113 protein-coding genes (1 of these 113 only partly in view) are annotated in these 111,609 nt (G+C 66.8%); 66 read left to right on the top strand and 47 right to left on the bottom strand.

The genetic code is table 11. From position 1 onward, the window contains the following. From AC1DVU_RS15335 to AC1DVU_RS15320, 4 genes are all read left to right on the top strand, one after another. Nucleotides 1-393: the 3' portion of a glycoside hydrolase family 16 protein gene (locus AC1DVU_RS15335; RefSeq protein ID WP_476923314.1), read on the top strand. 369 nt of this gene lie to the left of the window's left edge; only the last 393 of its 762 coding nucleotides appear in the window; its start codon lies off the left edge, out of view; the stop codon is at nucleotides 391-393. Nucleotides 394-512: 119 nt separating this feature from the next. Next, nucleotides 513-2,114, top strand: coding sequence for an alpha/beta hydrolase (locus AC1DVU_RS15330; protein WP_476923313.1), 1,602 nt, complete (start codon nucleotides 513-515; stop codon nucleotides 2,112-2,114). Nucleotides 2,115-2,187: 73 nt separating this feature from the next. Then, nucleotides 2,188-2,748 carry a DinB family protein gene (locus tag AC1DVU_RS15325; protein ID WP_476923312.1) on the top strand — a complete coding sequence of 187 codons (561 nt, stop codon included), beginning with the start codon at nucleotides 2,188-2,190 and terminating at the stop codon, nucleotides 2,746-2,748. A gap of 118 nt (nucleotides 2,749-2,866) precedes the next feature. Further along, nucleotides 2,867-3,427, top strand: a complete 561-nt coding sequence (locus AC1DVU_RS15320) for an HhH-GPD-type base excision DNA repair protein (protein WP_476923311.1) — start codon at nucleotides 2,867-2,869, stop codon at nucleotides 3,425-3,427. A gap of 7 nt (nucleotides 3,428-3,434) precedes the next feature. Here the strand turns inward: AC1DVU_RS15320 and AC1DVU_RS15315 are convergent, their stop codons facing one another. Then, nucleotides 3,435-4,028, bottom strand: coding sequence for a hypothetical protein (locus tag AC1DVU_RS15315; protein ID WP_476923310.1), 594 nt, complete (start codon nucleotides 4,026-4,028; stop codon nucleotides 3,435-3,437). A gap of 35 nt (nucleotides 4,029-4,063) precedes the next feature. On the opposite strand from AC1DVU_RS15315, the gene AC1DVU_RS15310 reads away from it, so the two are divergent. Further along, on the top strand, nucleotides 4,064-4,708 hold the full coding sequence (locus tag AC1DVU_RS15310; protein WP_476923309.1) for a class III extradiol ring-cleavage dioxygenase family protein: 645 nt from the start codon (nucleotides 4,064-4,066) through the stop codon (nucleotides 4,706-4,708). On the opposite strand, the gene AC1DVU_RS15305 is transcribed toward AC1DVU_RS15310, so the two are convergent. Next, on the bottom strand, nucleotides 4,709-4,927 hold the full coding sequence (locus AC1DVU_RS15305) for an antitoxin (protein WP_476923308.1): 219 nt from the start codon (nucleotides 4,925-4,927) through the stop codon (nucleotides 4,709-4,711). A gap of 77 nt (nucleotides 4,928-5,004) precedes the next feature. Between AC1DVU_RS15305 and miaA the strand changes: the two genes are divergently transcribed. The 6 genes from miaA (at nucleotide 5,005) to galE (ending at nucleotide 13,291) form a co-directional block, all read left to right on the top strand. Further along, complete coding sequence (gene miaA / locus AC1DVU_RS15300; protein ID WP_476923307.1) at nucleotides 5,005-5,916, top strand: tRNA (adenosine(37)-N6)-dimethylallyltransferase MiaA; 912 nt, start codon at nucleotides 5,005-5,007, stop codon at nucleotides 5,914-5,916. A 64-nt stretch (nucleotides 5,917-5,980) separates the two neighbouring features. Further along, nucleotides 5,981-6,799, top strand: coding sequence for a diaminopimelate epimerase (gene dapF / locus AC1DVU_RS15295; protein ID WP_476923306.1), 819 nt, complete (start codon nucleotides 5,981-5,983; stop codon nucleotides 6,797-6,799). After that, nucleotides 6,796-8,190, top strand: a complete 1,395-nt coding sequence (gene hflX, locus AC1DVU_RS15290) for a GTPase HflX (protein ID WP_476923305.1) — start codon at nucleotides 6,796-6,798, stop codon at nucleotides 8,188-8,190. Before dapF ends, hflX begins: the two co-directional genes overlap by 4 nt. A 161-nt stretch (nucleotides 8,191-8,351) precedes the next feature. Then, nucleotides 8,352-10,283: an ATP-dependent DNA helicase gene (locus AC1DVU_RS15285; RefSeq protein WP_476923304.1), complete on the top strand. Its 1,932-nt coding sequence runs from the start codon at nucleotides 8,352-8,354 to the stop codon at nucleotides 10,281-10,283. Between the two features lie 101 nt (nucleotides 10,284-10,384). Further along, nucleotides 10,385-12,301, top strand: coding sequence for a hypothetical protein (locus AC1DVU_RS15280; RefSeq protein ID WP_476923303.1), 1,917 nt, complete (start codon nucleotides 10,385-10,387; stop codon nucleotides 12,299-12,301). Nucleotides 12,302-12,325: 24 nt separating this feature from the next. Next, nucleotides 12,326-13,291 (top strand): UDP-glucose 4-epimerase GalE, encoded by a 966-nt coding sequence (galE, locus tag AC1DVU_RS15275; RefSeq protein ID WP_476923302.1) that lies wholly within the window; start codon nucleotides 12,326-12,328, stop codon nucleotides 13,289-13,291. A gap of 120 nt (nucleotides 13,292-13,411) precedes the next feature. Here galE and AC1DVU_RS15270 read toward each other — a convergent pair whose 3' ends face one another. Further along, entirely contained in the window at nucleotides 13,412-13,690 is a 279-nt protein-coding gene (locus AC1DVU_RS15270; protein ID WP_476923301.1) for a GIY-YIG nuclease family protein, read from the bottom strand. Between the two features lie 123 nt (nucleotides 13,691-13,813). Beyond that, nucleotides 13,814-14,536, bottom strand: coding sequence for a transcriptional repressor LexA (lexA, locus tag AC1DVU_RS15265; protein ID WP_476923300.1), 723 nt, complete (start codon nucleotides 14,534-14,536; stop codon nucleotides 13,814-13,816). Between the two features lie 83 nt (nucleotides 14,537-14,619). Here lexA and AC1DVU_RS15260 point away from each other — a divergent pair, with 83 nt between their 5' ends. Both AC1DVU_RS15260 and AC1DVU_RS15255 read left to right on the top strand, forming a co-directional pair. After that, complete coding sequence (locus tag AC1DVU_RS15260; protein ID WP_476923299.1) at nucleotides 14,620-15,450, top strand: SDR family oxidoreductase; 831 nt, start codon at nucleotides 14,620-14,622, stop codon at nucleotides 15,448-15,450. Further along, nucleotides 15,447-15,752, top strand: coding sequence for a hypothetical protein (locus AC1DVU_RS15255; RefSeq protein ID WP_476923298.1), 306 nt, complete (start codon nucleotides 15,447-15,449; stop codon nucleotides 15,750-15,752). Before AC1DVU_RS15260 ends, AC1DVU_RS15255 begins: the two co-directional genes overlap by 4 nt. Before the next feature lie 3 nt (nucleotides 15,753-15,755). Here AC1DVU_RS15255 and AC1DVU_RS15250 read toward each other — a convergent pair whose 3' ends face one another. Continuing rightward, on the bottom strand, nucleotides 15,756-16,778 hold the full coding sequence (locus AC1DVU_RS15250) for a YihY/virulence factor BrkB family protein (protein WP_476923297.1): 1,023 nt from the start codon (nucleotides 16,776-16,778) through the stop codon (nucleotides 15,756-15,758). A 284-nt stretch (nucleotides 16,779-17,062) separates the two neighbouring features. On the opposite strand from AC1DVU_RS15250, the gene AC1DVU_RS15245 reads away from it, so the two are divergent. The 5 genes from AC1DVU_RS15245 to AC1DVU_RS15225 all read left to right on the top strand — a co-directional run bounded on the left by AC1DVU_RS15245 (nucleotide 17,063) and on the right by AC1DVU_RS15225 (nucleotide 21,351). Beyond that, nucleotides 17,063-17,446 carry a LysM peptidoglycan-binding domain-containing protein gene (locus tag AC1DVU_RS15245; protein ID WP_476923296.1) on the top strand — a complete coding sequence of 128 codons (384 nt, stop codon included), beginning with the start codon at nucleotides 17,063-17,065 and terminating at the stop codon, nucleotides 17,444-17,446. A 178-nt stretch (nucleotides 17,447-17,624) separates the two neighbouring features. After that, the gene (locus AC1DVU_RS15240) at nucleotides 17,625-19,514 is read left to right on the top strand and encodes a penicillin-binding transpeptidase domain-containing protein (protein ID WP_476923295.1); all 1,890 of its coding nucleotides are present in this window, start codon (nucleotides 17,625-17,627) and stop codon (nucleotides 19,512-19,514) included. Continuing rightward, nucleotides 19,511-20,422 carry a hypothetical protein gene (locus AC1DVU_RS15235; protein WP_476923294.1) on the top strand — a complete coding sequence of 304 codons (912 nt, stop codon included), beginning with the start codon at nucleotides 19,511-19,513 and terminating at the stop codon, nucleotides 20,420-20,422. Before AC1DVU_RS15240 ends, AC1DVU_RS15235 begins: the two co-directional genes overlap by 4 nt. A gap of 33 nt (nucleotides 20,423-20,455) precedes the next feature. Further along, a complete protein-coding gene (locus AC1DVU_RS15230; protein ID WP_476923293.1) occupies nucleotides 20,456-21,136 on the top strand; it encodes a type 1 glutamine amidotransferase in 681 nt (226 codons plus the stop codon). Beyond that, a complete protein-coding gene (locus AC1DVU_RS15225) occupies nucleotides 21,133-21,351 on the top strand; it encodes a hypothetical protein (RefSeq protein WP_476923292.1) in 219 nt (72 codons plus the stop codon). The genes AC1DVU_RS15230 and AC1DVU_RS15225 overlap by 4 nt, the downstream gene beginning before the upstream one ends. 12 nt (nucleotides 21,352-21,363) lie before the next feature. On the opposite strand, the gene AC1DVU_RS15220 is transcribed toward AC1DVU_RS15225, so the two are convergent. From AC1DVU_RS15220 to AC1DVU_RS15200, 5 genes are all read right to left on the bottom strand, one after another. Continuing rightward, nucleotides 21,364-22,299, bottom strand: coding sequence for a TIR domain-containing protein (locus tag AC1DVU_RS15220; RefSeq protein WP_476923291.1), 936 nt, complete (start codon nucleotides 22,297-22,299; stop codon nucleotides 21,364-21,366). A gap of 321 nt (nucleotides 22,300-22,620) precedes the next feature. Beyond that, nucleotides 22,621-23,829 carry an RNA polymerase sigma factor gene (locus tag AC1DVU_RS15215; protein ID WP_476923290.1) on the bottom strand — a complete coding sequence of 403 codons (1,209 nt, stop codon included), beginning with the start codon at nucleotides 23,827-23,829 and terminating at the stop codon, nucleotides 22,621-22,623. Nucleotide 23,830: 1 nt separating this feature from the next. Beyond that, nucleotides 23,831-24,181, bottom strand: a complete 351-nt coding sequence (locus AC1DVU_RS15210) for a YciI family protein (protein ID WP_476923289.1) — start codon at nucleotides 24,179-24,181, stop codon at nucleotides 23,831-23,833. Nucleotides 24,182-24,598: 417 nt separating this feature from the next. Beyond that, nucleotides 24,599-24,889 (bottom strand): GIY-YIG nuclease family protein, encoded by a 291-nt coding sequence (locus AC1DVU_RS15205; RefSeq protein ID WP_476923288.1) that lies wholly within the window; start codon nucleotides 24,887-24,889, stop codon nucleotides 24,599-24,601. A 193-nt stretch (nucleotides 24,890-25,082) separates the two neighbouring features. After that, on the bottom strand, nucleotides 25,083-25,655 hold the full coding sequence (locus tag AC1DVU_RS15200) for a Dps family protein (RefSeq protein ID WP_476923287.1): 573 nt from the start codon (nucleotides 25,653-25,655) through the stop codon (nucleotides 25,083-25,085). Nucleotides 25,656-25,713: 58 nt separating this feature from the next. Between AC1DVU_RS15200 and AC1DVU_RS15195 the strand changes: the two genes are divergently transcribed. From AC1DVU_RS15195 to ppdK, 10 genes are all read left to right on the top strand, one after another. Beyond that, nucleotides 25,714-26,571 carry a hypothetical protein gene (locus AC1DVU_RS15195; protein ID WP_476923286.1) on the top strand — a complete coding sequence of 286 codons (858 nt, stop codon included), beginning with the start codon at nucleotides 25,714-25,716 and terminating at the stop codon, nucleotides 26,569-26,571. A 345-nt stretch (nucleotides 26,572-26,916) separates the two neighbouring features. Further along, nucleotides 26,917-27,414 carry a transcriptional regulator NrdR gene (nrdR, locus tag AC1DVU_RS15190; protein WP_476923285.1) on the top strand — a complete coding sequence of 166 codons (498 nt, stop codon included), beginning with the start codon at nucleotides 26,917-26,919 and terminating at the stop codon, nucleotides 27,412-27,414. Nucleotides 27,415-27,525: 111 nt separating this feature from the next. Next, complete coding sequence (locus tag AC1DVU_RS15185) at nucleotides 27,526-30,486, top strand: vitamin B12-dependent ribonucleotide reductase (protein ID WP_476923284.1); 2,961 nt, start codon at nucleotides 27,526-27,528, stop codon at nucleotides 30,484-30,486. Nucleotides 30,487-30,580: 94 nt separating this feature from the next. Beyond that, nucleotides 30,581-31,210 carry a hypothetical protein gene (locus tag AC1DVU_RS15180; RefSeq protein WP_476923283.1) on the top strand — a complete coding sequence of 210 codons (630 nt, stop codon included), beginning with the start codon at nucleotides 30,581-30,583 and terminating at the stop codon, nucleotides 31,208-31,210. Between the two features lie 114 nt (nucleotides 31,211-31,324). Next, on the top strand, nucleotides 31,325-34,645 hold the full coding sequence (locus tag AC1DVU_RS15175; protein ID WP_476923282.1) for a helicase-related protein: 3,321 nt from the start codon (nucleotides 31,325-31,327) through the stop codon (nucleotides 34,643-34,645). Then, the gene (locus AC1DVU_RS15170; RefSeq protein WP_476923281.1) at nucleotides 34,642-37,461 is read left to right on the top strand and encodes a class I SAM-dependent DNA methyltransferase; all 2,820 of its coding nucleotides are present in this window, start codon (nucleotides 34,642-34,644) and stop codon (nucleotides 37,459-37,461) included. The genes AC1DVU_RS15175 and AC1DVU_RS15170 overlap by 4 nt, the downstream gene beginning before the upstream one ends. A 132-nt stretch (nucleotides 37,462-37,593) precedes the next feature. Further along, entirely contained in the window at nucleotides 37,594-39,879 is a 2,286-nt protein-coding gene (locus AC1DVU_RS15165) for a DUF262 domain-containing protein (RefSeq protein ID WP_476923280.1), read from the top strand. Nucleotides 39,880-40,093: 214 nt separating this feature from the next. After that, entirely contained in the window at nucleotides 40,094-40,816 is a 723-nt protein-coding gene (locus AC1DVU_RS15160) for a calcium-binding protein (protein ID WP_476923279.1), read from the top strand. 394 nt (nucleotides 40,817-41,210) lie between these two features. Continuing rightward, nucleotides 41,211-41,669: a lamin tail domain-containing protein gene (locus AC1DVU_RS15155; protein WP_476923278.1), complete on the top strand. Its 459-nt coding sequence runs from the start codon at nucleotides 41,211-41,213 to the stop codon at nucleotides 41,667-41,669. 274 nt (nucleotides 41,670-41,943) lie between these two features. After that, complete coding sequence (ppdK, locus tag AC1DVU_RS15150) at nucleotides 41,944-44,628, top strand: pyruvate, phosphate dikinase (RefSeq protein ID WP_476923277.1); 2,685 nt, start codon at nucleotides 41,944-41,946, stop codon at nucleotides 44,626-44,628. 17 nt (nucleotides 44,629-44,645) lie between these two features. On the opposite strand, the gene AC1DVU_RS15145 is transcribed toward ppdK, so the two are convergent. Together AC1DVU_RS15145 and AC1DVU_RS15140 are read right to left on the bottom strand one after the other, a co-directional pair. Next, nucleotides 44,646-45,341, bottom strand: coding sequence for a nuclease-related domain-containing protein (locus AC1DVU_RS15145; RefSeq protein ID WP_476923276.1), 696 nt, complete (start codon nucleotides 45,339-45,341; stop codon nucleotides 44,646-44,648). Between the two features lie 188 nt (nucleotides 45,342-45,529). Further along, nucleotides 45,530-46,189 carry a DUF2238 domain-containing protein gene (locus AC1DVU_RS15140; RefSeq protein WP_476923275.1) on the bottom strand — a complete coding sequence of 220 codons (660 nt, stop codon included), beginning with the start codon at nucleotides 46,187-46,189 and terminating at the stop codon, nucleotides 45,530-45,532. An 82-nt stretch (nucleotides 46,190-46,271) separates the two neighbouring features. On the opposite strand from AC1DVU_RS15140, the gene AC1DVU_RS15135 reads away from it, so the two are divergent. After that, nucleotides 46,272-46,637, top strand: coding sequence for a hypothetical protein (locus tag AC1DVU_RS15135; protein WP_476923274.1), 366 nt, complete (start codon nucleotides 46,272-46,274; stop codon nucleotides 46,635-46,637). Between the two features lie 64 nt (nucleotides 46,638-46,701). Then, nucleotides 46,702-47,442: a protein NO VEIN domain-containing protein gene (locus AC1DVU_RS15130; RefSeq protein ID WP_476923273.1), complete on the top strand. Its 741-nt coding sequence runs from the start codon at nucleotides 46,702-46,704 to the stop codon at nucleotides 47,440-47,442. A 6-nt stretch (nucleotides 47,443-47,448) separates the two neighbouring features. Here AC1DVU_RS15130 and AC1DVU_RS15125 read toward each other — a convergent pair whose 3' ends face one another. Genes AC1DVU_RS15125 through AC1DVU_RS15110 form a run of 4 tightly spaced genes read right to left on the bottom strand, consistent with a single transcriptional unit; the run spans nucleotide 47,449 to nucleotide 50,790 of the window. Further along, complete coding sequence (locus AC1DVU_RS15125; protein ID WP_476923272.1) at nucleotides 47,449-48,384, bottom strand: sugar kinase; 936 nt, start codon at nucleotides 48,382-48,384, stop codon at nucleotides 47,449-47,451. Next, nucleotides 48,381-49,010, bottom strand: a complete 630-nt coding sequence (locus AC1DVU_RS15120; protein WP_476923271.1) for a bifunctional 4-hydroxy-2-oxoglutarate aldolase/2-dehydro-3-deoxy-phosphogluconate aldolase — start codon at nucleotides 49,008-49,010, stop codon at nucleotides 48,381-48,383. Before AC1DVU_RS15120 ends, AC1DVU_RS15125 begins: the two co-directional genes overlap by 4 nt. Further along, nucleotides 49,007-49,765 carry an SDR family oxidoreductase gene (locus tag AC1DVU_RS15115; RefSeq protein WP_476923270.1) on the bottom strand — a complete coding sequence of 253 codons (759 nt, stop codon included), beginning with the start codon at nucleotides 49,763-49,765 and terminating at the stop codon, nucleotides 49,007-49,009. Before AC1DVU_RS15115 ends, AC1DVU_RS15120 begins: the two co-directional genes overlap by 4 nt. Continuing rightward, a complete protein-coding gene (locus tag AC1DVU_RS15110; RefSeq protein ID WP_476923269.1) occupies nucleotides 49,762-50,790 on the bottom strand; it encodes a zinc-dependent alcohol dehydrogenase in 1,029 nt (342 codons plus the stop codon). The genes AC1DVU_RS15115 and AC1DVU_RS15110 overlap by 4 nt, the downstream gene beginning before the upstream one ends. Nucleotides 50,791-50,921: 131 nt before the next feature. On the opposite strand from AC1DVU_RS15110, the gene AC1DVU_RS15105 reads away from it, so the two are divergent. The 7 genes from AC1DVU_RS15105 to AC1DVU_RS15075 all read left to right on the top strand — a co-directional run bounded on the left by AC1DVU_RS15105 (nucleotide 50,922) and on the right by AC1DVU_RS15075 (nucleotide 57,668). Next, complete coding sequence (locus AC1DVU_RS15105) at nucleotides 50,922-51,890, top strand: aldo/keto reductase (protein ID WP_476923268.1); 969 nt, start codon at nucleotides 50,922-50,924, stop codon at nucleotides 51,888-51,890. Nucleotides 51,891-52,022: 132 nt separating this feature from the next. Continuing rightward, nucleotides 52,023-52,760, top strand: a complete 738-nt coding sequence (locus AC1DVU_RS15100) for a FadR/GntR family transcriptional regulator (protein WP_476923267.1) — start codon at nucleotides 52,023-52,025, stop codon at nucleotides 52,758-52,760. A gap of 155 nt (nucleotides 52,761-52,915) precedes the next feature. Beyond that, on the top strand, nucleotides 52,916-54,259 hold the full coding sequence (locus AC1DVU_RS15095; RefSeq protein WP_476923266.1) for an ABC transporter substrate-binding protein: 1,344 nt from the start codon (nucleotides 52,916-52,918) through the stop codon (nucleotides 54,257-54,259). Nucleotide 54,260: 1 nt separating this feature from the next. Beyond that, the gene (locus AC1DVU_RS15090) at nucleotides 54,261-55,235 is read left to right on the top strand and encodes a carbohydrate ABC transporter permease (protein WP_476923265.1); all 975 of its coding nucleotides are present in this window, start codon (nucleotides 54,261-54,263) and stop codon (nucleotides 55,233-55,235) included. Then, nucleotides 55,232-56,158, top strand: a complete 927-nt coding sequence (locus AC1DVU_RS15085; protein WP_476923264.1) for a carbohydrate ABC transporter permease — start codon at nucleotides 55,232-55,234, stop codon at nucleotides 56,156-56,158. Before AC1DVU_RS15090 ends, AC1DVU_RS15085 begins: the two co-directional genes overlap by 4 nt. Next, nucleotides 56,155-57,333: a mandelate racemase/muconate lactonizing enzyme family protein gene (locus AC1DVU_RS15080; RefSeq protein WP_476923263.1), complete on the top strand. Its 1,179-nt coding sequence runs from the start codon at nucleotides 56,155-56,157 to the stop codon at nucleotides 57,331-57,333. Before AC1DVU_RS15085 ends, AC1DVU_RS15080 begins: the two co-directional genes overlap by 4 nt. Next, a complete protein-coding gene (locus AC1DVU_RS15075; RefSeq protein WP_476923262.1) occupies nucleotides 57,330-57,668 on the top strand; it encodes an L-rhamnose mutarotase in 339 nt (112 codons plus the stop codon). The genes AC1DVU_RS15080 and AC1DVU_RS15075 overlap by 4 nt, the downstream gene beginning before the upstream one ends. Here AC1DVU_RS15075 and AC1DVU_RS15070 read toward each other — a convergent pair whose 3' ends face one another. Next, on the bottom strand, nucleotides 57,669-58,505 hold the full coding sequence (locus AC1DVU_RS15070; protein WP_476923261.1) for an amidohydrolase family protein: 837 nt from the start codon (nucleotides 58,503-58,505) through the stop codon (nucleotides 57,669-57,671). A gap of 104 nt (nucleotides 58,506-58,609) precedes the next feature. On the opposite strand from AC1DVU_RS15070, the gene AC1DVU_RS15065 reads away from it, so the two are divergent. The 11 genes from AC1DVU_RS15065 to AC1DVU_RS15015 all read left to right on the top strand — a co-directional run bounded on the left by AC1DVU_RS15065 (nucleotide 58,610) and on the right by AC1DVU_RS15015 (nucleotide 65,647). Continuing rightward, nucleotides 58,610-59,470, top strand: coding sequence for a fumarylacetoacetate hydrolase family protein (locus tag AC1DVU_RS15065; protein WP_476923260.1), 861 nt, complete (start codon nucleotides 58,610-58,612; stop codon nucleotides 59,468-59,470). Beyond that, entirely contained in the window at nucleotides 59,467-60,225 is a 759-nt protein-coding gene (locus AC1DVU_RS15060; protein ID WP_476923259.1) for an SDR family NAD(P)-dependent oxidoreductase, read from the top strand. Before AC1DVU_RS15065 ends, AC1DVU_RS15060 begins: the two co-directional genes overlap by 4 nt. 12 nt (nucleotides 60,226-60,237) lie before the next feature. After that, on the top strand, nucleotides 60,238-60,924 hold the full coding sequence (locus AC1DVU_RS15055; protein ID WP_476923258.1) for a FadR/GntR family transcriptional regulator: 687 nt from the start codon (nucleotides 60,238-60,240) through the stop codon (nucleotides 60,922-60,924). 124 nt (nucleotides 60,925-61,048) lie between these two features. Further along, nucleotides 61,049-62,236, top strand: coding sequence for a zinc metallochaperone AztD (aztD, locus tag AC1DVU_RS15050; protein WP_476923257.1), 1,188 nt, complete (start codon nucleotides 61,049-61,051; stop codon nucleotides 62,234-62,236). Nucleotides 62,237-62,318: 82 nt separating this feature from the next. Then, on the top strand, nucleotides 62,319-62,588 hold the full coding sequence (locus AC1DVU_RS15045; protein ID WP_476923256.1) for a GlsB/YeaQ/YmgE family stress response membrane protein: 270 nt from the start codon (nucleotides 62,319-62,321) through the stop codon (nucleotides 62,586-62,588). A gap of 6 nt (nucleotides 62,589-62,594) precedes the next feature. Beyond that, entirely contained in the window at nucleotides 62,595-62,903 is a 309-nt protein-coding gene (locus AC1DVU_RS15040; RefSeq protein WP_476923255.1) for a hypothetical protein, read from the top strand. A 51-nt stretch (nucleotides 62,904-62,954) separates the two neighbouring features. Then, the gene (locus tag AC1DVU_RS15035; protein ID WP_476923254.1) at nucleotides 62,955-64,208 is read left to right on the top strand and encodes a histidine-type phosphatase; all 1,254 of its coding nucleotides are present in this window, start codon (nucleotides 62,955-62,957) and stop codon (nucleotides 64,206-64,208) included. A 3-nt stretch (nucleotides 64,209-64,211) separates the two neighbouring features. Beyond that, nucleotides 64,212-64,547 carry a hypothetical protein gene (locus tag AC1DVU_RS15030; RefSeq protein WP_476923253.1) on the top strand — a complete coding sequence of 112 codons (336 nt, stop codon included), beginning with the start codon at nucleotides 64,212-64,214 and terminating at the stop codon, nucleotides 64,545-64,547. 9 nt (nucleotides 64,548-64,556) lie between these two features. Beyond that, a complete protein-coding gene (locus AC1DVU_RS15025; protein WP_476923252.1) occupies nucleotides 64,557-65,105 on the top strand; it encodes a dihydrofolate reductase family protein in 549 nt (182 codons plus the stop codon). Nucleotides 65,106-65,144: 39 nt separating this feature from the next. Further along, nucleotides 65,145-65,393: a type II toxin-antitoxin system Phd/YefM family antitoxin gene (locus AC1DVU_RS15020; protein WP_476923251.1), complete on the top strand. Its 249-nt coding sequence runs from the start codon at nucleotides 65,145-65,147 to the stop codon at nucleotides 65,391-65,393. Continuing rightward, nucleotides 65,390-65,647, top strand: coding sequence for a type II toxin-antitoxin system RelE family toxin (locus AC1DVU_RS15015; protein ID WP_476923250.1), 258 nt, complete (start codon nucleotides 65,390-65,392; stop codon nucleotides 65,645-65,647). Before AC1DVU_RS15020 ends, AC1DVU_RS15015 begins: the two co-directional genes overlap by 4 nt. 8 nt (nucleotides 65,648-65,655) lie before the next feature. Here the strand turns inward: AC1DVU_RS15015 and AC1DVU_RS15010 are convergent, their stop codons facing one another. After that, entirely contained in the window at nucleotides 65,656-68,247 is a 2,592-nt protein-coding gene (locus tag AC1DVU_RS15010) for a DEAD/DEAH box helicase (protein ID WP_476923249.1), read from the bottom strand. Nucleotides 68,248-68,590: 343 nt separating this feature from the next. Here AC1DVU_RS15010 and AC1DVU_RS15005 point away from each other — a divergent pair, with 343 nt between their 5' ends. From AC1DVU_RS15005 to AC1DVU_RS14975, 7 genes are all read left to right on the top strand, one after another. Further along, complete coding sequence (locus AC1DVU_RS15005; RefSeq protein ID WP_476923386.1) at nucleotides 68,591-69,226, top strand: excalibur calcium-binding domain-containing protein; 636 nt, start codon at nucleotides 68,591-68,593, stop codon at nucleotides 69,224-69,226. Nucleotides 69,227-69,488: 262 nt separating this feature from the next. Further along, nucleotides 69,489-70,289 (top strand): hypothetical protein, encoded by an 801-nt coding sequence (locus tag AC1DVU_RS15000; RefSeq protein ID WP_476923248.1) that lies wholly within the window; start codon nucleotides 69,489-69,491, stop codon nucleotides 70,287-70,289. Nucleotides 70,290-70,381: 92 nt separating this feature from the next. After that, complete coding sequence (locus AC1DVU_RS14995; protein ID WP_476923385.1) at nucleotides 70,382-71,509, top strand: serine hydrolase domain-containing protein; 1,128 nt, start codon at nucleotides 70,382-70,384, stop codon at nucleotides 71,507-71,509. Further along, nucleotides 71,506-72,150, top strand: coding sequence for a 5,6-dimethylbenzimidazole synthase (bluB, locus tag AC1DVU_RS14990; protein ID WP_476923247.1), 645 nt, complete (start codon nucleotides 71,506-71,508; stop codon nucleotides 72,148-72,150). The genes AC1DVU_RS14995 and bluB overlap by 4 nt, the downstream gene beginning before the upstream one ends. 29 nt (nucleotides 72,151-72,179) lie before the next feature. After that, on the top strand, nucleotides 72,180-72,695 hold the full coding sequence (locus AC1DVU_RS14985) for a hypothetical protein (RefSeq protein WP_476923246.1): 516 nt from the start codon (nucleotides 72,180-72,182) through the stop codon (nucleotides 72,693-72,695). 39 nt (nucleotides 72,696-72,734) lie between these two features. Beyond that, the gene (locus AC1DVU_RS14980) at nucleotides 72,735-73,553 is read left to right on the top strand and encodes a dioxygenase family protein (protein WP_476923245.1); all 819 of its coding nucleotides are present in this window, start codon (nucleotides 72,735-72,737) and stop codon (nucleotides 73,551-73,553) included. A 45-nt stretch (nucleotides 73,554-73,598) separates the two neighbouring features. Then, nucleotides 73,599-74,387 (top strand): MBL fold metallo-hydrolase, encoded by a 789-nt coding sequence (locus AC1DVU_RS14975; protein ID WP_476923244.1) that lies wholly within the window; start codon nucleotides 73,599-73,601, stop codon nucleotides 74,385-74,387. 3 nt (nucleotides 74,388-74,390) lie between these two features. Here the strand turns inward: AC1DVU_RS14975 and AC1DVU_RS14970 are convergent, their stop codons facing one another. After that, nucleotides 74,391-74,777: a thioredoxin family protein gene (locus tag AC1DVU_RS14970; protein ID WP_476923243.1), complete on the bottom strand. Its 387-nt coding sequence runs from the start codon at nucleotides 74,775-74,777 to the stop codon at nucleotides 74,391-74,393. Nucleotides 74,778-74,867: 90 nt separating this feature from the next. Further along, on the bottom strand, nucleotides 74,868-76,559 hold the full coding sequence (locus tag AC1DVU_RS14965) for a protein kinase domain-containing protein (RefSeq protein WP_476923242.1): 1,692 nt from the start codon (nucleotides 76,557-76,559) through the stop codon (nucleotides 74,868-74,870). A 90-nt stretch (nucleotides 76,560-76,649) separates the two neighbouring features. On the opposite strand from AC1DVU_RS14965, the gene AC1DVU_RS14960 reads away from it, so the two are divergent. Together AC1DVU_RS14960 and AC1DVU_RS14955 are read left to right on the top strand one after the other, a co-directional pair. Beyond that, the gene (locus AC1DVU_RS14960; RefSeq protein ID WP_476923241.1) at nucleotides 76,650-77,750 is read left to right on the top strand and encodes a PQQ-dependent sugar dehydrogenase; all 1,101 of its coding nucleotides are present in this window, start codon (nucleotides 76,650-76,652) and stop codon (nucleotides 77,748-77,750) included. Nucleotides 77,751-77,830: 80 nt separating this feature from the next. Beyond that, on the top strand, nucleotides 77,831-78,007 hold the full coding sequence (locus AC1DVU_RS14955; RefSeq protein WP_476923240.1) for a hypothetical protein: 177 nt from the start codon (nucleotides 77,831-77,833) through the stop codon (nucleotides 78,005-78,007). Nucleotides 78,008-78,124: 117 nt separating this feature from the next. On the opposite strand, the gene cspE is transcribed toward AC1DVU_RS14955, so the two are convergent. Together cspE and AC1DVU_RS14945 are read right to left on the bottom strand one after the other, a co-directional pair. Beyond that, nucleotides 78,125-78,328 carry a transcription antiterminator/RNA stability regulator CspE gene (cspE, locus tag AC1DVU_RS14950; RefSeq protein ID WP_056214575.1) on the bottom strand — a complete coding sequence of 68 codons (204 nt, stop codon included), beginning with the start codon at nucleotides 78,326-78,328 and terminating at the stop codon, nucleotides 78,125-78,127. A gap of 214 nt (nucleotides 78,329-78,542) precedes the next feature. Next, complete coding sequence (locus AC1DVU_RS14945) at nucleotides 78,543-78,995, bottom strand: CAP domain-containing protein (protein ID WP_476923239.1); 453 nt, start codon at nucleotides 78,993-78,995, stop codon at nucleotides 78,543-78,545. A 264-nt stretch (nucleotides 78,996-79,259) separates the two neighbouring features. Here AC1DVU_RS14945 and AC1DVU_RS14940 point away from each other — a divergent pair, with 264 nt between their 5' ends. Continuing rightward, entirely contained in the window at nucleotides 79,260-81,632 is a 2,373-nt protein-coding gene (locus AC1DVU_RS14940) for an immune inhibitor A domain-containing protein (protein ID WP_476923238.1), read from the top strand. A gap of 101 nt (nucleotides 81,633-81,733) precedes the next feature. Here the strand turns inward: AC1DVU_RS14940 and AC1DVU_RS14935 are convergent, their stop codons facing one another. Then, a complete protein-coding gene (locus tag AC1DVU_RS14935; RefSeq protein WP_476923237.1) occupies nucleotides 81,734-82,159 on the bottom strand; it encodes a MarR family winged helix-turn-helix transcriptional regulator in 426 nt (141 codons plus the stop codon). 119 nt (nucleotides 82,160-82,278) lie between these two features. On the opposite strand from AC1DVU_RS14935, the gene AC1DVU_RS14930 reads away from it, so the two are divergent. After that, nucleotides 82,279-82,716 (top strand): histone H1-like repetitive region-containing protein, encoded by a 438-nt coding sequence (locus AC1DVU_RS14930; protein WP_476923236.1) that lies wholly within the window; start codon nucleotides 82,279-82,281, stop codon nucleotides 82,714-82,716. Here the strand turns inward: AC1DVU_RS14930 and AC1DVU_RS14925 are convergent, their stop codons facing one another. The 5 genes from AC1DVU_RS14925 to AC1DVU_RS14905 are packed head-to-tail and all read right to left on the bottom strand — an operon-like array spanning nucleotide 82,717 to nucleotide 87,699. Next, nucleotides 82,717-83,928 (bottom strand): APC family permease, encoded by a 1,212-nt coding sequence (locus AC1DVU_RS14925; protein WP_476923235.1) that lies wholly within the window; start codon nucleotides 83,926-83,928, stop codon nucleotides 82,717-82,719. 1 nt (nucleotide 83,929) lies between these two features. Next, nucleotides 83,930-84,745, bottom strand: coding sequence for an exodeoxyribonuclease III (locus AC1DVU_RS14920; RefSeq protein WP_476923234.1), 816 nt, complete (start codon nucleotides 84,743-84,745; stop codon nucleotides 83,930-83,932). Nucleotides 84,746-84,787: 42 nt separating this feature from the next. Continuing rightward, nucleotides 84,788-85,183 (bottom strand): DUF1304 domain-containing protein, encoded by a 396-nt coding sequence (locus AC1DVU_RS14915; protein WP_476923233.1) that lies wholly within the window; start codon nucleotides 85,181-85,183, stop codon nucleotides 84,788-84,790. Between the two features lie 16 nt (nucleotides 85,184-85,199). After that, entirely contained in the window at nucleotides 85,200-86,024 is an 825-nt protein-coding gene (locus AC1DVU_RS14910; RefSeq protein WP_476923232.1) for an aldo/keto reductase, read from the bottom strand. Between the two features lie 22 nt (nucleotides 86,025-86,046). Next, entirely contained in the window at nucleotides 86,047-87,699 is a 1,653-nt protein-coding gene (locus tag AC1DVU_RS14905; RefSeq protein WP_476923231.1) for an FAD-binding dehydrogenase, read from the bottom strand. 155 nt (nucleotides 87,700-87,854) lie between these two features. On the opposite strand from AC1DVU_RS14905, the gene AC1DVU_RS14900 reads away from it, so the two are divergent. Beyond that, nucleotides 87,855-88,316: a hypothetical protein gene (locus AC1DVU_RS14900; RefSeq protein ID WP_476923230.1), complete on the top strand. Its 462-nt coding sequence runs from the start codon at nucleotides 87,855-87,857 to the stop codon at nucleotides 88,314-88,316. Nucleotides 88,317-88,368: 52 nt separating this feature from the next. On the opposite strand, the gene AC1DVU_RS14895 is transcribed toward AC1DVU_RS14900, so the two are convergent. Beyond that, nucleotides 88,369-89,622 (bottom strand): geranylgeranyl reductase family protein, encoded by a 1,254-nt coding sequence (locus AC1DVU_RS14895; RefSeq protein WP_476923229.1) that lies wholly within the window; start codon nucleotides 89,620-89,622, stop codon nucleotides 88,369-88,371. Between the two features lie 43 nt (nucleotides 89,623-89,665). Here AC1DVU_RS14895 and AC1DVU_RS14890 point away from each other — a divergent pair, with 43 nt between their 5' ends. Then, nucleotides 89,666-90,391, top strand: a complete 726-nt coding sequence (locus AC1DVU_RS14890) for a queuosine precursor transporter (RefSeq protein ID WP_476923228.1) — start codon at nucleotides 89,666-89,668, stop codon at nucleotides 90,389-90,391. A gap of 86 nt (nucleotides 90,392-90,477) precedes the next feature. Here the strand turns inward: AC1DVU_RS14890 and tgt are convergent, their stop codons facing one another. From tgt to AC1DVU_RS14865, 5 genes are read right to left on the bottom strand one after another with little or no spacing between them, the layout of a single operon-like run. After that, nucleotides 90,478-91,668, bottom strand: coding sequence for a tRNA guanosine(34) transglycosylase Tgt (gene tgt, locus AC1DVU_RS14885; protein WP_476923227.1), 1,191 nt, complete (start codon nucleotides 91,666-91,668; stop codon nucleotides 90,478-90,480). A gap of 4 nt (nucleotides 91,669-91,672) precedes the next feature. Next, nucleotides 91,673-92,326 carry a M50 family metallopeptidase gene (locus tag AC1DVU_RS14880; protein ID WP_476923384.1) on the bottom strand — a complete coding sequence of 218 codons (654 nt, stop codon included), beginning with the start codon at nucleotides 92,324-92,326 and terminating at the stop codon, nucleotides 91,673-91,675. 5 nt (nucleotides 92,327-92,331) lie between these two features. Then, a complete protein-coding gene (locus AC1DVU_RS14875) occupies nucleotides 92,332-92,736 on the bottom strand; it encodes a tetratricopeptide repeat protein (protein ID WP_476923226.1) in 405 nt (134 codons plus the stop codon). Between the two features lie 49 nt (nucleotides 92,737-92,785). Then, nucleotides 92,786-93,433: a hypothetical protein gene (locus AC1DVU_RS14870; protein WP_476923225.1), complete on the bottom strand. Its 648-nt coding sequence runs from the start codon at nucleotides 93,431-93,433 to the stop codon at nucleotides 92,786-92,788. Between the two features lie 10 nt (nucleotides 93,434-93,443). After that, nucleotides 93,444-94,064 (bottom strand): NAD(P)H-dependent oxidoreductase, encoded by a 621-nt coding sequence (locus AC1DVU_RS14865; protein ID WP_476923224.1) that lies wholly within the window; start codon nucleotides 94,062-94,064, stop codon nucleotides 93,444-93,446. 102 nt (nucleotides 94,065-94,166) lie between these two features. Here AC1DVU_RS14865 and AC1DVU_RS14860 point away from each other — a divergent pair, with 102 nt between their 5' ends. Next, nucleotides 94,167-95,510 (top strand): DNA recombination protein RmuC, encoded by a 1,344-nt coding sequence (locus tag AC1DVU_RS14860; RefSeq protein ID WP_476923223.1) that lies wholly within the window; start codon nucleotides 94,167-94,169, stop codon nucleotides 95,508-95,510. Nucleotides 95,511-95,516: 6 nt separating this feature from the next. Here the strand turns inward: AC1DVU_RS14860 and AC1DVU_RS14855 are convergent, their stop codons facing one another. From AC1DVU_RS14855 to AC1DVU_RS14820, 8 genes are all read right to left on the bottom strand, one after another. Beyond that, nucleotides 95,517-96,143, bottom strand: coding sequence for a DUF998 domain-containing protein (locus tag AC1DVU_RS14855; protein ID WP_476923222.1), 627 nt, complete (start codon nucleotides 96,141-96,143; stop codon nucleotides 95,517-95,519). Between the two features lie 11 nt (nucleotides 96,144-96,154). Further along, nucleotides 96,155-97,327, bottom strand: a complete 1,173-nt coding sequence (locus AC1DVU_RS14850; RefSeq protein ID WP_476923221.1) for a cystathionine gamma-synthase — start codon at nucleotides 97,325-97,327, stop codon at nucleotides 96,155-96,157. Between the two features lie 79 nt (nucleotides 97,328-97,406). Continuing rightward, on the bottom strand, nucleotides 97,407-98,783 hold the full coding sequence (locus AC1DVU_RS14845; RefSeq protein ID WP_476923220.1) for a cystathionine beta-synthase: 1,377 nt from the start codon (nucleotides 98,781-98,783) through the stop codon (nucleotides 97,407-97,409). Nucleotides 98,784-98,827: 44 nt separating this feature from the next. Beyond that, on the bottom strand, nucleotides 98,828-99,238 hold the full coding sequence (locus tag AC1DVU_RS14840; RefSeq protein ID WP_476923219.1) for a hypothetical protein: 411 nt from the start codon (nucleotides 99,236-99,238) through the stop codon (nucleotides 98,828-98,830). 308 nt (nucleotides 99,239-99,546) lie between these two features. Next, nucleotides 99,547-100,038, bottom strand: a complete 492-nt coding sequence (locus tag AC1DVU_RS14835) for a DUF6318 family protein (protein WP_476923218.1) — start codon at nucleotides 100,036-100,038, stop codon at nucleotides 99,547-99,549. A gap of 63 nt (nucleotides 100,039-100,101) precedes the next feature. Next, a complete protein-coding gene (locus tag AC1DVU_RS14830) occupies nucleotides 100,102-100,608 on the bottom strand; it encodes a TM2 domain-containing protein (protein WP_476923217.1) in 507 nt (168 codons plus the stop codon). Nucleotides 100,609-100,639: 31 nt separating this feature from the next. Beyond that, nucleotides 100,640-102,937, bottom strand: a complete 2,298-nt coding sequence (gene secD, locus AC1DVU_RS14825) for a protein translocase subunit SecD (RefSeq protein WP_476923216.1) — start codon at nucleotides 102,935-102,937, stop codon at nucleotides 100,640-100,642. 59 nt (nucleotides 102,938-102,996) lie between these two features. Next, nucleotides 102,997-103,341, bottom strand: coding sequence for a hypothetical protein (locus AC1DVU_RS14820; RefSeq protein ID WP_476923215.1), 345 nt, complete (start codon nucleotides 103,339-103,341; stop codon nucleotides 102,997-102,999). A gap of 64 nt (nucleotides 103,342-103,405) precedes the next feature. Here AC1DVU_RS14820 and AC1DVU_RS14815 point away from each other — a divergent pair, with 64 nt between their 5' ends. Further along, nucleotides 103,406-104,383, top strand: a complete 978-nt coding sequence (locus tag AC1DVU_RS14815; protein ID WP_476923214.1) for an aldo/keto reductase — start codon at nucleotides 103,406-103,408, stop codon at nucleotides 104,381-104,383. Nucleotides 104,384-104,570: 187 nt separating this feature from the next. On the opposite strand, the gene AC1DVU_RS14810 is transcribed toward AC1DVU_RS14815, so the two are convergent. Genes AC1DVU_RS14810 through AC1DVU_RS14795 form a run of 4 tightly spaced genes read right to left on the bottom strand, consistent with a single transcriptional unit; the run spans nucleotide 104,571 to nucleotide 108,009 of the window. Continuing rightward, the gene (locus tag AC1DVU_RS14810) at nucleotides 104,571-105,161 is read right to left on the bottom strand and encodes a hypothetical protein (protein WP_476923213.1); all 591 of its coding nucleotides are present in this window, start codon (nucleotides 105,159-105,161) and stop codon (nucleotides 104,571-104,573) included. 55 nt (nucleotides 105,162-105,216) lie between these two features. Then, nucleotides 105,217-106,083 (bottom strand): iron uptake transporter permease EfeU, encoded by an 867-nt coding sequence (gene efeU, locus AC1DVU_RS14805; protein ID WP_476923212.1) that lies wholly within the window; start codon nucleotides 106,081-106,083, stop codon nucleotides 105,217-105,219. A gap of 58 nt (nucleotides 106,084-106,141) precedes the next feature. Next, nucleotides 106,142-107,419, bottom strand: a complete 1,278-nt coding sequence (locus AC1DVU_RS14800; protein WP_476923211.1) for an HRDC domain-containing protein — start codon at nucleotides 107,417-107,419, stop codon at nucleotides 106,142-106,144. Continuing rightward, nucleotides 107,416-108,009 carry a DUF3000 domain-containing protein gene (locus AC1DVU_RS14795; RefSeq protein WP_476923210.1) on the bottom strand — a complete coding sequence of 198 codons (594 nt, stop codon included), beginning with the start codon at nucleotides 108,007-108,009 and terminating at the stop codon, nucleotides 107,416-107,418. Before AC1DVU_RS14795 ends, AC1DVU_RS14800 begins: the two co-directional genes overlap by 4 nt. 96 nt (nucleotides 108,010-108,105) lie before the next feature. Between AC1DVU_RS14795 and hemE the strand changes: the two genes are divergently transcribed. The 3 genes from hemE to hemQ are packed head-to-tail and all read left to right on the top strand — an operon-like array spanning nucleotide 108,106 to nucleotide 111,174. Further along, a complete protein-coding gene (gene hemE / locus AC1DVU_RS14790) occupies nucleotides 108,106-109,137 on the top strand; it encodes a uroporphyrinogen decarboxylase (protein ID WP_476923209.1) in 1,032 nt (343 codons plus the stop codon). 1 nt (nucleotide 109,138) lies between these two features. Further along, the gene (hemG, locus tag AC1DVU_RS14785) at nucleotides 109,139-110,467 is read left to right on the top strand and encodes a protoporphyrinogen oxidase (protein WP_476923208.1); all 1,329 of its coding nucleotides are present in this window, start codon (nucleotides 109,139-109,141) and stop codon (nucleotides 110,465-110,467) included. Continuing rightward, entirely contained in the window at nucleotides 110,464-111,174 is a 711-nt protein-coding gene (hemQ, locus tag AC1DVU_RS14780) for a hydrogen peroxide-dependent heme synthase (RefSeq protein ID WP_476923207.1), read from the top strand. Before hemG ends, hemQ begins: the two co-directional genes overlap by 4 nt. An 8-nt stretch (nucleotides 111,175-111,182) precedes the next feature. Here the strand turns inward: hemQ and AC1DVU_RS14775 are convergent, their stop codons facing one another. Beyond that, nucleotides 111,183-111,542 (bottom strand): VOC family protein, encoded by a 360-nt coding sequence (locus AC1DVU_RS14775; protein ID WP_476923206.1) that lies wholly within the window; start codon nucleotides 111,540-111,542, stop codon nucleotides 111,183-111,185. Between the last annotated feature and the right edge of the window lie 67 nt (nucleotides 111,543-111,609).

Raw genomic sequence — 111,609 nt, 5'->3', positions numbered from 1 at the left:
GCCTCGGTATGGATGGTGGGCCTCGAGGACAGCCCGGAGCAGTGCGGAGAGATCTGCCTGTTCGAGGTGTTCGGCAACACGATCGCCGCTGACGGCTCGACCGCTGACGTGGGCAGTGGACTGCACCCGTTCCGCGACCCGTCGCTCGTCGAGGAGTTCTCCGCCGAGCCGCAGCAGATCGACGTGCGCGAACCTCACACGTACGCCGTGGAGTGGTGCCGTGACGGCATCGACTTCCTGCTCGACGGCCGGGTGGTGCGTACGAGTGAGCAGTCGCCGCGCTATCCGATGCAGATGATGATCGCCGTGTTCGACTTCCCGGACGCTGGGTCGGAGCCGACCCACGTACCGGTCCTCGCCGTCGACCACGTGCATGGTGAGCCGCCTCGGTAGCCCTCGACACACCACGTCAATCAAATTGTCACCAATCAACCGTTGCGCGCCACAACGATCCGAGAACAGGATGAGGGGCCTGCTGCTCGACCAGAGCAGCATTCCTATTGGGGGGAAACATGCGCAAGACCTTGCTCTGTGCGGCAGCGACGATCTCGCTGACCGCATTGACGCTCTCGGTGCCGTCGCTGGCGCGGGCGAAGACCGCCTCGCCGTCCGCCAGCACCACGATCGACTGGGGGACGTGTGCGAGTCCCGGGCTTCAGCGCCGAGGTGCTGAGTGTGCCAAGATCCCGGTGCCGCTGGACTACAAGAAGCCCAACGGCACGAAGATCAAGATCGCGATCTCGCGGATCAAGCACACCGTGCCCGACAGCGACTACCAAGGCGTCATGCTCGTCAACCCGGGTGGCCCCGGCGGATCTGGCCTGACGCTGTCGGTCCTGGGGGAGTACGTCCCCAAGGATGCCGGCAAGGCGTACGACTGGATCGGCTTCGATCCGCGCGGTGTCGGGTCGAGCGAGCCTGCGGTGTCCTGCGATCCCGACTACGCCGGCTACAACCGGCCGCCCTACGTGCCGACGACCCGCAGCATCGAGCGCGCGTGGTTCAAGAAGACCAACGCGTATACGACCGCCTGCGACGCCAACAACGGCAAGATCCTCGACCACCTCACGACGATCGAGTCCGCCAAGGACATGAACTCGATCCGCAAGGCGCTCGGTGCGCAACAGATCAACTACTACGGGTTCTCCTACGGCACCTACCTCGGCCAAGTCTTCGCGACACTCTTCCCGGACAAGCTGCGCCGCGTCGTCTTCGACGGCACCGTCGACCCGCGCGGGGTCTGGTACGGCGACAACCTCGACCAGGACGTCGCCTTCGACCGCAACATCAACATCTGGTTCGGTTGGCTCGCTGAGCACGACAGCGCGTACCACCTCGGCGACACCGCCGCGAAGGTCAGCAAGCTGTTCTACGACACCCAGAAGAAGCTCTACGACTCACCGGTCCAGGCCTCGGGCGGCAAGCTCGGCGGCAGCGAGTGGACCGACGCGTTCCTGTATGCCGGCTACTACCAGTCCACGTGGCTCGACCTCGCTGACACGTTCTCGGCGTTCATCAACAACGACGACGTGGACGCGCTGGAGTCCTCCTACCTCGACGCGAGCGGATTCGGTGACGACAACGGGTATGCCGTCTACCTCGGCGTGCAGTGCACCGACGTGAAGTGGCCGCAGAGCTGGTCCACCTGGAGCCGCGACAACTGGGCGATCCACGCCGTGGCGCCGTTCGAGACGTGGTCGAACGCTTGGTACAACGAGCCCTGCCGTCACTGGCCGGCCAAGGCGCACACACCCGTCTCGGTGACCGGCAAGCACGTCGCGAGCCTGTTGATGATCAACGAGACGTTGGACGCGGCGACGCCGTACCCGGGCAGCCTCGAGGTCCGCAAGCGCTTCCCCGCAGCGAGCCTCATCGCGGTCCCCGGTGGCACGACGCACTCGAACTCGCTGAACGGCAACGCGTGCGTCGACAACGCGATCGCCGACTACTTGCTGACCGGCGCCAAGCCGGCCCGCAAGGCGGGCAACACCGCGGACCTCGAGTGCGCGGCGCTCCCACAGCCCGAGCCTGAGACGGCGAAGGCGCAGCAGAAGATGTCGTCGCCGTCTGGCATCAGCAGGCTGCAGCTCCAGAAGGAGACGCTGGTTCCCTAGCCGCATCTGGTGATGGGCCGTCCCGAGCGATCGGGGCGGCCCATTGTCGTACGCCGAGGGCAGGATGGGATCCATGACGGGGATCAAGGACGACCTGCACGCCAAGCTCAAGGCGAGCCGAGCTGTGATGCTGGCGAAGGTCGAAGGGCTCAGCGAGTACGACATGCGTCGCCCGATGACACCGACCGGCACCAACCTGCTCGGGATGATCAAGCATCTGGTCGGTGTCGAGCACGTCTACTTCGGAGACTCGTTCGATCGGCCTCCGCCCGACACCCTTCCGTGGAACGAGGACGGCACGGTGTGGGAAGGCGCTGACATGTGGGCCAAGGCCGACGAGTCGAGTGGCTACATCCTCGACCTCTACCAACGGGCCTGCGCGCACAGCGACGCGACGATCGAGGCGCTCGACATCGAGGCCTCGGGCCGGGTGCCCCACTGGCCCTCGCCTGACACGACCTTGGGCTACTTGCTGGTGTGGGTCCTGACCGACACGGCACAGCACGCCGGTCATGCCGACATCCTGCGCGAGCTGATCGACGGGCGTACGGGGTCCGACACCGCGACGAGCAGCACCGACTGGTCGACCTACGTACAGCGCATCCAGGCGGCCGCCGACGCGTTCCGCGCCTGACCGGCTCGTGAGCAAGATTTGGCGGCATACCAACCGCTTGACGGCGTGAGGAGTGCCGAAATGGTTGATCGTCCGCCACATCTTGGTGGGCCCTGACCGGCGGTGGCAGGATGAGGCCATGGCCATCCGCATCGCGCAGGACCCGCACGCCGACGAGGTCCTGACCAACGACTCGTTCGCTCTGCTCGCGGGGATGCTCCTCGACCAGCAGTTCCCCATGGAGCGGGCATTCGCTGGCCCGGCGAAGGTGCTCGACCGGTTCGGGACGCTCGACCCGTCAGCGATCGCCGATGCCGATCCGGAGGCCTTCGCTGACCTGTGCGCGACACCTCCGGCCATCCATCGCTACGGCCGCTCGATGGCGGGCCGTCTGCAGGCGCTGGCCAAGGTCGTCGCGGATGAGTACGACGGCGACGCGTCGCGCATCTGGACGGAGGCCCGTACGGGCGAGGCGCTGATGAAACGTCTGCGCGCCCTGCCCGGCTTCGGCGAGCAGAAGGCCAAGATCTTCACGGCGCTGCTGGCCAAGCAGCTCGGCGTCAAGCCTGCCGGTTGGACGACGGTCGTGGGTGACTACGGCAAGAAGGGCTATCGCTCGGTCGCCGACGTCGTCGACCCCGACTCGCTCGCCAAGGTGCGTGCCTTCAAGCAGGAGAAGAAGGCGGCCGCGCGGGCCTGACCCGGTTTCAGGCGTCGGACGCGTCCTCCGGGTAGGGCTCGAGCAGGACCTGAGGCACCTCGCAGCTGGATTCGGTGAAGAAGACATCGTTCATACGCAGATCGATGTCGTCGCCGTGGTCATCGGTCGGGATCTCGAGATCCGGGAACGAACCGTCAAGGATCTCCTCGGCGTATGCCTCGCGAGCCTCAACCAGCCGATCCCAGTCTGCGAGCCACTCATCCGCCGGTGGGTCGTCGGCCAGCACGTCCGGGCCCACGGCTCGGATGTCGTCGACCATGTCCTCGACCGCCACATTCTGCCGTGCCATCGTCTGCGCCTGGCGCCGCGGTGTTCCATGGATCGGCAGCGACTCCACGCTCGACGTCATCTGTTGGCACTCCCGCTCGATCACGGTGATCAACGCTGCGTTGTCGATCAGGCCGGGCGCTCCCGATGACCCGACCGAGATGGCCACGCCCAGCATCGTCGACCCGCCGACGAGTCCGAGCACCATCGCCGCGATCGCGGCCCACTTCCATCGCGGGGAGACCGGCGGCGGAGGGAACTCCCACGCATTGCGCTGCGGCGGATAGTCAGGCAGGCCCCGGGAGTCGTACACCGCCCCATCGTGTCACGGCCGGGTAGCCTCTGACCGTGATCCTCGCCGTGGCCGTGTGCCCCCATCCGCCGATGATCATCCCTGAAGTCGCCACCGGCGCCGCGGACGATCTGGCGTCGCTGCGTGCTGCCTGCGACACCGCAATCTCCACGATCCTGGCGGGCGCGCCGGACCGCGTCGTCGTCATCGGCACGGGCGACCTTGACGCGGACCGGGATGAGCGAGCTGGCGGTACGTTCGCGCCGTACGGCGTCGACATCCACGTCGGCGGGCCCGGTGCCGAGCTGCCGCTGAGCCTCGCGGTGGGTGCCTGGCTGCTGGACCGCGCGGGCTGGGCGGGCCCACGGGCGTACTCGACCGGTACGCCCGACGTCGGCGGCCGGGTTGCGCTGCTGGTCATGGCCGACGGGAGCGCCAAGCGCTCGACGTCGGCTCCGGGTTTCCTCGACGACCGGGCTGAGGCGTTCGACGCGTCGATCGCGAGCGCGCTGGCAACGGGCGACGCCACGGCGCTGGCCTCGCTCGATCCCGAGCTGGGCGCCGAGCTTTGGGCAGCCGGCACACCGGCGCTGCGAACCATGGGACAGCTGACGAAGGGCGCCGACATCGCCGCACATCTGCGCGTCGACGTGGCGCCCTTCGGTGTCGGCTACTGGGTGGCCGACTGGCTGCTCAGCTAGTTACTTGTTGCCGTCCTCGGCGAGCTTGTCGACGCCCTCTTGAGCCTTGTCGGCGGCGGAGTCGATCTTGTCCTCGTACTTGCCCTTGGTCGCCTTGTTGACCGCGTCGGCTGCCTTGTCGATGCCGGTGTCGATCTTGTCGTTCTGGGTCGAGGCGAGATGTGTGGCCCTCTTCTTGAGCTCAGGTGCCTGCTTCTTGAACTTGTCGAGGAAACCCATGGCTTTTCTCCTTGATTCATGAGGAGTGGGGACAGCCGCCCCCGTCTGGTTCCACACACTACTGCGAGACTTTGGCCATGTCTGTGCCTCGCGTCGTGACCGTGGTCGGTCCCACCGCGTCGGGCAAGTCCTCCTTGGCGGTCGGGCTCGCTCAGCGTCTGGGTGACGCAGAGATCGTCAACGCCGACTCGATGCAGCTCTATCGCGGGATGGACATCGGCACCGCGAAGCCGTCGGCCGAGGAGCGTGAAGGCATACCGCATCACCTGTTCGACGTGCTGGACGTGACCGAGACTGCTTCGGTCGCCGAGTTCCAGAGCTGGGCGCGGGCGGCGATCATCGACTGCCAGGAGCGCGGCGTCACGCCGATCGTCGTCGGCGGTTCGGCGCTGTATGTCCGCGCGGTGCTCGACCGGCTCGACTTCCCTGGGACCGATCCAGAGGTGCGCGACCGGTGGAAGGCCGAGCTGGCGGCTCGCGGACCGGAGGCTCTGCACGCCGAGCTGGCGCGACGCGATCCGGCGGCCGCGGCGCAGATCCTGCCGACCAACGACCGCCGTGTCGTACGAGCCCTCGAGGTCATCGACCTGACGGGGGAGCCGTTCGCCGCGACGATGCCGCCGTACGAGTCGATGTTCGACGGCCTCACGATGCTCGGGCTCGACGTGCCGCGGGACGTCCTCGACGTACGCCTGACCGAGCGCGTCGACCAGATGTGGGCGGCCGGATTCGTCGACGAGGTCAGGGCGTTGCGCGCAGCCGGCCTCGAGGACGGGCTGACGGCCAGCCGGGCGCTCGGCTACCAACAGATCCTGGCGTTCCTGCGGGGCGAGACCACCGAGGCCGAGGCGCGCGAGGCGACCGTGATCGGCACGCGGAAGTTCGCGCGGCGGCAGGATCGCCTGTTCCGCAAGGACCCGCGGATCCACTGGCTCCCGTACGACGCCGACGACCTGGTGGACCAGGCGCTCGCCCTCATCGGTCCTTGAGCCTGTCGGTCCTCGAGCCTGTCGAAAGGACACCTCGTCCGCACGGCCACGTAGACTGGAACGTATGACTTTTCCATGGCTCAAGGGGCACGGCACGGAGAACGACTTCGTGCTGCTCCCGGACCATGACGGCACGATCCATGGCGAGCTGGAGGGTGCCTTCGTGGCCTCCCTGTGCGACCGTCGGCGCGGCATCGGCGCTGACGGCGTCATGCGTGTCATACGCACGGCCGCTCTCGGTGAGCCGTCGGCCGGCGAGTGGTTCATGGACTACCGCAACGCCGACGGATCGGTCAGCGAGATGTGCGGCAACGGCATCCGGGTCTTCGCGCTCCACCTGGTGCAGGAAGGGCTGGTCGACCCTGCCGAGCCGATCGTGGTCGGCACACGGGGCGGCGACAAGACCATCACGATCGACGGCGACCTGTTCAGCGTCGACATGGGCACGCCCGAGGTGCTCGGCGTCTCCAAGGTGAGCGCTGCGGGGAACACCTGGGAGGCGCAGGATGTTCGCACTGGCAACCCCCACGCCATTGCCTTCGTCGACCAGCTGGACGACGCGGGCAGCCTGCTGAGCCAGCCTGACTACGACGAGTCGGTCTATCCCGAAGGCGTCAACATCGAGTTCGTCGTCCGTCAGGGCGAGCGCCACGTGGCGATGCGTGTGCACGAGCGAGGCTCGGGGGAGACGCGTTCCTGCGGCACCGGTGCGTGCGCCGTGGCCGTGGCAACAGCGGTGGCCGACAGCGCCGAGCGACCCACGACCTACCGGGTCGACGTGCCAGGCGGCACGCTGCACGTCAGCTGGAATGCCGACAACCACATCGTTCTCACCGGCCCCGCCGAGATCGTCGCGCGAGGCACCATGGATTGGATTGCATGACAGAACAGACGTACGACCCGACGCCACAAGGCACCGAAGGCCTCGAGCTCGAGGAGCGCAACTCGCTGAGGCGCGTCGCCAACCTTCGCACCGAGCTCGAGGACATCACCGAGGTCGAGTACCGGCAGCTTCGCCTGGAGCGCGTCGTCCTCGTCGGCGTATGGACCGAAGGCACCGCTGAGGACGCCGACAACTCGCTCGCCGAGCTCAAGCTGCTCGCCGAGACCGCCGGGTCCGAGGTGCTGGACGCGCTGATCCAGCGCCGGCAGAAGCCCGATCCGGCGACCTACATCGGCAGCGGCAAGGTCGAGGACCTGCGCGCCGCCGTCGTCGCGACCGGCGCCGACACGATCATCTGCGACGGCGCGCTCGCGCCGAGCCAGCTGCGCAACCTCGAGGACCGTTGCAAGGTCAAGGTCGTCGACCGCACCGCGCTGATCCTCGACATTTTCGCCCAGCACGCCAAGTCCAAGGAGGGCAAGGCGCAGGTCGAGCTCGCCCAGCTCCAGTACCAGACCCAGCGCCTCCGCGGCTGGGGCGGCAACCTGTCCCGCCAGGCGGGCGGACAGGCGGCCGGCGGTGAGGGCATCGGTGGCCGTGGCCCCGGTGAGACCAAGCTGGAGACCGACCGCCGCCGCATCCAGGCCAAGATGTCCAAGCTGCGCCGTGAGCTCAAGGCGCTCGGCGTGACCCGCGAGACCAAGAAGGCCAACCGCAAGCGCCATGACATTCCGTCTGTGTCGATCGCCGGCTACACCAACGCCGGCAAGTCGAGCCTKCTCAACCGGCTGACCGATGCCGGGGTGCTGGTCGAGGATGCGCTGTTCGCGACGCTCGACCCGACCACGAGGCGTACGCAGACCTCCGACGGGCGCGTCTACACGATGTCCGACACCGTCGGGTTCGTCCGCAACCTGCCTCACCAGCTCGTCGAGGCGTTCCGCTCGACGCTGGAGGAGATCGCCGAGTCCGACCTGATCCTGCACGTCGTCGACGGCTCGCACCCCGACCCCGAGGGGCAGATCGCCGCCGTGCGCAGCGTGCTCGCCGACGTTGATGCACTCGACGTGCCCGAGATCATCGTGATCAACAAGGTTGACACCGCCGACCCGCTCGTCATCAAGAACCTGCTGGCCCGTGAGCCTCACGCTGTCGTTGTCAGCGCCCACACCGGCGAGGGCATCGACGAGCTGCTCAGTGCGATCGAGGCGGACCTGCCGCAGCCCGCGACGCGTGTCGACGTGCTGCTGCCCTACGCCCGCGGCGACCTGCTCAACCAGATCCATACGCAGGGCGAGATCGAGTCGCTCGACCACGAGTCCGACGGCACCCACGTCGTCGCCCGAGTCCACGGCCAGCTGGCCAACGAGCTCGAGCCCTACGCGGTCTAGGCGAGAGGTTGCCGGCGGTCTCGGTGGTTTCGAGGCTCCGCACCTCAACCACCGGTGGTTGAGGTGCGGAGGCCGCCAGCGGCCGGAGCCTCGAAACCACCTACGACATGCCCTGTGGACGCGCGTCAGGTCTTGGTGCGTGCCGCGACTAGCCTTGCGACATGCCCTCCAACCCTGATGTCCGCGCGGTCCTCCATGCCGCTGTGGAGGCTGTCGGGGGAGAGGACCGGCCCGGCCAGATCGAGATGGCCGAGGCGGTGCAGCACGCCCTGGAGAGCGGTGAGCACCTGCTCGTTCAGGCCGGCACCGGCACCGGCAAGTCACTCGGCTACCTCGTGCCGAGCCTGCTGCACGGCAAACGGGTCGTCGTCGCCACGGCGACGCTCAACCTCCAGCACCAGCTCGTCGAGCGCGACATCCCCGCGCTCAAGGACGCCGCCCGGGCGACGCTCGACATCGTCCCGCATCACGCCGTCGTCAAGGGTCGCAGCAACTACGCGTGCCTGCACCGCATCCGCGAAGGCGCTCCAGATGATCAGGGCACGCTCATCGAGGTGCCGGAGGGTTCGCTCGGCGCCGAGGTGCTCGAGCTGCGCGAGTGGGCCGAAGAGCAGGCCAAGGGCGCGCACATGGCCGACCGCGACTCCGCCCCCGCTCACACCGAACGGGCCTGGCGACAGGTCAGCGTCAACCACCGTGAGTGCCTCGGCGCCTCGCGCTGCGCCCACGCCCTCGAGTGCTTCGCCGAGCGAGCCCGCGAGGACGCGCACACCGCCCAGCTCGTCGTGACCAACCACGCCCTGCTGGCGATCGATGCGATCGACGGCGTGCCGATGCTGCCGGAGTACGACGCGGTGATCGTCGACGAGGCCCACGAGCTCGCGGCACGCGTCACCCAGGCGTCGACCGACGAGCTCGACCCCGTCCTCGTCGAACGGGCGGCGCGACGTGCCCGCGTCCAGGTCGAGGGCAAGGAGGCCGACGACCTCACGGACGCGTCGGACGCGCTGGCCGACGTCCTGGCCCGCACCGAGGAGGGCCGCATCGACGACCCGCCGCAGCCGTTGCGCGAGGTGCTGGCGTTCGTACGCGATGCGGCCCGGGCGTGCCTCTCGGCATTCCCCAAGGAGAAGGACAAGGGCGAGCCCGACGCCGCCCGGCAGCAGTCCCGCGGCATGGTCGACGACGTCCGCAAGATCGCCGAGCGCATGGCCGCCAAGGGTGAGACCGAGGTGCTCTGGATGAGCGACAACCGCGGCAACAAGCAGCTCCACATCGCGCCGATCGATGTGTCGGCAAGCCTGCGCGACAAGCTCTTCGGCGACAAGACCGTCGTGCTGACCAGCGCGACGCTCAAGCTGGGCGGCGGGTTCGATCCTGTCGCGCGTTCGCTCGGCCTGGAGCCCGGCGACGACTCGTGGATCTCCCTCGACGTCGGCTCGCCGTTCGACTACCGCAAGCAGGGCATGCTCTATGTCGCCCGCGACCTGCCCCTGCCGGGCCGCGACGGCCTCGAGGAGGCGCAGCTCGCCGAGATCACGGCGCTCGTCGAGGCAGCCGGCGGACGTACGCTCGGATTGTTCTCGTCGCGACGCGCGGCTGAGAAGGCTGCCGAAGAGGTACGCACGCGGCTGCCCGACATCGACATCTGGTGCCAGGGCGATGCGCAGCTGCCCGAGCTTGCCCGCCGCTTCGCGGAGACGCCGAGCACGTGCCTGTTCGGCACCCTGAGCCTGTGGCAGGGCGTCGACCTGCCGGGCGACACGTGCCAGCTCGTCATCATCGACCGCGTGCCGTTCCCGCGGCCGGACGACCCTCTGATGAGTGCGCGCCAGCGGCTCGTCGAGAAGCGCGGGGGCAACGGTTTCATGAGCGTCGCCGCGAGCCACGCCGCGCTGCTACTAGCGCAGGGCACTGGCCGGCTGATCCGTCGGGCGACCGACAAGGGAGTCGTCGCGATCCTCGATCCGCGCATCGTCACGGCACGCTACGGGTCGTTCCTCGCCGCCTCGCTGCCGGACATGTGGCGCACGACGGATCGCGGGACCGCCCTGGCCGCACTGCGTCGCCTCGACGAGGCCGCCAAGGGCTGACTCAACGCTGCGAAGCTCGCAGAGCGTGGCATGCAGTCAGGGGTGGCGAAGTTTGATAGCCTGTCGCAGATTCTCTTCTGCCGTCGACGCCTGGGAACTCCATGAAACTGCGCCTGCCTGCCTTGCTGCTCGCCCTCCCGGCGGTACTTTTCGGGACCCTTGTGGCGATTCCCGCAGAGGCGTCGACCTATGACGTGGCTGTGTCCACCAAGATCATCGCGATCAACACGTCTGGCCTGGGCAAGGTCTCGGTGAAGTGCTGGGCGACCAAGACCTGCAAGGGCAGGCTCTCGTTCAACAGCACGAGCACCCGCACGCGCTACTACAGCGTGCCCGCTGGTGCCACCCGCACGGTCGAGGTGGCCGTACGCACGAGCGAGGCCGCATACCCGTGGACCGGAGGCACAGCACTCGGCGACGTGTTCTACAAGAACGCCGTCCTGGTCGTCAACCAGGACTACCCGCGCGACAAGACGCGCACCTACGGCGTCAAGACCGAGACGTTGCTGCCCTACCAGCAGCTCAAGGGGGCCGTCCAGGGCCCGGACGGACACGAGGCCACCGGCGTCAAGGTCGAGCTGGTGCGCACGATCAGGGGCGGAAACACCCAGGTCGTCCGCACTGCCGAAATCCCTGACACAGGCGGCAACTACTCGTTCAACGTCGCCCTCGGCACCAACAACACCAGCTCCGCTCCCTACAAGCTGCGCATCAGCGGACACGACAGCGACGGGACGTTCCGCTCCTGGTACTACCGCGGCGGCGATGGCGGTGCCAGCGGCGGACGCTACCTCGACGAGGGCTCGACGATTCGGGTCAACAAGCTGGGCGACTACGACGCCAACTTCTCGTACGGCTCGATCGCGGGCACCGTGACGGACAGCATCAACGGCGGCTCGGCCGAGGTCACCGTGGCCGCGCCCCCGCCGGTCTACTCCACCAACTACAAGACGCTGCGCGAGTACGACTTCCCGTCCTGCGGCAACATCTATGGCAAGACCACGAGCAGCAGCAGTGGCGCCTACCGGATCGACTTCCTGCCGCTCTATGCCGGCGTCCCTCGCTACATGGTGCGGGCGTCCTCCGCCGGGGTGGAGACGTGGAACACGCCGAACGGTGGCGGCACGGGCTTCGGCAGCTGCCTCGACGTGGTGGACTACGGCAGCCGGACCGCAGCCAACCTCCTGTCGATCCCCACGGCCGGCAGCCAGCTCGTGTACAACCCGCAGGTGAAGCTCAGCGGCAACTCGGTCAACATCGATGGTGCCTTCAGCGGGTTCTCGCCGACCACGGGCGACCGCTACGTCACCCTGCGCGAGAAGATCCCCGGGATCCCGGTGCTGTCTTCGCCGGTCGTCGCAAGAGGCAGCGTCAACACCTCCGGCAACGCCAGCGGCGCCAGCGCGATCAAGAACGTTCCGCCCGGCAAGTACTGGGTCGAGATGGGCCGGCGCACGACGTGCTCGGCTTGGTATCCGAGTGTCTACCCGGACAACAACGCCTACTTCAGTGGTGAGGATCGCGGCGCGGAGCGTTGGAAGACCGTCGCCGGCTACAAGGAGGAGTACGCCAAGTCCGTCGCGATGGGCTACGTCCGCAAGACGCCGCCGAGCGGCTACAAAGGCTGGATGTACCGCGGCTACTGCAAGGCGCTCGGCGCGGGCACCTACGACAACACACTCAACCTCGACAGCACCCTCGGCCAGACCAAGACCGTGGTGACCCACACCGTCCGCAAGGGCGCGATCGTGCGCGGCCATGTGTCGCGGGCCGGTGGCAAGACCAACAAGGAATTGATGGTCCGGTTGTCGTCGTCGGACGGCAAGCGTGTGATCCGTACGGACCTGACCGACAGGAGCGGCAACTTCTACGTGGCAGGCCTGCCGTCGGGCACCTGGACGATCTCGGTCAACTCCGACTCGTGGCGCGGCATCGGGCGTACGTTCACCGGCAAGCACTCGATCAGCGTCACGGCGGGCCACTCCTACAGCGCTGGCACCCTCCGCTTCAAGGGGTGACACGGCTCTGACAGGGTTGTCGTCATGACAGTCCTCGTCACCGGCGGCGCCGGCTACATCGGCTCGCACATCGTCCGGGCATTCCGGCTCGCCGGCCTCGACTGCGTCGTTGTCGACGACCTCTCGAGCGGGCACCGGGAGTTCGTCCCCGACGAGGTCGAGTTCATCGACGCCAACATCCTCGACAGCACGCTCATCGCCAAGGAGATGGTCGAGCACGAGGTCGAGGCCGTCGTGCATCTCGCCGGGTTCAAGTACGCCGGGGTGTCCGTGCAGCGACCGCTGCACACGTACGAGCAGAACGTCCAGGGCACCGTCAGCCTGCTCCAGGCGATGCACGAGGCGGACGTCGACAAGATCGTGTTCTCCTCCAGCGCCGCGGTCTACGGCACGCCCGACGTCGACATCGTGACCGAGTCGACGCGCACCGCGCCCGAGTCGCCCTACGGCGAGAGTAAGCTGATCGGTGAGTGGCTGCTGCGCGACGCGGCTCGTGCCTTCCCGATGCACCACACGTCGCTGCGCTACTTCAACGTCGTCGGCTCGGCTGTCCCTGACCTCTACGACACGAGCCCGCACAACCTCTTCCCGCTGGTCATCGAGGCGCTGCTCGAAGGCCGTACGCCGCGGATCTTCGGCGATGACTACCCGACGCCCGACGGCACGTCCGTACGCGACTACATCCACGTCGCCGACCTGGCCGAAGCGCACGTCGTCGCAGCGCAGAAGCTGCTCGCGGGCGACGAGCTCGAGCCGGTCTACAACCTCGGCAGCGGCGACGGGGTGTCGGTGCGGGAGATCATGACGGCGGTCGCCGAGGCGACCGGCATCGCGTTCGAGCCCGAGGTCGTGGACCGCCGCCCCGGCGACCCTGCTCGCATCGTGGCGTCAGGCGAGCTCGCCACGCGCGACCTTGGCTGGGCGATGCGGCACTCGCTGATCGACATGGTCAGCAGCGCCTGGAACGCCCGCCAGAGCCACCCCGTCTGACGTCGCTCCGTTCCCTAAGGAGGCCGCCCGCGGCCGACTGGGAGCGAGCGAGGAACGAGCGAGCGAAGGGCGGTGAGGTTCAAGGCTTGCGTAGGAACTCGCCTGTGCGATCGATGAACTTCACATCAGCTGCGACTCGTCCTCGACCCTGACACCGGGACCGGTCGCTACCAACTTCTTCTTCTTGCTGCGGGTCCAACCATGCACGGTCCGCTCTCGGCCCCATGCCTCCGACACCCGCTCGTATTGCTCGAAGTAGAGCAGCCTTACCGGCAACCTCGTACGCGTGTAGTCGGCAGCGAGACCTTGACGGTGTTCCCAGAGTCGTCGCAGGAGATCGCGAGTACTGCCCACATAGAACGTGCCGTCAGCGCACAGCAAGACGTAGAAGTAGCCCATCGGCGGATCATCGCCGAGCCAGGCGACACGCGCTGGACTCCATCCACAGGCTGGCGAGTTGCCGTACGCCCCTTCGGTCGCTGGCGCTCCCTCCCGCGACTTCGTCGCTAGGGGCCGGAAGCGTCAGACCTTGCGGAGGACGGCGGTGACGATGCCGAGGATCGTCGCGTGGTTGCCGTCGATCGGGTCGTATGCCTCGTTGTGCGGCAGCAGCCAGACGTTGCCGTCCTTGCGCTGGAACGTCTTGACCGTGGCCTCGCCGTCGAGCAGGGCGGCGACGATGTCACCGTTGTTGGCGGTCTGCTCCTGGCGGATCACGACGTAGTCACCGTTGCAGATCGCGGCGTCGATCATCGAGTCACCGGACACCTCGAGCAGGAACAGCGTGCCGTCACCGACGAGCGACTTGGGCAGCGGGAAGATCTCCTCGACCTGCTCCGTCGCCAGGATCGGCCCACCGGCGGCGATGCGGCCGACGAGCGGGACGTTGGTGGCCTGGGGGAGTGCGTCGCCGATGCCGGTCTCGTCGAACGTGCTCTCGGTGGCGCTGCTCATCGAGCGACGAGCTGCCATCACGTCGGGCAGGAAGATCTCGAGGGCGCGCGGACGGTTGGGGTCGCGCTTGACGTAGCCGAGGGCCTCGAGGGCGCGGAGCTGGTGTGCGACGGACGACGTGCTGGTCAGTCCGACCGCTGCGCCGATCTCGCGCATGCTGGGCGGGTAGCCCCGCTTCTCGATCTCGTCGCGCAGGAACTCGAGCACCTTGCGCTGCCGAGCGGTCAGCCCGGAGGAGTCTGCGGGCCCGTCGGGGAGCTCGGTGACATCGGCATTGCGGTCATCGGTCATGCGGGAAGAGTAACCCGGATCACGCGGCCAATCAAACATACGTTCGATGGCGTGTCGCGAGTCGTGACGTCTACGTTGGTCCCGTGTCGAAGCCCCTCGTGAAGCCCGGAAGACCTCGTTCAGCTGTCGTGACCGGCGCCGGGAGGGGCATCGGGCGGGCCATCGCCGTCGAGCTGGTGGGCCGCGGGTTCGAGGTCATCGTGACCGATCTCGACGCCGATGCCGCAGAGCTCACGGCCAAGGAGATCGGCGCTGCGGTTGGCCTCGGCCTCGACGTGACCGACCCCGAGGCCAACCGCGACGTCGCCGCGCGCGCCCGCGAGCTCGCGCCGCTCGGCGCCTGGGTGTGCAACGCCGGTGTGCTCGCCGAGGGCGATCTGACGGCGTTGTCGGTCGGCCAGGTACGCGCGATGGTCGACGTCAACGTGCTCGGCGTGATGTGGGGCGTACGCGCGGCCGCTGATGCGTTCCGTGACCAGGGCGGCGTGACCGGCGGCGACATCGGCATCCTCGCCTCGCTCAGCGCTCACGCGCCGGTGCCGGGGCTCAGCGTCTACGCCGCGACCAAGGCCGCGGTGCTGTCGCTGACGACGTCGCTTGCGTCCGAGCTCCGCCACGACAAGATCAGGGTGCATGCTGTGTGCCCAGACGGCGTCGACACCGCGATGGTCGCCGCAATGGACGCACAGGGTGACGTACGCGCCGCGCTGGCCGCGGGTGTCCTGCTCACCCCGCCGCAGGTGGCACGCGAGCTGGTCGACATGTTCGGCACCGGTCGGGTCTACAAGACATTGCCGGCGTGGCGAGGCGTCGTCGCACGCACCGCTTCGCTCTCGCCGCGAGTCGCGCTCCACGTCGATCCCTGGGTGCGCAGGCTCGGCGCCCGCCGACTCAAGAAGGCAGGCAAGCGATGACGTACCTGGTGGTCGGCACTCGTGCCGGCAGTGGCTGGTCGGTCGAGGTGCGCGATGTCGGCACGACGACCGCTGACGACCTCTCCGACATCGAGACCGCGGCTCGCCGGCTCCTGGCGGACTCCGGCAAGGCTGATGCGGCCGACGCCGACCTGCAGCTGCTGCTGCCGGACTTCGAGGTCGACCTCGACGAGCGTGGGCTGCCGGGATCGCGTCGCCTCACGCTCCCGCTCCTCAGCGGCGTCATCGCGCTGGTCGTGATCGTCGGCGCGATCGCGTACGTCTTGGGTCGGATCCTCTAGGGGTCAGTGCTGGCGGACGTAGCGCCTGCGGCCCAGCATCAGCGGGCTTCGGCGGAACTCCTGTCTGGTCTCCCGATCGCGTTCCTGCTCCTGCTCTGACTCGGCCTCTTCTTCCTCGCGTGCCCTCGCCTCCTCGGCGGCTTCGGTCTCGGCCTCGATCTGGGTGGTGCGCTCCTCGGCGATCTCCGAGTCCTCCTCGACGGTCTCCGGGGTCACGATCTCCTCGCGTACGGCCTCGACGCAGGCGCCGAGCAGGATCGCGTAGAGGCCGACCCACAGCCACAGCAGCAGGATGACGACGCCGGCAAGCGCTCCGTACGTCCTGCCGTAGCTGCCGAAGTTGTCGACGTACAACGAGAAGCCCACCGACACGAGCAACCACAGGGCGGTCGCGACGAGCACGCCCTTGGAGATCAGCGGCGCCCTGGGGGTGCGGTTGGGAGCGATCCGGAACAGCAGGGCGATGGCGATCAAGACGGCGGCGAGCAGGAGGATCCATCGGCCGGCCTCAAACGCCGCGCGTACGCCCGGCACGATGTCGACCTTGTCGAGCACAGCGGGGGCGACGGCGACGAGCCCCACGACGAGCACAACGAAGATGATCGCGCCGAGTGTGAGGACCAGGGCGATCACCTTGCGCTTGATGAAGCCCCGGGTCTCGGCGAGCCCGAACATCGCGTTGATCGCGGTGATGAGGTTGCCGACGCCGCCGGCTGCGGCATAGATCGCCAGCACCAGGGCGATGGCCAGGCCCATGCCAAGGGAGTCTGGCGAGGTCTTGATCAGCGAGTCCATCTGGCCCGTGACCACCGACGCGGCGTCGGACGGCAGCGCCTCGGCGACGTCCTCGGACTGCTTCGCGACCGTCTCGGGGGAGGCCACCAGGCCGTACGTCATGATCGCTGCGATCATCGCCGGGAACAGCGAGAGGAACGCATAGAACGCGACGCCGGCAGCCAGCAGCGAAGCCTGTCGGGCCGATGCCTGTTTCCAGGCGGTGATGACGCTCTTGCGGGGGGAAGCCATGTCTCGACGGTAGTAGGACGGCGCCGGCTTCGCCTGTCGGGGTGCGGGCGTGATCGGCGTGTTCGAGAAATGTCGGGCCAATTTTGCGCCGGTATGACAGGCAAAACGCGGCCCTGATCGAAATTGTGTTCGACAGGTACTTCCTTTTGTCAGAGGCGTCCCCTATCGTCGTACATGTGTTCGATCGAACGCCTGTTCGCACCATCGAATGACATCGAGAGCAGCGTTTGATCGACCACACCACAACTTCACCATCAGCCCTCACTTCCCCCTTGGAGGCCATCATGAGCAGCATCGCCATCGGTCATCACGACCACTCCGTTCGTCCGGTCCGCCACCTGCGCGCTGTGCCCGACGCCAAGCCCACCCCGCGAGTCCGCCTGACCCGTCGCGGCAAGCTCGTCGTGCTGGCCGGAGCCGTCGCACTCATCGCCCTCCTGGTGGTGATGTTCGGCTCGTCGTCGTTCGCCGGCGACCAGGCCGGCGCTGCGCCGGAGACCACGGCGGTCCGCGTGCTGCCCGGACAGACGTTGTGGGAGATCGCGGCCGAGGCCAACCCCAACGGTGACATCCGCAAGACGGTCGACGAGATCGTCCGGCTCAACTCGCTTCCGAATGCCTCTGCTCTGCAGCTCGGCTCGGAGATCGCAGTGCCGGTCTACAAGTAGGCCGCTCGCTGCAACACCCACCGACGTCCGCGGTGCACCTTGGGGAAGGGGTGCCGCGGACGTTCGTGTTTCGTGAACCGATCGCCTCCCGCGCGCGTTTGATTGACCGGGGGAGTGGCACCTGTTTGACTGCTGATCCGGTCAGGCGAAAGCCTGACACGATTTCGAGAGGGACTACGTGACGTCACCTGCTCTGCCCGGCCGACGAGCGGTCGCCCTGCTGTGCGGCGCAGCGATGCTGGGGGCGCTCCTCAGCGCCTGCACCTCCGGTCCGCCCGACCCTCGCAAGGCCGCCGAGGCGTTGGCCAAGGGCCTGACGAAGCAAGACCTCAAGGGCGTGCGGACGGTCAAGGGTGGCCGCATCCCGCAGGCCGACCTCGAGCGGATCGTCAAGGGCATGGGCGCCGCCCGGGCCACGGTCACTGTCGGCGACATCAAGCAGGACGACGACAAGGCAACGGCGACCCTCAAGACGAGCTGGACGTTCAAGGGAGACGACTGGACCTACACGACCCCGGCCGCGATGACGTATGCCGACGACGAGTGGCAGGTGAAATGGACGCCCGCAATCGTCGGACCCCAGCTGACGGCCGACGAGGTGCTGCGCCTGCGTACGTCACCGGCTGACCGGGGCGACATCCTCGGGGCCGGCGGCGAGGGTCTCGTCATCGAGCGTCGGGTCGAGCGGATCGGCATCGACAAGTCGCGGATCAAGGCCGCGGAGGCTGACGGCTCGGCGAGGGCGCTGGCTCGGCTGCTCGACATCAACGCGGACCGCTACGCCAAGGCGGTCAAGGCCGCCGGCCCGCAGGCATTCGTGGTTGCGCTGGTCGTACGTGCTGACTCCGACGACACGCTCAGCGACGCCGAGATCGCGTCGATTCCGGGCGTGAGCCAGCTGGGCGCGGAGCTGCCGCTCGCACCCACCAAGGGGTTCGGGCAGCCGCTGCTCGGGATCGTCGGTGAGGCAACGGCCGAGGCGATCGCCAAGTCCAAGGGATCCGTCACCGCCGGCGACCTGGTCGGGCTGACTGGCTTGGAGCAGCGCTACGACAGCCAGCTGCGCGGCAACCCCGGCGTCACCGTCGAAGCGGTGGCCGGGTCCAAGGGGCGCGAGCTGTTCTCCACCGCGCCGCGCGCCGGCAAGCCACTGCGTACGTCGATCGACGTTGACCTGCAGGGGTCGGCCGACAAGATCCTGGCCGACGTCAAGCCGGCCAGCGCGATGGTCGCGATCCGGCCGTCCTCGGGCAAGATTGTGGCGCTCGCAAGTGGTCCCGGCGGCAAGGGCGCCGACACGGCGGCGGCGGGCCACTATGCGCCCGGCTCGACGTTCAAGCTGGTCACCGCCCTGACGTTCCTTCGCTCCGGGCTGAAGCCCTCGAGCACCGTGGCGTGCACACCGACGGTGACGGTCGACGGGCGTACGTTCAAGAACTACTCGGACTACCCCGGCCGCGCGATCGGCAAGATCCCGCTCAGCGCGGCCATCGCCAACTCGTGCAACACCGCGATGATCGCGACCCGGGGCAAGGCACCTCAGGACAAGCTCGCCCAGGCGGCCGCCGCGCTCGGCCTCGGCCCTGATCTCGACCTCGGGTTCCCGGCCTATCTCGGCTCGGTGCCCCACAAGGCCGAGGGCACCGAGCACGCCGCGTCGATGATCGGTCAGGGCAAGATCGAGGCCTCGCCGCTTGCGATGGCCGTGGTCGCCGCCTCGATCGCGCATGGCTCGCGAGTGACCCCCACGTTGCTCGACGAGTCGCCCACCAAGGCCGCGGCCAAGGCCGCGGACCCGCTGACCGGCAGCGAAGCCAAGCAGCTCCAGGCGATGTTCCGCGGCGTGGTGACCGGCGGCAGCGCAGCCTTCCTGTCGGACGTGCCCGGCAAGCCGGTGTCCGCCAAGACCGGCACCGCCGAGTACGGCAACGACAACCCGCCGCGTACGCATGCCTGGATGATCGCCACGCAAGGCGATCTCGCCGTCGCAGTGTTCGTCGACGACGGCGAGTCCGGCTCGCAGACCGCCGGCCCGCTGCTCGAGGAGTTCCTGCGGAGCGCCCAGTGACGACCGACCTGGCGGCGCCGACTCCCGAACGTACGAGCTGGCGGTCGCTGCCGCCGCTCGCCCTGGTGCCGGTCGCGGCACTCGCGTGGTGGCTGATCGGCTTCCTGGCCTGGCTGCTCAACGGCGCCGGGCACGATGTGCTCGACGAGAGGGGAGTCGGGTTCCTGGCGCTGCCGCCACTGGCGTCAGGCGGCGTGCTCCAGCTCGTCCTCGGCGCGGGCGTCGGAGGCGTGGCCGCCGGCCTTGTCGCCGGGCTCGGTGCCGGTGGCCGTGTCGCGCGCGCCGGTTCCTGCGCCGCCGGGGTGGTCATCGCGCTGCTGGTGACCTTGGTGCAGACCCGCAACGGCGTCAGCAGCATGGCCGTCGACAGCCGGGTCACCAACGGCCTGACGCTCATCGTCATTCTCACCACGATCGTCGGGCTGGGTCTGGGGCTGTTGTGCCTGACCGGACGGGTCGGCCTCGGCTTCGGGGTCGGGGCGCTCGCCGGCGCCACGCCGACCTGGGTGATGAGCGTGTTCAATGCCTTCGAGGTCGACTCGACTCGTGACGGGTTGCACGTCGCGCACCGGGTGAGCGAGTGGTCAGGTGCGGTGGCGCTCGCCGTCGCACTGATCTGCGTTGGCCTGCTGCCCGCCGTACGTGCGGCGGCGTGGGTCGGGATCGTGCTGCTGGCGTGGTTCATCGGCCCGACGATGACGGCGGCCGCCTACATGGAGGTGTTCCTGCGCCCGGGCATGGGGCTGCCCGGCATGTGGGGCGACCAGCTCTCGGCCGCGGCGGACGTCTGGCGCATGTCGGCGTCACTCGAGGCGCGGTCGCTGACGCCCTGGGTCACCGGGATCGTCGTCGCAGCCGGTGTTGCCCTCTGGCTGGCACGGCGGCCCTCCGAACCAGTGGTTCCTTGAGCTTGTCGAAAGGCCAACCGGCACAATGAGGTCATGCGTATTCACGTCATCGCGGATGAGCCCGACAAGGACGGCGGCTACTTCCACGAACGGCTGCTCGAGCTCGGCGGAGAGATCGTCGAGTTGGACCGCGACGACCTGCCGGCATACGCGACGATCGGCGAGACCGATCTGATCTTCCTGCTCGGCTCCGACAAGGGCGCACACGAACCGAAGTGGAAGGACGTCGTCGAGGCCGAGTCGCAGTTCGTACGCTCGGCGCTGCGAGCCGGCACCCCCGTGATGGGCATCTGTTACGGCGCGCAGCTCATGGCTCGGGCGCTCGGTGGCACCTCGTGGCGTGCCGACCGGCCGGAGCTCGGTTGGCAGCGCGTCGACACGACCGACTCGGTTCTGTGCCCCGAGGGACCGTGGGCGCAGATGCACAGCGACGTGTTCGCGCCTGGCACGACGTCCCGCGTCATCGGCACGTCCTGGCGCGGCCCGCAGTGCATCATCGACGAGGCACATGGTGCGCGGGCGATCGCGTGGCAGTTCCACCCCGAGGTGACCGCGGCGACGTACGAGCGATGGGTGCGCGAGGGCTACTACGGCGATGCCGGCATCGACACCAAGGACCTGATCCGGCAGGCCCACGCCAACGCGGCGGCGACCCGCAACCGCGCGCATGCCCTCGTCGACGCGGCGCTCAACTACCTCCAGGTCAGCCCGTGAAGGGCCGGCCGAGCGGCTTCGAGTGGGTCGTGCGCGGCAAGGAGGTCGTCATCTCCCACCATGGCCGCGAGGCGGCGGTGCTGCGCGGCGAGAAGGCGCACCAGTTCGTACGCGACGCCGAGTCCAGCGACCCCCAGCTGCTGATGGCGCGGCTGACGGGCAACTACAAGCGCGGCAACGAACGCACCGCAAAGTCCCACCCCCGCAACCGCTGACACCAGGCTCCTTCAGGAGTTGGCGATCGCCTTCCACTCGTCCAGTCGCTGGGCGATCAGCGCAGATCGTCGTTCGAGGTCGTTGGAGTCCAGGACAGCAAGGTCCGCGGGATCGGCCCGTACGTAGACCCCGGAGGTCCGCTCGTTGAGCGTCGCGTCGGTGCCGGATCGGGTGATCCAGTAGCCGGCTGCGCGGTCGGCCGTCTCGATGTGGATCTCGCCGGTGCCCTCCAGCTGCGGCGCATTCGGGTCGCGCGGGCGTTCGCCCTTCCAGAAGTAGCGGACCCCTGAGGGATCCTTGATCTCCTTCGACGCCTCGCTCCCGTAGCGCGACGACAGGGTGCCGTCGTCAGCCCACCCGCGGCCCTTGACCTCGAGGTTGCCGGCGCGGTCGCGGGAGACCTGCAGGAGGCTGATCGCGGACGGTTCGTCGGCGCTGCGTGCGGTGAGGGAGTACTGCCACCACACGCCTTCGATCGAGGCGACCCGGTTGCCGAGCTCGACCTCGATCGCCTTGCGCAGCTTCTGGTTGATGGCCTTCGTCCCGGCCGGGGTGGTCGGCACGTCGTACCGGATGGACGTGAGGCCGAGCAGGTCCGTCGGGAGCTTGGCGCCGTTGGCGTGCAGGATGAACGTCCGGCGCATGCCGAGCACGCCGCCGAACAGGCCGGCCTCGAACACCACGTTGTCGCGTGGCGAAGCCTGGGCGGGAGTAGCAGGGTCGGCGGCAGGCATGTCGTTGGTGGTCCAGTCGTCCTGCGCGAACACGAACGCAGCGAAGTCGACCTCACGCGTCAGCTCGACGAGCCGTTCCAACGTCGAGGTGCCGGGATTGAACACCGTCGTCCACGGCTCGACGTCTGCGACTTCTTCGAGTCCCCGGGTCAGGGCCTGCAGCAGCTTCTCCTGCTTGCCCGACGAGCCGAGAAAGATCCTGGGCTTGGTCATGCCGACATCCTAGGTGCGCAAAACCCCTCGCCGGTCGAGTAGTCCGACGAGCTCTGCGAGGAGGGCGTATCGAGACCACGTGAGCCGAGAAGCTCACGTCATGTGGTCTCGATACCCTCGCTCGTTCCTCGCTCAGACTCGACCACCGAGTTGTTGCCCGTCGAGATCTCGGCCAGCCTGGCTACTCGCCGGTCGAGTAGCCAGGCGAGCTCTGCGAGTTCGGCGTATCGAGACCACGTGAGCCGAGAAGCTCGCGTCATGTGGTCTCGATACCCTCGCTCGTTCCTCGCTCGGACTCGACCACCGAGTGCGTACGCCGGGTCATAACTCGGCGAGCCGGCGTTGCAGGAACTCCTTCTCTCTGGCGTTCTCGGTCAGGTCGGTAGCGCGTTCGTACGCCTGCACGGCCTCGTCCGTACGGCCGGCCCTGCGCAACAGGTCGGCGCGGATCGCGTGCAACAGGCCGAAGCCAGGCAGGTCGAGCTCGTCGACCAGGCCGAGCCCGACCTCAGGCCCGTCGACCTCGGCGACGGCAACCGCACGGTTGAGCGCAGCGACCGGACTCGGCGCGATCTGCAGCAGGTGGTCGTAGAGCTGCACGATCTGCGCCCAGTCGGTGTCGGCCGCCGTCGCGGCGTCGCTGTGCACCGCGGCGATCGCAGCCTGCAGCTGGTACGGCCCGGGCTGTCCGCGCCGGATGCAACGGCGTACGAGGTCCTGGCCCTCCGCGATCAGGCCCCGGTCCCAGAGCGAGCGGTCCTGGTCGGCGAGCAGTACGAGCAGACCGTCGGACGTACGGGCTGGCCGCCGCGAGTCGTTGAGCAGCATCAGGGCAAGCAGGCCAGCGGCTTCGGGCTCGTCAGGCATCAACGCGACCAGCAGCCGGCCGAGCCGGATTGCCTCGGCGCACAGGTCCTCGCGTACGAGGTCGGTGCCGGAGCTCGCGGCGTAGCCCTCGTTGAAGATCAGGTAGACCACCGCAAGCACACCGCGCAGCCGGTCGGGCAGGTCCGCGTCACGAGGCACGCGGTAGGGAATGTGCGCTGCGCGGATCTTGCCCTTCGCGCGTACGAACCGCTGCGCCATCGTCGGCTCCGGCACGAGGAACGCGCGCGCGATCTCCGGTGTGGTCAGCCCGCCGAGCATCCGCAGGGTCAGAGCGACGCGGGCGGCGGGGGAGAGCGCAGGGTGGCAGCACGTGAAGATGAGGCGGAGCCGGTCGTCGGACACGGGACCCTCCTCCTTCGGTTCGTCCTGTTCGAGCAGCAGCGCCGCCTGCGCGTGCTTGTCGTCGCGGTTCGCCTCGCGCCGCAGCCGGTCGATGGCCCGCCGCTTGGCGGTGGTGATGATCCAGCCGCTGGGGCTGGGCGGCACGCCGTCGGCGGGCCAGCGCTCGACGGCTGCGGCGAACGCCTCCTGGACCGCGTCCTCGGCGATGTCGAGGTCGCCGAAGACGCGGGCCAGGACAGCCACCGCACGGCCGTGCTCCTCGCGGAACACCCGCGCGATGTCGGCGTCTTCGGTCGTCACGTCAGTGGCGGAACGGGCGCACTTCGATCGGCAGCCCTGTCGCCTCGGCGTACTTGCCGGCCCACGCCAGCGCCGCGTCCAGGTCGGGGGAGTCGACGATCGTGAAGCCGCCGACGTGCTCCTTGCCCTCGACGTACGGCCCGTCGGTCATCAGCGTCTCCCCGTCCTGATGGCGTACGACCGTGGTCGCGTCCGGCCCGTTAAGCCCGCCGGCGAACACCCACTGGCCGCTGGCCTGAAGCTCCTCGTTGACGATGTTGAGCTTGCGCATGATCGGCTCGAGGAACTCCGGAGGGGGAGTGAACCCCGGCTCCATCACGGGCTCGATGACGTTGAGTACGTACTGCGTCATGGTGGTGCCTCCTGTGTGCGGCCGGCCTGCTGCCAGCCTCTCACCCCCTACACGAACGACACACCAAGAAATCGACATCTTTCAGCGGTCGAGCTCGAATGCTCGCGTGATGTGGTCTCGATACGATCCCTCGTTCCTCGGGATCACTCGACCACCGAGTTGTCGCCGGTCGAGCTCATTCGACCAGCGCGTGGTCTCGCCGGTCGAGTAGCCAGGCGAGCTCTGCTGGGGGTCCCCCCACGAGCTCTGCGAGTAGGGGGCGTTCGGCGTATCGAGACCCAGTGAGCCGAGGAGCTCGCGTGATGTGGTCTCGATACGCCCGCTCGTTCCTCGCGGCCACTCGACCACCGAGCTGTTCGCCGGTCGAGTAGCCAGGCGAGCTCTGCGAGTTCGGCGTATCGAGACCTCGTGAGATCACTACTTACGCTTGAAATCCTTCTTCGCCAACCCGGGCAGCAGGTGGAGCTCGCCGTTGATCAGCGCTTCGCGCTTGGCCCGCGACCAGTTCTGGACCTTCTTCTCGAACCAGTACGCCTGGACGATCGACTCGCACGGCTGGACGAAGACGAGCTCGACCGGCAGCCGCCGCCGTGTGTACTCGGCACCTTCGCCCGCTTGATGCTTCTCGAATCGCGCGATGATGTCGCGCGTGCTCCCGACGTAGTAGCTGCCGTCGGCACACCTCAGGATGTACATGTATCCGCCCACACGAGGAGCATGTCTGCGATGCCTCGGTCGCGTGAGCGGTCATCCACAGGGGTCTCGATACGCCGCTCGCAGAGCGAGCTTGCTACTCGACCGGCGAGTCCACTCGGTAGTCGGCCGCCCCGAGGGCAGTACGAAGCCCCGGCCCTCTTGGGCGGGCCGAGGCTCCGGTATGGGATCCCTCCCTGACAAACGACTATTCGGTGATGTCGGCGGCGTCGCTGGCCTGGATCGCCGCTTCGGCCTCGGACATCGCGCCCTCGGTCGACAGCGCACCGCCGGAGCTCTCCAGGTGGGCGCGGACGAACCAGTGGAACAGCTCGAGCTGGCGGGCCTGGCCGATGATCATGTCCTCGGTCATCGGGTCGATGTCGGCGACGGCTTCCTGCGCCTTGCGGTGATCGGCGATCAGCTGGATGTAGACCTCGTCGAGCGCTCCGAGGTGCTCGTTGGTGGTGGCACGGCCGAGGGAGTAGTCGTCCCAGCTGCGGCCGCTGACGACCGCGCCCGGCGTGCCCTTGGGCGAGGCGCCGAGAGTGGCGATGCGCTCGGCGGTCTCGTCGACCATCGCGATGACCTCGTCGACGTGCGGGTCGATCATCTCGTGCACCGCGATGAAGTGCGGGCCGACGACGTTCCAGTGCACGTGCTTGAGCGTCAGGTGCAGGTCGATCAGGGCGTTGAGGCGCTCCTGCAGGATGTTGGCGAGCTTCTCGCCCTCGGCGGTCGTGAGTCCGGGAATGGTGTATTTCGGGGCTGAAGTAGGCATGCTCTTGGCCTACCCAGCCGCCGCGATCTCACACGGCCCCACGGCATACGTTTGTCCCATGGCTTTGATCGTGTGTCCTCTGTGTGTCCGCGAGGACGACGTCGTCGTGCTTCGCACCCTGCCCGACGGGCGCAAGGAGGCCGAGTGCACCGATTGCAAGTTCACGTTCCCCTTCGGCTCGCCGACCCCGGAGGCCAAGCCGGCGGCCCGCAAGAGCACACCGAGGAGTACGCCCAGGCGGGCGGCGAGCACGGTCGTCGCCCCGCGCCCGATCGCGTACGTCGTGCAGCAGTTCCCGAAGCCCACGGACGTCGACGCAGCCGCCCTGGAGCGTGCCGAAGCGCTGAAGCAGGAGTTCCTGGCCACTGCGTACGAGCCTGATCCACTGGTGACCCGGCACTGGCAGAAGTTCAAGTGGGTGTTCTCCGCCGACGGCCTCGACAAGGCGACGATCGACGACTTCAAGCTGTTCGCCGACGACCCGACCGGCGTGAGCACGGGGGACTCGACCGAGTTCGACAAGGCGTGGGTCCTGCTCGGTGAGCTCGAGGGCGCCCGCCGTGTACGCGCGGTGACCAACCACCTGCTCCGCGGACCCGGGGAGCTCGAGGACCGGCTGAGCAACCTCATCGACCAGGGCTTCGGCTTCTCGATGCCCGGCTGGGGCGAGGGACTGCTGACCAAGACCCTCGCGGTCGCCGATCCCGACCGATTCCTGCCGATCGTCACGTATGCCGACAAGCGCGCGATCGCCCAATCGCTGTACGGGCTGGAGCTCCCCGAGGTCGATCTGACGTCGTGGACGATCGGCCGCCTCGGCGTGTGGAGCAACGACCTGCTGGTCGACCTCGCCGGCAACGGATTCGACGACCTCCACCACGCCGCGGCATACCTCCGCTGGGCCCACAACCACTAGTAGCCAGCGCCGGCTGCTGGTCATACCTGGGAGCCGGAAAACGTTGATACAGGTGTGTTCTGAGGGGTTTCGACACGCCGTGATTTTCGCCACAAATGGCCTCTGACCTGCGGTGACAGGCATGTCCAGAAAAACTGTCGCCTCTTGCTGCAATCGTGTTGCACGGGCCTTTCCACCGGCGTACAGTGGCACTAGATCTAGTAGTTACAACAATGTAGTTCTCCACATGTTGTGGGGAGTTACACACCGAAAATCGTCGGAATCCACACGGCTTCCACATGACTTGTCCCCATCGGGGGACAACTTTTCGGACCAAGCCCCTTGTATGGGAAGGAGTTGACCGACATGCATTGTCCGTTCTGCAAGAACACCGACACCCGGGTTCTCGACAGCCGTGTCGCCGACGAGGGTGGAGCCATCCGCCGCCGCCGGGTCTGCTCCTCCTGCGAGAAGCGGTTCACCACGATCGAGCAGATGCAGCTCACGGTCGTCAAGCGCTCCGGCGCGACCGAACCCTTCGTCCGTGACAAGGCCATCGCCGGTGTCCGCAAGGCCTGCAAGGGCCGACCGGTCTCCGACGACGACCTGGCGCGACTCGGCCAGCAGGTCGAGGACACGCTTCGCGACTCTGGATGCGCGGAGGTCCCGGCCCACGAGGTCGGCCTCGCGATCCTCGAGCCCCTCAAGAGCCTCGACGAGGTCGCCTACCTGCGATTCGCCAGCGTCTACAAGCAGTTCGAGTCCGCCGACGACTTCGCCGACGAGATCGCCAGCCTCATGGCGGCCGGCGCCGACGGCGAGCTCGCCGAACACACCGCAAACAAGGATCACCACCAGACCTGAGCCCCGCTGGTCGAGTAGCTCCGAGGAACGAGGAGCGTATCGAGACCACCGAGGCGCAAGTAGCAAAGCAAACATCACCCACCGCGCAACACAGACAGTAGGAGCACTCACATGACGGAAACGGTCAGCGGACCCTCGGGGTCCTCGCGCAAGACTGCTGGCAAGAAGGGCAACGCCGCCCTCAAGATCCAGCGCGTCTACACGACCGAGGGGGTGCACCCGTACGACAACGTCACCTGGGAACGTCGCGACGTCGTGCAGACCAACTGGAAGACCGGCGAGAACGTCTTTGAGCAGCGCGGTGTGGAGTTCCCCGACTTCTGGAGCGTCAACGCCTCCACGATCGTCACGACCAAGTACTTCCGCGGCGCCGTCGGCTCGGCCGAGCGTGAGCAGAGCCTCAAGCAGCTCCTCGACCGCGTCGTGCTGACCTACACTCAGGCCGGCCGCGACCACGGCTACTTCGCCACCGAGGACGACGCGACGATCTTCGAGCACGAGCTGACGCACATGCTCCTGCACCAGGTCTTCAGCTTCAACAGCCCGGTGTGGTTCAACGTGGGCACGTCGAGCCCGCAGCAGGTCAGCGCCTGCTTCATCCTCGCGGTGGATGACTCGATGGACTCGATCCTCAACTGGTACAAGGAAGAGGGTCTGATCTTCAAGGGTGGTTCCGGTGCCGGCCTCAACCTGAGCCGCATCCGCTCGTCCAAGGAGCTGCTCCGCTCCTCGGGCGGCACCGCTTCGGGCCCGGTCTCGTTCATGCGCGGCGCCGACGCGTCCGCCGGCACCATCAAGTCCGGTGGCGCCACGCGTCGTGCGGCCAAGATGGTCGTGCTCGACGTCGACCACCCCGACATCCAGGAGTTCGTCGAGACCAAGGCCAAGGAGGAGGACAAGATCCGCGTCCTCCGCGACGCCGGCTACGACATGGACCTCGGCGGCGCCGACATCACCAGCGTCCAGTACCAGAACGCCAACAACTCGATCCGCGTTAACGACGAGTTCATGCGTGCGGTCGAGTCCGGTGGCGAGTTCGGGCTCCGCGCCCGTACGTCCGGCGAGATCATCGAGACCGTCGACGCCCGCAAGCTGTGGGAGGACATCGCACAGGCTGCTTGGGCGTGCGCCGACCCCGGCATCCAGTACGACGGCACGATCAACGACTGGCACACCTCGCCCGAGGCCGGCCGCATCACCGCGTCCAACCCGTGCTCGGAATACATGCACCTCGACAACTCGTCGTGCAACCTGGCCAGCCTCAACCTGCTGAAGTTCCTCAAGGACGACGGCTCGTTCGACACCGAGACGTTCGTCAAGGCGACCGAGTTCATCATCACCGCGATGGACATCTCGATCTGCTTCGCGGACTTCCCGACCGAGGCGATCGGCGAGACCACGCGGGCCTACCGCCAGCTCGGCATCGGCTTCGCCAACCTCGGCGCGCTGCTCATGGCGTCGGGCCTGGCATACGACTCCGACGGTGGCCGTGCCCTCGCCGGTGCGATCACCTCGCTGATGACCGGTACGTCCTACCGTCGCTCGGCCGAGCTCGCCGGCGTCGTCGGCCCCTACGACGGCTTCGCCCAGAACGCCTCGGCGCACGAGCGCGTCATGCGCAAGCACCAGGCCGCCAACGACGAGATCCGCACGATGCACTCGATCGACATCGCGGTGCACCGTGAGGCTGCCAAGCAGTGGAAGCTCAACCTCGAGATCGGCCAGAAGAACGGGTGGCGCAACAGCCAGGCCTCCGTCCTCGCGCCGACCGGCACCATCGGGTTCATGATGGACTGCGACACGACCGGCATCGAGCCGGACTTCTCGCTGGTCAAGTTCAAGAAGCTCGTCGGTGGCGGCTCGATGCAGATCGTCAACCAGACCATCCCGGCGGCGCTCAAGAAGCTCGGCTACACCAACGAGACGATCGAGGCGATCGTCGAGTACATCGCCGACAACGGTCACGTCGTCGACGCGCCCGGGCTCAAGACCGAGCACTACGAGGTCTTCGACACCGCGATGGGTCAGCGCTCTATCAAGCCGATGGGCCACGTGCTGATGATGGCTGCCTGCCAGCCGTTCCTGTCCGGCGCGATCTCCAAGACGGTCAACCTGCCGGAGTCGGCCACGGTCGAGGAGATCGAGGACGTCTACTTCCAGGGCTGGAAGCTCGGCCTCAAGGCGCTCGCGGTCTACCGCGACAACTGCAAGGTCGGCCAGCCGCTGTCCGACGGCAAGGGCGCCAAGGAGTCGGGCTCGACCAAGGTCGAGGTCAAGGAAGTCATCGTCGAGAAGCCGATCCGTCGCCGCCTGCCGAAGTCGCGCCAGTCGATCACGACGTCGTTCTCCGTCGGTGGTGCCGAGGGCTACATGACCTCCGGTGCTCACCCTGACGGCTCGCTCGGCGAGATCTTCATGAAGCTCGGCAAGCAGGGCTCGACCCTGGCCGGCATGATGGACGCCTTCTCGATCGCCATCAGCATCTCGCTGCAGTACGGCGTGCCGCTGGAGACGTTCGTCCAGAAGTTCACCAACATGAAGTTCGAGCCGGCCGGTCTGACCGACGACCCGGACGTCCGCATGAGCCAGTCGATCATGGACTACACGTTCCGTCGCCTGGCCCTGGACTACCTCGACTTCGAGACCCGCTCAGCCCTCGGCATCCACTCGGCCGAGGAGCGCCAGCGCTACCTCGACACGGGCTCCTACGAGCCCCCGGTCGGCAACGGCAGCACCGCAGCCGAACTCGTCGGCGGCGAACTCGGATCCGAGGTCTCGGCCCCGAGCGGAAACCCGGTCCCTAGCGGCGGAGCCGCGGGAGCGAGCTCTGCGAGCGAAGGGACGTCAGGTCACTTCGAAGCCGAGGACAAGTCCGACACGGACCCGGTCGAGCACATCGCGATCATGTCCAAGCCCGCCCCGGCAACCGCTCACACGAGCGCCGAGCTCCTGGAGACCCTCACCGGCTCCGCGGTCGACTCGCCGCTCTGCATGACATGTGGAACGAAAATGCGCCCCGCCGGCTCCTGCCACGTCTGCGAAGGCTGCGGCAGCACCAGCGGCTGCAGCTGATCAAGCCGTGACAGTGGATGAGCCCCGATCGCGCCGGTCGGGGCTCATCTTCGATTTAGCACTGGGGCGCGCGAGAAGTGCCTAGTCTGTTCACGTGAATGCCCCCAAGACGGTCCCGTTCTCAGAACTGGCCTCCTCAGACCTGATCCTCGATGCCGTATACGAGGGCGGGGTGAAGGGTAACCACGGTGACGATCCGCTCCACCCGTTGGTTGGCGTCGGTAACGCGGGAGGATTCCGGCCGTGGGGTCGGGGTGAGACAAAGTATGTCGCTCTGTTCTCAACTCAGTCTGAGCAAGAATGGCCTGACCGATTCTCGAGCGATGGATCGACGTTCGTCTACTTCGGAGACCAACGTTCTCCGGGAAAGGACGTCGAGGACACGCCTCGCGGCGGTAATAAATTGTTGGCCGATGTCTTCGCACGAGTCGCTGTCGATAGACGCCAGGTGCGGAGTCAGATACCGCCATTCTTTCTCTTCTTGAAGGTTGGCACCGGGCGAGATGTGTCGTTTTCGGGTCTTCTGGTGCCGGCCGTGAACCAACTGGCGATTGAGTCACGCGAGACCGGTGGAGCTGAGTTCAAGAACTACCGGGCTACCTTCAATGTGCTCCGCCCGTCGGTCGTTGAGCGTGCGTGGTTAGCCGATCTGAGGGACGGCAATGCTCTCACCCAGCATGGGCCTGCCGAATGGTTCAAATGGGTTGCGATCGGGTCCGCGTAACCTCGGCGGCTGAGTGATCGCGATGCAGTGAACCGAGTCGAACACTTGATCTCATTCAATGTCCGCTCCCGTGAGTAGTGTCAGACCGAACGACTAATCGACCTTGGAGGGTCAGTGCCGGACATCTTCGACAATCTGAGTGCAGACTCAACTCTCGGGCCGGCGCTTCAGTCTGCGATGTCTAACTTCGACACCTGCGATGTGGCGACGGGATACTTTGACCTCCGCGGATGGGCGAGTTTCGCCGACATCGTCGACGGAAAGCTTGAGAATCGTCAACCCGGAGCCTCCTCAATCACGCGTGTGTTGGTCGGTATGGTCATGCCTGCTGACTCGGCACTCATGCTGTCGGCCCTCCAGGATGCTGTTCAGCCCCCGCCCTACGGCTCAGACATGAACGACATGGGGAAGGCGCTCGCCGCCAAGGAACAGCTCGTCAAGCACCTGCGGACCCAGCTCATGCGTGGGCTGCCGTCAGAGGCCGAGCAGCGCACGCTTCAGCAGCTTAAGAATCACCTTGAGTCAGGGGCTGTGGAGATGAAAGTCTTCACCAGCGCCCCGCTGCATGGCAAGACGTACATCTTTCACGCGCCTGGCAATCAGATGGCCGAGCGGCGCGCGTACGTTGGCTCTTCCAACCTGACGAACGCAGGGCTCTTTCGGAACCTAGAACTGAACATCGACGTCAAAGACGACGATGCCTCGAAAAAGCTCGCCGACTGGTTCACGGAACGGTGGGGTGACCACTTCTCCCTCAAAATCACCGCCGAGATCATCGAACTGATCGAAGAGTCTTGGGCATCTGGCTCTCAGCCGACGCCGTACGAGGTTTACCTTAAGGTCTGCTACAGCTTGTCTGAGGACGCACGCGAAGGGATGGGCTATGTCCTGCCGCCGTCGATGCAGGACCTCCTCCTTGACTATCAAGAGACCGCTGTGCGCACGCTCGCCCGCCGCATCGTTCGGCGCGGCGGCACGATGCTCGGCGACGTGGTCGGCCTCGGCAAGACCCTGACCGCTGTCGCGACCGCCCTCATGCTCGAAGCTGCCGAAGACTACACGACGCTGGTTCTGTGTCCCAAGAACTTGCAGCACATGTGGGAGGAGCACCTCGAGAGGTACGGGCTTGTGGGCGCCCGAGTAGTCCCGTACTCGATGGCAGACAAGAGGCTGCCCGAGCTCAAGCGCTTCCACCTGGTCATCTGCGACGAGTCGCACAACCTGCGCAACAACAGCACGAAGGCCTCCGAGGCGATCCAGGACTACGTCCGTCGCAACGGCTCCAAGGTTCTACTGCTCACCGCGACTCCGTACAACCTCGCCTTCGCCGATGTGGCGAACCAGATCGGCCTCTATATCGACGATGACGAGGATCTCGGCATCCAGCCCACCGCGGCAATGGCCAAGGACCCCACCCTCATCGACAAGGTCGACGGCAAGATCACAACATTGGCCGCATTCCGCCGATCCGAAGAACCCGAGGATTGGAAGCGCCTGATGAGCGATCACCTTGTACGGCGTACACGGTCGTTCATCAAGCGCACCGCCAAGAAGGAGACCGTCACGCTCCCGAATGGCAAGACGGAGGAGCGCGAGTATCTTCAGTTTGCCAACGGCCAACGCTTCCACTTCCCGACCCGGGTGCCTCGCCCGTTGAGTCACGACTTCGCCGATGACGACCCGGCCAAACTGATGGAGGAAGAAGACACGCTTGACTCGGTCCGTGACCTCACCCTGCCCCGCTATCGGCTCGCCGACTACGACGACCCCAAGGCACTTCACTCGGACAAGGACGCCAAGATTCTGGCTGACATCCGATCAGGCCGAGGCAATGTCAGTGGGTTCGTCCGGATCGGCCTCTTCAAACGGCTTTCTTCTTCCGGCCATTCGTTCATCCTCAGCCTGCAGAGACAGCGCGCACGGAACGAGCTCTTCATCTATGCGATCGAGAACGATCTCGACGTGCCGCTCGGAAGCTTCAGTGACCAGCAGTTCATGGTGTCGGACGATGACCTCGAAGAGGATGAGGACATTTACGGCAGCCTGGAGTCGCAGTATCGCGAACTCCATCGCCGCCTGCCGTCCTCGACGAAGTGGCTGGGGACGAAGGTTTTGAAGACGACGCTGAAGAAGGACCTCCAGCGCGACAACCGGATCATCACCGAACTGCTCGACAGCTTCGGCGCTTGGGACGCAGCTAAGGACTCAAAGGTCAACGCGCTGGTCGACCTTCTCCGCGACCGGCATACGGGTGACAAGGTCTTGGTCTTCACTGAGTACGCCGACACGGCCATGTACGTCGCGCAGGCACTCAAGGATGCCGGTATTCCGAACGTCGGTCTTGCTTCCGGGGACTCTGAAGATCCCGCCGCGATCGCTCGCAGGTTCTCGCCGAACAGTAACCGACTTCCCGGCGAGGAAGACGATCTGAAGCCTGTCGTCGACCCGATCGACGTCCTCATTGCGACTGATGTGCTGTCCGAGGGCCAGAACCTCCAGGACTCCCACATCGTCGTTAACTACGATCTTCCGTGGGCCATCATCCGCATCATTCAGCGTGCTGGACGTGTCGACCGAGTAGGCCAGAAGTCAGACTCGGTCTTCATCTACCTCATCACTCACGAGAAGGTCGAGCAGGCAATCCAGCTTCGGCAACGAATCAGGCAGCGTCTCGGCGACAACGCCGCCGCGTTTGGGTCCGATGAGCAGTTCTTCGGGGATGCCAAGGAAGTGAACCTACTTCATGACCTCTACAAGGGAGCCGTCCCGTCGGAGGATGAACTAGATCAGGACGAGGGTGAGGCCGATGCGGTTAGCGAGGCCTGGCTGGTCTGGTCACGTGTGAAGGACGACAAGCCGGAACTGGCCGGGAAGGTCCTCAAGATGCAGGACCTCATTCACAGCACTCGCGACCCTTACGACCACGAGACGAAGACCGGAGTCACCACTTTCGCCAGCACGACGTCGGGCGTGGACGCCTTCGCTGCTGCATTCGACAATCCCGATGGAGGCGACATGATTGAGCGGCTACTGACCCCGCTCGAAGCGCTCCACATCTTCCGCGCACAGGAGACCACTCCGACTGCCGTCCTGCGTCCCGACCACTTCGGTCGTGAGTCAGGTCTGATCAAAGGCAAACTCAGCAACGAGATGGTGGCGATCGGGAACCTCCGCGGCGTCCGCAAGTGGGCAGTCGAACGCCTGGGAGGAACGATTTACGGTGCCGACGCCAGTGCGGCGTTGGAGGCCATGATGGATCGCCCCCTCACCGAGTACACCAACATCCGCCTCCGGCAAGCACGTCGCAGCAAGTACTCAGAACAAGACTTGGCCGACATGGTGAAGCAGCTCCATGACGAGCAGCGGCTGGTTATCGGTTCAACCGATAAGGATGAGATCAAGATCGTGTGCTCGATTGGGGTGACGCCGCGATGACGGACGGACTCATCGCAGAAGCCGACAAGGGCGACTTCAGCAAACTGTTCCGTGTTGACCTCTTCTGGCACAGTCCAGATCAAGCGCCCATCGAAATCGAACTCGACGATGGTTCCAAGGTGACGGCGACCAACGTCTCCTCTTTCAAGGGCGTACGGGTCTGGGAAGTCCCGGCACTCCCTGGCGCTGCCGTGGAAGCGAAACTCGACCAGGCCATCGCGAAAAGCTCGACGAACCGCCTGGTGATTTTCCACGATGGCGACAAGCAGGTGTGGCGCTGGCCATCGCGCACCGCGAAGGGCGCGGGAGTCATCTCTCGGCCCGCGCGTCACGTTCACAGGGTCGGGACCCCCGACCCTCAGTTCGTGGTGAAACTTGATGCCATTCGGCTGCCGAGCGACGTCGTGCTCGACGTCAACGACCTGCTCTCGCGAGTTCGCGGAGCCTTCGATGTAGAGACTAAGAACGAAACCAAGCGTGCATCCAAGCTCATGGCCCAGATGTACGCCGCGGTCGAGAAAGGGTACTCGAGCGGTTTCGATCCGAAGAAACGCGACCATGAGATCTCGGTCAGCCTCGCACGTGTGCTCTTCCTGCTTTTCAGCGACGACACGGAGATGTGGAAAGACTCCAAGGGGGAGCCTCTTCCTAACCATTTCCAGGACTTCGTCAAGGATCAGACGGCGCGCGACGGTGAAGACATCGGTGAGCGCTTGAATGAGTTGTTTGACGTGCTCGACATGGCTCCGCGGGATCGGATTGGACTCCCGTCTGAGCTGGCGACTTTTCCGTATGTCAACGGCGGGATCTTCGAGGAACACATCACTCTGCCTCACCTCGACAAAGACTTCCGGGACTCGATCCTCGCGGCGTCGGCCGTCGACTGGTCGACGATTAGCCCGGCTATCTTCGGCTCGATGTTCCAGTCGGTCCGAGATGCCCAGACGCGTCGGGAGCTCGGCGAGCACTACACGTCGGAAGAGAACATCCTCAAGACCCTCAACCCGCTATTCCTCGACGAGCTGCGCGCCGACTTTGAACACATCCTTACGCTCCAGAAGGGGCGGAGGCAGAAACTTCATGATCTCTGGAAACGCCTCGGCGACATCCGATACATCGATCCGGCCTGCGGTTGCGGAAACTTCATCATCGTCGCCTACCGCGAACTGCGCGAGCTCGAACTTCGTATCATGGACGCCCTCGCGACACTCACCGACGGCGAGGAGACCGTCGCACTCCCCGCCGACTGGACGCACCTGCTGAAGGTCACGCTCAACAACTTCTACGGGATCGAGATCGACGAGTGGCCGGCCCGCATTGCCGAGACCGCGATGTTCTTGATCGATCGCCAATGCGACCTGCGTATGAAGGAAAGATTTGGCGTGGCGCCCGAGCGCCTTCCTATTCAGGAGCAAGCCAAGATCCTCGTTGGAGATGCTCTGGAAGTCGACTGGTCAGGATTCTGTGTGCCGACGTCCGATGTGGTCATCGCCGGGAACCCACCGTTCCTCGGCCACATCTCCCGCACCGCGAAACAGACGGACCAACTTCGTGCGGCGTGGGATGGCGCCGATATCGGTCGATTGGACTACGTCACTGCGTGGTACGCCACGGCGATGAAGTACTTCGGATCGACAGCCGGACGCTGGGCATTCGTGTCGACAAACTCGGTGACCCAAGGAGATCAAGTTCCGCGCTTGTTTGGACCGATCTTTCGCGCTCGCTGGCGAATCAAGTTCGCCCACCGGACATTCGCTTGGACGTCCGAGGCTTCAGGCAAGGCAGCGGTTCACTGCAACATCATCGGTTTCGATCGCTCCGAGACGAAGGCGCGGTTGTTCGACTATGGCACTCCCTGGTCCGAGCCGACGGAGCTTGGGGCGTCAAGTATCAACGGTTACCTCGTCGATGGTCCGAACGTCTTGGTGTCGCCGAGGAGCGACCCGTTGTCAACGGATCTCGCCGTCGTGACGTTTGGGAACATGCCGCGGGATGGCGGACACCTGATCGTGGACGACGATGCGTACCCTGCGGTTGCAGCCGATCCGATTGCCGCGAAATATCTTCGCCGCTTCATCGGCTCAGAGGAACTAGTGAATGGTCGAGAGCGCTGGTGTCTCTGGATGACTGACCTCGATCCCAAAGACGTGGCCGGTTCCGCCATCCTGACTGATCGAATCGCGGGCGTTCGAGAAATGCGCCTTAAGAGCAAAGCGCCAAGCACAAAGGCTATGGCAGCTACACCACATCTGTTCGGTCAGCGTTCGGGAGGCTACGCCACCGCCTACCTTGGAATCCCGCGGGTTGTTAGTGAGAATAGGCTCTTCTACACCGCGGCGCGTCTCGACGCGGACGTCATTCCAAGTGACCGACTCTTCGCGGCGCCAGACGCCGATGGCTTCCTCTTTGGTGTGATCTCATCTTCGATGTTCTTGACCTGGCAGTTCACGGTCGGCAACAGGCTGGAATCTCGGCCGTCATTCTCCAACACACTCGTATGGAACAACTTCCCTCTGCCAGAGATTGATGCCAAGGCACGCCATGCGGTTGCGAAGGCTGGTGCGGACGTCTTGACGGCACGACATCTGTATCCGGATCGGTCGCTCGCGGACCTGTACGAGCCAGGAGCGTTGCCCGCCGAACTCGTCTCGGCTCACGCTGCCTTGGATGCTGTCGTTGACGGCATCTTCGGCTTGCCGTCGGGATCGATCACAATGGAGGAGCGCCAGAGTGTCCTGTTCCAGACCTACGCAAAGCTCGACGCCGGACTGTTCTCTGCCTCAGTGAAGTCTCAACGGAAGCGGCGACGCTCATGACCTTCGATCCCAGGACCTGCAGCACCTTTGATCCCAGGACGACCGAAAATGCGTACTCGGGCATGCCTATCCGGAGTGTTTCGTCTAAGTCTCGACTGAACTCTCAACCCCCACGACTTGGAGCAAAGCGCCATGAAGGCTGAGCCGTACAGCCCAAGGGATCTTTTTGACGGGAAGGTCCATTTTCAGATCCCGGTCTACCAGCGCCCATACGTGTGGGACGAAGAGGATCAATGGGCCCCATTGTGGGAGGACATCCTTCGGGTGGCCGGGAAGGTACTGGTTCAGCGCGCCACCGAAGGGTCAAGCGAGGTAACCAATCATTTCCTCGGCGCCGTTGTTTTTGCCGACGGTAATGCGCACACGGAAGTCAACATGTCCCGGAACCTTGTGATCGACGGACAGCAGCGCATGACCACGCTTCAGGTGCTGCTGGACGCGGTTCAGCAGGTAGCTGAGGAGCTTGAGCAAGCCGATGTTGCTGACGAGCTGAAGGATCTAGTGCTGAACGATGCGAAGCGATTCGAGGGAAAGCCGGAACGCTTCAAGCTCTGGCCGTCAAAAGGCGACCGCGATGCGTTCCGAGAAGCCATGGACCCAAACGCAGGTGGCTTCGAGGAGCATCGCATCGTCAGAGCGCACCGATTCTTCCGATCCGAGACCGAGCGGTGGATCAACGGCAGACCAGATGATGACGGAAATCCACCTCACGGGACGCCGGAGGACAGAGCCTCAGCGCTCTCAGATGTGCTGCAGAACAGGCTCCAGGTCGTAGCGATCAACCTTACTGGGCATGATGACTCTCAGCTCATATTCGAGACGCTAAACGATCGTGGGACTCCGCTCTTGAAGGCGGATCTCATCAAAAATTGGGTCTTTCTCAAGGGTGAAAATCTCGGCGCTGACGTTGAGTCTTGGCCTGATCGATTCTGGGCGGATTTCGACGGCGACTGGTGGCGTCAGGAGATCTCCCAAGGCCGACTTAGCCGTTCGCGTATCGACATCTTCCTTCAGTACTGGCTCACCATGCGTCTCCGTGAAGAGGTGAACACGGATCAGGTATTCCGAGTGTTTACCGAGTATGCCGAGCCGTTGTACTCGGACGTCGACGGCGCTGAGCGGATGCTCTCGGAACTGCGCAAAGACTCGCAAACGTTCCAAAACTTCGCACAAATGGCGCGCGACTCAGCGGAGGGCGTCTTCTACAAACGCGTGATCGAGACGATGGAACTTGCCGCCACAACGCCGCTTCTGCTGTGGATGCTGTCTGAAAATCACGACGTGCCCCAGGAGCAGGTCGAAATCGGGCTCGGCGCCCTCGAAAGTTGGGTGATTCGGCGAACTCTGTTGCGGTACACGATGAAAGGCGTCAACCAGCTGATGGTTGCGATGCTCAAGGATCTTGAGAGCGTCGAGGCGAACACCGCCGGTGATCGAGTGCGTTCGTACCTTTCCAGGCAGAGTGCAGACGCGAGACTTTGGCCGGCCGATTCCGAGGTTGAGGCATCGTTGCCAAAGCAAAAGCTGTACGGGACAGTTCGTCAAGGGCGCCTTCGCGTCGTACTCGGTGCGATTGAGCAGCGAATGCGCGATTCTGACGTGAAATATGAGAGCGTCGCCCTTCCAGATGGCCTCGAGCTCGAGCACATTCTTCCTCAGGGCTGGCGCTCGCATTGGGATCCAGAACCTAAACTTGGTCTCGAGGAAGCGGCAGCGCGCGACGCACTGTTGAACACCTTGGGCAACCTCACGCTCGTAACGAAGTCGCTGAACGGGTCGCTTTCCAATCGACCATGGACGGATGCGCAGGCGAGCGGCCTTGTCGAGGGTGGCGATGCACACAAGGGCAAGCGGACTCTGTTGAACAAGTTCAGCCTTCTCGCGCTAAACAAGGAGATCGTCGACGAGCATGCCGACGCATGGACAGAGGAGGACATCGCGAATCGTTCGGGACTGCTCGCAGGGGCGATCTGCGGCGTATGGCCTGGACCCACCGAGAGTCTCCGCGAGCTCACGCCAGCCTCCGACGATGGTGATGATGTCGCGAACTCGGTTCGGGACCAAGTCGATGAGGTTGCGTCCAGCGTTTCATTCGCGGAGTCCGCTGTCGAGGCCCGGACAACGGCGCACGATTTTGAAGGCGCCATGCGCGAAATAGCGAATCGATCGATCAAAGAGGTGGGATACAAGCCGACCTACTTCATAGGAATGCTCAGCGAGCTTGGCGGGATCGAAACCGCACGACGTCTAACGCTTGCGACGACCCCGAGCGATGGTTTCACCCGCCTATGGGAGGCAAATCGTCTCGACCTAACTGTTGAAATGGTGGTTCTTCGCCCTGAGTTCGAGCATCTCTTTGATCCCGGCGTTCTAGATGCTGCCCACCGGCGCCTTGCGGCGTACATCGCCGTCCAATAGGAATCTACGAATCCGAGCGAGGTCTGCGGCGGCCGTGAGGCAGGGCGAGGATTCGCGAACGCTGCGAGTACGCCGTTCTTCAATGCGTTGAGGTATCGCCGACTCTATTTTTGGATTGATGCGGAATTCTTGCAAGGTTCGGTTAGGCCGGCGCTCTTATCCATGAGGCCGGCAAACGTCCGGAGCTGACCAACTCACCTCCAAGGACAGAATCATGACCACGAACCACACCTTCCGCACCATCGCCAAGCTGGCTCTCGCCGGCGCCATCTCCGTCGTCGGCCTCACCGCCACCGGCACGGCGGCCCAGGCCGGCCCCATCTGCGGCTCCGAGCCCAAGCTGATCTTCGCGAAGCCCGGCGTCGCCACCTACGGCACCGCCTGCGCTGACGAGATCATCGGCACGCCCGGCAACGACACGATTTACGCCCTCGGCGGCGACGACGAGATCTATTCCGATACCGGCGCGGACGTCGTGTACGGCGGTGACGGTGCCGACGAGATCTACACCGGCAGCGGCGCTGACCGTGTCGAGGGCGAGGCAGGCGACGACTTCATCATGGGCGGCACCGAGAACGACATCATCAACGGTGGCGCTGGCGACGATGTCATCCGCGGCGAAGAGGGCAACGACACGCTCTACAGCTTCGCGGGCTACAACGTGAACGACGGCTCCGACGAGCTCTACGGCGGCGACGGCAACGATTACCTCAACGGGTACGAGGGCAGCGACTGGCTCGAGGGCCAGTTCGGTGATGACAGCCTCGAATCGCACGAGGTCGTACCGGCCTACGACCACTTTGCTGGCGGTCAAGGCAAGGACAAGTTCGCGGTAAAGGACGCCATCGAGCACGACCAGGCCCACCGCGACGACGTGGACGTCGACAACTTCGACAGCCCGGTCACCAACAAGAACGCCGCTGACACCATCCACTGATCCAGCTCTCCACGTTTCCGGCCGCACACCGTCGACGGTGTGCGGCTGGGTGGCGGTTGGGGCGGGCGGTCTCGATACGCCCTCCCTCGCAGAGCTCGGTCGGCTACTCGACCGGCGAGGGGCGGCGTTCGCGGGTCTACTCGACCGGCGAGGGTGGCGTTCTCGGGTCTACTCGACCGGTGAGGGCGGCGTCACCCGACGGATAGGAGACAGGTAGTCCATATGGGCTAGCAAAGAGCATCCTTGCGGGCGATGTTGCCGAGGCTCCGCGCGGGAGACCATGTATTTGAGGGAACGTCTCACGGGAATGCCGTCCAAATCTCGGGTCGGAATTCGCGTCGCTGCCGCATGTCCGGGCAGCCAAATTGCTGTCAAAACTTGGGGGGAGCCCACAATGAAGTTCAAACGATCCGCAGTTGCTCTGGCTGTAGGCAGTGCCGTTCTGGCCGTAAGCGCGGTGGGAGCCGCGCCGGCGCAGGCCGCAGGCTCGATTCAGTTCCGCAAGTTCTACTACGACTCGCCGGGGTCGGACAGCGGCAGTAACACCAGCCTCAACGCCGAGTACTTCGATCTCAAGAACGTGGGGACGACAACGCGCGACCTGTCTGGGTGGAAGGTCCGCGACAAGACGGGCTACACGTACACCTTCCCCGCGGGCTCATCGCTGCGTGCCGGTTACACGGTCCGAGTGCATACGGGGAAGGGAACCAATTCCTCGACCCACAAGTACTGGGGACGCGCGTGGTACGTCTGGAACAACACCGGCGATGCGGCCACGGTTCGCAACCCTGCTGGGACCACGATCGATTCGTGCTCGTGGGGCGGCATCGGCTCGGGATACAAGAACTGCTGATTCAGCGGCAGGCGTACTAGAGCGGTTGGCGTACGAGGTCTCGATACGCCTCCCTCGCAGAGCTCGGTCGGCTACTCGACCGGCGATGGGACGGCTTTGTCGAATCGCTCGATCGGCGAGGGGTGGCTTTGTCGCGGCTACTCGACCGGCGAGGGGTGGCCTACGTGGTTTCGAGACGCTCCTCAACCACCGAAGGGGTGGTGTTGTCGTACGTACTCGACCGGAGAGGGGTGTCGAGGCGTGCACCTGACCCGTGAGTGGGTCATCATCAAGGATGACCACGTTCGTGTACGACTTCAGCGAAGGCGGGATGGACCAGAAGGACCTCTTGGGGGGCAAGGGGGCGAATCTGGCGGAGATGACCAAGCTGGGGTTGCCGGTGCCGCCGGGGTTCACGATCAGCACCGACGCCTGTCGGGCCTACATGGCCGAGGGCAAGCAGCCGGACGGGCTGGCCGACGAGGTCAGCGAGCACCTGGCGGCGCTGGAGCAGGCGCGTGGCAAGAAGCTTGGCGATCCGGAGGACCCGCTGCTGGTGTCGGTGCGGTCGGGCGCGAAGTTCTCCATGCCGGGGATGATGGAGACCGTCCTCAACGTCGGCCTCAACGACGAGTCGGTCAAGGGCCTGGCGCAGGTCGCGGGCGGCGACGAGCGGTTCGCGTACGACTCCTATCGCCGGCTGCTGCAGATGTTCGGCAGCACGGTGCTGGGCATCGACGCGGCCGTGTTCGCCGACGCGCTGGACGCGCTCAAGGCCGACCGCAACACCGAGAACGACCTCGACCTGACCGCGGACGACCTGCAGGGACTCATCCTGAAGTACCAAGAACTGATCGCCGAGCACAGCGGCCGCGCCTTCCCACAGGACCCGCGCGAGCAGCTCGACATGGCGGTGCTGGCCGTCTTCGACTCGTGGAACACCGACCGCGCCGCGCTCTATCGCCGCCAGGAGCGCATCCCCGACGACCTCGGCACCGCGGTCAACATCTGCTCGATGGTGTTCGGCAACGGGGGAGACGACTCCGGCACGGGCGTCGCGTTCACCCGCGACCCGGCAACCGGTGCGCAGGGCCTCTACGGCGACTACCTCGTCAACGCGCAGGGCGAGGACGTCGTCGCCGGCATCCGCAACACCGTCCCGCTCGCCGACCTCGAGCAGGTCGACAAGAGTGCGTACGACGAGCTGCTCGCGATCATGCAGAAGCTCGAGCACCACTACAAGGACCTGTGCGACATCGAGTTCACCGTCGAGCACGGCAAGCTCTGGATGCTGCAGACCCGGGTCGGCAAGCGTACGGCCGAGGCGGCGTTCCGCATCGCCCACTCGTTCGCCGAGGAGGGCATCATCGACCTCGACGAGGCGGTCGACCGGGTGACCGGCGAGCAGCTGGCGCAGCTGATGTTCCCGCGCTTCGACGCCGACGCTGAGCGGCACCTGATCGGCAAGGGCATGAACGCCTCGCCGGGCGCCGCGGTGGGCAAGGCGGTGTTCGACTCGCAGACCGCCGTCGAGTGGGCCGCCAACGGCGACGACGTCATCCTCGTGCGCCGCACCACCAACCCCGACGACCTGTCCGGCATGGTCGCGGCCAAGGGCATCCTGACGAGCCGCGGCGGCAAGACCTCGCACGCCGCCGTGGTCGCGCGCGGCATGGGGCGTACGTGCGTGTGCGGCGCCGACGAGCTCGACGTCGACACCGAGGCGGGCCAGTTCAAGGCCGCCGACGGCACGGTCATCAAGGAGGGCGACGTCATCTCGATCGACGGCACCACCGGCGAAATCTTCGAAGGCGCCGTCGACGTGGTCGACTCGCTGGTCGTACGCCACTTCGAGGGCGACGAGGCCGCGGACGACGACGAGCTCGTACGCGCGGTGACCGCGCTGATGGACCACGCCGACGGCGTACGCAGGTTGCGCGTGCGGGCCAACGCCGACACCCCCGACGACGCCGCGCGGGCCCGCAGGTTCGGCGCCCAGGGGATCGGGCTGTGCCGCACCGAGCACATGTTCCTCGGCGATCGGCGGGAGTACGTCGAGCACCTGATCCTGGCCGAGACCCCCGAGGAGCAGCAGGAGGCGCTCGGCGCGCTGCTGCCGATGCAGCGCGACGACTTCGTCGGCATCCTCGAGGCGATGGACGGGTTGCCGGTCACGATCCGGCTGCTCGACCCGCCGCTGCACGAGTTCCTGCCCGACTACACCGAGCTCTCGGTGCAGGTCGCGCTCGAGGAGGAGCACCACGAGGACAACCCGCGCACGGCCAAGCTGCTCGCCGCGGTGGCGCGGCTGCACGAGGAGAACCCGATGCTGGGGCTGCGCGGCGTACGCCTCGGCATCGTCATCCCCGGCCTGTTCACGATGCAGGCGCGGGCGATCCTCGAGGCCGCCGCCCTGCGTACAGCGGCCGGGGGAGACCCGCGGCCGGAGATCATGATCCCGCTGGTCGGCGCCCCGCAGGAGCTCGACCTGATGAAGGCCGAGATCATCGCGGTCGCCGCCGAGGTGGAGAAGGAGACCGGCAAGAAGCTTTCGTTCATGGTCGGCACGATGATCGAGCTACCGCGTGCGGTGACGGTCGCCGAGAAGATCGCGGAGACGGCGGAGTTCTTCTCGTTCGGCACCAACGACCTGACCCAGATGACGTGGGGGTTCTCCCGCGATGACGTGGAGGCGTCGTTCTTCTCGACGTACCTCGACAAGGGAATCTTCGCGGTCTCACCGTTCGAGTCGCTCGACGTCGAGGGCGTCGGCCTGCTCATCGAGCACGCGGTGAAGATGGGCCGCAAGGCGCGCCCCGACCTGCACCTCGGCGTGTGCGGCGAGCACGGGGGAGACCCGGCCTCGATCCACTTCTTCGACGAGGTCGGGCTCGACTACGTGTCGTGCTCGCCCTATCGCGTACCCGTCGCCCGCCTCGAGGCCGGCCGGTCAGCGTCGGCGAGCTCCGCGTCGGCCTGAGTCGGAGCAACGAGCGGCTAGTTCTTGGCTGTGAGTTTGGCGTCCCAGGCGCTGGTGCGGAATTCGGAAAGTCTGCGAAGTAGATCCTTCGCCGCAGGTTTGTCTACGGGATTTCCCTCAAGCTGTCCCAACCAGGAGATCAGCCGGTTTCCGGCGATGAAGTCGATTCCTGCGTTTTGGGCATTGGTTGGCAATTCCTGTTGGGAGGGTCCCCAAAGGACAACGGCAGGCAAGACAGAGACCGGGTTGGTAGACGCTCGGTGACGACTCGTGTAATCGCGACTCAGCAGAGTTCGAGTGAGGGCTTCGGCCCGTGTCTTGACTCTGGCGGCTGAACGAGCCATCTCAGTCGGGTCGGTCACGGCTTCGGTGCGCCATTTCGAATCAATGACAACGAGCCCGCCGTGCCGAGTGACTACGAGATGGTCCAGGTCGCCTGCGCCGAGATTGACGCTATCGATTGAGCCCCAGATCAACTTCTTGCGCTTGGCTTCCTTCAACTCAGTACGGGTGGCGTCTTCCCCCCAGGCGCCGCGCAGCTGCCCAATCGCGGCACGGTTGTGCGCCAGAAACATGCCGGCCAGCATGAAAATGAAAACTGCGCAGACAAACGTGTGCATGGCTCCGAGCACGTAACCCCTGCCTGGCAATTGCCAGAAGATGATGATGGCTGCGGTCTCGAATATGAGCAGCACAGCCGCGATCGCGGCCATCTTGCAGATCGTGGCCACATGTCGTGCTGCCCACGTTCGAAACAGACTGTGAAGCACGCGCCGTGAATACGGCTGAAATTTGGACATCGGGGGCTCCCTCCACCACATCGTCGGGTTGAGTGAACCACTCGTCAGACGTCACTGGTGGCGGATTGGCGAATGCGTTCAGTGGTGACGCAACTGAATCTCTAAACCACTGAGGTGATGTCCTCGACCTCTTCGTCAGCCTTGTGCTTGCGGCCGACGATGATCGCGGCGATCAGGGCGCCCAGCGTGCCGAGCAGCTCGTCGCTGAGTGTGTCCTCGTACGCGCCGTCGAGCTCGGTGCCGCGACGGATGAAGGTGTACCACTCGCCGAGCTCCCACCCGACGGCCAGGATCGCGCCGAGACCGGTGATCGTGAGGATCAGTCCCCACGCCGGGCCGGACCAGACGAGCCGCAACAGCAGGCCGCAGCCCCAGAGCAGCAGCATCCAGTTGAAGAAGTGGTTGGCGTTGTCCCACCAGTCGACCGAGTCGTAGAGGTCGACGGTGTTGCCGGTGACATCGACTAGGAACGGCGACATGATCAGCGCGAACGCGCCCCAGGGCAGCTGACTCGCGGGCGTACGTTGTCCTTTCGACAGGCTCAAGGACCTCTCAGCGGGCGTACGAAGCGTGCCGAGATCGCGCCACCACCAGATCGCGGGCACGATTAGCATCAGCGCGGGATAGGCGAGAAGCCGGTAGCCGAACCCCTTGCCCTCGAACTGTTCGAGCCCGGCGAACGCGCCGACGGCGAGCTGGACGACCGTGAGCACGAAGATGACGACCGCCGCATAGAAGCCGCGGGTTCGGGGGATCTGCATGGCCAAAACCCTCCCACACCTTCTTGGCCCGCTCGGACCATTTCGTCGTGCGGGCGTCGCCGGGCTCGCCTAGCGTCGGGGGATGAAGAAGCCGAGCTACAGCGCCATGCTGTCCGTCGCCACCGCTGCCTACTCCGTGTACGCGCTCGCCAATCCCCGCCACATCGGCAAGGCGCTGACCGGGAGCCCGCTGAAGCAGCCCGACTACGACATCGCCGCGCGTACGTTCGGCGTACGCGACCTGGTCATCAGCGGGCTGGCGCTGGCCGCTCCGACCGCTGCCGCGCGCGAGCAGGCGATGATGGGCCGCGTCGCGTTCGACCTGACCGACTCGGCGCTGTTCAGCAACGAAGCCACGACGTCCGGCCGCAAAGCCAAGGTCCTGGCGGTGACGGTGAGCTGGGCCGCGCTCAACGCGGCTGCCATCGTCGCCGACCGCAGACGCTGATTTCCCCCGGCATGACGGGGTAGCCGCCGGGCCCCATGACCCGCCGAGGTCCTATCCTGAGCCGATGCTGCACATTCGCCTGGGGGAGCTTCGTCAGGTCGACCCGATGGCTGATGACCTCGGGCGCAGCTTCGTCGGCTACCGCGAGGGCATGACCGACGCCCAGACGTACGAGGCCAACCGCGGCTGCTGGCGACTGGGCGCGCGGGCGCAGGACGAGCGATACGCGATCTTCAGCTTCGACGGGATCGTCCGCCAGGCGCTGGAGATCTCGAGCGTCGAGCCGGCGCCGAAGCGGTCGATGCGCAGCGTCGTCTACGGCCGTGTCCTCGCCAAGGGCGACCGGATCTACGACGCGTACGTCAACGGCCCGGCGCCGGAGTCGCGGGGACACAACCCGATCTCCTACGTACCGGACGAGGTGGCGCCCGAGACAGATGCCTTCCACTTCGGCGACCCGGAGGCCAATCGCGAGGCCGAGCTCGTCGCCATGAGCTTCATCAGCGGGCAGTACGCGGTCGAGGGCTGGATCATCGAGGACGTCAGCGCGCTCGACTGCGGGTGGGACATCACGGCCACCAAGGGTCCGAGGTTGCGACACGTCAAGGTGAAGGGCTTCGCGGGTCCGGTGTCGAAGGTCGTCTTCACCGGCGACGAGCTGCGCGCCGCCGGCCACGACCTGAACTGGTCGCTCGTCGTGGTGACCAACGCGATGACCAACCCGACATCGCAGGAGTACGGACCCGATGCGGTCCGCAGGCTCGCCGTCCCGCTCGCGTACGAGGTCGACCTCAGCGACGCCTGAGCACGCTCAACGTACGACCGGGTCAGTCATTTCGGCCTCGAGCTCCTCGCGCCTGATGGCGCCTTCCCAGTCGCCGGGATGCCGACACACGGCAGCACCCGTCTTGACCGCGGTCGCCAGGCATTCCGAGACGGATCGCCCCTGAACCAGCTCTGCCAGATATCCGGCGACGAAGGCATCGCCCGCGCCGACCGTGTCGACGACATCGACGGGTACGGCGTCCATCCGCGCTCGTTCTGATCCGGCCCGGGCGAGAGCTCCCTGCTCTCCGAGCTTGAGCACGACGACTGACGGGCCCAGATCGGCGAGCGCGTCGACGATGTCCCACGGATCAGCGGCCCGGTCGCCCACCAGCAGCGCCGCCTCGTCGAGGCCGGCGAACAGTACGTCGCTCCGTGCGGCGAGCTTGCGATACACCGGTGCGGCCGCCTCGCTGCTCCAGAGCCGCGATCGGTGGTTGACGTCGAACGAGATCGTGAGCCTGGCGTCGTCTGCACGTCGTAAGGCCTCGTGCACGGTGGCCGATGCCGAGTCGGAAAGGGCTGGCGTGACTCCGGTGATGTGCAGTACGCCGAACCGTGACCAGTCCACGCCATCGAGGTCTGTCGGGCGCAGCCTGCTGCCAGCACTCCCGGCCCGGTGATAGGTGACCAGCGTGCGGCCGAGCGCGTCACGTTCCTTGAGGAGCAGTCCAGTGGGGTGGTCCTCGGTCGGTGCGACGACGTTCACGCCTTCGGCTCGCAGCTCGCGGACCACGCGACGCCCCAACCCGTCGGAGCCGACTCGCCCGAGCCAGGTGACGTCTGTCCCGAGGCGGGCCAGGCCGATGGCGACATTCAGCTCGGCGCCGCCGACCCCCACACCGACGTGGGCAGTCGTCTCGAAGGCCTCGGACGTACGGATGACGCCGAGTCCCTCGCCGAGAGTGAGGACCTGTTTCATGACGCGGCCAGCGTGGAGACGGTGGTCCGCGCGAGACGTTCGATCGCCTCGAAGTCGCCGGAGAGCAGTGCCGACCGAGGTGTCAGCCAACTGCCGCTGACCGCCGCGACGGAGGGCTCGGCGAGGTAGTCGGCCGCGTTGTCCAACGTGACCCCGCCACTTGGCACGAACCTGACGTCAGGGAACGGACCGGCGAGCGCCTTCAGGAGCTCCGGACCACCCATGGCGGCGACGGGGAAGACCTTGAGCAGGGACAGGCCGAGCGCGACGGCTTGCTGCACCTCCGTCGCCGTGGCCACGCCGGGAATCGCCGTGACCTCGCGGGCAGCGGCACGGGCCGCGACGTCGCGGTCGAGACCGGGACTGATGATGAACTGGGCGCCGGCGTCGACGCATTCGTCGACCTGCTGCGCCGTCAGCACCGTGCCTGCACCGACGAGGAAGCCGTCGACCTTGGCTGCCTCGCGAATCGCCTCGATGCCCGCGGGCGTACGCAGGGTGATCTCGGCGCAGCCGATGCCGCCGGCCAGGAGCGCCTCGGCCATGGGCCGGGCCGCGCTGGGATCGTCGATGACGACGACCGGAACGATGCGGAGCCGCGACAGCTGCTCGGCGACGCTGCTCATCGCGCCAACCAGCCACCGTCGACAGGCAGGACGATGCCGCTCACGTAGTCCGAAGCCGGTGAGGCCAGGAACACCGCGGCGCCGGCAAGGTCGTCCGGACGACCCCATCGGCCGGCGGGGATCCGCTCGAGGATGGCGCGCGACCGGTCCTCGTCGTCCTGGAGCGCCTGGGTGTTGTCCGTGGCGATGTAGCCGGGCGCGATCGCGTTGACGGTCACACCCCGGCCGGCCCACTCGTTCGACAGGGCGCGGACCAGGCCCACGAGCCCCGACTTCGCTGCGGCGTAGCCGGGGACGTTGATGCCGCCCTGGAAGCTCAACAGGCTGGCGGTGAAGATGATCTTGCCGGCGCCCCGATCGAGCATCCCCCGTCCCACCGCCTGGCTCAGTGCGAACTGGCTGGACAGGTCCACCTCGAGAACCCGGTCCCAGGACTCCAGGGAGTGCTCGGCGGCCGGTGCTCGTTCGATCGTGCCGGCGTTGTTCACGAGGATGTCGATGTCCCGATCGGCGAGCTCCGCGCCCAGCGCTTCCACGGCCGCTCGGTCGGAGAAGTCGACCGCCTTGGCCTCGAAACGCCTCCCGTGCTTCTCGACCGCGGCGGCCGCTGCGCTCCCGTGGGGCTCCATCGTGGCGCTGACGCCGATGATGTCTGCGCCCGCGGCGGCCAGGGCATCAGCGAAGGCTAGGCCGATGCCGCGCCTGGCGCCGGTCACGACCGCGAGTCGGCCGGTCAGGTCGAACGGGCCGGTCACAGCGGCGCCCCCTCGCGTACGGCCACGAGCATCTTCATCGCGGTGCCGGCTTCGAGGCGGGCGAATGCCTTCGCGGTGGCTTCCAGCGGGACGACGTCCGTGATCAGCTGATCGGCCGGGATGACGCCGTCGACGATGAGCTGGATCGCCTGGTCGAAGTCCTGGCGTTCGTACACGCGCGCTCCGAGGATCCTCAGCTCGCGCCAGAAGACGCGCTGGAGGTCCACGGGACGTGGCGTCGGGTGGATGGCGACCACGACGATCGTGCCGCGTACCTTGGCCAACCCGGTCGCCGCCTCGACCGCGGCCGCGGCGCCGGAGACCTCGAACACGACGTCCGCGCCCGCACCCTTCGTCCATTCGGTGACGGCGGCCTCGACGTCGACCTCGGTGGGGTTGAGCGTGCGGAAACCGAGCGCCGCCGCCTGCATCAGCCGGGTCGGGTCGACCTCCGAGACGTACACCTCAGCACCGGCGTGACGTGCCACGGTGGCGATCAGCACCCCGATCGGTCCGCCGCCGAGGACCACGACCTTGTCGGTCGCCGACAGCTCCGACCTGCGTACGTCGTGCACGGCGACGGCCACCGGCTCGACCAGAGCCGCATGCCGCAGGGATGCGTCGTCCGGCAGTCGTACGACGACGTGCTCGGGCACGGTCCAGAGCTCCTGGAGCGAGCCGGGGGAGTCGATGCCGATGAAGTTGAGCTGGTAGCAGAGGTGCTGGTGGCCCGCCTGGCAGGCCGGGCACGTCCCGTCCCAGTCGAGCGGCATCACGGTCACCCGATCGCCCGGCGAGACCGACGTGACGTCCCACCCGACCGCGGCCACCGTGCCGCTCATCTCGTGACCGAACACCAACGGTCGTTCAACCCTGCTGTCCATGTTGCCGTGCACGATGTGCAGGTCCGTGCCACACAGGCCCGTGTAGGCCACCTGGATCTGGACCTCGTCCCTGCCGGGTGGTCTCGCGTCGACGCGTTCCGTACGGACCGTGCCGTCGCCGACATACTGAGCTGCGCGCAAACGGATCTCATCCCTTCGACCGGTGTCGAGTGGTCACCGGGAGGTCGGTTGATAGGTAATACATCATACCTTACACTGAGACAGTTCGACTTTGTCGACGCCGATTTCGCCAACGAATGAAAGTGGTCGCCATGAATCGACGCGAATACCGCCGCGGCGGCTCGTTGACCGAGATCGGCATGGGGAGCGCCCAGCTCGGCAACCTCTTCGTGGAGACGACCGACGAGGAGTCGTTCGCCGCGGTGGATGCGGCGTGGCAGGCGGGCATCCGCTACTTCGACACCGCGCCTCACTACGGTCTTGGCCTCTCGGAGCGTCGCCTCGGTCGCGCCTTGTCGAGCCGGCCCCGCGAGGAGTACGTCATCTCCAGCAAGGTCGGACGGCTGCTCGTCGACTCCCCGGAGACGGCAGATCAGCAAGACGACGACGGCTTCGTCGTCCCGGCGGCGACCAAGAGGGTCTTCGACTTCACCCGGGACGGCGTCCTGGAGTCGGTCGAGTCCAGCCTCGAACGGCTGGGCCTCGACCGGCTCGACATCGCCTATCTGCATGATCCCGACGACCACTGGGAGGCGGCGTCGACGACCGGCATCGACGCGTTGGTCGAGCTCCGGGACCAGGGTGTCGTCGGCGCGATCGGTGCCGGCATGAATCAGTCCGCGATGCTCGCCGAGTTCGTTCGGCGTACGGACGTCGACATCATGATGGTCGCGGGTCGCTACTCCCTGCTGGATCAGTCGGCGGCGGATGACCTCCTGCCGATCGCCGCGGAACGCGGCGTCAGCGTCGTGGCGGCCGCGGTCTACAACTCCGGCATCCTCAGCACCTCGACCGTCCCGGATGACGCGCACTTCGACTACGGCGTTGCGCCCCCTGATGTCCTGGCACAGGCGCGACGGATTCAGGAGGTTTGCGCGAGCTTCGGGGTGGACCTTCCGGCGGCTGCGGTCCAGTTCCCGCTCCGGCGGCCCGAGGTCGTCTCGGTCGTGCTGGGCATACGCACGGCGGCGCACGCGATCTCCTCGGTCGAGAGGGCGACGGCGTCGATTCCCGACGAGTTCTGGACCGCGCTGACCGAGCAAGGGCTGGTCCGCGGATGATGCCGCGGCGCGCCGCAGCGGGCTGTCACCCTCATCTGCGCTGGTGGGCGCGATGATAGGACGTATGAGGTCATGCGAGACCGAATGTCGCACGACGTCGAAAAGCCCCATGGAGAACTGGAGTCAGCACGCATGAGTGGTCTAGGTCAGATCAAGGATCTGCAGGCACCCGAGAGCCGGGAGCGGCCGGCAGACATGCTGATGCGCGCCATCGTCGACTCGATCGTCGCCGGCCGCTACGAGGCCGAGCAGGTGCTGCCTCCGGAGGCGGCGCTGGCTGAGCACTTCGGCGTGAGCCGCACGATAGTAAGAGAGTCGATGAAGCGGCTGACCGAAAAGGGCCTCGTCATGGTCCAACAGGGCCGCGGGACACTCGTCCAGCCGCACTCGAGCTGGAACGTCCTGGATCCCGTGGTGCTCAGCGCGATCATCGCCCATGACGAGCAGCTGCACACGCTCGACGAGCTCACCCTGGTGAGGGGCTCGTTGGAAGGCGTCATGGCCGCCCAGGCTGCGGAGCGGGCCAGCGAGGAGGGGCGGGCCGAGCTCGCCGCTGCGCTGGATCGGATGATCGCGCTCACGGACGACTACGCCCAGTTCAGCGAGGCCGACGCCGAGTTCCATCGCACCGTGATGGACCTGTCGGAGAACTTCCTGGCGAGCAACATCGCCTACACGCTCTACAGCCGCGCCCGCTCGTTCGCCCGGTTCGAGGGCGATCCGCCGAGCGACGCGATCGATCGTACGGTCGACCAGCACCGCGCGGTCTACGAGGCGATCGCCGCCGGCAAGGTCGAAGAGGCGCAGAAGGCCATGACTGAGCACATCGTGGACGCCTGGGAACGCCGCAACCCGGCTCGCCGCTCCTAATCACCTGCTGCGGGCTCGCCTCATCTGAAGAAAAGTGATCCGGTTCACACAAACCTCTTGCGCAAACATCACACGTATGATGTGCTATCTCTGCTGCCGACCACGGCAGTCCTGTGACAGTGGAGGAATGAATGAACCGCATCCAACCTCGCCGGATGGTTTGGCAGATCGGCCTGCTCGGGGTCCTGAGCGTGACCGCAGTGGCCGTCCTCTCGGGATGCTCCAGCAGCAGCAGCGACAGCTCGGACGAAGGCCGCGGCTTTGCCGAGGCCAAGCAGGACAAGGCCAGTGCCATCACGGTGTGGGTCGATGCCACGCGAGTCCCGGCCGTGAAGGCGTTCGAGAAGGCCAACCCGTCGATCAAGGTCAAGACCGTCACGTATGACGGCTCGGCCAACGGGTCGAACTCGTTCAAGACGAAGATGGCGCTCTACGACCGGGCCGGCAAGGGCTGGCCGGACGTGGTGTTCTCGTCCCAGAACAACGATGCCTCCTGGGCGACCCGGGGGGTCGGAGGCAAGCAGCCGTTCGCGGCCCGGCTCGACAAGGGCCTGGTTCCGTCCGACGTCTTGTCCGGCTTCGCCAAGGGCTCACTCAACCCGTGCACGGTTGACGACGGTGTCTACTGCCTGCGCAACGACCTGGCGCAGACCGTGCTCTGGTACGACGACTCGCTCCTGAAGAAGTTCGGCTACACCGTGCCCAAGACCTGGGAGGAGTACCAGGCACTGGGGGAGAAGGTTGCCAAGGAGCACCCCGGCTACATCGTCGGCTCCGTCGGCGACACGTGGACTCCGGAGGTCTTCATGTGGTCGAGCAAGTGCCAGGCGAACGATGTGACCGGCGCGCGCGCCGTGACCGTCAAGACCGACTCGACCGAGTGCGAGCGTGCAGCATCGATGCTCGACACACTCGTGTCGAACAAGACGCTGACGAAGTTGAGCGTCTTCACTCCCGACTTCGTGAAGACCTACACCGGCAAGGTCCTCCTGATGCCCGGCCCGGCGTGGTTCGCCGGCGCGATCTTCAACAACCCGGAGTCCCTCAACGTGCCCAAGGGCCGGCTGGGTGTGGCTGCTCCGCTCGCGTGGGACGGTGACTCCGCAGTGGCCGGCAACGTCGGCGGCGGTACGTGGTTCATCTCGAGTCACTCCAAGAACCTGGCCAACGCCGCCAAGTTCGCCGAGTTCGTGACGACGGACGACGCGTACCAGGTGGAGCTCGGCCCCGGATACCCCGCGTACTCGGCGGCTGCCGACAAGTGGGTCAGCAAGCAGGAGTCGTCCGGCTACTACGCATCGGATCTGTCCGGGCTCACCGAGGCCGCTGGCCTGGTCTGGGACGGCTGGGGATTCCCGTCCTTCAGCCAGGAGGCGATCTGGGCGAAGACCATGACGCCGCTGGTGTCCGCAGGCAAGTCGATCGAGGAGAATCTTGGAACCTGGGATTCGGCGATCGAGAACCAGGCGAAGGTCAACGGTTACAAGGTCAATGACTGAAATGACCACCATCACGCGGTCGGCCGGCTCGGAGACCCCGAGCCGGCCGGCGGCCGGTGACGACAACGGAATCCCGAAGGAGGCCGTGCGAGTGAACAGGGTTCGCAAGGGCCGGAAGCGGTCGATCGGCGCAGTGTTCGTGGCACCGTACGCGGTGTTCATGCTGGCGTTCGGCGTGATGCCCGCGCTGTATGCGATCTATCTGGCGGTGACCGATGCCGATGGCGGGTTCGCCCCGACCGCCAACTTCTCGAAGGTGATCGACGACTTCAGGTTCTTCGCCGCGGCGCGTCACGTCGCGTTCTTCCTCGTGATCTGGCTGGCCGCCCTCCTCGTGCTGGTCGTTTTCCTCGCGATCGTCGTCCACGCCATCCGGGCTCGCTGGCTCAGCGGGAGCGCCCGCCTGTTCTTCTACCTTCCCGGAGCGCTGGCCGGTGCCTCGAGCGTCATGCTGTGGCTCTTCGTGCTCGATCCGGTCGCCAGTCCTGCTGGCCCCTTGCTGCGCGCGTTGGGCTGGGACAGCTTCACCAACGTCATCCAGCCCAGCCACCTGCCGCTGATCTTCGCGATCATCGCGTTTTGGACCGGCGCCGGCGGCTGGATCATCGTGATGTACGGCGCGCTCAACAACATCTCGACCGAGATCATGGAGGCCGCACGCATCGATGGCGCCAACGCGTTCCAGACCGCGATCCACATCCAGCTGCCGCTGCTGCGCAAGTGGATCGCCTACATGGCGGTGCTGTCACTTGCCGCCGGAACCCAGCTGTTCGTCGAGCCCTCCTTGCTGTCCCAGGCCAGCAACGCGGTCGTACCGAATGACTACTCGCTCAACCAGCTCGCCTATCAGTACGCGTTCGACCTGAACGACTTCAACGGGTCAGCGGCGATCTCCGTCATGCTGCTCATCGTCGCCCTGCTGTTGTCGGCCGTGTTCGTCGCCAAGGGCGGCCTGTTCGAGACCGAGGACGTATGAGTACGGCAACGGCGGCCGGCACGGGTCGCGCCATCCAGTCCCGTCGTACCGCGAAGCTCACCGGGTGGAGCGGCCGGTCGATGATCGGGCTCGTCCTGGTGGTCGCCACGCTGTTCTTCATCGTCCCGCTGGTCTGGCTGCTCATCGCGGCGACCAAGACCGAGCACCAGCTCGCGGTGGAGTCACCGTTCGCGATCGGCTCGTGGGACACGTTCACCTCCAACGTGCGTCAGCTGTTCGACTTCCAGTCCGGCGCCGTCGTCGGCTGGCTGCGCAACTCGGCGTACTACTCGATCGTCGCGCTGGTGATCACGCTCGCAATCTCGATCCCTGCGGGCTACGCACTCGCGCTGACGGAGTTCCGTTTTCGCCGCGTCCTGATGGTGACGACGCTCGTGGTGATGCTGATGCCGAACACCGCACTGGTGCTCCCGGTGTTCCTCGAGATGAACGAGGTGGGCCTGGTCGGTCAGCCGTTGTCGGTGATCCTGCCGTTCTCGTTCTACCCGTTCGGCGTCTACCTGACCTACATCTACTTCTCGACCAGCATCCCCAGGAACCTGCTCGCCGCAGCGCGCCTGGACGGCTGCAACGAGGTGCAGGTGTTCGCCCGGATCGCGCTACCGCTGGCCACGCCAGTCGTCGCCCTCGTGGCGTTCTTCAGCTTCGTGCAGAACTGGAACAACTACTTCCTGCCGTTCGTGATGCTGCCGTCGAGCGACAGCTATCCCATGCAGGTCGGACTGTCGACGCTCTTGTCGTCGACGCCCGCCTTCAACCCCAGTGCGGCGGGGTCGGAATCGATGCACCTGCCAGCCCTCGCGCTGGCGACCATCGTGTCGATGCTGCCGGTGCTGATCCTGTTCCTCTTCTCGCAGCGCTTCCTCGTGGCGGGCATGACGGCCGGAGGGGTCAAGGAATGAAGATCACCGGCTATCGCGAGCTCACGACCCAGTACGAATGGCATCGTCCGGTCGGGGACGTCAATGGTGTGAGCGTGGGGACCCGCACCGCGGTGCACGTCCTGGTCCTCACCACCGACGAGGGTTATGAGGGCATCAGCGTCGGCCCCTCGAGCCGTCCGGACCTTGCACGGGTCTTCCCGGCGATCGAGGGAGAGGACCCGCGCGGCGTCACGGCCCTGTACGACCGGATGTTGGCGTACGTGTTCAAGTCCGGACACACCGGAAGTGTGTTCGCGTCGATCGGAGCCTTCGACGACGCCCTCTGGGATCTCAAGGCGAAGATGGCCGGTGAGCCGCTCTGGCGGATGCTCGGCGGCCGCTCGCGATACGTACCCGGATATGCGTCCGGCCTCGAGTTCGGCCTGACCGACGACGAGGTGCACGCGCTCTACGAACAGTTCGCTGCCGCCGGCTTCGCCCAGGCAAAGCTCAAGGGCGGTCGCAACGTCGAGGACGACATACGCCGGCTCCGCCTGGTGCGCGACGTCCTCACCCGCAACTCCTCGCAACCGGCCATGATGTTCGACGCGAACGAGTCGTGGCATCGCTCGCAAGCGGTTCGCCACATCCGGCGCATCGAGGCCGAGGTCGACCTCACCTGGGTGGAGGAACCCGTACGTCGCTGGGACGCCCACGGGCTTGCGGAGGTACGCCGGAGCGTCGCGACAGGCATCGCCACCGGCGAGAACCTGACCGGGCTCGAGCAGTATCGCTCCCTGTTCGACGCCGAGGCCGTCGATGTCGTGCAGTTCAACAGCGGCTGGGGCACCACCAACGCCCTCCGGGTCGCCGTGGCGGCGCACGCGCACGACCTCCCGGTGAGCCCGATCGGATTCACCTCGGTCATCGCCCACGCCGCGAGCACGATGCCGAACCACCTGACCACCGAGGTGCAGGACCTCGGACAGCCCATCGGCGTGCACATCGACCAGGAGATCGCCGACGGAGGCATCGTGCTGGGCAACGAGCCCGGAGCGGGCATCACGCTCGACGAAGGCATGATCGAGCAGCTGCCCGTGGGTCAGGGTTGGACGACACCCGCGGGACCTCACGTCCGGCCGGAGCGGGCCGGACTTCGCCTCCTGCCGGGGGAGTCGGGCAATCCCGACGACCCGAGGTGGCTGGGAGCATGAGGGAGCCGTTGCGGGTCTGCCAGACGACCGAGCTGCGTCCGGAGATGCGCGAGCGCTATCTCGAGCTCCACGCCGCCGTCTGGCCCACCGTGGAGGCCGGGATCCGGTCCGCACACATCGAGAACTACTCGATCTTCGTGCGCGGCAACACGCTCGTGGGCTACTTCGAGTACGTCGGTGACGACCTCGACGCTGATCTGGCGGTGCTGGACGACGATCCGGAGATGCAGCGGTGGTTGGCGCTGACCGATCCGTGCCAGGTGGACCCGGAACCTGGCGAGCCTGGCGGCCCGTGGCGTGACCTCACACTGGCCTGGCACCTCGCTGCCGGTTAGTCAGCCGAGCTCGATCCCGTACGTACGAGCAGCGTTGGTTCGGAGCACGAGCTCCTGCTCTTCGTCTGACAGGCCGAACGACGTCGCCACGTGCTGGAACCACGCGTCGTACGGCTCGCCGGCCCGTCGCGAAACGGGCCAGTCGCTGCCCACCATGCAGCGACCGGGCCCGAATGCCTCCAGGGCCGCGCTGACGAAGGGGTCTGCATCCTCGATCGAGTGGGCTGACTCGACGCCGGAGAGCTTGATCAGTGTGTTGGGCTCGCGAGCCAGCTGCGAGAGGTCGGCCAGCCATTGCGTCGTGGCCTGGCTGTCCCAGGGCTCGTCGAGTGACGGCTTGCCGAGGTGGTCGATGACCAGCACCGTTTCAGGGGCCTGGCGGCGTAGGCGCAGCAGGGCGGGCAGTTGGTGAGCACGTACGCACGCGTCGAACGTCAGGCCGGCCTCAGCGACGGCGGACAACCCGGCTGCGACTGATGCGTCGTCGAAGAAGTCGGCCGGCTCGTCCTGCAACAGTCGGCGCACGCCGGTGACCTTGTCGCCACTCAGCAGCTCGAGGCTGGCGCCAACACCGGTGCCGCGCTCGATCGGGAGGAACGCCACGACGGCCTTGATGGCCGGGCCGCCTTCGTGCAGCTCCGACGCCCAGGCTGCCTCTGCGGGCCCTTCCGCGGCTGCGCGATCCGCCTCCACGAAGACCGCGCCCAGGCAGTCCGCGCTCTCGTCCGCGACGTCGGCCGGCGTGAACCGTTCGGGGAATGACGTCCCCTCGAGCCACTCGTACGAGAAGAGGCGTCGATCCCAGCAGTGCAGGTGCGTGTCGATGTACGTGGCCACAGCCTGAGACTAGACATTGGATGTTTGATCCGTCAAGATACGGCGATAGCGCTTAGCCCGCACGACAACCGCCTCAAAGATCGAATGTTTCGCGAAGGAATCTGATGAAGTTTGCACGGCTCGGCCCCTTGGGTCACGAGATCCCTGTCGTCCTTGCTGATGACCGTGTCCTGGATATCTCCTCGGTCACCGAGGACATCGACGAATCCTTCTGGGAGTCGGACGGAGTCTCGAAGGTGCGATCGGCCCTCGCCGACGGCACCCTTCCAGTCGTCCCCGACGCCGACACGCTTCGCGTGGGCTCGCCGATCGCGAAGCCCGGCACGATCGTGTGCATCGGCATGAACTACGCCGCGCACGCTGCAGAGTCTGGGTCAGAGCCGCCGAGCATTCCCGTCCTGTTCTTCAAGGCCGCCAACACGATCGCCGGCCCGAACGACACCGTCACGATTCCGCGGGGCAGCGAGAAGACCGACTGGGAGGTCGAGCTCGGCATCGTGATCGGCCGCCGGGCGTCCTACCTCGACTCGGTGGAGGAGAGCCTCGAGCACGTCGCGGGATTCGTGCTGGCCAACGACCTGTCGGAGCGGGCATTCCAGCTCGAACAGTCAGGCGGGCAGTGGAGCAAGGGCAAGATCGCACCCGGGTTCAGCCCGCTCGGGCCATGGGTCGTCACCCCGGACGAGGTCGACCACCAGGACCTCCGGCTGCGCAGCTGGGTCAACGGAGAGCCGCGCCAGGACTCCTCGACGGCCGACCTGATCTTCGACGTGGCCCACATCGTCCACCACCTGAGCCAGTACATGGTCCTCGACGCCGGCGATGTGGTCCTGACCGGTACGCCCGAAGGTGTCGCGCTGTCGGGCCGGTTCCCCTATCTCGCGCCCGGCGACGTCGTCGAGCTCGAGATCGACGGTCTCGGCCGTCAACGCCAGGACGTCGTCGCATACGAGGCGGCGCGATGAGCGCGCTGGAGTTCGAGGGCCTGACGGCGATCGTCACCGGTGGCGCGAGCGGGATCGGCGCCGCCATCGCGTCGGAGCTCCGCGACCGCGGTGCGTCAGTCGCGATCCTCGACCTGGACCCGAGCGGCGCCCCCGAGGGAACCCTCGCCGTGGAGGCGAATGTGAGCTCTGATGACAGCGTCCGTGCGGCGATCGAGGTCGTCGTGAGCACCCTGGGTCGCATCGACATCGTCGTCAACAACGCCGGCATCGGGGCCAAGGGCACCGTCGAGGACAACGCCGATGCGGAGTGGCAGCGCGTGTTCGACGTCAACGTGTTCGGCGTCGTGCGCACCACGCGCGCCGCACTTCCATACCTCCGTCGTTCGCCGAGTCCCGCGATCGTGAACGTCTCGTCGATCGCCGCGACCGCCGGGCTGCCCGAGCGTGCGCTCTACTCGGCGACCAAGGGAGCCGTCCACGCCCTCACGTTGGCGATGGCCGCCGACCACGTCCGCGAAGGGATCAGGATCAACGCCGTCAATCCGGGGACGGTCGAGACCCATTTCGTCACGATGCTGCTGGAGAAGGCCGACGACCCGGTGGCCGAACGAGCGGCGATGACGGCGCGCCAGCCGCACGGCCGCCTGGTCAGCCCCGCAGAGGTCGCGCACGCGGTGGCCTATCTCGCCAGCCCGCTCGCCGGCTCGACCACCGGAACGACGCTGGCGGTGGACGGCGGCATGGCAGGCTTGCGAACCCGCCCGTCCAGCTGAGAAGGGAGCGAGATGGCACTGACCGACGACGCGATATCGAAGATCAAGAACATGATCCTCGACGGTCGGCTCAAGCCCGGTGACCGGCTGCCCCGCGAGGCTGACCTCGCCGAGCAGCTCGGCATCTCCCGCGGATCCTTGCGTGAGGCCGTGCGGGCGCTCTCGATGATCCGCATCCTCGACGTGCGCCGCGGCGACGGCACGTACGTGACCAGCCTCGAACCCGAGCTGCTGCTGGAGACGTTGACCTTCGTCATCGACTTTCATCAGGACTCCGACATCCTCGACCTGTTCGAGGTCCGCCGGGCGCTCGAGCCGCTGGCCGCCGAGAAGGCTGCGCTCCTCATGCCCGCCGAGGAAGCCGCCGACCTGCTCGCCCTGGTGGACTCGATCAGCGCCGAGGACTCCGTCGATGCGTGGGTCGCCAATGACATGGAGTTCCACCACCGGATCGCGGTCGCCGCGGACAACTCCGTGCTGTGCCTGCTCGCCGACAGCGTTGCCGCCCGTACGCACCAGGCCCGCATCTGGCGTGGCGTGACGCAGCAGGACTCCTTCGAGCAGACGCGCCGCGAGCACCGCGCGATCGCGCTGGCGATCGCGGAGCGGCAGGCCAGTGTCGCTGCGGCGTGTTCGTTGGCCCACGTCGCCGGAATCGAGGGCTGGTTGCGCCGCAGCCTCGGCGGCGTCCAGTCCTGACCCCTTGGTGGGCAACCCCGGACGAGGGGTGGGCTTGTCATGCCCTGAAGCGATCCCTTATTGTTAATGGAAATCATTCCCAATAAGGAAAGCGACCCTCATGCACCTTGTACGACGATCTCGGGTGGCGCTCGCAGCCATCATCGCGGCGCTGGCCCTCGGCGCCGCGGCTTGCGGGGGCAGCAGCAGCGACGACGCTGTCAACGTGGCCTCCAGCGACGAGCCGACCGGCCAGCTGACCGGTCCCAGGCTCGTCATGACGTACGACGGGGGAGTGCGCGTCCTCGAGCGCGACACCCTCAAGACGGTCGCGGACTTCCCGATGAAGGGATTCCTGCGGGTCAACAAGGCCGGCGACGAGCGCCATGTCTTCGTGTCGACCGAGACCGACGGATTCCGGCTGCTCGACACCGGGGTGAAGATCGAGTCGCACGGCGATCACTCGCACTACCTGCCCCAGGGCAAGCCGGCACTCGGAGCGTCGTTCGAGGCGCCGGAGCCCGGACACGTCACGGTGCATGACGGCAAGACGGTGCTGTGGAGCGACGGAGCCGGTACGGCCCAGGTGCTCAACTCCGCCGACCCGACCAAGGTGATCAGCACCTACAAGGCGGCCAGCCCGCACCACGGCGTCGCGGTCGAGCTCGATGACGGCATGCTGGTCACCGAGGGCACCGCCGACGCGCGCAACGGCGCCAAGGTCGTACGGCTCGGCAAGGAGATCGCCAGCAGCAACGACTGCCCGGGCGTGCACGGCGAGGCGACGGCCGGCAACGGTGCGGCGGTGATCGGCTGCGAGGACGGCGTCCTGGTCTATCGCGACGGCAAGTTCACCAAGCTCGACAGCCCCGACGCGTACGGGCGCATCGGCAACCAGGCCGGGTCGCCGTCGTCGCCGATCGTGCTGGGGGACTACAAGGTCGACAAAGATGCCGAGCTCGAGCGTCCTGAGCGCATCACGCTGATCAACACCGAGACCAAGAAGCTCAAGATCGTCGACCTCGGGACGAGCTACTCGTTCCGCTCGCTGGGGCGTGGCGCGGCGGGCGAGGCACTCGTGCTGGGCACGGATGGATCGCTGCACGTGCTCGACGCCAAGGACGGCAGCACGCTGTCGACGATCAAGGTCGTCAAGCCGTGGAGCGAACCCGTCGACTGGCACCAGCCACGCCCGACGCTGTCCGTCAGCGGCGACACCGCGTGGGTCACCGAGCCGGCGACCTCGACGGTGCACGTCATCAACATTCCGTCCGGAAAGGTCACCGACAGCGTGTCACTTGATGTCGTACCGAATGAGATCACGTCAGGCTGACACTGATTCATCGTCCTGAAGCCGGGGTAAGACCTCGTTGCGGCGCACCCGTCGCACCACGCAACACGAAAGAGGGAGCCTCATGGAGATCATCGGCGTGATCGTGGCAGGCATCATCATCGGCCTGCTCGGAAAGTTCGTCGCTCCGGGCGACAAGGACAACATCCCGATCTGGCTGACAATTCTGTGCGGTATCGGTGGTGTGGTCATCGGCTGGTACATCTACACGGCAGCCGGAGGTGACGGCAGCAACGGTGTGGACTGGGTCCGCTGGATCGTCGCCATCGTAGTCTCGGCGGTCCTGGTGATGATCGCCTCGGCGGTGACCGGTCGCAGCAAGTCGCGCATCTAGTCAGGGATGAGCGAGAGGGACCCCGGCCACCCGGCCGGGGTCCTTCGCGTGTGCGCGGTTGCCGGCTCGATCGATGGGTATGCCACCGCCATGAGCAAGCTGATGGCAGCGGGAGCCTTCGCGACGGGATACGTCTTGGGTGCGAAGGCGGGACGCGAGAGGTATGAGGAGATCAAGCGGGCGTTCGGCAAGGTCACGGCCGACCCGCACATCAAGGAGTTCGTGATCAAGGTCGAGGAACGGGCGATGAACCACTACAACAACGCCTCGCACAACGGCGACGGCGTGTCGCCCCACCGCTCCGAAAGCACCTGATCGGCACCCCAGCGCACCTAGACTGAGCATCGCCGCCACCGGGGGAGACCCATGCTCAAGATCATCAGCATCATCGTGTCGCTGCTGGCCCTCATCGGGCCGGCCCAGGCCGACATCGTCAGTGACGACCACTATTACGCCAACCAGACCCCGTACGGTGATCCTGCGGCGACGTCGATCCGGACGCCGCCGGCCGGGTACGAGCTGGTGTTCCTCGAGAACGTCGGCCGGCACGGCTCGCGGAGCCAGACCAGCAACGACAGCGAGCAGCGGGCCCTCGCCGTGTGGAGCGCCGCGGCCAAGAAGGGCCAGCTGACGACCAACGGCAAGCTGTTCGACGACGACCTCAAGAAGTTCCAGGCGGCCGAGACCTCGATCGGATACGCACGCCTCAGCGCCCTCGGTCGCAAGGAGTGGACCGGCATCGGTCGACGCACGGCCGCGAACTATCCCGCCTTCTTCGCCAAGGCGGCCGCCAGCGGTGACGACATCGTCTTCAAGACGACGAGCCTCTATCGCACCAAGCAGAGTGCGGCGGCGCTGCGCAGCGGCCTCGACGCCGCGGTCCCCGGGCTCGACCTCAAGCCCCACGTCGTCGACGACCGGATGCGCATCTCCAGCGGCGCCACCACCAAGGGCAACGCCTCGATCGCGAGCGTGATGCGCCGCACCGACGTCCGTACGGCCGCGCGCCACCTGCTGCGCCGGCTATACACCGCGAAGTACGTCGACAGCCTCAGCAACCCGGTGGACAAGGCGCTCGACGTCTACGGGCTCTACGCCATCTCCGCGGGCATGCGAACCGAGACCTCGGTGACGTTCAGCCGCTACGTGTTGCTCGCCGACGCACGAGTGCTGGGTTATGCCAAGGACGCGCAGAACTTCTACCGCTACGGCCCCGGCGTCAAGGGCGAGACCAGCTCGTACCGGCAGGCCCGCCCTGTGCTCACGGACTTCTTCAGCCAGCTCGACCAGCGGCTCGCCGGCGGTGGCACGGCGGCGGTGTTCCGCCTCGCCCACGGTGAGACCACGATGCCGTTCGCGGCGCTGACCAGGATGGCGGGCAGCCGGAAGCAGGCCTCGGCCAGCACCCCGTACTCGTACAGCAACAACCTGTGGCGCGGCTACGTCGCCGGGCGGATGGCCGGCAACATCGAGTGGGCGGCCTACCGCAACGCGAGCGGTGGGGTGCTCGTGACGATGCGTTACAACGAGCAGCCCGTGCGGATGGACAGCAGGTGCACGCCGTCTAGCTACGACCCGTACTTCTACCGCGTCAGCGCCCTCAAGGCCTGCCTGCTCTGAGCCATGACCTCCGACATCGCGATCGACGAGCGGCTGGCGTACGCAATCGAGCACCGACGGCAGCTCGAGATCCGGTACGTCGTCGGGCCGCAGTCGCGTGGCGTGCGCGTGATCAACCCTCATGTCGTGTTCACAGCTCCGACGGGCGCGCTGTCGCTGCACGCGGTGCAGGTGGGCGGCTTCTCGTCGTCCGGCCTGGCTGAGCCGGCGTGGCGGGCGTTCGACCTGTCACGGGTGTGGGTCACGAAGCTCCTGGACAGCACGTTCGCCGTCGACGACGAGATGAACCTCGCCAACCATGACCTCTACGCCGAGATTCACCTCGCGGTGGAGAGCTAGCATCACGTCATGCGGCCGCTTCGCTATTCCATCAACGTCACGCTCGACGGCTGCGTCGATCACCGTGAGAGCTTCGCCGATGAAGAGCTGCATCGTCACGCGATGGAAAGCCTCGCCCGGGCCGACGCGCTGATCTTTGGGCGGGTGACCTACCAGATGATGGAGGAAGCCTTTCGGCTGTCGACGCGGACGGTGGAGATGCCTGCGTGGACCGACCCCTTCGCCGAGACGATCGACGCGAAGAAGAAGTACGTCGTCTCGAGCACCCTGAATCAGGTGGACTGGAATGCCGAGCTCCTGCGCGGCGACCTCAAGACCGCAGTCGAGGAGCTGAAGCGGGAGCCTGGCGACGGGCTGTTCGTCGGCGGGGTCCAGCTTCCGCTGGCGTTGGCCGAGCTCGGGCTGATCGATGAGTACGAATTCGTCGTGCATCCCGCGGTTGTGGGCCACGGTCCGACGCTGTTCGCGGGACTGTCGAAGCGGCTCGACCTGAAGCTCGTGAGCCGGCTGGAGTACGCCTCCGGCGCGGTGGCCATGCGCTACGAGCCCACGAAGTGATTGTTGTACGAAATACATACCAAGACGTACGATTGGTGCATGGCAACCAAGTCGATCTCAGAAGCACGCGACGCGCTGCCGGCCGTCGTGGCGACGGCGCAGACCGAGGCGGTCATACTCGAACGCTACGGCCGCCGTGCCGCGGTTCTGATCAGCCCCGAACGCTATGACGAATTGATGGATGCTCTCGAGGAAGTGGAGGACATCCAGGCGTTCGACGAGGCGATGGCGGAGATCGGTCCAACGATCCCATGGGATCAGGTCAAGGCGGACCTCGGCTGGTCGTGAGCCCTTACCGCATCGAGTTCCGTCCCGCGGCGGTCCGCGCCCTCCGCAAGCTTGATCCTCCGATGGCGAAACGGCTCCATGGTGCCATCGTGCTGCTGGCAGAAGACCCGCGTCCGCCGGCGTCCCGTCCCCTCACTGGCCGGCCGGGCTACCGGGTAAGAATTGGTGACTACCGCGTGATCTACGCGATCGACGACGGGGTACTCCTGATCGTGGTGGTTACTGTCGGGCACCGCCGAGAGGTGTATCGCTAGCCTTCGGACTACTTCCGTAGGCGTACGAGGTCAGCGAGCGCGGCATCGGACAACTCGGTGAGCGCTCCCTCGCCACCGTTGACGACCGCGTCGGCGAGCGAGCGCTTGGAGCGGATCAGCTCGGCGATCGACTCCTCGATCGTGCCCTCGCTGATGAGCCGGTGCACCTGGACGTTCTTGGTCTGCCCGATGCGGTGTGCGCGGTCGGTGGCCTGGTCCTCGACGGCGGGGTTCCACCAGCGGTCGTAGTGGATGACGTGGTCGGCCTTGGTCAGGTTGAGGCCGACGCCGGCAGCCTTGAGCGACAGCACGAAGACCGGGATCTCGCCGCTCTGGAACTTGTGCACCATCTTCTCGCGCGCGCGTACGGTCGTGGCGCCGTGGAGGAACTGGTGGCCGATCTTCTTCTCCTCCAGGTGCCGTGTCAGCAGCCGGCCCATCTGGGCGTACTGGGTGAACACCAGCGTCGCTCCGTCCTCGGCGACGATCTCCTCGACCAGCTCGTCGAACACGCCGAGCTTGCCGGAGCGGCCCGTGATTCGGCTGTCGGGGTCGCGGAGGAACTGCGCCGGGTGGTTGCAGATCTGCTTGAGCTGGGTCAGCAGCTTGACCACCAGGCCGCGGCGCTGGATGCCCTGGGCGTTCTCGATCTGCGCCATCGTGCTGCGGACGACCGCCTCGTAGAGCCCGACCTGTTCGCGGGTCAGGTTAATGCGGTGGTCGGTCTCGATCTTGGGCGGCAGCTCGGGCGCGATGCCGGGATCGGACTTGCGGCGGCGCAGCACGAACGGGCGGATGAGCTGCGAGAGGCCGGTGGCCTTGCCGGAGTCGCGGCGCGACTCGATCGCGCGCGACCAGGTGTTGCGGAACTGCTGGTAGGTGCCGAGGAGGCCCGGCGTCGTCCAGTCGAGGATCGACCACAGCTCGGAGAGGTTGTTCTCGACCGGTGTGCCGGTCAGCGCCAGGCGCGCCTCGGCGGGGATGCCGCGGATCGCCTGGGCCGTACGTGCGTGCGGGTTCTTGATGTTCTGCGCCTCGTCGGCGACGACCAGGCCCCAGCCTGGCTGGTGCTCGGACAGCTCGATCGCGTCGGAGCGCATCGTGGCGTAGGTCGTCACGAGGAATCCGTCATTGACGCCGTCGAGTCGCCGCTTGGGGCCGTGATAGCGGCGGACGTTGACGCCCGGCGCGAACCGCTTGATCTCACGCTCCCAGTTGCCCAGCACGGATGCCGGGCACACCACGAGCGTCGGCGCCGAGGAGATCGCGGTGCGCTGCAGGTGCAGGGCGATCAGCATGACGGTCTTGCCGAGGCCCATGTCGTCGGCGAGGATGCCGCCGAGCCCGAGGTCGACGAGCTGCGTCATCCAGCGCAGGCCCTGCAGCTGGTAGTCGCGCAGCGTCCCGTCGAGCCCGTCAGGCTGCACCGCCGGGGCGATGTCGCGGTCTTGCACGGCGAGCCGCCTACGTACGTCCTCGAGCCAGCCGACGGTGTCGACCTCGGTCATCCGCCCGTCGATCTCGAGCTCGCCGGTGACGGTCGCCCTCAGGGCCTCGAGCGGGGAGATCTCGCGCGTACGCCGTTCCAGCACCCGTTGCAGCCGTGACTTGTCGACGAAGACCCACCGGTCCCGCAGCCGCAGCAAGCCGGTCTGGGACTGCGCGAGCTGGTCGAGCTCGGCGGCCGTCAGCACGTCGTCGCCGAGGGCAACCTGCCAGTCGAACGAGAACAGCTGGCCCTGGGTGAACGCTGACGGGCGATCTGTGCGCGGCAGCTCGTCACGGCGTACGACCGCGGACGTCGACAGCTCGCGGATGAGCTCGGGCGGCCAGCGGATCTCGATGCGGTTGGCCATCAGCGTCGGCGCGAGCGCGCGATCGCCGAGGCGTGCCAGCTCGTCGGGGCTGACGGTCGCCGCACCGCGGGTGTGCGGGTCGCGCAGGCGCTCGGCGGGGGACCACCACGGCTCGAGCCGGCGCAGCATCGCGGAGGTCGGCTCCTTGGCGTCCTGGGCAAGCGGGTGCGACGCGTTGCCGGCGAACATGTCGCCGGCGTCGAACGCCGCCCACGAACCGGAGCGCGGCTGCACCCTCAGGCGTACGACGGCGGCCTGCTCGGCGGTGGGCTGCTCGAGGAACGACACCATCAGCGTCCACGAGAACGTCGTCTCGCGCTGGCGCGGCTGGGCAGCCTGCGGCGAGACGTACGCCTGGCGTTGCGGGGTCGACGCGGCAGCGGGGGCGTCGACAGCGAGGGCCTTCAGGAACGCGTTGATCGTCGCCTGGCCGCGGCCGGCGTTGCTGTCGATCGCGGAGGCGGCGCTCTGCAGCTGGTTGAGCTCTGTCGAGTCCGGGGAGCCGAGCGCACCACGCGCCATGATGCGCAACGCGAGGATCGCGGGCGTCGCCCAAGCGCGTACGGACGGATCGGCGGACATGACACGGATGCCCTGGCTCAGCGCCCCGATCGACTCGTTGGCGGTGGCCGCGTGATCACCGTCCGGCGCATGGAATACGAAGCGCGAATCCGCCGGATCCTCGCCTGCGACGAACTCCACGGGGAAGCGCAAAAGCCGGCGCAGATCCGTGGACGTAGGCATCCCTCCATTGTCGCTCACCCCTCCAACTTGCAGTCATGGGGCTACCCGTTTGGGGATGGCGCTTCGGCGGTTCGAAGGTCCGAACTTCCGACCGAGCCAGTCCGAACGAGTCATTTCTCGATCAGTTTCGGCGTTCTCCACTTTGTCCTCGAAAGTCTCCGTAATCTCGCCCCGAGGGAGATGAGACATGTCGAACACAGAATGGAAATGGAACGCCGCTCCGGGGTGGCCAGAGGCACCACAAGGGTGGGTCCCACCGGATGGGTGGAGCCCAGATCCGGGCTGGCCGCCGGCGCCGGATGGGTGGCAGTTCTGGCTGCCGCAGGACGAGGCGGAACCCGTGATGGAGGAGGCATTGACCGCGCCCCTCGATGCGGTCGCGCCGTCGACAGAACCTGCCACTCCTGCGTCGGTCGGCGACAGGGCGCGATCGCAGTCTGCGCTTCCTGAAATTGAGAACTATCCAGGCTTCGTCACCGAGGCGAAAGCCAAGCGCTCTCGATGGCTCGGCAAGACCAGCATCGGGGTGGCATCGGGCTTGGCAGGCTTGGTCATCGGGTTGGCGAGTGCCGGGGACACCGAAGCAGCGAAGGACGAGGCCAAAGCCGAGGCCAATAAGGCCGCTCAGGCCAAGATTGCCCTCATTCGGGACCAAACAGATGAGCGTGTTGACGAGGCAAAGCAGGAAGCGCTGGCTAACGAGCAAGCGGCGATCGACGAGGCAGTGACGGCTGCGGTCGACGAGGAGAAGGCGCGCCGGTCCAAGCTGATCAAGCAGGCTGTAGCGGAAGCGGTCAAGGAGACCAAGGCCGATCTGAAGACGTCGGCTGAGCCGAAGACGCTGGTGTCGCAGACTGATCCACGCTTCGACACCTGTGGTGCGGCGAATGCAGCTGGCTACGGAAACTACCGGCGCGGCTCCGATCCCGAGTATGAGTGGTACGACGACCGCGACAACGACGGCGTCGTATGCGAGTAGCAGCGTGAGGATCTCGTTTCGGGCTGCTCCTGGCGTACGACTGTCGGCATCTCCACGTGGTGTTCGCGCGGGTCTTGGTCCCAGGGTGGCGCGCATTCACGTGGGAACCGGCCGACCCGGAGTCTCGACCGGAGTCGGTCCTGTCAGTTTCTATTCCTCCATTGGAGGGGGGACGCGCCGCAGCGCGTTGAGCGGCGTCACAGCGTCGACGCAGCGACTCAGCGGTTCGCAGAAAGCCCTTGAGGCGGAGCGTCTCCAAAGTGTGATCGAGTCCGTGTTCGCGATCCATCAACAGACATTCACTTCTGTCGAAGCACCAGTGGCACCCGACCCTGTGTTGCCCGACTTCCGAGACATCCTCACGGCTGCCCAGAAACAGGCATTGGCGCCGATCCGTATCACGGCGATGAAGGAGCGGGCAGCTGCCCGTGCTGTGGCGTATGGCGCTGCGTGTGCACACGCAACTGGCCTCATGCAGCAGGCAGCGGGCATGAAGTTGTCCTATCAGCATGAGCTCGACGATCAATGGGCTAGGTTGCAGGCGAACGACCCCAATCTGGTGCTCTCGACGCTCGCCGAAGCGTTTGCGGACAACCAAGCACCATCAAGTGCGATTGCGATACGCGGTGAGGCAGTCTCGATCGTGGTCGTCGTCCCCGATCTCGGCATCCTGCCCGAGCGGTATCCAACGATGACTGACGCCGGCAACCTTTCGGTGAAGAAGATGACCAAGACGATGCGGAATGAGCTCTACATGGAGCTGCTCGCCGGGCACGCGGTCGTCACAGTTCGCGAGGCGTTCGCGGTCGCGCCCGGCCTCGGAACGGCAACTGCACTCCTTGTTCGACGTGGGCCGAGTGGGCCGGAGCCCCTAGTCATGTTCGAAACCAGCAGGACAAGACTCGATCGGGCTGAGGGCGAGACTGCGGTGGCCGTCGCCGTCAACGCTTCGTCGTCACTGGACATGAAGACTCGCGGTGCCGCGAAAGACCTTCAACGGTTGGATCTAGCACATCCTCGCTTCTCGCATTTCGAAAAGTTCGTCAGCACCCTCCGGCTCTAGCCGTCGTTGACAACCGGAGGAGCCGTACGAACTCATCACCAGCGGCCTCCCGTAGACCGGTGAGTACTTGGCTCTGGCATCGTGGGGGAGTGATGATCGGACGAGTGTTCGCGGTGGCGGCGATGCTCGTGGTCGCGGCGTGCACGAGCGACGACCCGGACGATGAGGTCACTGCCTCACCCGTGACGTTGCCGACGGTCTCCACCGCGCCGGACGCCTTTCCTGGCACGCAGTGGCATCGCAACGAGCAAGGTGACTGGTCGAAGCTCGACGCCACCCTCGAACGCACGGGCTCGACGTGCGTGGCAGTGATCAAGGACGGCGAGCTCGTCCACGATGCGTACTGGCACGGCGGAACGGAGCACCGCCGCCATCGGGTCTACTCGATCACCAAGTCACTGACGTCGCTGCTGGTCGGCATGGCCGTCGATGACGACCGTCTGGAGATCGAGGGCAACGCGTCCGAGTTGATTGACGAATGGCGGGTCGGGCCGGCCGGAGCCGTGACCGTTCGCGACCTGCTGTCGATGACGTCCGGGCGGCACTGGGACGAGGGCACCGACCGGCGGATGATCCGGGAAGAGGCGGACAAGTCGGCGTATGCGGTTAGCCTCCCTCAGGACGACGAGCCGGGCACGAAGTGGGTCTACGACAACTCGGCCGTGCAGGCGCTGGAGTCCGTGCTCGACGACGTCTACGACACCGACGACGTCCCTGAGATCGCAGAGGATCGCCTGCTCGCACCGCTCGGTATGCGCGACACCGTCTGGACCCGCGACCAGGCCAAGAACGCACTGACGTTCTCTGGCGTCGAGTCGACCTGCCTCGACCTCGCCCGGGTCGGCCACCTGATGCTCAACCGTGGGACGTGGGACGGCACGCGGCTCGTGTCGTCCGACTACGTCGAACAGGTGACGCGTCCGTCGTCGAGGCTCAACGCGGCGTACGGCCTGCTGTGGTGGGTCAACGGCAAGGGCCGCATCGTCGAGGTGCTCCGGCAGGCCGGCTACCCCGACGACAAGCCGGCATACGACGGACAGCTCGCGCCGAGCCTGCCGAACGACGCGTTCTGGGCGTATGGCTACGGTGACCAGTACGTCGCGGTCGTGCCGTCCGAGGGAGTCGTCGCCGTACGCCTGGGTGCCCGGCCCGCGACGCCCGATGCACTGACGTTCGAGGGGTTCACCCACGGAGTCCTCGAAGGGCTGGGAGCCGAATGACCGAGCACGCGTACGACAAGGAGGACCGGGAGGCGGTCTACCGGGTCATCGCCGAGCGCCGCGACATGCGGCACTTCGCGGGTGGCACTGTCGACGAGTCGGTCCTTGCCCGCCTGCTGTCGGCGGCCCACCAGGCTCCGAGTGTTGGCCTGATGCAGCCCTGGCGCATCGTGCGGGTCACCGATCGCGCGCTTCGCCAGTCGCTCCACGACCACGTCGAGGTCGAGCGCCGTCGCACGGCCGAGGCGATGGGGGAGCGCGCCGGCGAGTTCATGCGGCTCAAGGTGCAGGGCATCCTGGACTGCGCCGAGGTGCTGGTGGTGGCACTCGGCGACGATCGCGAACGGCACGTGTTCGGCCGCCGCACGATGCCGCACATGGACCTCGCCTCGGTGTCGTGCGCGATCCAGAACCTCTGGCTCGCCGCCCGCGCCGAGGGGCTCGGAATGGGTTGGGTGTCGTTGTTCGTTCCCGACGAGGTCGGCGCGCTGATCGGCGCGCCCGAAGGTGCCGAGCCGGTCGCGATCCTGTGCCTCGGACCTGTCGACGCGTTCTATCCGCGCCCGATGCTCGAGCAGGAGAGCTGGACGTCCGTACGCCCCCTGGACGAGCTGCTGGCCGACAACGTCTGGCCGGGCTGACTGTCCGACCTCGGTGCTTGAGTCGGGGTATGGAGATTGACGAACCCGGCTGGCCCTTGATCGACGACTTCTTCGAGGGACTCGCCGAGGGGAGGAAGGCGCCAACCGTGCGCCGATATGCGCGTGTGCGCCATCGCCTCTACGAGTTTCTTGACGAAGATGACATGAGCGGGTGGCTGCAGCCCGACGAAGTGACCTTGCTCGCGGCCGAGCGTGAGTTCGGGCGTGAGGGAGCCCTCCGTTCTGTAGTCGGCCTTGACGGCCTCTTGCGGTGCCTGCCTGGATTCCTAGGAGCAGAGCGGTTACCCCCGACCGCAGCTGAGGCACGCATGCAGATCAGTGTGATCAGCCGATTCGTCAACTACCTGCGCGGCTGGCACGTCGACCCGGGGGAGCAACTCAGGTCGTTGGGCATTGCCCTGCGGGCGGTCCGACGCGCACGCCTAGATCTTCAAGCCCGCGATTCGCCGTCCTTGCAGGCGGCCATCGACCACATCGATCAGATGCCGAGCCGCTTCAGGCAGGAGCCGGGTCCGCAGTGGTAGTGCTATAGTTGAAGCATCAACTAATGGAGGAATGGCACCATGGCGACGTACTCGATCTCGGACCTGGACAACCGGCTGCAGCCCAGCCCGCTCATGCCAGTGCTCTTCGTCGGTCACGGCAACCCCATGCACGCCATCGCCGACAACGCGTTCACCCAGAAGTGGGCCGAGGTCGGCCGCGGCCTGCCCGACGCACAGGCGATCGTGGTCGTCAGCGCCCACTGGCTGACGCCGGGCCAGACGCACATCACCGACGCGCCCAAGAACAAGATCATCTACGACTTCGGTGGCTTCCCCGACGAGCTCTACCGCGTGCAGTACGACACCGTCGGTGACCGGGACGTCGCCCGGCTCCTGGCCAAGCAGCTCGTCGAGTACGAAGCCGAGCTCGACAAGCAGTGGGGCCTCGACCACGGCACGTGGAGCGTGCTCAAGCACCTGGCTCCCGCGCCGGAGGTCCCGGTCCTGCAGATCAGCATCGACTACGCGATGCCGCTGCCCGAGCTCTACCAGCTCTACGGCCGCCTGCGGGCGATGCGCCGTCGCGGCGTCGTGTTCATCGGCAGCGGCAACATCGTGCACGCCCTCAGCCGGGTCAAGTGGGACGGCGGCACGGCCTGGGACTGGGCCGAGCAGTTCGACGCCGACACCGCCGTCGCGCTCCGCGACCGAGAGGTCGGCAAGCTCGTCAACCCGTATGCGACCTGGTCCGAAGCCCGCATCGCGGTGCCCACCGACGATCACTACCGCCCAATGGTCGCCGCCCTGAGTCTGCTCGAGGACGGCGAGGACATCGAGTTCTTCAACGACGAGATCGACATGGGCTCAGTCAGCATGAGGTCCTTCATCTCGGTCTGATCCCCGTGCGCGACCCGTAGGCTGTCTGGACCTCAAGGAGCCTTCATGACATCTGTCACCATCACGCACATCGGCGGTCCGACCGCGCTGATCGAGTTCGGGGGGTGGCGGATCCTCACCGATCCGACCTTCGACCCTCCCGGCAAGCGTTACTTCTTCGGGTGGGGCACGATGTCGAGCAAGCTCGCGGGCCCGTCGATCAAGCCCGACGACCTCGGCCCGATCGATGCCGTGCTGGTCAGTCACCACCATCACGCCGACAACCTCGATCCCACCGGCGTCTCGATGCTGCCGAAGCTCGGTACGGTGCTGACGACCAAGAAGGCAGCCAAGAAGCTCGGCGGAGGTGCGATCGGCCTTGCCGCGTGGGACACCTGGACCCTCGAGGCGCCCGGCAAGGAGACGATCACCGTCACGGCGACCCCGTGCCAGCACGGACCTGTCGGCCTCAACCCGATCACCGGACCGGTCGTCGGCTTCGCCCTGGAGTGGTCGGGCCAGCAGCACGGCGCGTTGTGGATGACCGGCGACACGGTCCTCTTCAGCGGCCTGCGCGATGTCGCCGCACGCCTCGAGGTGGGCACGATGCTGATGCACCTCGGCTCAGTGCGCTTCCGCTACCTCACCGGCTGGCTGCGCTATTCCATGGACGCCAAGCAGGGCGCCGAGCTGATCGACATCGTCAAGCCGTCCGCCGTCGTCCCGGTGCACTACGAAGGCTGGTCACACTTCCAGCAGGGCCGGGACGATGCCGAGCAGGTCCTGGCGGGCTCGACCCACGCGGACCGCGTCACCTGGGTCGACCCCGGTGGATCGACCGTCGTCACGGCCTAGCGGTCAAGCCTGGCGCGCCTCAGGAGTGCCATCCTCCTGGGCGGCGATCTGACGGCGTACGTCGTCCATGTCGAGGTCCTTGACCGCCGTGATGATCTGCTCGAGTCCGGCCGCCGGAAGCGCACCGGGCTGGGAGAACACGAGGATGCCGTCGCGGAACGCCATCAGCGTCGGGATCGAGGTGATCTGGGCGGCCGCAGCCAGCTCCCGCTGGTCCTCGGTGTCGATCTTGCCGAAGACGACGTCGGTGTGCTGCTCGCTCGCGGCCTCGAAGACCGGGCCGAACTGCTTGCACGGACCACACCATTCGGCCCACCAGTCGACAAGGGTGATGCCCTCAGCGCCGATGACGTCGTCGATGGTGTCCTTGGTCAGGGTGACGGTGCTCATGACTGCCTCTCATAGGAAAACTCCGTACGCACTGTTCAACGGTACGTCCGCCGCGGGCATTCCCGGGATCTCAGCGCGATTCCAGGGCGCTCACGGGGTGGTGTCGGCCTCCACGCTGGGGGATGTCGTCGTCGGCGCCGGTTCCGTCGGGGTCGTCGTCTCAGGGGTCAAGTCGGTGCTCGCCTTGCCGGACTTCTTGTCCTTCCTGTCTTCCTTCTTGCCCTTGCCCTTGTTCTCGACCGGAGCCTGCGGTGTGAACCCGCTGGCCACGGTCAGTGTCACGGTCGAGCCGATCTTGGCGGTGCCGGTCGGATCGACCTCGATCACGGTGCCGGCAGCCTTGTCCGACGGGGCGTACGCGGCCTTGGCCTTGAGCCCGAGCTTCTTGAGCCGGGCCACGCCCTTGTCGTATGACTCCCCGATCAGCGCGGAGGCGGGGACGCGTACGCGCCCGGTCGCGACCGACAGGGTCACGACGCTGTCCTCGTCAGCCTCGGTGCCGGCGGCGGGCGACTGGCGCACGACCTCTCCGGCTTTCGCGTTGGCGACGTTGACCTTGCGCACCGCGACCTTGAGGCCCTCGGCCTTGAGCAGGGTCGTCGCGGCACTCTGCGACTTGCCGTCGACATCGGGGACGGTCACGGTCTTGGGGCCGCCTCCGAGCAGCATCCAGCCGAGCGCGGCGGCAATCAGCAGGACGACGACGGAGCTGAGAAGCACCATGCGTCGCGGCGAACGCCGGCGGCGTACCTCCTCGGCAGCGACGACGCTCTCTCCGGCCGGAGCAACGGGTGTTGGCGGGTCCCAGACGTTCGCCGGCACACCGGGAAGGGTCGGCCCGTCGTGCTCTCCGACGCTCACGGGTCGCTCGACGATGCCTGGCAGCGTGCTCCCCGTCGCCGGTGGGGCGACCGGCTGGGTGGGCTCCCCGCCGAGGACGGGAGCGTGGCCGGGAGGTGAAGGCACCGACGTGGCGAGTGCGCCGGCGTGCTGCGCGACGACGGTGCCCGAGACCGGTCGATCACGGGGGTCCTTGGCCAGCAGCGCGTTGACGAGCGTGGCCGCCTCGGCGGGCACGGTGTCCGGCAGGCCGGGCGGGTCGGCCTGGATGTGCGCCAGAGCCGTCGCGATGTCGCTGTCGCGGTGGAACGGCAGGTTGCCGCTCAGGCAGATGTAGGCCACGATGCCGAGCGCGTAGAGGTCCGAGGCGGGCGTGGCCGTACGACCAGCGGCCTGCTCGGGGCTGAGGTAGTCCGCGGTTCCGATCAGCGCACCGGTCTGGGTCAGCGGCTCCCCGCCTGCTGCGTGGGCGATGCCGAAGTCCACGAGCATGACCCGGGCGTCGGGAGTGACGAGGATGTTGCCGGGCTTGAGGTCGCGGTGGACGATCCCGGCGTCATGGGCGGTGTGCAGCGCTGCGGCGATCTCCGCGACGATCGCCATGGTCTCGCCGGTCGACAGCGGGCCACGCTCGGCCAGCAGGGCGGACAACGGGGCCCCGTCGATCAACGGCATCACCAGGAAGGGGACGGGCTTGCCGTCCTCCTCGTCCTCGCCGTAGTCGAACACGTCGACGATGCCGGGGTGGTGCAGCTTGCCGGCCAGCTGTGCCTCGACCCGGAGGCGCGCTCGTACGTTCTCGTCGCCGGCAAGATGGGGTCGGATGATCTTGATCGCGACCTCGCGATCGAGCACGGAGTCGTGCGCCTGCCAGACCTCACCCATACCGCCGCCACCGATGAGCTTGTCGAGGCGGTATCGACCGCCGAGCAGGGGGGGCATCCCTCAAGATTAGTGGCCCATCGGGGACTTCTCATGTCGAGCCGTGCGGACTGACTGTCGCACTTGGCCCGCGGAGGGCATGATCGTTCCATGGAGCGTCGAACCCTGCTGACCGGCTTCGCGGCGATCGGTGCTGCGACCTTGATCGGGTGCGGCAGCGACGACGACAAGCCCACCCCGACGCGCACGCCGTCCAAGGAGCCCACAACAACACAGACGCTCGACAGCATCGATCCGAAGATCGCCTCCACGGTCGCCACGGGCCTCAACGTGCCGTGGGAGATCGTGTTCCTCGAGAGCGGGGATGCGCTGGTGTCGCAGCGTGACGAGGGGTCGATCGTGCGGATCTCGACGACCGGCAAGGTCACCAAGGTCGGCGATGTCGACGGCGCATCCGGAGGTCCCGGGGGAGAGGGCGGGCTTCTGGGGCTTGCCCTGGCCCCTGATGACGAGTCGACCCTGTTCGCGTTCGTCACGACCGAGTCCGACAACCGGGTCGTACGCCTGAGCCTCGACGGCGACTCGCTGAGCTCGCAGAAGCCCATCCTCACCGGCATCGCGAAAGGCGGCCGCCACCACGGTGGACGTCTGCTGTTCGACGGCGACGGCAACCTGTTCGTGTCGACCGGCGACGCCGGCGACGGCGCGCAAGCCCAGGACAAGGGATCCCTCAACGGCAAGATCCTGCGCATCACCCGCGACGGCAAGGCCGCTCCCGGCAACCCGTTCGACAATCGCACCTGGTCCTACGGCCACCGCAACAGCGAGGGTCTCGCCTACGACGCGGACGGCCGGTTGTGGGCCACGGAGTTCGGCGATAGGACGGCCGACGAGCTCAACCTGATCAAGCGCGGTGGCAACTACGGCTGGCCGGACGCCGAGGGCAGGTCCGACAATGACGACTTCATCAACCCGAAGGTCACGTGGGGCACCGACGAGTGCTCGCCGTCCGGACTGGCGATCACCAGGTCGACCGCCTTCCTCGGGGCGCTGCAGGGCGAATGCCTGTTCGCCGTCAGCCTCGACGGCGAGAAGACCGGGAAGCCCCGGGCGTACTTCGGGGGGGACCACGGGCGGATCCGAAGCGTGACGATCGCGCCGGATGGCGCACTGTGGGTGACTACCAGCAACACCGATGGCCGGGGCGACCTGCGAAAGGACGACGACCGGATCTTCCGCGTCACGCTCTGAAACTACCGAACGGTAAGGGTTACGCCGCGGTCAAACGTGAGGATAACCTCAGGTCAAGCCCGTGAGCAGAGGAGCGCCGCATGGACGAGTCCACGTTCGAGATCGACTCGACGCAGATCGCCGAGGCATCGGCCCGGTTCCCTGCGCACCGCCTGGCTCCGCGACACGCCAAGCCCAATGCGGACGTCAGCTATCTCGAGACCGCCCCGAGCGCCGAGTTCGGCCGCCATGCGTGGGACGAGTGCGGCCACCTCTGACCACGCCCTGAACGACAGAACGCCACGACCCGAAGGTCGTGGCGTTCTGCTGTTCCAGCTGAGAGTTACAGGGGGCGGCAAGCCGCCCCCGAAGCTCTCGCGAGCTTGTCGTCCTACTTACAGGGGGCGGATGTTCGCGGCCTGCAGGCCCTTCTGGCCCTGCTCGACGTCGAACTCGACCTTCTGGTTCTCGTTCAGCGAGCGGTAGCCGCTGGACTGGATCGCGCTGAAGTGCGCGAATACGTCTTCGCTGCCGTCGTCGGGGGCGATGAATCCGAAGCCCTTGTCAGCGTTGAACCACTTGACGGTTCCTGTTGCCATGTCTAACTCCTCTTGGCGAGTTCACTCACGACCTTCGCGAGTGAGTGTCGCGACGTACATCCAACCTTCGAGAAGAACTAGACACCCCGAGAGGAACTCATTCATTCTTACGGCCCAACGTCGTGCAACTGCCGACAAGCCTAGGGCACAGCGAACCCCCAAGGGAAAGCCTTTCGTGTGGCGAATCCAAAAAATTCACCACCCGGAAACACGGCTACCTTCGGCCGAACACCTGCGAAACCCACCAGACTCCGTACTCGTCCTGAACAGCGCCGACACCGATCCAGCGCTTGTTGGTGCTGAGGATGTTGGCGCGGTGTCCTGACGACTTCATCCAGGCATTGACCACGCTTCTGCCGGTCGAATAGCCGTACGCGATGTTCTCCGACACGCTCGTGAGCCCACAAGCGCTCAGGATCGTGCTCATGCTCTGGTGCTTGAGCGTGCGATGGCTGGCCATCCAGGCGGCCTGCCTCTCGGCGTACGTGTCGACGCACGAGTGAGCCTTCACCGGGACCTTGTCGTAGTAGACACGCTTGGCGTTGGTCCACTTGATGACGTCGTACTCGTACGTCGTCGACGTCATCGCCGATGCCGGCGCGAACGTCAGGATCAACATCACCATCAATGAGCCCGCAAGCACGCGCGGGTTCAGCACTTTTGTCATGGGTCTCTCCCTCCCACCCACACCATAGGTCACACGGCGCACACGGGTGAGCAGAAATCGTCAGAGCGGGACCGGGCGTTGATAGTTCGAACGGACCAGTCCTTATAGTCACGTCGAACCAAAGTCAAGACTGCCTTTCTTCCTGAAAATTCCCTAAGTTGACTCCGTTGTGCCGCGCGCGCCTCACGAGGGCGTACGCACAGCAGGCCAGGCAATCCGCTCGGCTGCTCATCAATGGGAAACACAGGGGGAACAGTGAAGCGCGTGACCTCAGGCCTTCTTGGCCTAGCACTCGCGGCAGCGTTCGGTACGGCATACGCCGTACCGAGCTCCGCATCAGCAGCACCATCGGTCGCAGACAGCGACCGCGCCACCAGCCAGCAGGACGAGCTGCCGAGCCCGCTCGAGGACAAGCGCCGGGCGATGCGGGAGTCCGCCATCACGGGTGTGCTCAACGGTGAGCTCAAGCCCGTCCAGAAGGACGGCAGCACCGTCGTCAAGGTCGGCCGCGGCACGAGCCCGGCCGAGGCCGCTCGCAAGGCGAACCTGGAGGGCCGCAAGTTCAAGGCTCGCAGTGGCGCCCTGCAGGATCAGTACGTCGAGCTCTCGCAGGAGCGCGCCGACAAGATCTTTGTGATCCTCGCGGAGTTCGGCAACGAGCGTCACCCTGACTACCCCGACGTCGACACCGACCCGGACACGCCCGGACCCACGACGTTCGAAGGACCCCTTCACAACAAGATCCCCGAGCCCGACCGCACCAAGGACAACTCCACGGTCTGGCAGGCGGACTACAACCGCCAGCACTACCAGGACCTCTACTTCAAGAAGACGGCCGACTCGGTCAAGACGTACTACGAGAAGCAGTCGTCAGGGCGCTACACGGTCGACGGCACAGTCTCGGACTGGGTCAAGGTGCCGTACAACGAGGCGCGCTACGGCCGCGAGGACTCCGGCACCTGGTACCTCATCCAGGACGCGGTCACGGCCTGGATCGCCCAGCAGAAGGCGGCCGGCCAGACCGACGAGCAGATCAAGACGGCTCTCGCGGCGTACGACAAGTACGACCGCTACGACTTCGACGGCGACGGCGACTTCAACGAGCCTGATGGCTACATCGACCACTTCCAGATCGTGCACGCCGGAGGCGACGAGGCTGACGGTGATCCGCAGCAGGGCGAGGACGCCATCTGGTCGCACCGTTGGCACGCGTTCCTGACCGATGCCGGCATCACCGGACCGGCCAACAACAAGCTCGGTGGCACCCAGATCGGTGACACGGGCATCTGGATCGGCGACTACACGGTCCAGCCCGAGAACGGCGGACTGTCGGTGTTCGTCCACGAGTACGGTCACGACCTCGGTCTGCCGGACGCCTATGCGATCAGCGGCGGCGGCGACAACTCCAACGAGTACTGGACCTTGATGGCCCAGAGCCGGCTCAACGCCAAGGACGAGCCACTCGGCACGCGACCGGGCGACATCGGTGCGTGGGAGAAGCTCCAGCTCGGCTGGCTCGACTACGAGGCGATCGGTGCGAAGCAGAAGAAGACGATCGAGATGGGCCCGCAGGAGTACAACACGGCCAAGGCCCAGGGCGCGGTCGTGGTGCTGCCCAAGAAGAGCGTGACGACCGACAACGGCGCACCCGCGTCGGGCGCCAAGCAGTTCCACTCCGGCTCCGGCGACGACCTGGCCAACTCCATGACCAGGGACGTGGACCTCACCGGCAAGACGGGTGCGGAGCTGACGGCGAAGATCCGTTACGAGATCGAGGAGGGCTACGACTACGCGTACGTCCAGGCCTCGACCGACGGCGGAACCAACTGGACGTCGCTCAACGGGACGATCAACGGCACGCCGATCGGCGTCGACACCTCGGGACGACCGGGCATCGACGGTGAGCAGGCGGACTGGGCTGACCTCAAGGTGCCGCTGTCGGCATACGACGGTCAGAACATCAAGCTGCGGATCTTCTACAAGACCGACGGCGGCCTGGCCCTCGGTGGCCTGTACGCCGACGACGTCGCGGTCACGGCCGGCACCGAGACGCTGTTCACGGATGGCGCTGAGGACGGCGCCACCGGGTTCGACCTCGACGGGTTCCGGATCCTCGGTGCCACGACGACGGAGCAGTTCGACAACTACTACGTCATGGGTCACCGCTCCTACGTGTCCTTCGACAAGTACCTGTTGACCGGTCCGTACAACTTCGGGTTCCTCAACACGAAGCCGGACTGGGTCGAGCACTACAAGTACGGTCACGGCCTGCTGATCTCGTACTGGGACACGTCAATGGGTGACAACAACACGAGCCTGCACCCGGGCTCGGGTCGCAACCTGCCGATCGACGCCAACCCGGAGCCGATCATCAACATCGCGACAGGTGCCCCGTGGCGCGCCCGTATCCAGATGTACGACGCGCCGTTCTCGTTGCACAAGGCCGACTCGATGACGCTGCACACCAACGGTGTGCCCAGCTACATCCGCGGTCAGGCAGCGAAGCCGCTGTTCGACGACACCAAGAAGTACTGGTACGCCGAGCTGCCCAACCACGGCGTCAAGCTGCCGGCGGTGGGGGTCAAGGTGAAGGTCCTCGAGGAGGACGGCACCTCGCTGAAGGTCAGGTTCAACTGACCATCCCATAGGCGGGAGTACGGATCGGGGGATCCGTGCTCCAACGGGTCGGGACCCGGGTCGACAACGGAGGAATTCGTTGCCGACCCGGGTTTCGGACGTCAGCGGCTTCGGGCGTCTGTCACGTTGCCCAGCGCCGGAAGCGCAGCTTCGAGTGCTGCGAGCTCGTCGGGGGAGAGCCCTTCGAGCCGGTCGATGATGACGGCGTCCTGCGCGGCCCGGCGGCGTTCGAGGGTTCGGCGGCCCAGGGGCGTGATGTCGATCAGCGCCACGCGTCCGTCGCGGGCGTCCGACGTGCGGGTCACGAGCCCGCCCGCCTCGAGGCGTTGCACGAGTCCGGTCATGGCCGGCTGCGTGACCCCCTCGCGCTCGGCGAGGGCGGTGATCCTCATCGCCCCTTTGCGGGCCAGGCACGACAGTGCCGAGGCGGCTGCGCGGCTCAGCGAGTCAGCGCGGGTGGAACGCAGAAGGCCGCCCGCGAACTCACGGAGCCCGCGTGCGAGGTGGTCGAGGTCAGGTTGCGCCATGCAACCAAGCGTATGGCGAGGTTATGCAACCTTCAACTTGTGTGCGTTGTGTTCATCGTTGCCGTTCCGCGGAATTTTCCGGAATCCGGGTTTACGCTGCACATGACACGGAGGTAGCGATGAGCGACTCGAGCGTGGCGGCCGCGAAGAAGGCGACCGCAAAGAAGACCACCGCCAAGAAGGCGACCGCGAAGAAGGCACCGGCGAAGAAGGTGACCGCCAAGAAGTCGACCGCGAAGAAGGTCGCCACGAAGAAGGTGGCCGCCAAGAAGTCGCCGGCGAAGAAGGTGACTGCCAAGAAGGTGGCTGCCAAGAAGTCGCCGGCGAAGAAGGTGACCGCCAAGAAGGTGACCGCCAAAAAGGTGACCGCCAAGAAGACGCCGGCGAAGAAGGTGACTGCCAAGAAGGTGGCTGCCAAGAAGTCGCCGGCGAAGAAGGTGACCGCCAAGAAGGTGGCTGCCAAGAAGTCGCCGGCGAAGAAGGCGACCGCCAAGAAGACGACCGCCAAGAAGACGACCGCCAAGAAGGCGACGGCGAAGAAAGCGGCCAGCGGCTAGCTAGCGACGTCGCACGGCGTAGATCACAGCGCCGGCGGCGACGACAGCGGCACCCGTGACGACGGTGGAAAGCGGGAGACTCAGCGCCAGCGCGGTGCAACCGGCCAGGCCGAGCGCCGAGACGAGGCGCGGCCCGACCGCGCGGCTGAGCGTCCAGGCTGAGGCATTGGCGATCGCGTAGTAGACGAGCACGCAGAACGACGAGAAGGCGACGCTCGTGACCAGGTCACCGAGGCAGATCAGAGCTGCGACCACGACACCGACCGCGATCTCCGCGACGTGGGGCACCCGGGTGCGCTCACTGACGGCCGCGAGCCCGTGCGGAAGGTGCCCGTCGCGGGCCATCGCCAGCGTCGTGCGTGAGACGCCCAGCATCAGGGACAGAAGCGCTCCTCCGGCGGCCAGTGCGGCCCCGACCAGCACCAACGGCACCAGGCCATGCGCGTCGACCGCGTCGACGCCTGCGACGAACGGCCGGACGGAGTCGGCGAGCTCCGAGGCGCCGAGCACGTGCAGTAGCGCAAGCGCAGCCGCTGCGTAGAGCGCGAGCACCAGGACGAACGTCACGGCGATGGCTCGCGGGATCGTCCGAGCGGGTTCGCGCACCTCCTCACCGAGCGTGGCGAGGCGGGCATATCCAGCGAACGCGAAGAACAGCAGCCCTGCGGCCTCGAGCACGCCGCCGGATGTAGTCGGAAGGTCTGGGGTCGCGGTGCCATGGCCGGAGAACATCACGACCACCGCGATGACCACGATCAAGACGACCGCGGTGACGAGCGGGATGCTGACCGCCGCGGACTTCTCGACGCCGGCGAGGTTGACGGCCGTGAAGACCACGACCGCCGCGAGAGCGCCGAGCCGCGCGTGGTCGGGCCACAGATAACTGCCCAGGGCGAATGCCATCGCCGCGCAGGACGCGACCTTTCCGGCGATGAACGACCAGCCGGCGAGGTAGCCCCACAACGGACCGAGCCGTTCGCGGCCGTAGACGTACGTGCCACCGGCCACCGGGTGTCGGCGGGCCAGGCGTGCCGACGAGATGGCGTTGCAGGCCGCGACTACCGCCGCGATCGCGAGTGCGGCGAGGAGCCCGTCGCCGGCCGCCGACACCGCTGGCGGGAACACCACGAACAGCCCGGCGCCGATCATGGCGCTCATGCCGACCGCCACCGAGCCGACGAGCCCGAGGCGGCGATCGAGCGATGCGGTCATGTCAGAGGTCGTAGTCGATGACCAGGGGAGCGTGATCGGACCAGCGCTCGGCCCAGCTGGGTGCCCGGTCGACGACGGCCTCACGAGCTGAGGCAGCGAGCTCGGGCGTCGCGATCTGGTAGTCGATGCGCCAGCCGGTGTCGGTGTCGTAGGCCTGACCACGCATGGACCACCACGTGTAGGGCCCGTCGACGTCGCCGGCCAGGGTGCGGTGCACGTCGACCCAACCGAGCTCGCCGAAGTAGCGGTCGAAGTAGGCGCGCTCCTCGGGCAGGAAGCCGGCCTTCTTGACGTTGCCCTTCCAGTTGCGAATGTCGCGCTCGGTGTGGCCCACGTTGAGGTCGCCGGTGACGACGCCGTGGTTGCCGGTCGCACGGATCTCGGCGAGCCGTGTGGCCATCTGCTCGAGGAATCGGTACTTGTCCTCCTGACGCGGCGTGCCGGCCTCACCGGAGTGGACGTATGCCGACACGGTCGTCAGGATCGATCCGTCCGACAGCGGGATGTCAGCTTCGATCCAGCGGCCGGAGTCGTGGAAGTAGTCATCGCCATTGCCGACGCGGAAGTCCTTGGGCTCGGCCCGGCTGAGCACGGCGACACCGGCGCGTCCCTTGGCTGCAGCCTCTGCGTGGACGACGTGATAGCCGGCGTCAGCAGTCAGCTCGTGGACGATCGCGTCAGGTGCCCGGACCTCTTGCAGCGTCACGATGTCGGCGCCTCGATCGGCGAGCCAGTCGCCGAATCCGAGGGTCTGCCCCCGGGTCTTGTTGTGGGCGGCGCGGATGCCGTTGACGTTGACGGTGGCGATACGAAGCACGGCATCACCCTAGTCGGCGGCTCCGACCGTTTTGCGCGGGTCTCAGTTGGCGGCGATGAGGCTCGTGGCGACGGCGAGGAGCGCGGGTACGCCCTGGATCGCGGCCGCGCGGGCATACGACTTGCCGCCGCTGGAGATCAGCACGACGGCCGCGGCGAGCATGCTGCCGCACGCGAAGACGATGAGGGTCCAGCCCATCGTGTCGTGGCTGTCGCAGAACGTGATGAGACCGATGCCGACGAAGGTGCCGATCGCGAGGAAGAGGTTGTAGAAGCCCTGGTTGAACGCCAGGGAGGCGGTCGTGTCGGCGTCGGCCTGAGACGCCAGCCCGAACGTCTTCCACGTCTTCGGCTTGCGCCAGTCGAGGGACTCCAGCTTGAAGAACAGCACGTGCAGCAGGGCAGCGATGCCCGCGAAGATCAGCGCGAGGACGGTCATGCGAAGAACCTAGCGGTCAGAACTCCTCGTGCGTACGGGGATCGCCGCCGATGCGCTGGCCGGTGTCGAGACTCGCGATGCGGTCGAGGTCGTCCTGGTCGAGCTCGAAGTCGAAGATGTCGAGGTTGCTGCGGAACCGCTCGGGCGTCTCCGACTTCGGGATCGGGGCGGCGCCGATCTGCGTGTGCCAGCGGAGCACAACCTGCGCGGGCGACTTGCCGTGCCTGGCGCCGATCTCGGCGAGCACCGGGTTGTCGAGCAGGTCGCTGCCACGGCCGATGGGCGTCCAGCTCTGCGTGATGATGCCGTATCCCTCGTCAGCGGCGCGCTGCTCGGCCTGCGGGAAGTAGGGATGCAGCTCGACCTGGTTGACCGCCGGTGTCACCCCGGTCTCCGCGATGAGCCGGCTGAGGTGCTCGGGGAGGAAGTTGGAGACGCCGATTGACCGCGTCAGCCCCTCGTCGCGGAGCTCGATCATGGCCTGCCAGGTGTCGACGTACTTGTCGATGCGAGGGAGCGGCCAGTGGATCAGGTAGAGATCGACATGGTCGAGCCCGAGGCGTTCGAGCGATGCGGTCAGCTCGATGCGCGGGCCCTGCGACCCGTGTGCGTGACCGGGCAGCTTGGTCGTGACGAACAGCTCATCGCGGGAGACCGGCGAGTCGGCGATGCCGCGGCCCACCTCCGTCTCGTTCTCGTAGCGCGTCGCGGTGTCCAGCAGTCGGTATCCGGTGTCGATCGCCTCGACGAAGACCTGGGGATCCTTGATGGAGTAGGTCCCGAAGCCGAGGACCGGCATCTGGCGTCCGTCGTTGAGCTCCAGCAGCGGTGCAGTATCCATGTCTCCAAACCTACGCCGGACCTCAGCCCACCTGCTTGGCGGCGGCTCGGCCGGCGGCCCGGCCGCTGAAGATGCAGCCGCCGAGGAACGTTCCCTCGAGGGAGTTGTAGCCATGCACGCCACCACCACCGAAGCCGGCGACCTCGCCCGCGGCATACAGCCCGGCGAGCGGCGAGCCGTCGGCTCCAAGGACCTGTGAGTCGAGGTTCGTCTCGAGGCCACCGAGGGACTTGCGGGTCAGGACATGCAGGCGTACGGCGATCAGCGGCCCCTTCGAGGGGTCGAGGATCTTGTGCGGGGACGCAACCCGGATGAGCTTGTCGCCGCGATAGCTCCGCGCCTGCTTGAGCGCGGCGATCTGCAGGTCCTTGGTGAACGCGTTGTCGAGCTCGCGGTCGCGCTCGGCGACCTGACGGCGTACGTCCTCGAGGTCGACGGGAGCATCTGGCGTCAGCGCGTTCATGCCGGCAACGAGCTCCTCGATCGTGTCGGCCACGATGAAGTCCTCGCCCTTGGACTTGAACGCCTCGACGGGCCCGGTGGCGCCCTTGGCGAGGCGCTGCTTGACCAGCTCGCGCACGCTCTTGCCGGTCAGGTCAGGGTTCTGCTCCTGCCCGGAGAGGGCGAACTCCTTCTCGATGATCGCCTGTGTCAGCACGAACCACGAGTGGTCGTGGCCGCTCTGGCGCAGCAGCTTGAGGGTGCCGAGGGTGTCGAAGCCCGGCAGGCCCGGAATCGGCAGCCGCTTGCCGGCGCCGTCGAGCCAGATCGACGACGGCCCGGGCAGGATGCGGATGCCGTGGTGTGGCCAGATCGGGTCCCAGTTCTTGATGCCCTCGACGTAGTGCCACATCCGGTCGCGGTTAATGTGGCTCGCGCCGGCCTCCTCCGCGATGCCGAGCATGCGGCCGTCGACGTGGGCGGGGACGCCGGAGATCATGTGCTGCGGGGGAGTGCCGAGGCGGTCGGGCCAGTTGGCGCGTACGAGATCGTGGTTGCCGCCGATGCCGCCGGAGGTCACGATGACCGCCTGCGCCGTCAGCTCGAATTCACCGACCGACGTACGCGATGTGGGTGCTGCACGCTCGGCGTCAGTCGGCTCGAGGACCTGCCCGCGTACGCCGGTCACGACGCCGTCGCTGACGATCAGCTCGTCGACCCGGTGGCGGAACGCGAACTGCACCAGGCCTTGGTCGTGCCCTGCTCGCACGAGCTTCTCGAAGGGCTCGACGATGCCGGGGCCGGTGCCCCAGGTGATGTGGAAGCGGGGTACCGAGTTGCCGTGACCGCTGGCCAGCCCGCCGCCGCGCTCGGCCCAACCGACAACCGGGAACACGCTGTGGCCCCGTTCCTTGAGCCAGGCGCGCTTCTCGCCTGCCGCGAAGTTGACGTACGCCTCGGCCCACTGCCGCGGCCAGTGGTCCTCGTCGCGGTCGAACTGGGCGCTGCCCATCCAGTCCTGCATCGCGAGATCGACCGAGTCCTTGATGCCCATGCGGCGCTGCTGCGGCGAGTCGACGAAGAACAGGCCGCCGAAGGACCAGAAGGCCTGACCGCCGATGCCCTGCTCGCCCTCCTGGTCCACGAGGATGACCTTGCGGCCGGCTTCGACGAGCTCTGCGGTGGCGACGAGGCCTGCGAGGCCCGCTCCGACGACGATGACATCAGCATCCATGACGCAGATTGTGTCCTACGCGGGCTCACGCGATGCCGCGGCGGCCAACTGAGCGGCGGTGCGACACGGTGTTTGAACCGGTGAAATTGCTGTCGTATAGGAGCGTTATGGGTCTAGATTCAGCCCTAACATTCATCGTTGGGAGAAGATTTACCATGGCCGTTGACTTCAAGTCTCTGGACAGAAACACGCAGGGAGCGCTCATCGCCGGTGGGCTCTCGATCATCCTGTCGTTCTTCGGGAGCTACGTGACGATTGACGCCGGACCAGTGTCCGCGGGAACGAGCGCGTGGGACAGCTACGCCACGCTCGGTGTCCTCCTCGTGATCGCAGCGACGGTGATCATTGCGATCAAGGCGTTCGCCAGCGAGAACCTTCCCGATACCGTCCCGTGGAGCCTGGTGGCGCTCGCTGCTGCCGGTCTCGGCACCTTGCTGATCATCCTCCGCGCTTTCACGTATGACGACGGCGGCATCGTCGACGTCGGACCTGGCTGGTCGGGATGGGCGCTGTTCATCACGACGATCGCGCTGACCGCGTTCACCTTCTTGCTGTTCAAGGAGTCGGGCGAGAAGATGCCAGATCTCAACAAGAAGGACACGCCGCCTGCTGCGTGACCGACTGATCCACGAAGGGCCCGGCTCCGGCCGGGCCTTTCGCATGTCCGGATCAGGACGTGAAGGGTGGCCGGTCGTCGAGGCGTACGGACTGGCGTCCGGCCCAGCGCCACAGCCGGGCAGTGAAGTCGCGGTCCTCGTCCGTGACGAGGTTGCCCATGACCCGCAGGGCGAACGTCATGAGCCGGTGCGACCGCATGCCGATGGGCCCCGCCGTGGGCAGCAGCCGGGGGACGGTGATGAGCCCGGCGAGGCGGCGGGCGATCGAGAACGCCTCGCCGTAGTGCGTCGTGAGCAGGGCCGGCCAGGCGTGCTGCAGGTCGGCGTGTGCGCGCATGAGCTCGGCGCCGACCCGGCCGGTCTCGAGGCCGTAGTCGATGCCTTCGCCGTTGAGCGGGTTGACGCAGCCGGCCGCGTCACCGACGAGGATCCAGTTGGGGCCGGCCACGCCGGAGACCGCGCCTCCCATGGGCAGCAGGGCGCTGGTGGGCATACGGAGTTCACCGCTCAGGTCCCATTCCTCGCGGCGGAGGCCCGCGTAGTACTCCATCAGCGGGCGGATCTGCAGGTCAGCAGGTCGCTTCGCGGTGGCGAGTGCGCCGACGCCGAGGTTCACCTCGCCGTCGCTGAGCGGGAAGATCCAGCCGTAGCCGGGCAGCAGCTCGTCGTCCTCGCCACGGAGCTCGAGGTGCGAGGAGATCCACGGATCGTCGCTGCGTCCGGACTTGACGTACGAACGACCGGCGACGCCGTACGCCGTGTCGCGGTGCCACTCGCGGCCGAGCACGCGGCCCAGCGGGGAACGTACGCCGTCGGCGACCACGAGCCGGTCGCACTGGATCGTGTGCGGCGTGCGGTCCTTGCCGAGGTGGAACGTCACCGAGGTGACCTTGCCGGAGGCATCGCGCTCGGCGTCGACAGCGCGAGCGCCCTCCATCGGTGTCGCGCCGGACTCGAGGGCGACGCGGAAGATCTTGTCGTCGAGCTCGGTGCGGGGGACTGCGGAGCCCCAGTCGGGCAGCGATCCGCCGGGCCAGGGCAGCAGCAGCTCCTGGCCGAAGCCGGAGGCACGGAGCCCGCGGTTGGTGCCGTGACCGCGTACCCACTCCTCGAGGCCCAGGCGCTGCAGCTCGGCGATCGCGCGAGGCGTGAGCCCGTCGCCGCAGGTCTTGTCGCGGGGGAACGTCGCGGCGTCGGCCAGCACGGTGTCCATGCCGAAGCGTGCGGTCCAGGCGGCAGCGGCCGAGCCTGCGGGACCGGCGCCGACGACGAGCACGTCCGTACGTGTCGGCAGGGCGGCGGTCATGAGTCGATTCTCCCAGAGGTCGCCACATGGTTGGATGTCACCCATGACATCGCAGGAAACCGCTGCTCAGCCCGACCGCGAGATCCACTACGCGTCCCGAGGATCGTCCTACTACGACGTCATCCTCGCGGTGTTCTGCGTGGTGCTCGTCGTGTCCAACATCGCCGCGACCAAGGCGACGGAGTTCGGTTCGGGTGACCTTTCGCTCGGCCCCGTCCAGATCTGGCCGGTCATCTCCGACGGGGGAGCCGTGCTGTTCCCGCTGGCGTACATCCTCGGCGACGTCATGTCGGAGGTGTACGGCTTCAAGGCCGCGCGGCGCGCGATCCTGGTGGGCTTCGGCACGGCGATCATGACGTTCGCGACATTCCTGATCGTCATGAAGCTGCCCGGCGCCGGGTTCTACGAGAACCAGGACGCGTTCGAGAGCGTCGTGTGGTCAGGGCTGCAGATCGTCGCGGCGTCGATGATCGCGTACCTCACCGGCCAGTTCCTCAACTCGTGGGTGCTCGTACGCATGAAGGCCCGCAGCTCCGAGCCCGGCCTGTTCCGGCGGCTGGCGAGCTCGACAGGCGTTGGCGAAGCCGCCGACACCTTCATCTTCTGCGCCATCGCGGCGTCGGCGATCGGCATCACGACGGGTGGGCAGTTCGTCAACTACTTCGTCGTCGGGTTCGTCTTCAAGTGCGCCGTCGAGCTCATCGTCATGCCGGTCACGATGCTCGTCATCAAGCTGCTCAAGGACCGCGAGCCGTCCTACTGGGCGTGAGTCTTTCGGCTGACGTGGTCTACTCGACCGGCGACAACTCGGTGGTCGAGTTGGCCCGAGGAACGAGGGCCAGTATCGAGACCACCTCAGCCGTAGAACTTGGCGAGGAACTCCTGCTTGAACTCGGCGAACGTGCCGGCTTCGATGTGGGTCCGCATGTCGTCGACGAGGCGCACCGTGAACCGCTCGTTGTGGATCGTCGCGAGTGTCGCGGCGACGTACTCCTTGGTCTTGAACATGTGGTGCAGGTACGCCTTGGAGTAGTGCCCGCACGTGTAGCAGTCGCACTCGGGATCGATCGGCCCGAAGTCGCGCCGGGACGCCGCGACGTTGAGGTTGTAGCGGCCCGTCATGGCATACACCCGCGACGACCGGGCGACCCGTGACGGCGAGACGCAGTCGAACGTGTCGCAGCCGTTCTCGACAGCGGTGAACAGGTCGTCGGGCTCGCTGATGCCGAGAAGGTGACGTGGTTTGTCGTCGGGCAGCTCCTCGTTGACCCACCGCACGATCGTGCCGAGGTTCTCCTTCTCGATCGCACCTCCAACGCCATAGCCGTCGAAGTCAAGCCCCACGAGCCCGCGTGCCGCCGCGCGACGCAGGTCCTCGTGCTGCGCGCCCTGCACGACGCCGAACAGCGCCTGCGGCGGTTTGTGGGCGCGCTCGGCGGAGAGCCGTTGATGCTCGGCGATGCATCGCTCGGCCCAGGCCTGCGTACGTTTGATCGACTCCTCCTGGTAGCCGCGCGAGTTCATCAGCGTCGTGAGCTCGTCGAACGCGAACATGATGTCGGCGCCGAGCTGGTGCTGGATCTGCATCGACACCTCGGGGGTGAAACGGTGCTTGGAGCCGTCGAGGTGCGAAGTGAACGTGACGCCGTCGTCGTCGACCAGCGCGAGCCGATCCTTGCCCTCGGCGATGACGTCGTCGGGCTGCACGGTGTGCGAGTCCATGGAGAGCGTCTTCTTGAACCCGGCGCCCAGCGAGAGCACCTGGAACCCGCCGGAGTCGGTGAACGTGGGCCCGTGCCAGTTCATGAACGCACCAAGGCCGCCGGCCTCGTCGATGATGTCGGCGCCGGGCTGCAGGTAGAGGTGGTACGCATTCGCGAGCAGCGCCTGCGCCCCGAGGTCGGCCATCGCCTCAGGCAGGACGGCCTTGACCGTCGCCCGCGTGCCGACCGGGATGAAGGCTGGGGTGCGGATCTCGCCGTGCGGGGTCGAGATCGTGCCGCTGCGCCCGAGCGCGCCCTCGAGCTCCTTGCCGACGGTGAACACCCGGCTATCCAATCAGGTCTGCCACGCGTACAGCGCCAACCAGCGCGCCGAGCGTGAGCAGCAGGAAGATCGCGTTCCACACCGGTGCGGGCAGGAACGTCAGCCGGGCGAGGATGTCGGCGTCGGTCGTACGCGTGCGCATCCGCCGGCGATGTGCCCAGAGGTCGAGCGTCATGCGGGGGGCGGCGACGAGGAGGAACCAGGCGAACGCCAAGGCGGCGAAGTCCTGCACCCGCTCGGGCGCGCGCCAGATCAGCAACCCCACGCCTGCACCACTGAGCCCGACGACGACGAGCCCGAACCAGTTGCGGATGTACAGAAGCATCAGGGCGAGCGTCGTCAGGCCGGCATACAACGCCCACGGAGTGTGTCCGCCGTCGACGAGCAGCACCGATCCGAGTCCCAGGGCCGCCGGTGCGAGGTAACCGGCAGCGGCCGTCGCGATCATGCCGACACCTCGGGGCTTTCCGCTGGAGACGGTCAGCCCCGAGGTGTCGCTGTGCAGCCGTATGCCGTTGAGTCGCCGGCCCGTGAGCACCGCGACGACCGCATGCCCGGCCTCGTGCACCAATGTCACGAGGTGCCTGGTCATCCGCCACACGGGTGGGACGACGACCAGCGCGACAGCGCTCGCGGCGGCGGCCTGGTGGGTTTCCAGGACCGTCAGCCGGTCTGCCGGTCGACGAGCTCGACGCGGGTGGCGTCACGCTCCGAGGCGCCCATTGCCGCGGCTACCCGGTGGTGCAGGGCACCCTCGCTGTGGCGGCTCTGCCGGTCGAGCGTCAGGCCGAGGGCGGTCTGCGCCCACATGCTCGTGGGCTCCAGCTCGACGAGCCGGCGGAACGCCTCCTCGGCGGGCGGGAGGTGCGCCGCCGCGAAGTGGGCGCGACCCAGCAGCTCCCATGCTGCGGAGTTGTCGGGCTCGGCTTCGACCACCTTGCGGAGCACTCGTGCGGCATCGCGGGGGAAGCGCGAGTCGAGGAGTTCCTCGCCGTAGCGGTAGGCGTCGAACAGGTCGAGCGACTCGATCTTGTCGTCGCTGATGTTCGGGGTCAGGTAGATGGTCATGAAGCCTCCTTCCAGGGCGTCGGCCGGGTCAACGTCGCGATGACGGGGTTCATTCCACCGGTTCGGTCGACTCGGTTGGCGGTGGGGTCGGAGTCGTGACTGAGGGGGTTGGTGTCGGTGTCGTGGCAGCAGGCGTCGGGGTCGTCGTCGGCGGTGTCGTGGGTTCTGTCGTCGAGGGCTCAGTCGTCGGATCGCTCGGCTTCGGGTCGTCCTTGCCCTTGCTGCCGCCGAAGGTGTCGCCGATGGTCGTGCCCTTCGAGCCGTCGAGCGTACGGTCGGTCACCAGCTCGTACGTCGTGATGGCCGCGAGCGCCAGAGCCAGGACGACGACGGTCGTGACGACGATGGTCTTCCAGTGCAGCCGTGGTGGGGACTCGTCCGGGACGAACTCCGCACGTTTGACCGGCGCGTCCTCCGCGGCCTGGTCGAGGGTCTCGGCGATCTGGCCGTCCTCCTCGACCCGCCGCTGGATCACCGTGCCACTGGCGGTGGTGACGAGCAGGGTGCGCCCCTTGTCGAGCGTACGGGCGTAGAACGCCGACGTGAGCGTGACGACAGCACTGCCGACGGCGGCGCCGACCAAGGTGCCCGCGACACCGAGCGATGACGCGATCCAGGCAGCCGTGACGGCGGCCAGGACGCTTGCGGCGAGCTGGAACCAGGACACCTCACCGAGGAATCCGTGACGTCGAGACATACCGGCCAGACTAGATGGCGGTCCCGAATGTCTTGGCTGCGAGCGCGTCGACGTCCGCGAGCCAGGTTTCGCGCTGCTCGGGGGAGGAGTCGCCGACCGGGCGGAGCACCGTGCGGGTGACCCGCGGTCCGCCGAGGTAGGGGGCGACGCAGCGCCCCCAGATCGACGCCAGCGGATCCTTGTAGAGGTCGCGCTCCCGCTCGTCGGTCGTGTCGGAGGTGTTGACGACGAACAGCTCGGAGATCGGCGCGAGCGGTTCGGGGTAGCCGGTGGCCTCGGCGAGTCGATAGGCGACGCCCGGGACGACGACGCGGTCGATCCATCCCGTGAGGATCGCGGGCGGCATGCCCCACCAGTTGGGGTGCACGACGACAAGGCCCTCAGCGAGGCGCAGCTCCTCGCGGTGCAGTGCCACCATCGGGTCGTTCTCACGCGCGAGGATCGACTCGATCGTCTCGCCGCTGGTGTGCGACTCCTCGGCAGTGAGCACCGGGTCGAACAGCTCGGCGTACAGGTCGTGGGATCGCACTTCGTGGCCGAGGTCGAGCAGCCGCTCACTGATGCGTTCGGCCAAGGCGTGGCAATAGCTCGTGGCGCGCGGATGGGCCAGCAGGAGCATCACGGTCGCCATGGTTGACGATTCTGGCAGTCGCGGCCGGTTCGCGCTGGGTGATCGGGCGTGTCATCGGCCTGTCTCCACGATTGTGTCGGTCCTGGTTGCGACACTGACCCCATGGACCTCGTCATCGTGCTTCTCGTCGGACTCGCGCTCGGCCTCGTCGGAGGCTGGCTGTTCGGCCGAGCGAGTGGCGATGCCGGTCAGGTGGGCGTCGACCCCGAGGTGCTCGAGGCACGGCATGCCGCGGTGGTCTCCCAGCTGCGTCACGACGAGGCGATGGTGCGTGCTGAGGTCGAGCAGCAGCTCGCCGCCGCCCAGGCGTCCGTCGAGGGTCTCCGCGAGCAGCTCGTGCAGGCGCAGGAGCAATACCGTCATGCACTCGAGACGCACCGCAACGAGAACCGTCAGCGTGAGGCGTCCGCCCAGACCGAGAGCAAGGTGCTCGAGAAGCTCGCGCCGGTCGCGGCGCAGCTCAAGGACATGCAGCAGAAGGTGCTCGACCTCGAGAAGCAGCGCAGCGAGCAGCACGGTGACCTCGCCGCCCAGATCCGGGCGACCCGGCAGAGCGCCGAGCAGTCCAAGATGGCCGCCGAGACGCTGTCGGCCGCTCTGCGCAACAACTCTGTACGCGGGGCCTATGGCGAGCTCCAGCTCAAGACGCTGGTCGAGTCGGCGGGGCTGCTCAACCGCATCGACTACTCCGTGCAGGAGTCGATCTCGGCCGATTCCGGCGCACGTCGCCCGGACATGGTGATCAAGCTGCCCGGACGCAAGCAGGTCGCGATCGACTCCAAGGTGCCGTTCAGCGCGTTCATCGACTCGTTCCGCGAGGACATCAGCGAGGCCGAGCGCAAGACCCTTCAGACGCAGCACGCCAAGCAGGTCCGCGGGCACGTCGACGCGCTGGCCGGCAAGGAGTACTGGACGGGTCTGCCGGTCAGCCCGGAATACACGATCGCGTTCATCCCGAGCGAGGCGATCCTCAACACTGCCCTCGACGCCGACCCCACCCTGCTGGAGTACGCCTTCAGCCGCGGCATCGTGCTGGCCACGCCGGTCAACCTGTGGGCCACGCTCAAGACCGTCGCTCTGACGTGGAAGCAGGAGGACCTCGCCGAGAACGCCCAGGAGCTGGTCGACCTCGGCCGCGAGCTCTACAAGCGTCTCGGCAAGCTGTCGGACCACGTGTCCAAGCTCGGCCGCTCGATCGAGACCACTGTCCGGTCCTACAACGACTTCGCCGGGTCGCTCGAGGGCCGCGTGCTGGTGACGGCACGCCGGCTGGACGGCATCGACGAGGCCAGGCTGCTCGGCGAGGTCAAGCAGATCGAGGGCGACACCCGCCGGCTCACCGCGAGCGAGTTCACGGCGCTCGAGGAGACCGGCATCGCCCGGCCCGAGATCGACTTCGAGCAGGTCGGCCTGCCGATCGCCGACGAAGACGAGCGGACGGCCTGACCTGTCCTATCGTGTGGTTGCCCGGCTCGCGGTGGTCAGGGCGATGACACCGACCCACACGTAGCCGGGCCACACGGCAAGGCGTTCGAACGCGCCCAGTGCGGCTGACCCGTCAGCAACCAAGATCCCCGCAAAGCCGATGACGCCCGCGGCTGACAGTGCAGCCACGACGAGCGTGGCGCGGCCAAGCGCGGGTCGAACCGCCCACAGGCTCAATGCCGTGAGCAGCAGTGCCACTGGTTGGGCGAGGAAGATCGGCAGCGCAACGAGCCCGTGGAGATCGCCGTTCTCGTTGACCGGCACGAAGCCAACGCCGATGGATCCGAGACCGGAGACGCACCAGACCGCAACGGCTGACACACCCATCCCGCCAGGCAGAGTGCGGGAGCCGAGCAGGAGCGCGCCCAGTGCCAGCGTCGCCCCGAACCAGATGAACCCGATGTTCATGGTCACGTGCCACGGCGAGCACAACAGGTCGCCGCGGATCATCCGGCAGGAAGTGTTTCCGAGGTCGCTGATCGTCGAATCGGTGAAGGTGTAGTCCCGCGAGGCCATCGAAGCCCGGAGTCCGACAACGACTTCGAGGACGACGTACAGCGGTTGCAGCGCCCACGCGGCCCTGCCGAGGGCCACGCCCCTGTGCGTCAGCGGAGGGCCTGCTCCAGGTCGCCGATCAGGTCGCTGATGTCCTCGATGCCGACGGACAGGCGTACGAGGTCATCCGGCACCTCCAGCAGGGACCCTGCGGTCGAGGCGTGCGTCATCGCGCCAGGGTGCTCGATGAGCGACTCGATGCCGCCGAGGCTCTCCGCCAGGGTGAACAGCTCGGTGCGGGCGCAGAAGTCCAGCGCCGCCTGCTTGCCGCCCTTGAGGCGTACGGAGACCATTCCGCCGAACCGGCGCATCTGCTTCGCCGCGACCTCGTGGCCCGGGTGCTCCGGCAGGCCGGGGTAGAGGATCGACGCGATCGCCTGGTGTCCCTGCAGGAAGTCCACGACTGCTTCGGCGTTGTCGCAGTGCTTGTCCATGCGCACCGCGAGCGTCTTGGCCCCGCGCATCGTCAGATAGGCATCGAACGGACCAGGCACGCCGCCGGCGCCGTTCTGCAGGAACGCGAACGCGGTGTCGAGCTCGTCGTCGTCGGTCACGAGGGCTCCACCCACGACGTCGGAGTGGCCGCCGAGGTACTTCGTCGTCGAGTGCAGCACGATGTCGGCCCCGAGCTCCAGCGGCTGCTGGAGGTAGGGCGAGGCGAAGGTGTTGTCGACGACGAACTTGGCGTTGGCGGCGTGGGCGATCTCGCTGATCGCGGCGATGTCGCCAACATTCAGCACAGGGTTCGTCGGCGTCTCGATCCACACGGCCTTGGTCTCGGGCCTGATCGCCGCCCGGATCGCGTCGAGGTCGTGGACCGCTGCGACCGAGTAGGTGATGCCCCACTGGGTGAACACCTTGTCGATCAGGCGGAAGGTGCCGCCGTAGGCGTCGTCGGGGATCACGAGGTGATCGCCGGGGCGCAGCAGCGCGCGGATGGCGCAGTCGGTGGCCGCCATGCCGGAGCTGAACGCGCGGCCATGGGCGCCGCCCTCGAGCGCGGCGAGGTTGGCCTCGAGCGCCGTGCGGGTGGGGTTGCCGGTGCGGGCGTACTCGTAGCCAGCCCGCATACCTCCGACGCCGTCCTGGGCGAACGTCGAGGAGGCGTAGATCGGCACGTTGACCGCGCCGTTCTCGGCGTTGGGCTCATAGCCCGCGTGAATCGCCCGGGTCGCGAAACCCTGCCAGGCACCCTCGTCCTGCATGCTCCGTTTCTCGCTCATACCGCCACCCCCGTCAGAAACCCACGATACGGAGATGCCGGCATGAGTGCTGCCACATTGTTCGCTCGCTGGCGCTTGCTCATACATGCACCCCAAGGAGGTCGTGACGGGTCAGGACACCGAGGGGCTTGCCGTCCTCGATCACCATGACGGCGTCGCTGTCGTGGAGCGCCTTGAGGGCGTCGTCGAGGCTCTCGCCCGAGCCGAGCAGCGGGAGCGGCGGCTCCATGTGCTGGGAGACGGGGTCGGTCAGCAGGGCGCGGCCCTCGAACACGGCGCTGATCAGCGCGCGTTCGTTGACGCTGCCCGCGACCTCGCCGATGACAACTGGCGGCTCGGGTCCGACGACCGGCATCTGCGAGACGTTGTACTCGCGGAGGATCTCGATCGCGTCGCGGATGGTCTCCGACGGGTGCGTGTGCACGAGGTCGGGCATGCCACCCGACTTCGTGCGCAGGAGGTCGCCGACGGTCATCTCGTGCACCTTGCCGTCGAGCGGCTCGCGCAGGAATCCGTAGGACGACATCCAGTCATCGTTGAAGACCTTGGAGAGGTAGCCGCGGCCACCGTCCGGCAGCAGCACGACGACGAGGGCGTCGGGCCCGGCTTCCTCGGCCACCTGCAGCGCCGCGACGGTCGCCATGCCGCACGAGCCGCCGACGAGGAGACCTTCCTCGCGGGCGAGGCGGCGGGTCATGTCGAAGGAGTCGGCGTCGCTCACTGCGATGATCTGGTCGGGTACGGCCGGGTCGTACGCGCTGGGCCAGAAGTCCTCGCCGACGCCTTCGACCAGGTAGGGCCGGCCGGTGCCGCCTGAGTAGACGGAGCCTTCGGGGTCGGCGCCGATGACCTTGACCTTGCCGCCGGAGACCTCCTTGAGGTAGCGGCCCGCACCGGTGATCGTGCCGCCGGTGCCGACGCCGGCGACGAAGTGCGTCACCTTGCCGTCGGTGTCAGCCCAGATCTCAGGGCCGGTCGTCTCGTAGTGGCTCTCGGGGCCGGCGGGGTTGGAGTACTGGTCGGGCTTCCAGGCGCCTTCGGTCTCGCGCACGAGGCGGTCCGAGACGTTGTAGTAGCTGTCGGGGTGATCCGGCGGGACGGCGGTGGGGCACACCACGACCTCGGCCCCATAGGCCCGCATGGTGTTGCGCTTGTCCTCGCTGACCTTGTCGGGGCACACGAAGATGCAGTGGTAGCCGCGCTGCTGGGCGACCAGCGCGAGCCCGACTCCGGTGTTGCCAGATGTCGGCTCGACGATCGTGCCGCCGGGCTTGAGGGCTCCTGAGGCTTCTGCGGCGTCGACCATCTTGACCGCGATGCGGTCCTTGGCGCTCCCGCCGGGGTTGAGGTACTCGATCTTGGCGGCCACGGTCGCGGATCCCGCGGAGGTGACCGAGTTGAGACGGACCAGCGGGGTGTTGCCGATCAGCTCAACGATGTGGTTTGCAATGGGCATGTCGTCATTCTTGCACTCGTACGCTCAGCGAGATCCTCACGTCGTCACGGCTTCGTGAGGACGGGTGCGGCCTCCCGAACGTCGAGCTCTGCCGCGGGTCCCGATGCCTGCAGCGTCTGCCCGATGGTCTGCCACGCTCCACCGTCGACGCGATAGCGAACGCGATAGGTCACGTCGACGCGCGGACGTACGTCTTCGGCCGGCTCGCGGTAGCGATGGGTCACGTCCATCGCCGGGTAGGGCTTGCCCGGGCGGCTGGTCGTCGAGACGGTGCCGTCGTCGTGGACCCAGGTGTAGCGGACCGGTGAGGCCACCAGGTCGATGTCGAAGCCCAGCAGCGTGATGCTGCGTTCGAAGGGCTGCGGCTGTGTGTAGAAGATCGTCTCGATGTTGACGAGCGTCTCCTCGCCAGGCTGGATCCTGACCTTCAGACTCGGCAGCCCGATCTCCCGCACCGCCCGCACAATGTCACCCTCAGTCAGCTCCGCGTCTTCATCTCGATCGGGGCGTCCGGGGAGTGTGGAGAACGAATCGCCGCATGACACGGACGGTCCTGTCCCGTCGCAGTGCATCGTCAATATTGGTGTTTCGCCAGGAGCGTCTGAAACTGGCTGGCCAGAGTGAGAACTGTCGCCCTGGAGTCGGCGGATGACTTCCATGTGAAGGCTTGGCTTCGCCTTGTCGGGCTTGACCTCGGTGCCTGCGAAAGCGATCGATGGAATGCAAAGCACGATCAGCGCGACTGCGCCGAAAAATGCACCTCTCACTCGTCCTCCAGTTGAACGATGCTTTTCACGGTGAACGGCGGCTTTCGCGGTGTCGTAAACATCAGTGTGTACGTGACCGGCTCGTTCTTTTCCGTCGCTCCTACGTCAACGGTCGCCTCGATTTTGTTGGTGAAGACTTCGAGGCGAAGGTCCTTCATAGACCAGAGGTCGTCCGAAAAGTAATCACCTCGTGCGTAGGTGTCCTCGAACTCCTTGGCGTAGCTCTCGCATGGCGCGCAGTCTGAAGACAAGGCCTTGAGGCGGCGAGTATCGCCTGTTGTGGCGGCGTAGTTGAAGACGTCGATGTAGTGCTTGACGAAGGCGGCGGCGCCCTCGGGCGTGTCTTCCTTTGCCTGCGCGGGCATCGTCGGCGGGGTCGCGGTCGGCGTCGCCGAGGTGGCGGTGCGCTTCGGTTCCTTGGGTTCAGGATCGGAGGAGCACGCGCCAAGGGTCAGCAACACCGCCAGAACAATTCCCCCGAATCGCATGCCGAGAAACTACCGAAACGCGCGCGGTTCTGTCAGCCCCCGGCGTAACCCTGTGGAGAACTCTCAGGGACGAAGAGGTCGACCCGCTGCATCGTTCGGCTCACCCGCGAGCATGATGATGCCGTCGATGAACGGCCACAGCGCGCCGATGCCGCAGGTGAAGATCGTGACGAGGAGCTGCGCGACGCCCTTGTTGGTGTCACCGATGTAGAACCGGCCGATGCCGAGCGGCACCAGGATCTGCAGGAGCCCGGCAACGAGTTTTTGCTTGTCCGAGTACGGGACGCCCGTCACCGGATGCACGCCCCACGGAGCGCTGGGGCTCGCACCGTACGCCTGGCCCGGAGGCGGGGGATACCCGCCCGGCGGCGGTTGATGGCCCGGAGGCGGGCCATACCCGCCCGGCGGCGGTGGCGGAGGCGTCTGGCCCTGCGGTGGCGGAGGTGGAGGCGTCTGGCCCTGCGGCGGCGGTGGCGGGTTGACCCGGCCGTAGTCGGGCTCGCCGCCCTCCAGCGGAACGGTCGGCTCGTTGCGGTCGGACTCGGGCTGCTCGGGCGGGGTCGACGTCATGCGCCCACCCTATGGGTCCCCACCCCTGCTCTCACACGACCGCGCCGGTCGATCGGCCGTCGTCGACGTTGGCGTACGGGTCGATGACGCGTTTGCCGGGCTCCGTGGGGTCGTACGGCCACCGCTCCTCGAGCACCACCGCCAGCGCCGATGCCGTGAAGATCGTCGACAGGATGCCGACCGACAGCCCGAGCAGCAGCGCGATCGCGAAGTCGGTCAGCGAGTCGCCGCCCAGCACCGCGAGTGCCGCCAGGATGAACATTGCGCCGAGTCCGGTGTTGATCGTGCGGGGGATGGTCTGCAGGATCGCCTCGTTGACCACCTCGCGCAGCGGCCTCTTGCGGTTCTCACGGGTGTGTTCGCGGATGCGGTCGAACACCACGATCGTGTCGTTGACCGCGAGGCCGATGATCGACAGCACCGCGGCAAGGAACACGCCGTCGATCGGCTTGCCCCACCACGCGAACGCGCCGACCACGGTCAGCACGACCGACATCATCGAGAGCACGGCCGCAGCGGCGTACGTCCAACGGAATCGCCACGCGAGATAGATCATTTGCGCAGCGATCGCGATGCCGAACGCGATGAGCGCCTTGTCGCGCAGCTCCTTGCCGAGGCTGGGGCCCACGAGCTCGTCGCGCTCCTTCTCGACGTTGCCGGCGACACTGGCGAGGGCGTCCTGGATCTCGGCCGCCTCGTCGTTCGAGACGTCCTCGACCCGGACCGTGATGTTCTCCAGGTCTCCCTCGCCCGACGACGACTGCACCACGGCCTTGGCGAAGCCCGCATCGCTGACGGCCTCGCGGGCATCCTCGACGTCGACCTGCTGCGACGTCGAGAACTCCAGCAGGCGCCCGCCGGTGAACTCGACGCCGAGGTTGAGCCCCCGCAGCGCGATGCCGCCGATCGAGAGCACCGCGATGACGAGGGTCGCCGCGATCCAGGTGCCGCTGCGCTTCATGAGGTCCGGTCCGCTCTCGGTCAACCACTTCCGGATGCGCCCGGTGCCGGCGATCCCGCTGATCCCAGGACGCTTGCGGACGAACGACCGACGCATCGCCCACTCGGTGAGGACGCGCGCGATGACCAGGGCGGAGACCATCGAGGCGATGACGCCGATCGACAGCGTCACGCCGAAGCCCTTGACCGGGCCGGAGGCAAAGAAGAACAGCAGCGCCGCCGCCAGCAAGGTCGTGACGTTGGAGTCGATGATTGCCGACCAGGCCTTGTTGAAGCCGGTGTTGAGGGCGGGGGAGAGGCCGCCGGCCGTGCGCTCGGCGTACTCCTCCCGTGCGCGCTCGAACACCAGCACGTTGGCGTCGATCGCAAGGCCGATCGCGAGCACGAATCCGGCCAGACCCGGAAGCGTCAGGGTCGCGCCGAGCCAGACCAGCAGTCCGTACGAGATCAAGGCGTACGTGCCGAGCGCGATCGTGGCCAGGAGGCCAACCAGGCGGTAGACGAACATGATGAACAGGCCGGTCAAGATGATGCCGATGATCGCCGCCTCGATCGACGCCTTGATCGCCACGTCACCGAGGGTTGCGCCGACCGTCCGTTGCTCGATGACCTCGACGGGCACCGGCAGCGCACCGCCCTTGATCAGCACGGCGAGGTCCTTCGCCTCGGCCTGGCTGAAGTCACCCGTGATGCTGGTGCGGCTGCCCCCGCCGGAGCTGCACAGCTGCGGCACGACTCCCGGCGACGAGATGACCTTGTCGTCGAGCACGATCGCGACCCGGTTGCCGGCGTTCGGGTTGGCGCAGGCGTCGGACACCAGCTGCTTCCACCCGCCACCGCCCTGGCCGTTGAACTCGACGTCGACCGTCCACTGCCCGAGGCTTTGCGGGTCGGACTGCGCAGCGGCGTCCTTGACCCCGTTGCCGTCGAGCAAAGCCTTGCCGACGATCAGCGGTGCGCCGCTCTCGTCCTTGAGGAGCTGTTCGCCCTCCGACGGTTTCTCGTCGGGGGTGGATGGCACTCGCAGCACTTCGTGGAACGACAGCTGGGCGGTCTGGCCGATGACCTTGGCTGCCTCGCGAGGGTCCTGCACGCCGGGCAGCTCGACGATGATGCGGGTGTCGCCGGACCGCGCCAGCGTCGGCTCGGCCACGCCCAGCGCATCGACGCGACCGCGCAGCACGCTGAGCGCACGGTCGGTCGACTCGGCGTTGGCGTCGACCCGGTCGGAGTCCTTGGTCTGCAGGACGATCTGGGTGCCGCCCTTGAGGTCGAGGCCGAGCTTGGCCGAGCTGGTGAGGGCGAGCAGGAGGGAGATGGCGACGACGGCGAATGCGGCGACGGCGCGCCACATGGGGGCACGAGACATGGGTCAGCTTTCGAGGGCACGCCGAAGCGGCGTGGGAGGGACGGGTGGATGGCGCGGGCTCAGAGAGCCGGCGGCGCCCGTCCGGTGGGGGTGACGACGTCACTCCCGGTGCGTACGACAACGGCTTCCGGGGTCGCGACGGCGACAGTCAGGCGTACACCTGATGTATCGCTCGGGGGAGTCGAGGCGAGGTCGAGGTGCAGCGGTGCCTGGTGGTGATGGGCGGCGAGCACGGCTTGCGGCGCCCGCGTGGCCTTGGCGGCGGCGCCGGCGTGACTCGTGCCGACAACTGTGAGTCGCTGGGCAGGGGCACGGGTCGGCCCGCCGAATGTCACGAGCAGGACGGCGACGAGCGCCGCCGTCAGGGCAGCGGCGATGCGGCGCGCTGCCTGCCTCGAGAACATCTGGCGAGTGTACGTGAGGCGAGACGGCCGCCGACCGCCTCCGACGCCTGCCTAGGCTGGAGCCATGACGTCCTCACACCGCACTCTCGGAACCAGCGACATCGCCGTCTCGACCGTCGGCGTCGGTTGCAACGCCTTCGGCACGCGCATCGACGCGGAGCAGACGAAGGCCGTCGTGGACGCGGCGTTCGAGCACGGTATCGACTTCTTCGACACCGCCGACTCCTACGGCACCGGCCAGAGCGAGCAGCTGCTCGGCGAGGCCTTGAAGGGTCGCCGCGACGAGGTGGTCATCGCGACGAAGTTCGGCATGGACATGCAGGGCGTCAACGGCGGCGACGACGGCGGCCGGCGCGGCACCGCGGCATACGTACGCACGGCAGCCGAGGCGAGTCTCAAGCGGCTCGGCACCGACCACATCGACCTCTACCAGCTGCACACGCCCGATCCCTCGACCCCGATCGAGGAGACGCTGGGCGCCATGACCGAGCTCGTCAAGGAGGGCAAGGTCCGCGCGATCGGCAGCTCCAACCTGCAGGCGTGGCAGCTCGTCGATGCCGACTGGATCTCCCGGACCCAGGGCCTGGAGTCGTTCGTCACGGCACAGAACGAGTACTCGCTCTACAACCGCACAGCAGAGACCGAGCTGGTCCCCGCCTGCCTCGCGCTGGGCGTCGGCGTGCTGCCGTACTTCCCACTCGCGTACGGCCTGCTGACCGGCAAGTACCGCCGAGGCGAGGCGGCGCCTGCGGGCACACGTCTGGCCGTCCAGTCCAACCGCCTCGCGAATGCCGACTGGGACCGCATCGAGGCGCTCGAGGCGTACGCCGCGGGCCGCGACATCTCGATCCTCGAGCTTGCAATCGGCGGCCTCGCCGCGCAGCCGGCCGTCTCGAGCGTCATCGCCGGTGCCACCAAGCCCGAGCAGATCGCCGCCAACGCCGCCGCGGGTCAGTGGACGCCGACGGCGGAGGACCTCGACGAGCTGTCGGAGATCGGCCGACCGGCGCAGTCGTACACGACGTTCGCACCGCGGCGCTGAATCGCGCGGGATCGCCGAGGGAGCGGGTCGCGTCGGGCCGGGAAGCGCCTCACGGCGCGTGGCCGCTCGAAGCGGCTAATTTTGGGACCCGGGGCTACCGCGGCCCGACGCGTGCACCAGCCTAACCGAGCAGAGGCGCAACTCAAGGCAACCCACAGGCCAACGTGACGCAGATCAAATCCGTGGATCAGTGCAAGCGCGCTGAGCGCTCGAGCTCGGCGGCCCGGCGCAGGTGCACCGCGGTGTCGACGAGCTTGGCTGCGCTCTGCGGATCACCACTGTCGAGCTGCGCGCGACCGACCCCGACGATGTGCGCGAACGCCGCTGCACGATCGAGGGTCACGTCGAAGTCCTCGCCGACGATGCCCCTCACGACGGTGTCGACGAGCGCGATGACTTCGTCCGGACCTGGGGGATCGACGACGCCGGCGAGCGCCTCCTGCACTGGTGCGTACGCCTTGCCGGCCGCGAACTCACGGGCGGCCTGCTCGGGCTGACGGTAGACCCACGTGCGCAACAGGTAGAGCCGCCAGAGCGCGCCGGCGAGGCTGTCGGCCGCGGCATGCGACCACAGGTCGGCGATGACGCCGAGACCTTCCTCATCGGCGAGGTGGAGCACGCGATCGACCAGCCCCTGGTCGTCGCCGGAGCGTGGGCCGCGGACGAGCAGATTCGCGATGCGATGACCGGCAGCGGCCATCTCGGCGGGATCAGCACCCTCGGCCTGTGCCTCGAACAGCGCAGAGCCGGGCAAGGAAGGTCGCTTGAACTCGCTCATGCCGTCCACCCTGTCCCTCCGGTCATGCGACAACCGTAACTGCGTGAACCTAAGTTCAGGCGCTCTGAGCGACCTTGTTCTCAGTGGGTGTCGCCACGATCTTCGGCTTGCGCAGGTACAGCGGCAGGATGACCGCGAGGTAGCCCGCCCAGCAGAGACCCTGCAGCCATGACGGGTCAGGCTGGAAGTTGACCGTGCCCTTGAGCAGCGTGCCGTACCAGCTGTCCTTCGGGATGGTCGACTCGATGTTGAAGATCTGGTTGCCGAGGTGCGCGATGCTGCCGACGTCGCCGGTCAGGCGCGGCAGGAAGCCGGCCTCCTGCAGGTCGTACACGCCGTATGCCAGGACGCCCGCGGCCACGATGATCAGCAGGAACCCGGTGATCGTGAAGAACTTGCCGAGGTTGACCTTGATCGCCCCGCGGTAGATGCCGATGCCGAGGGCGACCGCGATCATGATGCCCAGAGTCGCGCCGATGAACGGTTGAGGAGAGTAGGCGTTGGCGATCGTGCTCCACATGATCGCGGCGGTCTCGAGCCCTTCGCGGCCGACCGTGAGGAAGGCGACGAGGGCGATCGCGCCATTGCCGAGCGCCACGGCGGAGGCCATGTCGCCCTCGAGCTCCTTCTTGAGGCCGCGTGCCGTGCGGCGCATCCAGAAGATCATCCACGTCACGAGCCCAGCGGCAAGGATCGACAGCGTGCCGCCCACGCCTTCCTGGGCCTTGAACGACAGCTGCTCGAACACGATCGTGACGAACGTGAAGACAGCGATCACGAGACCGAGTGCCGTCGCCACCCCGATCCAGACGTATCGGATCTCGTGCCGCCGGTTGGTCTTGACGAGATAGGCGATGAGGATGCTGACGATCAGGCTGGCTTCGAGGCCCTCACGCAGACCGATCAGGAGATTGGCGAACACATCTTTGATCGTAACTTAGGCAGCACTTACCTAGAGCATCCAGAACCTAAGAAGTAGGTCACACGCTCTCAGCCCGGAGAGCTGCGGTCAGCGGGTCGATGATCAGCCCGATCTGCCATGCTCGCGCCCCATCGGCGGTCAACGCCTCGGTCACCGTGTCGACCGTGATGGGGGTCGGTGGCTCCCACGCGAGGTTGCGGACGAGCTGCGGGCTGATGAGGTTCTCGGTCGGCAGGTCGTGCTTCTCCGCGAGCTCGATGATGACTTCACGGCTGCGCGCGAGCCGATCGGCGGCCTCGGGATTCTTGTCGGCCCACGCGCGCGGCGGCGGCGGGCCGTCCGTACGTTGACCAGTCGTCGGCAGCTCGGACTCGTCGAGGGTCAGGCCGCGCTCGACAGCGTCGTACCACTCGCTGAGGAACCGTCGGGGACCGCGATTCTTCATGATGCGCATCGACTTGAGGGCGTTCTCGTCCTGCGGGGGATTGACCGCGATCTCGAGGATCGAGGCATCGGGCAGGATGCGCCCCGGCGTGGTGTCGCGGGCTTCGGCGATCGCGTCGCGGGCCTCCCAGATCTCCCGGACCAGGCCGAGCGCGCGGCGTCCCCGGGCCTTGTGGATGCCGGACGTACGCCGCCACGGCTCCTTGCGCTCGGGCGGTCCCTGGAACGACAGCAGTGCCTCGAACTCTTCGGCCGCCCAGTCACGCTTGCCGGCCTTCTGGAGGTCGGCGTCGATCAGGTCGCGGAGCTCGATCAGCACCTCGACGTCGAGGGCGGCGTAGACGAGCCATGGTTCGGGCAGCGGCCGGGTCGACCAGTCGGCGGCGGAGAACTCCTTGGCCAGGCTCAGCCCGAGGTAGTGCTCGACCAGTGCGGCCAGGCCCACCCGTGGCAGGTTGAGCAGGCGGCCCGCGAGCTCGGTGTCGAACAGCGACTCGGGGTAGAGGCCGACCTCGGCCAGGCACATCAGGTCCTGCGTCGCCGCATGCAGGATCCACTCGTTGCCGTCGAATGCGGTGTCGAGCGGGACGAGGCTGTCGAACGCGATGGGATCGATCAGGTGCGTGCCGGAACCCTCGCGGCGTACCTGCACGAGGTAGGCCCGCTGCGAGTAGCGGTAGCCGGACGCTCGCTCGGCGTCGAGGGCGATGGGTCCGGTGCCGGCGGCGATGCGCTCACACGTGTCCCGCAGCAGCTCGGGGGTGTCGACGACGGGTGGCAGCGGGTCCCGGAGCTCAAGGCGGGGCGCCTGGGGTGTGACCGGCTCCGCCGTCTCTTCAGTGATGGCGTCGGTGGTGGTCTCGTCGGGGGTGGTGTGGTCAGGAGCGGTCAACGGACACCACGCCTGCGCGGTAGGGGGATGACTCCGGGCGCCAGCGGCGGCAGGCCGGCGATCGCGCACAACAGGTTGGACCACGCGGCTGCGTGGGAGTCCATGCCGGCCGTGGACTCCTCGGTCAGCGGTGTCCAGGAAGCGCGGACCTCGATCTGTGCGTCGGACCCGTCGGCCGCCATCTCGCCGAAGCCCTCAGAGCGTACGACCGTGACGCTGCCACTCGCGGCCGTGTAGCCGCTGCCGTATGCCTCGAGGGCCTCGGTCAGCCAGCTCCAGCCGACGCTGGGCAGCACCGGATCGGCGGCCATGTCGGCCTCGATGTCAGCGCGCGCAAAGGTCACACAACGGAACGTACCGCCCCAGGCGTCGTTTCCGGCAGGGTCGTGCAGCAGGATGAACCGCCCGGTCGCCAGCTCGTCCTCGCCGACCAGCACGTCGCCGCTGATCGCGAACGCGTGCGGCGCGATGCGTTGGGGCGCGGGCATCTCGTCGACCACGACCTCGGGTCGAAGGACGGCTTGGCGTATGTGCTCCACTGCAGCGGTGAACTGCGCGGGGGTGCGGTCGATGTCGCTTCGGGCTCCCACCCTGTGATCGTAGGCCTGCCGGGGTCAGGCTGGGCCTCGACACTCCGCACGTCCCGGATCATGGCCCACCTGAGACAATGCAGTGTGACCGTGACGATGACCGACAGTGCGTTCCTCCAGGCCTGCCGTGGGGAGCGGCCGGCCCACACACCCGTGTGGTTCATGCGCCAGGCCGGCCGCTCGCTGCCGGAATACCTCGCCCTGCGCGAGGGCACGGCGATGCTCGACTCGTGCTTCCGCACCGACATGGTCGTCGAGATCACGATGCAGCCCGTACGCCGCTACGGCGTCGACGCGGCGATCTTCTTCTCCGACATCGTCGTGCCGCTCAAGGCGATCGGTGTCGACCTCGACATCGTGCCGGGCACCGGACCGGTCGTCGCCGAGCCGATCCGGTCGGCCGAGCAGCTCGCCCAGCTCCGCGACCTGGAGCCCGGCGACGTCACGCCGATCACCGACGCGGTCAAGGCCCTCGTCGGCGAGCTCGACTCGACCCCGCTCATCGGCTTCGCGGGGGCGCCGTTCACGCTCGCGTCCTACCTCGTCGAGGGTGGCCCGTCACGGGATCACCGCCTGACCAAGCAGCTGATGTACTCCGAGCCCGAGCTGTGGCATTCGCTCCTGGGTCGCATCGCGGCGATCGCCGGGCAGTTCCTGAGGCTCCAGGTCGAGGCCGGCGCTTCGGCGATCCAGTTGTTCGACTCGTGGGCGGGTGCGCTGTCGCTCGCGGACTACGAGACATACGTCAAGCCGCACTCCGCTGCCGTGCTGGAGGCTGTCGCCGATCTCGACGTCCCGCGCATCCACTTCGGCGTAGGCACGGGCGAGCTGCTCCACTCCATGGGCGAGGCCGGTGCGGACGTCGTCGGCGTCGACTGGCGTGTGCCGCTCGACGAGGCCGTACGCCGGATCGGCCCGGGCAAGGCTGTCCAGGGCAACCTCGACCCGACTGCGGTGTTCGCACCGACCGAGTTCGTGCACGCGCGTGCCGCCGAGGTCATCGACGCCGGGCAGGCTGCCGACGGTCACATCTTCAACCTCGGACACGGCGTGCTTCCGGCGACCGACCCCGACGCGCTGGCGCGCCTGGTCGACTTCGTCCACGGCTACGAGCCGACTCAGTCCTGACATGCAGGTAGCGGTCGTCGGCGGTGGCATGTCCGGCCTCGCCGCGGCGCACGAACTCGTCGCAGGCGGTGCCGATGTCATCGTGCTCGAGGGGTCGGACCGCGTCGGCGGCAAGCTCAAGCTCGGCTCGGTGGGCGACCTGACGCTCGACCTGGGCGCAGAGTCGATGCTGGCCCGGCGTCCAGAGGCGCTCGACCTGGTGCACGCGATCGGTCTCGACGAGCGAGTGGTCAACCCGCGCACGATCAGCGCGTCGATCTGGACGCATGGCGCGCTCCGGTCGATGCCGCCGACGGTCATGGGCATACCGGCCGATGTCGCCGCGCTGGCCGAGTCCGGCATCGCCGAGGTCAAGCCGCAGGTCGTGCCGGTGCCCGACGAGGACGTCTCCGTGGCATCCTTTGTCGGCGAGCGCCTGGGCCGTGACGTGGTCGACCGGCTCGTCGAGCCGTTGCTCGGCGGCGTGTACGCCGGTCACACCGACTCGCTGTCGTTGCGCGCCACCACGCCCCAGATCGCGGCGCTGGGCCCGGATCTCCTCGCGGGTGCGACGGCCGCGCGCGCTGCCGCCGAACAGACCGGGCCGGTCTTCGCCGGTCTCGTTGGGGGAGTGGGCCAGCTGCCTGCGGCAGTGGCGGCGACACCCGGAATCGACGTACGCCTGGACTCCACAGTTCGTGCCATCACGCGTACGGCTGACGGATGGCGGCTTTCCGTTGGTCCCACCACAGACGTCGAGCACCTGGATGTCGACGCGGTCGTCGTCGCTGCGCCGGCGCCGGCCGCCGCACGGCTGCTCGCCGAGGAGGCACCCGACGCCGCGTTCGCACTGGCGGCCATCGACTACGCGAGCATGGCGATCGTGACCTACGTGTTCGACGAGCCACCCGCGTTCGAGGGGTCCGGGTTCCTGGTGCCGCCGGTCGACCACACATTCATCAAGGCCGCCACGGTGTCGTCCAACAAGTGGGAGTGGGTCGCCGCGACCGGGCGCACCGTCATCCGCGCCTCGGTCGGCCGCGCGGGCGAGGCCACGCTGCTCCAGCACGACGACCGAGACATCGCCACTCGCGCGCTCGCCGATCTGCGTACGGCGTTCGGTGGCCTGCCCGAGCCGCTCGCCTGGGTCGTGCAGCGGTGGGGTGGCGGGCTGCCGCAGTACGACGTCGGCCACCTCGACCGCGTGGCGATCGTCGAACGGTCGGTTGCCGCTGTGCCCGGACTCGAGGTCTGCGGCGCCGCCTACAACGGCGTCGGCATCCCTGCGGTCATCGCCTCCGGCCGGGCGGCTGCTCGCCGCATCCTCGACGCTGGGACAATCGACTCATGACCGAGCGCGTGGAAAACAAGGGCAAGCTGGCCAAGGAGATCAACGACACGATCCGCTACACGATGTGGTCGGTCTTCCGCCTCGAGCGCGTGCTCGGTGACTCACCCAGGGCGGCCATCGCCCAAGAGGTCGAGGAGCTGTTCAGCAAGCTCGGCGCCGACGACGTGGTGGTCCGAGGGACGTACGACGTCAGCGGCCTGCGGGCCGATGCTGACCTGATGATCTGGTGGCACGCGCCGACCAGCGACGCCCTGCAGGCGGCCTACAACGCGTTCCGCCGCACCGAGCTCGGCTCGCACCTGGCGCCGGTCTGGTCGCAGCTCGCGATCCACCGTCCGGCAGAGTTCAACCGTTCACACATTCCGGCCTTCATGGCCGAGGAGGAGACGCACCCGTACGTCTGCGTATACCCGTTCGTCCGGTCGTACGAGTGGTACCTCCTGCCCGAGGAGGAGCGTCGCGACATGCTGCGAGAGCACGGCATGCAGGCGCGCGACTACCCCGACGTGCGCGCCAACACCGTCGCGTCGTTCGCGCTCGGTGACTACGAGTGGATCCTCGCGTTCGAAGCCGACGAGCTGCACCGCATCGTCGACCTGATGCGGGAGCTCCGTGCCAGCCGCGCTCGCCGTCACGTACGCGAGGAAGTCCCGTTCTACACGGGCCGCGCGCACACGGTCGGCGAGCTCACCGACCTCTGGCCGTAGGCCGTAACTCAGGCGGGGTGCGCGCCGGACACGCAGAACTGGTTGCCGTCGGGATCGCTGAGGACGTGCCAGCGGAATCCGCTCGGCATCTCGTGTCGTTTCACGACAGCAGCGCCTGCCGCGACGAGCCGATCCGTCTCGGCATCCAGATCCGGTGCGGTCAGGTCGAGGTGCAGGCGGTTCTTGCCCGGTGACGGGTCCGGAACCTTCTGGAACGAGATCTTCTGGGCCAGACCCGGCAGCCCGACGATGACGTACCAGCCGTCGTTCTCCTGCTCGATCGTCCCGCCGAGCTGGTCCGCCCACCAGCGAGCCAGCGGCATCGCGTCCGTCGTGTCCACCGTGATCATGCCGAGCGTAAGAGTCATGCGATCACGCTAACGACGGGCGCCGACAAGTAGACCCCGATGAGAGTGACGTTTGGGGCGCAACACG

The organism is Aeromicrobium sp. P2_G6 (assembly GCF_056403535.1).
This window is presented reverse-complemented; position numbering and strand designations above follow the sequence as displayed.

Bases quoted from the DNA above. Each gene is read 5' to 3' on its own strand.
- AC1DVU_RS15330 (WP_476923313.1), top strand. From the start codon at position 513: ATGCGCAAGACCTTGCTCTGTGCGGCAGCGACGATCTCGCTGACCGCA.
- AC1DVU_RS15325 (WP_476923312.1), top strand. From the start codon at position 2,188: ATGACGGGGATCAAGGACGACCTGCACGCCAAGCTCAAGGCGAGCCGA.
- AC1DVU_RS15320 (WP_476923311.1), top strand. From the start codon at position 2,867: ATGGCCATCCGCATCGCGCAGGACCCGCACGCCGACGAGGTCCTGACC.
- AC1DVU_RS15305 (WP_476923308.1), bottom strand. From the start codon at position 4,927: ATGGGTTTCCTCGACAAGTTCAAGAAGCAGGCACCTGAGCTCAAGAAG.
- miaA (WP_476923307.1), top strand. From the start codon at position 5,005: ATGTCTGTGCCTCGCGTCGTGACCGTGGTCGGTCCCACCGCGTCGGGC.
- dapF (WP_476923306.1), top strand. From the start codon at position 5,981: ATGACTTTTCCATGGCTCAAGGGGCACGGCACGGAGAACGACTTCGTG.
- AC1DVU_RS15285 (WP_476923304.1), top strand. From the start codon at position 8,352: ATGCCCTCCAACCCTGATGTCCGCGCGGTCCTCCATGCCGCTGTGGAG.
- AC1DVU_RS15280 (WP_476923303.1), top strand. From the start codon at position 10,385: ATGAAACTGCGCCTGCCTGCCTTGCTGCTCGCCCTCCCGGCGGTACTT.
- galE (WP_476923302.1), top strand. From the start codon at position 12,326: ATGACAGTCCTCGTCACCGGCGGCGCCGGCTACATCGGCTCGCACATC.
- AC1DVU_RS15270 (WP_476923301.1), bottom strand. From the start codon at position 13,690: ATGGGCTACTTCTACGTCTTGCTGTGCGCTGACGGCACGTTCTATGTG.
- lexA (WP_476923300.1), bottom strand. From the start codon at position 14,536: ATGACCGATGACCGCAATGCCGATGTCACCGAGCTCCCCGACGGGCCC.
- AC1DVU_RS15255 (WP_476923298.1), top strand. From the start codon at position 15,447: ATGACGTACCTGGTGGTCGGCACTCGTGCCGGCAGTGGCTGGTCGGTC.
- AC1DVU_RS15250 (WP_476923297.1), bottom strand. From the start codon at position 16,778: ATGGCTTCCCCCCGCAAGAGCGTCATCACCGCCTGGAAACAGGCATCG.
- AC1DVU_RS15245 (WP_476923296.1), top strand. From the start codon at position 17,063: ATGAGCAGCATCGCCATCGGTCATCACGACCACTCCGTTCGTCCGGTC.
- AC1DVU_RS15230 (WP_476923293.1), top strand. From the start codon at position 20,456: ATGCGTATTCACGTCATCGCGGATGAGCCCGACAAGGACGGCGGCTAC.
- AC1DVU_RS15220 (WP_476923291.1), bottom strand. From the start codon at position 22,299: ATGACCAAGCCCAGGATCTTTCTCGGCTCGTCGGGCAAGCAGGAGAAG.
- AC1DVU_RS15210 (WP_476923289.1), bottom strand. From the start codon at position 24,181: ATGACGCAGTACGTACTCAACGTCATCGAGCCCGTGATGGAGCCGGGG.
- AC1DVU_RS15200 (WP_476923287.1), bottom strand. From the start codon at position 25,655: ATGCCTACTTCAGCCCCGAAATACACCATTCCCGGACTCACGACCGCC.
- AC1DVU_RS15195 (WP_476923286.1), top strand. From the start codon at position 25,714: ATGGCTTTGATCGTGTGTCCTCTGTGTGTCCGCGAGGACGACGTCGTC.
- nrdR (WP_476923285.1), top strand. From the start codon at position 26,917: ATGCATTGTCCGTTCTGCAAGAACACCGACACCCGGGTTCTCGACAGC.
- AC1DVU_RS15185 (WP_476923284.1), top strand. From the start codon at position 27,526: ATGACGGAAACGGTCAGCGGACCCTCGGGGTCCTCGCGCAAGACTGCT.
- AC1DVU_RS15170 (WP_476923281.1), top strand. From the start codon at position 34,642: ATGACGGACGGACTCATCGCAGAAGCCGACAAGGGCGACTTCAGCAAA.
- AC1DVU_RS15165 (WP_476923280.1), top strand. From the start codon at position 37,594: ATGAAGGCTGAGCCGTACAGCCCAAGGGATCTTTTTGACGGGAAGGTC.
- AC1DVU_RS15160 (WP_476923279.1), top strand. From the start codon at position 40,094: ATGACCACGAACCACACCTTCCGCACCATCGCCAAGCTGGCTCTCGCC.
- AC1DVU_RS15155 (WP_476923278.1), top strand. From the start codon at position 41,211: ATGAAGTTCAAACGATCCGCAGTTGCTCTGGCTGTAGGCAGTGCCGTT.
- ppdK (WP_476923277.1), top strand. From the start codon at position 41,944: ATGACCACGTTCGTGTACGACTTCAGCGAAGGCGGGATGGACCAGAAG.
- AC1DVU_RS15145 (WP_476923276.1), bottom strand. From the start codon at position 45,341: ATGGCCGCGATCGCGGCTGTGCTGCTCATATTCGAGACCGCAGCCATC.
- AC1DVU_RS15140 (WP_476923275.1), bottom strand. From the start codon at position 46,189: ATGCAGATCCCCCGAACCCGCGGCTTCTATGCGGCGGTCGTCATCTTC.
- AC1DVU_RS15135 (WP_476923274.1), top strand. From the start codon at position 46,272: ATGAAGAAGCCGAGCTACAGCGCCATGCTGTCCGTCGCCACCGCTGCC.
- AC1DVU_RS15130 (WP_476923273.1), top strand. From the start codon at position 46,702: ATGCTGCACATTCGCCTGGGGGAGCTTCGTCAGGTCGACCCGATGGCT.
- AC1DVU_RS15125 (WP_476923272.1), bottom strand. From the start codon at position 48,384: ATGAAACAGGTCCTCACTCTCGGCGAGGGACTCGGCGTCATCCGTACG.
- AC1DVU_RS15120 (WP_476923271.1), bottom strand. From the start codon at position 49,010: ATGAGCAGCGTCGCCGAGCAGCTGTCGCGGCTCCGCATCGTTCCGGTC.
- AC1DVU_RS15105 (WP_476923268.1), top strand. From the start codon at position 50,922: ATGAATCGACGCGAATACCGCCGCGGCGGCTCGTTGACCGAGATCGGC.
- AC1DVU_RS15100 (WP_476923267.1), top strand. From the start codon at position 52,023: ATGAGTGGTCTAGGTCAGATCAAGGATCTGCAGGCACCCGAGAGCCGG.
- AC1DVU_RS15095 (WP_476923266.1), top strand. From the start codon at position 52,916: ATGGTTTGGCAGATCGGCCTGCTCGGGGTCCTGAGCGTGACCGCAGTG.
- AC1DVU_RS15090 (WP_476923265.1), top strand. From the start codon at position 54,261: ATGACCACCATCACGCGGTCGGCCGGCTCGGAGACCCCGAGCCGGCCG.
- AC1DVU_RS15085 (WP_476923264.1), top strand. From the start codon at position 55,232: ATGAGTACGGCAACGGCGGCCGGCACGGGTCGCGCCATCCAGTCCCGT.
- AC1DVU_RS15080 (WP_476923263.1), top strand. From the start codon at position 56,155: ATGAAGATCACCGGCTATCGCGAGCTCACGACCCAGTACGAATGGCAT.
- AC1DVU_RS15075 (WP_476923262.1), top strand. From the start codon at position 57,330: ATGAGGGAGCCGTTGCGGGTCTGCCAGACGACCGAGCTGCGTCCGGAG.
- AC1DVU_RS15065 (WP_476923260.1), top strand. From the start codon at position 58,610: ATGAAGTTTGCACGGCTCGGCCCCTTGGGTCACGAGATCCCTGTCGTC.
- AC1DVU_RS15060 (WP_476923259.1), top strand. From the start codon at position 59,467: ATGAGCGCGCTGGAGTTCGAGGGCCTGACGGCGATCGTCACCGGTGGC.
- AC1DVU_RS15055 (WP_476923258.1), top strand. From the start codon at position 60,238: ATGGCACTGACCGACGACGCGATATCGAAGATCAAGAACATGATCCTC.
- AC1DVU_RS15045 (WP_476923256.1), top strand. From the start codon at position 62,319: ATGGAGATCATCGGCGTGATCGTGGCAGGCATCATCATCGGCCTGCTC.
- AC1DVU_RS15040 (WP_476923255.1), top strand. From the start codon at position 62,595: ATGAGCGAGAGGGACCCCGGCCACCCGGCCGGGGTCCTTCGCGTGTGC.
- AC1DVU_RS15035 (WP_476923254.1), top strand. From the start codon at position 62,955: ATGCTCAAGATCATCAGCATCATCGTGTCGCTGCTGGCCCTCATCGGG.
- AC1DVU_RS15030 (WP_476923253.1), top strand. From the start codon at position 64,212: ATGACCTCCGACATCGCGATCGACGAGCGGCTGGCGTACGCAATCGAG.
- AC1DVU_RS15025 (WP_476923252.1), top strand. From the start codon at position 64,557: ATGCGGCCGCTTCGCTATTCCATCAACGTCACGCTCGACGGCTGCGTC.
- AC1DVU_RS15020 (WP_476923251.1), top strand. From the start codon at position 65,145: ATGGCAACCAAGTCGATCTCAGAAGCACGCGACGCGCTGCCGGCCGTC.
- AC1DVU_RS15010 (WP_476923249.1), bottom strand. From the start codon at position 68,247: ATGCCTACGTCCACGGATCTGCGCCGGCTTTTGCGCTTCCCCGTGGAG.
- AC1DVU_RS15005 (WP_476923386.1), top strand. From the start codon at position 68,591: ATGGAGGAGGCATTGACCGCGCCCCTCGATGCGGTCGCGCCGTCGACA.
- AC1DVU_RS14995 (WP_476923385.1), top strand. From the start codon at position 70,382: ATGATCGGACGAGTGTTCGCGGTGGCGGCGATGCTCGTGGTCGCGGCG.
- bluB (WP_476923247.1), top strand. From the start codon at position 71,506: ATGACCGAGCACGCGTACGACAAGGAGGACCGGGAGGCGGTCTACCGG.
- AC1DVU_RS14985 (WP_476923246.1), top strand. From the start codon at position 72,180: ATGGAGATTGACGAACCCGGCTGGCCCTTGATCGACGACTTCTTCGAG.
- AC1DVU_RS14980 (WP_476923245.1), top strand. From the start codon at position 72,735: ATGGCGACGTACTCGATCTCGGACCTGGACAACCGGCTGCAGCCCAGC.
- AC1DVU_RS14975 (WP_476923244.1), top strand. From the start codon at position 73,599: ATGACATCTGTCACCATCACGCACATCGGCGGTCCGACCGCGCTGATC.
- AC1DVU_RS14970 (WP_476923243.1), bottom strand. From the start codon at position 74,777: ATGAGCACCGTCACCCTGACCAAGGACACCATCGACGACGTCATCGGC.
- AC1DVU_RS14965 (WP_476923242.1), bottom strand. From the start codon at position 76,559: ATGCCCCCCCTGCTCGGCGGTCGATACCGCCTCGACAAGCTCATCGGT.
- AC1DVU_RS14960 (WP_476923241.1), top strand. From the start codon at position 76,650: ATGGAGCGTCGAACCCTGCTGACCGGCTTCGCGGCGATCGGTGCTGCG.
- AC1DVU_RS14955 (WP_476923240.1), top strand. From the start codon at position 77,831: ATGGACGAGTCCACGTTCGAGATCGACTCGACGCAGATCGCCGAGGCA.
- cspE (WP_056214575.1), bottom strand. From the start codon at position 78,328: ATGGCAACAGGAACCGTCAAGTGGTTCAACGCTGACAAGGGCTTCGGA.
- AC1DVU_RS14945 (WP_476923239.1), bottom strand. From the start codon at position 78,995: ATGACAAAAGTGCTGAACCCGCGCGTGCTTGCGGGCTCATTGATGGTG.
- AC1DVU_RS14935 (WP_476923237.1), bottom strand. From the start codon at position 82,159: ATGGCGCAACCTGACCTCGACCACCTCGCACGCGGGCTCCGTGAGTTC.
- AC1DVU_RS14930 (WP_476923236.1), top strand. From the start codon at position 82,279: ATGAGCGACTCGAGCGTGGCGGCCGCGAAGAAGGCGACCGCAAAGAAG.
- AC1DVU_RS14925 (WP_476923235.1), bottom strand. From the start codon at position 83,928: ATGACCGCATCGCTCGATCGCCGCCTCGGGCTCGTCGGCTCGGTGGCG.
- AC1DVU_RS14915 (WP_476923233.1), bottom strand. From the start codon at position 85,183: ATGACCGTCCTCGCGCTGATCTTCGCGGGCATCGCTGCCCTGCTGCAC.
- AC1DVU_RS14910 (WP_476923232.1), bottom strand. From the start codon at position 86,024: ATGGATACTGCACCGCTGCTGGAGCTCAACGACGGACGCCAGATGCCG.
- AC1DVU_RS14905 (WP_476923231.1), bottom strand. From the start codon at position 87,699: ATGGATGCTGATGTCATCGTCGTCGGAGCGGGCCTCGCAGGCCTCGTC.
- AC1DVU_RS14900 (WP_476923230.1), top strand. From the start codon at position 87,855: ATGGCCGTTGACTTCAAGTCTCTGGACAGAAACACGCAGGGAGCGCTC.
- AC1DVU_RS14895 (WP_476923229.1), bottom strand. From the start codon at position 89,622: ATGACCGCCGCCCTGCCGACACGTACGGACGTGCTCGTCGTCGGCGCC.
- AC1DVU_RS14890 (WP_476923228.1), top strand. From the start codon at position 89,666: ATGACATCGCAGGAAACCGCTGCTCAGCCCGACCGCGAGATCCACTAC.
- AC1DVU_RS14875 (WP_476923226.1), bottom strand. From the start codon at position 92,736: ATGACCATCTACCTGACCCCGAACATCAGCGACGACAAGATCGAGTCG.
- AC1DVU_RS14870 (WP_476923225.1), bottom strand. From the start codon at position 93,433: ATGTCTCGACGTCACGGATTCCTCGGTGAGGTGTCCTGGTTCCAGCTC.
- AC1DVU_RS14865 (WP_476923224.1), bottom strand. From the start codon at position 94,064: ATGGCGACCGTGATGCTCCTGCTGGCCCATCCGCGCGCCACGAGCTAT.
- AC1DVU_RS14860 (WP_476923223.1), top strand. From the start codon at position 94,167: ATGGACCTCGTCATCGTGCTTCTCGTCGGACTCGCGCTCGGCCTCGTC.
- AC1DVU_RS14850 (WP_476923221.1), bottom strand. From the start codon at position 97,327: ATGAGCGAGAAACGGAGCATGCAGGACGAGGGTGCCTGGCAGGGTTTC.
- AC1DVU_RS14845 (WP_476923220.1), bottom strand. From the start codon at position 98,783: ATGCCCATTGCAAACCACATCGTTGAGCTGATCGGCAACACCCCGCTG.
- AC1DVU_RS14835 (WP_476923218.1), bottom strand. From the start codon at position 100,038: ATGCGATTCGGGGGAATTGTTCTGGCGGTGTTGCTGACCCTTGGCGCG.
- AC1DVU_RS14830 (WP_476923217.1), bottom strand. From the start codon at position 100,608: ATGACGTCGACCCCGCCCGAGCAGCCCGAGTCCGACCGCAACGAGCCG.
- secD (WP_476923216.1), bottom strand. From the start codon at position 102,937: ATGTCTCGTGCCCCCATGTGGCGCGCCGTCGCCGCATTCGCCGTCGTC.
- AC1DVU_RS14820 (WP_476923215.1), bottom strand. From the start codon at position 103,341: ATGTTCTCGAGGCAGGCAGCGCGCCGCATCGCCGCTGCCCTGACGGCG.
- AC1DVU_RS14815 (WP_476923214.1), top strand. From the start codon at position 103,406: ATGACGTCCTCACACCGCACTCTCGGAACCAGCGACATCGCCGTCTCG.
- AC1DVU_RS14810 (WP_476923213.1), bottom strand. From the start codon at position 105,161: ATGAGCGAGTTCAAGCGACCTTCCTTGCCCGGCTCTGCGCTGTTCGAG.
- hemE (WP_476923209.1), top strand. From the start codon at position 108,106: ATGACCGACAGTGCGTTCCTCCAGGCCTGCCGTGGGGAGCGGCCGGCC.
- hemG (WP_476923208.1), top strand. From the start codon at position 109,139: ATGCAGGTAGCGGTCGTCGGCGGTGGCATGTCCGGCCTCGCCGCGGCG.
- hemQ (WP_476923207.1), top strand. From the start codon at position 110,464: ATGACCGAGCGCGTGGAAAACAAGGGCAAGCTGGCCAAGGAGATCAAC.
- AC1DVU_RS14775 (WP_476923206.1), bottom strand. From the start codon at position 111,542: ATGACTCTTACGCTCGGCATGATCACGGTGGACACGACGGACGCGATG.